At 49.6% G+C, this 115,343-nt stretch carries 106 protein-coding genes, 20 tRNA genes and 1 pseudogene (1 of these 127 running past the window's edge); 70 read left to right on the forward strand and 57 right to left on the reverse strand.

What is annotated here, in order from left to right; translation table 11 throughout:
- From AC6R0R_RS03560 to flgA, 3 genes and pseudogenes are all read right to left on the reverse strand, one after another.
- Positions 1-134: pseudogene (locus tag AC6R0R_RS03560) on the reverse strand (flagella synthesis protein FlgN); the annotation flags it as partial.
- Between the two features lie 34 nt (positions 135-168).
- Entirely contained in the window at positions 169-486 is a 318-nt protein-coding gene (gene flgM / locus AC6R0R_RS03565) for a flagellar biosynthesis anti-sigma factor FlgM (RefSeq protein WP_487903748.1), read from the reverse strand.
- 83 nt (positions 487-569) lie between these two features.
- Positions 570-1,328: a flagellar basal body P-ring formation chaperone FlgA gene (gene flgA, locus AC6R0R_RS03570; RefSeq protein ID WP_500625728.1), complete on the reverse strand. Its 759-nt coding sequence runs from the start codon at positions 1,326-1,328 to the stop codon at positions 570-572.
- A gap of 75 nt (positions 1,329-1,403) precedes the next feature.
- Here flgA and AC6R0R_RS03575 point away from each other — a divergent pair, with 75 nt between their 5' ends.
- The 15 genes from AC6R0R_RS03575 to AC6R0R_RS03645 all read left to right on the forward strand — a co-directional run bounded on the left by AC6R0R_RS03575 (position 1,404) and on the right by AC6R0R_RS03645 (position 17,441).
- Complete coding sequence (locus AC6R0R_RS03575) at positions 1,404-2,330, forward strand: chemotaxis protein CheV (protein WP_500625729.1); 927 nt, start codon at positions 1,404-1,406, stop codon at positions 2,328-2,330.
- 10 nt (positions 2,331-2,340) lie between these two features.
- Positions 2,341-3,168, forward strand: coding sequence for a protein-glutamate O-methyltransferase (locus tag AC6R0R_RS03580; protein ID WP_500625730.1), 828 nt, complete (start codon positions 2,341-2,343; stop codon positions 3,166-3,168).
- A 283-nt stretch (positions 3,169-3,451) separates the two neighbouring features.
- A complete protein-coding gene (flgB, locus tag AC6R0R_RS03585; RefSeq protein WP_334551195.1) occupies positions 3,452-3,847 on the forward strand; it encodes a flagellar basal body rod protein FlgB in 396 nt (131 codons plus the stop codon).
- 3 nt (positions 3,848-3,850) lie between these two features.
- Positions 3,851-4,267 (forward strand): flagellar basal body rod protein FlgC, encoded by a 417-nt coding sequence (flgC, locus tag AC6R0R_RS03590; RefSeq protein WP_487903744.1) that lies wholly within the window; start codon positions 3,851-3,853, stop codon positions 4,265-4,267.
- A gap of 16 nt (positions 4,268-4,283) precedes the next feature.
- On the forward strand, positions 4,284-4,994 hold the full coding sequence (gene flgD / locus AC6R0R_RS03595) for a flagellar hook assembly protein FlgD (RefSeq protein WP_334551193.1): 711 nt from the start codon (positions 4,284-4,286) through the stop codon (positions 4,992-4,994).
- A 43-nt stretch (positions 4,995-5,037) separates the two neighbouring features.
- On the forward strand, positions 5,038-6,342 hold the full coding sequence (gene flgE / locus AC6R0R_RS03600) for a flagellar hook protein FlgE (RefSeq protein WP_487903743.1): 1,305 nt from the start codon (positions 5,038-5,040) through the stop codon (positions 6,340-6,342).
- Positions 6,343-6,538: 196 nt separating this feature from the next.
- Positions 6,539-7,288 (forward strand): flagellar basal-body rod protein FlgF, encoded by a 750-nt coding sequence (flgF, locus tag AC6R0R_RS03605; protein WP_334551190.1) that lies wholly within the window; start codon positions 6,539-6,541, stop codon positions 7,286-7,288.
- A 21-nt stretch (positions 7,289-7,309) separates the two neighbouring features.
- A complete protein-coding gene (flgG, locus tag AC6R0R_RS03610; protein WP_487903742.1) occupies positions 7,310-8,098 on the forward strand; it encodes a flagellar basal-body rod protein FlgG in 789 nt (262 codons plus the stop codon).
- Between the two features lie 22 nt (positions 8,099-8,120).
- Positions 8,121-8,903: a flagellar basal body L-ring protein FlgH gene (flgH, locus tag AC6R0R_RS03615; RefSeq protein ID WP_487903741.1), complete on the forward strand. Its 783-nt coding sequence runs from the start codon at positions 8,121-8,123 to the stop codon at positions 8,901-8,903.
- A gap of 51 nt (positions 8,904-8,954) precedes the next feature.
- Positions 8,955-10,046: a flagellar basal body P-ring protein FlgI gene (locus tag AC6R0R_RS03620; RefSeq protein WP_334551187.1), complete on the forward strand. Its 1,092-nt coding sequence runs from the start codon at positions 8,955-8,957 to the stop codon at positions 10,044-10,046.
- Between the two features lie 10 nt (positions 10,047-10,056).
- On the forward strand, positions 10,057-10,968 hold the full coding sequence (gene flgJ, locus AC6R0R_RS03625) for a flagellar assembly peptidoglycan hydrolase FlgJ (protein WP_500625731.1): 912 nt from the start codon (positions 10,057-10,059) through the stop codon (positions 10,966-10,968).
- Positions 10,969-11,149: 181 nt separating this feature from the next.
- Positions 11,150-13,024, forward strand: a complete 1,875-nt coding sequence (gene flgK / locus AC6R0R_RS03630; protein ID WP_500625732.1) for a flagellar hook-associated protein FlgK — start codon at positions 11,150-11,152, stop codon at positions 13,022-13,024.
- A gap of 9 nt (positions 13,025-13,033) precedes the next feature.
- Entirely contained in the window at positions 13,034-14,227 is a 1,194-nt protein-coding gene (flgL, locus tag AC6R0R_RS03635; RefSeq protein WP_500625733.1) for a flagellar hook-associated protein FlgL, read from the forward strand.
- A 429-nt stretch (positions 14,228-14,656) separates the two neighbouring features.
- On the forward strand, positions 14,657-15,802 hold the full coding sequence (locus AC6R0R_RS03640; protein WP_334551181.1) for a flagellin: 1,146 nt from the start codon (positions 14,657-14,659) through the stop codon (positions 15,800-15,802).
- Between the two features lie 505 nt (positions 15,803-16,307).
- Positions 16,308-17,441: a flagellin gene (locus AC6R0R_RS03645; RefSeq protein WP_500625734.1), complete on the forward strand. Its 1,134-nt coding sequence runs from the start codon at positions 16,308-16,310 to the stop codon at positions 17,439-17,441.
- Positions 17,442-17,580: 139 nt separating this feature from the next.
- On the opposite strand, the gene AC6R0R_RS03650 is transcribed toward AC6R0R_RS03645, so the two are convergent.
- From AC6R0R_RS03650 to lolB, 25 genes are all read right to left on the reverse strand, one after another.
- Positions 17,581-17,655: transfer RNA gene (locus tag AC6R0R_RS03650), tRNA-Gln, on the reverse strand.
- 28 nt (positions 17,656-17,683) lie between these two features.
- A tRNA-Leu gene (locus AC6R0R_RS03655) sits at positions 17,684-17,768 on the reverse strand.
- A gap of 51 nt (positions 17,769-17,819) precedes the next feature.
- Positions 17,820-17,896: transfer RNA gene (locus AC6R0R_RS03660), tRNA-Met, on the reverse strand.
- Between the two features lie 16 nt (positions 17,897-17,912).
- Positions 17,913-17,997 (reverse strand) — tRNA-Leu (locus tag AC6R0R_RS03665).
- Positions 17,998-18,063: 66 nt separating this feature from the next.
- A tRNA-Gln gene (locus AC6R0R_RS03670) sits at positions 18,064-18,138 on the reverse strand.
- A gap of 27 nt (positions 18,139-18,165) precedes the next feature.
- A tRNA-Leu gene (locus AC6R0R_RS03675) sits at positions 18,166-18,250 on the reverse strand.
- A 75-nt stretch (positions 18,251-18,325) separates the two neighbouring features.
- Positions 18,326-18,400: transfer RNA gene (locus AC6R0R_RS03680), tRNA-Gln, on the reverse strand.
- Positions 18,401-18,427: 27 nt separating this feature from the next.
- Positions 18,428-18,512: transfer RNA gene (locus tag AC6R0R_RS03685), tRNA-Leu, on the reverse strand.
- Between the two features lie 29 nt (positions 18,513-18,541).
- Positions 18,542-18,626, reverse strand: a tRNA-Leu gene (locus AC6R0R_RS03690).
- A 56-nt stretch (positions 18,627-18,682) separates the two neighbouring features.
- Positions 18,683-18,759: transfer RNA gene (locus tag AC6R0R_RS03695), tRNA-Met, on the reverse strand.
- Between the two features lie 16 nt (positions 18,760-18,775).
- Positions 18,776-18,860 (reverse strand) — tRNA-Leu (locus tag AC6R0R_RS03700).
- A gap of 66 nt (positions 18,861-18,926) precedes the next feature.
- A tRNA-Gln gene (locus AC6R0R_RS03705) sits at positions 18,927-19,001 on the reverse strand.
- Positions 19,002-19,028: 27 nt separating this feature from the next.
- Positions 19,029-19,113, reverse strand: a tRNA-Leu gene (locus tag AC6R0R_RS03710).
- A 74-nt stretch (positions 19,114-19,187) separates the two neighbouring features.
- Positions 19,188-19,262, reverse strand: a tRNA-Gln gene (locus AC6R0R_RS03715).
- 25 nt (positions 19,263-19,287) lie between these two features.
- Positions 19,288-19,372 (reverse strand) — tRNA-Leu (locus AC6R0R_RS03720).
- A gap of 29 nt (positions 19,373-19,401) precedes the next feature.
- A tRNA-Leu gene (locus tag AC6R0R_RS03725) sits at positions 19,402-19,486 on the reverse strand.
- A gap of 56 nt (positions 19,487-19,542) precedes the next feature.
- A tRNA-Met gene (locus AC6R0R_RS03730) sits at positions 19,543-19,619 on the reverse strand.
- A 78-nt stretch (positions 19,620-19,697) separates the two neighbouring features.
- A tRNA-Gln gene (locus AC6R0R_RS03735) sits at positions 19,698-19,772 on the reverse strand.
- A gap of 27 nt (positions 19,773-19,799) precedes the next feature.
- Positions 19,800-19,884: transfer RNA gene (locus AC6R0R_RS03740), tRNA-Leu, on the reverse strand.
- Positions 19,885-19,949: 65 nt separating this feature from the next.
- Positions 19,950-20,026: transfer RNA gene (locus tag AC6R0R_RS03745), tRNA-Met, on the reverse strand.
- A 275-nt stretch (positions 20,027-20,301) separates the two neighbouring features.
- Entirely contained in the window at positions 20,302-21,393 is a 1,092-nt protein-coding gene (ychF, locus tag AC6R0R_RS03750; protein WP_334551179.1) for a redox-regulated ATPase YchF, read from the reverse strand.
- 10 nt (positions 21,394-21,403) lie between these two features.
- On the reverse strand, positions 21,404-21,994 hold the full coding sequence (gene pth / locus AC6R0R_RS03755) for an aminoacyl-tRNA hydrolase (RefSeq protein WP_334551178.1): 591 nt from the start codon (positions 21,992-21,994) through the stop codon (positions 21,404-21,406).
- A 110-nt stretch (positions 21,995-22,104) separates the two neighbouring features.
- Complete coding sequence (locus tag AC6R0R_RS03760; protein WP_038133791.1) at positions 22,105-23,049, reverse strand: ribose-phosphate pyrophosphokinase; 945 nt, start codon at positions 23,047-23,049, stop codon at positions 22,105-22,107.
- Between the two features lie 28 nt (positions 23,050-23,077).
- Entirely contained in the window at positions 23,078-23,950 is an 873-nt protein-coding gene (gene ispE / locus AC6R0R_RS03765; RefSeq protein ID WP_500625735.1) for a 4-(cytidine 5'-diphospho)-2-C-methyl-D-erythritol kinase, read from the reverse strand.
- Complete coding sequence (lolB, locus tag AC6R0R_RS03770; RefSeq protein ID WP_334551489.1) at positions 23,950-24,561, reverse strand: lipoprotein insertase outer membrane protein LolB; 612 nt, start codon at positions 24,559-24,561, stop codon at positions 23,950-23,952. The genes ispE and lolB overlap by 1 nt, the downstream gene beginning before the upstream one ends.
- Before the next feature lie 163 nt (positions 24,562-24,724).
- Here lolB and hemA point away from each other — a divergent pair, with 163 nt between their 5' ends.
- The 8 genes from hemA to ybaK all read left to right on the forward strand — a co-directional run bounded on the left by hemA (position 24,725) and on the right by ybaK (position 32,828).
- The gene (gene hemA / locus AC6R0R_RS03775) at positions 24,725-25,981 is read left to right on the forward strand and encodes a glutamyl-tRNA reductase (protein ID WP_487903619.1); all 1,257 of its coding nucleotides are present in this window, start codon (positions 24,725-24,727) and stop codon (positions 25,979-25,981) included.
- A gap of 67 nt (positions 25,982-26,048) precedes the next feature.
- A complete protein-coding gene (gene prfA / locus AC6R0R_RS03780) occupies positions 26,049-27,137 on the forward strand; it encodes a peptide chain release factor 1 (RefSeq protein WP_500625736.1) in 1,089 nt (362 codons plus the stop codon).
- 37 nt (positions 27,138-27,174) lie between these two features.
- On the forward strand, positions 27,175-28,032 hold the full coding sequence (gene prmC / locus AC6R0R_RS03785) for a peptide chain release factor N(5)-glutamine methyltransferase (protein ID WP_500625737.1): 858 nt from the start codon (positions 27,175-27,177) through the stop codon (positions 28,030-28,032).
- A 23-nt stretch (positions 28,033-28,055) separates the two neighbouring features.
- Positions 28,056-28,439, forward strand: coding sequence for a SirB2 family protein (locus AC6R0R_RS03790; RefSeq protein ID WP_500625738.1), 384 nt, complete (start codon positions 28,056-28,058; stop codon positions 28,437-28,439).
- 57 nt (positions 28,440-28,496) lie between these two features.
- Entirely contained in the window at positions 28,497-29,306 is an 810-nt protein-coding gene (locus tag AC6R0R_RS03795) for a SirB1 family protein (RefSeq protein WP_500625739.1), read from the forward strand.
- A 78-nt stretch (positions 29,307-29,384) separates the two neighbouring features.
- Positions 29,385-30,236 (forward strand): 3-deoxy-8-phosphooctulonate synthase, encoded by an 852-nt coding sequence (kdsA, locus tag AC6R0R_RS03800; RefSeq protein WP_334551169.1) that lies wholly within the window; start codon positions 29,385-29,387, stop codon positions 30,234-30,236.
- A 379-nt stretch (positions 30,237-30,615) separates the two neighbouring features.
- A complete protein-coding gene (gene ushA / locus AC6R0R_RS03805; RefSeq protein WP_334551168.1) occupies positions 30,616-32,277 on the forward strand; it encodes a bifunctional UDP-sugar hydrolase/5'-nucleotidase UshA in 1,662 nt (553 codons plus the stop codon).
- A 74-nt stretch (positions 32,278-32,351) separates the two neighbouring features.
- A complete protein-coding gene (gene ybaK / locus AC6R0R_RS03810; protein WP_334551167.1) occupies positions 32,352-32,828 on the forward strand; it encodes a Cys-tRNA(Pro) deacylase in 477 nt (158 codons plus the stop codon).
- A 7-nt stretch (positions 32,829-32,835) separates the two neighbouring features.
- Here the strand turns inward: ybaK and AC6R0R_RS03815 are convergent, their stop codons facing one another.
- Entirely contained in the window at positions 32,836-34,086 is a 1,251-nt protein-coding gene (locus AC6R0R_RS03815; RefSeq protein ID WP_500625740.1) for a uracil-xanthine permease family protein, read from the reverse strand.
- Positions 34,087-34,417: 331 nt separating this feature from the next.
- On the opposite strand from AC6R0R_RS03815, the gene AC6R0R_RS03820 reads away from it, so the two are divergent.
- The gene (locus tag AC6R0R_RS03820) at positions 34,418-35,704 is read left to right on the forward strand and encodes a DUF2066 domain-containing protein (RefSeq protein WP_500625741.1); all 1,287 of its coding nucleotides are present in this window, start codon (positions 34,418-34,420) and stop codon (positions 35,702-35,704) included.
- Positions 35,705-35,813: 109 nt separating this feature from the next.
- Here AC6R0R_RS03820 and AC6R0R_RS03825 read toward each other — a convergent pair whose 3' ends face one another.
- The 4 genes from AC6R0R_RS03825 to bepA are packed head-to-tail and all read right to left on the reverse strand — an operon-like array spanning position 35,814 to position 38,682.
- Positions 35,814-36,254, reverse strand: a complete 441-nt coding sequence (locus AC6R0R_RS03825) for a DUF2069 domain-containing protein (protein WP_500625742.1) — start codon at positions 36,252-36,254, stop codon at positions 35,814-35,816.
- 2 nt (positions 36,255-36,256) lie between these two features.
- Complete coding sequence (gene wrbA / locus AC6R0R_RS03830; protein ID WP_500625743.1) at positions 36,257-36,829, reverse strand: NAD(P)H:quinone oxidoreductase; 573 nt, start codon at positions 36,827-36,829, stop codon at positions 36,257-36,259.
- Complete coding sequence (gene arsC / locus AC6R0R_RS03835; protein WP_500625744.1) at positions 36,826-37,170, reverse strand: arsenate reductase (glutaredoxin); 345 nt, start codon at positions 37,168-37,170, stop codon at positions 36,826-36,828. Before arsC ends, wrbA begins: the two co-directional genes overlap by 4 nt.
- A gap of 36 nt (positions 37,171-37,206) precedes the next feature.
- Positions 37,207-38,682, reverse strand: coding sequence for a beta-barrel assembly-enhancing protease (gene bepA, locus AC6R0R_RS03840; RefSeq protein ID WP_487903628.1), 1,476 nt, complete (start codon positions 38,680-38,682; stop codon positions 37,207-37,209).
- A gap of 253 nt (positions 38,683-38,935) precedes the next feature.
- Between bepA and AC6R0R_RS03845 the strand changes: the two genes are divergently transcribed.
- The 3 genes from AC6R0R_RS03845 to AC6R0R_RS03855 all read left to right on the forward strand — a co-directional run bounded on the left by AC6R0R_RS03845 (position 38,936) and on the right by AC6R0R_RS03855 (position 42,530).
- Positions 38,936-39,181, forward strand: coding sequence for a sulfurtransferase TusA family protein (locus tag AC6R0R_RS03845; RefSeq protein WP_500625745.1), 246 nt, complete (start codon positions 38,936-38,938; stop codon positions 39,179-39,181).
- Complete coding sequence (locus AC6R0R_RS03850) at positions 39,182-40,249, forward strand: AI-2E family transporter (protein ID WP_500625746.1); 1,068 nt, start codon at positions 39,182-39,184, stop codon at positions 40,247-40,249.
- 409 nt (positions 40,250-40,658) lie between these two features.
- Complete coding sequence (locus tag AC6R0R_RS03855; protein WP_500625747.1) at positions 40,659-42,530, forward strand: methyl-accepting chemotaxis protein; 1,872 nt, start codon at positions 40,659-40,661, stop codon at positions 42,528-42,530.
- Positions 42,531-42,645: 115 nt separating this feature from the next.
- Here the strand turns inward: AC6R0R_RS03855 and bcp are convergent, their stop codons facing one another.
- Both bcp and AC6R0R_RS03865 read right to left on the reverse strand, forming a co-directional pair.
- A complete protein-coding gene (gene bcp / locus AC6R0R_RS03860) occupies positions 42,646-43,116 on the reverse strand; it encodes a thioredoxin-dependent thiol peroxidase (protein ID WP_500625748.1) in 471 nt (156 codons plus the stop codon).
- A gap of 14 nt (positions 43,117-43,130) precedes the next feature.
- On the reverse strand, positions 43,131-43,673 hold the full coding sequence (locus AC6R0R_RS03865) for a glycine cleavage system transcriptional repressor (protein ID WP_500625749.1): 543 nt from the start codon (positions 43,671-43,673) through the stop codon (positions 43,131-43,133).
- Positions 43,674-43,986: 313 nt separating this feature from the next.
- Here AC6R0R_RS03865 and dapA point away from each other — a divergent pair, with 313 nt between their 5' ends.
- The gene (gene dapA / locus AC6R0R_RS03870; RefSeq protein ID WP_500625750.1) at positions 43,987-44,865 is read left to right on the forward strand and encodes a 4-hydroxy-tetrahydrodipicolinate synthase; all 879 of its coding nucleotides are present in this window, start codon (positions 43,987-43,989) and stop codon (positions 44,863-44,865) included.
- A gap of 52 nt (positions 44,866-44,917) precedes the next feature.
- Positions 44,918-45,943 (forward strand): outer membrane protein assembly factor BamC, encoded by a 1,026-nt coding sequence (gene bamC / locus AC6R0R_RS03875; RefSeq protein WP_500625751.1) that lies wholly within the window; start codon positions 44,918-44,920, stop codon positions 45,941-45,943.
- A 99-nt stretch (positions 45,944-46,042) separates the two neighbouring features.
- On the opposite strand, the gene AC6R0R_RS03880 is transcribed toward bamC, so the two are convergent.
- On the reverse strand, positions 46,043-47,368 hold the full coding sequence (locus AC6R0R_RS03880; protein WP_334551150.1) for a Na+/H+ antiporter family protein: 1,326 nt from the start codon (positions 47,366-47,368) through the stop codon (positions 46,043-46,045).
- A 36-nt stretch (positions 47,369-47,404) separates the two neighbouring features.
- Positions 47,405-48,052 (reverse strand): ribonuclease T, encoded by a 648-nt coding sequence (gene rnt, locus AC6R0R_RS03885; RefSeq protein WP_334551149.1) that lies wholly within the window; start codon positions 48,050-48,052, stop codon positions 47,405-47,407.
- 195 nt (positions 48,053-48,247) lie between these two features.
- On the opposite strand from rnt, the gene motY reads away from it, so the two are divergent.
- Entirely contained in the window at positions 48,248-49,129 is an 882-nt protein-coding gene (gene motY / locus AC6R0R_RS03890; protein WP_500625752.1) for a flagellar protein MotY, read from the forward strand.
- Between the two features lie 97 nt (positions 49,130-49,226).
- On the opposite strand, the gene AC6R0R_RS03895 is transcribed toward motY, so the two are convergent.
- From AC6R0R_RS03895 to znuC, 12 genes are all read right to left on the reverse strand, one after another.
- Positions 49,227-49,664 carry a DUF2753 domain-containing protein gene (locus AC6R0R_RS03895; protein WP_334551145.1) on the reverse strand — a complete coding sequence of 146 codons (438 nt, stop codon included), beginning with the start codon at positions 49,662-49,664 and terminating at the stop codon, positions 49,227-49,229.
- A gap of 111 nt (positions 49,665-49,775) precedes the next feature.
- A complete protein-coding gene (gene gloA, locus AC6R0R_RS03900; protein WP_334551144.1) occupies positions 49,776-50,192 on the reverse strand; it encodes a lactoylglutathione lyase in 417 nt (138 codons plus the stop codon).
- Positions 50,193-50,203: 11 nt separating this feature from the next.
- The gene (gene nth, locus AC6R0R_RS03905) at positions 50,204-50,845 is read right to left on the reverse strand and encodes an endonuclease III (RefSeq protein ID WP_334551142.1); all 642 of its coding nucleotides are present in this window, start codon (positions 50,843-50,845) and stop codon (positions 50,204-50,206) included.
- Positions 50,846-50,870: 25 nt separating this feature from the next.
- A complete protein-coding gene (locus AC6R0R_RS03910; RefSeq protein WP_334551141.1) occupies positions 50,871-51,557 on the reverse strand; it encodes an electron transport complex subunit E in 687 nt (228 codons plus the stop codon).
- The gene (gene rsxG, locus AC6R0R_RS03915) at positions 51,550-52,185 is read right to left on the reverse strand and encodes an electron transport complex subunit RsxG (RefSeq protein ID WP_334551139.1); all 636 of its coding nucleotides are present in this window, start codon (positions 52,183-52,185) and stop codon (positions 51,550-51,552) included. The genes AC6R0R_RS03910 and rsxG overlap by 8 nt, the downstream gene beginning before the upstream one ends.
- Positions 52,186-52,193: 8 nt before the next feature.
- Positions 52,194-53,240: an electron transport complex subunit RsxD gene (rsxD, locus tag AC6R0R_RS03920; protein ID WP_500625753.1), complete on the reverse strand. Its 1,047-nt coding sequence runs from the start codon at positions 53,238-53,240 to the stop codon at positions 52,194-52,196.
- Positions 53,240-55,675: an electron transport complex subunit RsxC gene (gene rsxC, locus AC6R0R_RS03925; protein WP_500625754.1), complete on the reverse strand. Its 2,436-nt coding sequence runs from the start codon at positions 55,673-55,675 to the stop codon at positions 53,240-53,242. The genes rsxD and rsxC overlap by 1 nt, the downstream gene beginning before the upstream one ends.
- An 8-nt stretch (positions 55,676-55,683) precedes the next feature.
- Positions 55,684-56,268 (reverse strand): electron transport complex subunit RsxB, encoded by a 585-nt coding sequence (gene rsxB / locus AC6R0R_RS03930; protein ID WP_334551134.1) that lies wholly within the window; start codon positions 56,266-56,268, stop codon positions 55,684-55,686.
- The gene (rsxA, locus tag AC6R0R_RS03935; RefSeq protein WP_500625755.1) at positions 56,268-56,849 is read right to left on the reverse strand and encodes an electron transport complex subunit RsxA; all 582 of its coding nucleotides are present in this window, start codon (positions 56,847-56,849) and stop codon (positions 56,268-56,270) included. The genes rsxB and rsxA overlap by 1 nt, the downstream gene beginning before the upstream one ends.
- A gap of 134 nt (positions 56,850-56,983) precedes the next feature.
- Complete coding sequence (locus AC6R0R_RS03940; protein ID WP_500625756.1) at positions 56,984-58,129, reverse strand: HD domain-containing phosphohydrolase; 1,146 nt, start codon at positions 58,127-58,129, stop codon at positions 56,984-56,986.
- Between the two features lie 271 nt (positions 58,130-58,400).
- Positions 58,401-59,183 (reverse strand): zinc ABC transporter permease subunit ZnuB, encoded by a 783-nt coding sequence (gene znuB, locus AC6R0R_RS03945; protein WP_500625757.1) that lies wholly within the window; start codon positions 59,181-59,183, stop codon positions 58,401-58,403.
- A complete protein-coding gene (gene znuC, locus AC6R0R_RS03950) occupies positions 59,176-59,964 on the reverse strand; it encodes a zinc ABC transporter ATP-binding protein ZnuC (protein WP_500625758.1) in 789 nt (262 codons plus the stop codon). The genes znuB and znuC overlap by 8 nt, the downstream gene beginning before the upstream one ends.
- Positions 59,965-60,044: 80 nt before the next feature.
- Between znuC and znuA the strand changes: the two genes are divergently transcribed.
- From znuA to AC6R0R_RS03975, 5 genes are all read left to right on the forward strand, one after another.
- Positions 60,045-60,920, forward strand: a complete 876-nt coding sequence (znuA, locus tag AC6R0R_RS03955) for a zinc ABC transporter substrate-binding protein ZnuA (RefSeq protein WP_500625759.1) — start codon at positions 60,045-60,047, stop codon at positions 60,918-60,920.
- Between the two features lie 255 nt (positions 60,921-61,175).
- Positions 61,176-64,484: a helix-turn-helix domain-containing protein gene (locus tag AC6R0R_RS03960; RefSeq protein WP_500625760.1), complete on the forward strand. Its 3,309-nt coding sequence runs from the start codon at positions 61,176-61,178 to the stop codon at positions 64,482-64,484.
- 442 nt (positions 64,485-64,926) lie between these two features.
- A complete protein-coding gene (locus tag AC6R0R_RS03965) occupies positions 64,927-65,157 on the forward strand; it encodes a FeoA family protein (RefSeq protein WP_500625761.1) in 231 nt (76 codons plus the stop codon).
- On the forward strand, positions 65,154-67,430 hold the full coding sequence (feoB, locus tag AC6R0R_RS03970) for a Fe(2+) transporter permease subunit FeoB (RefSeq protein WP_500625762.1): 2,277 nt from the start codon (positions 65,154-65,156) through the stop codon (positions 67,428-67,430). Before AC6R0R_RS03965 ends, feoB begins: the two co-directional genes overlap by 4 nt.
- Positions 67,427-67,657: a FeoC-like transcriptional regulator gene (locus AC6R0R_RS03975; protein WP_500625763.1), complete on the forward strand. Its 231-nt coding sequence runs from the start codon at positions 67,427-67,429 to the stop codon at positions 67,655-67,657. The genes feoB and AC6R0R_RS03975 overlap by 4 nt, the downstream gene beginning before the upstream one ends.
- 30 nt (positions 67,658-67,687) lie before the next feature.
- Here AC6R0R_RS03975 and AC6R0R_RS03980 read toward each other — a convergent pair whose 3' ends face one another.
- The gene (locus AC6R0R_RS03980; protein ID WP_500625764.1) at positions 67,688-68,116 is read right to left on the reverse strand and encodes an HIT family protein; all 429 of its coding nucleotides are present in this window, start codon (positions 68,114-68,116) and stop codon (positions 67,688-67,690) included.
- A 91-nt stretch (positions 68,117-68,207) separates the two neighbouring features.
- Positions 68,208-69,941 (reverse strand): arginine--tRNA ligase, encoded by a 1,734-nt coding sequence (gene argS / locus AC6R0R_RS03985; protein WP_500625765.1) that lies wholly within the window; start codon positions 69,939-69,941, stop codon positions 68,208-68,210.
- Between the two features lie 245 nt (positions 69,942-70,186).
- Between argS and AC6R0R_RS03990 the strand changes: the two genes are divergently transcribed.
- Entirely contained in the window at positions 70,187-70,783 is a 597-nt protein-coding gene (locus AC6R0R_RS03990) for a VOC family protein (protein ID WP_500625766.1), read from the forward strand.
- Here the strand turns inward: AC6R0R_RS03990 and AC6R0R_RS03995 are convergent.
- Positions 70,775-73,549 carry an insulinase family protein gene (locus AC6R0R_RS03995; protein ID WP_500625767.1) on the reverse strand — a complete coding sequence of 925 codons (2,775 nt, stop codon included), beginning with the start codon at positions 73,547-73,549 and terminating at the stop codon, positions 70,775-70,777. The genes AC6R0R_RS03990 and AC6R0R_RS03995 overlap by 9 nt on opposite strands.
- Positions 73,550-73,862: 313 nt before the next feature.
- Here AC6R0R_RS03995 and sixA point away from each other — a divergent pair, with 313 nt between their 5' ends.
- The 23 genes from sixA (at position 73,863) to AC6R0R_RS04110 (ending at position 95,433) form a co-directional block, all read left to right on the forward strand.
- Positions 73,863-74,327 (forward strand): phosphohistidine phosphatase SixA, encoded by a 465-nt coding sequence (sixA, locus tag AC6R0R_RS04000; RefSeq protein WP_500625768.1) that lies wholly within the window; start codon positions 73,863-73,865, stop codon positions 74,325-74,327.
- 169 nt (positions 74,328-74,496) lie between these two features.
- Entirely contained in the window at positions 74,497-76,590 is a 2,094-nt protein-coding gene (gene flhA / locus AC6R0R_RS04005) for a flagellar biosynthesis protein FlhA (RefSeq protein WP_500625769.1), read from the forward strand.
- A gap of 29 nt (positions 76,591-76,619) precedes the next feature.
- Complete coding sequence (flhF, locus tag AC6R0R_RS04010; RefSeq protein ID WP_500625770.1) at positions 76,620-78,119, forward strand: flagellar biosynthesis GTPase FlhF; 1,500 nt, start codon at positions 76,620-76,622, stop codon at positions 78,117-78,119.
- Positions 78,120-78,132: 13 nt separating this feature from the next.
- A complete protein-coding gene (locus AC6R0R_RS04015) occupies positions 78,133-79,020 on the forward strand; it encodes a MinD/ParA family protein (protein WP_334551112.1) in 888 nt (295 codons plus the stop codon).
- On the forward strand, positions 79,013-79,747 hold the full coding sequence (locus AC6R0R_RS04020; RefSeq protein ID WP_334551111.1) for an RNA polymerase sigma factor FliA: 735 nt from the start codon (positions 79,013-79,015) through the stop codon (positions 79,745-79,747). The genes AC6R0R_RS04015 and AC6R0R_RS04020 overlap by 8 nt, the downstream gene beginning before the upstream one ends.
- A gap of 44 nt (positions 79,748-79,791) precedes the next feature.
- The gene (gene cheY, locus AC6R0R_RS04025) at positions 79,792-80,160 is read left to right on the forward strand and encodes a chemotaxis response regulator CheY (RefSeq protein WP_017635949.1); all 369 of its coding nucleotides are present in this window, start codon (positions 79,792-79,794) and stop codon (positions 80,158-80,160) included.
- A 41-nt stretch (positions 80,161-80,201) separates the two neighbouring features.
- Positions 80,202-80,921, forward strand: a complete 720-nt coding sequence (locus AC6R0R_RS04030; RefSeq protein ID WP_500625771.1) for a protein phosphatase CheZ — start codon at positions 80,202-80,204, stop codon at positions 80,919-80,921.
- Positions 80,922-80,930: 9 nt separating this feature from the next.
- Positions 80,931-83,189 (forward strand): chemotaxis protein CheA, encoded by a 2,259-nt coding sequence (locus AC6R0R_RS04035; RefSeq protein WP_500625772.1) that lies wholly within the window; start codon positions 80,931-80,933, stop codon positions 83,187-83,189.
- Between the two features lie 24 nt (positions 83,190-83,213).
- Positions 83,214-84,350: a protein-glutamate methylesterase/protein-glutamine glutaminase gene (locus AC6R0R_RS04040; protein ID WP_500625773.1), complete on the forward strand. Its 1,137-nt coding sequence runs from the start codon at positions 83,214-83,216 to the stop codon at positions 84,348-84,350.
- A gap of 10 nt (positions 84,351-84,360) precedes the next feature.
- A complete protein-coding gene (locus AC6R0R_RS04045) occupies positions 84,361-85,137 on the forward strand; it encodes a ParA family protein (protein WP_487903592.1) in 777 nt (258 codons plus the stop codon).
- Positions 85,130-86,206, forward strand: a complete 1,077-nt coding sequence (locus AC6R0R_RS04050) for a chemotaxis protein CheW (protein WP_500625774.1) — start codon at positions 85,130-85,132, stop codon at positions 86,204-86,206. The genes AC6R0R_RS04045 and AC6R0R_RS04050 overlap by 8 nt, the downstream gene beginning before the upstream one ends.
- A gap of 37 nt (positions 86,207-86,243) precedes the next feature.
- On the forward strand, positions 86,244-86,738 hold the full coding sequence (locus AC6R0R_RS04055; RefSeq protein WP_006959436.1) for a chemotaxis protein CheW: 495 nt from the start codon (positions 86,244-86,246) through the stop codon (positions 86,736-86,738).
- On the forward strand, positions 86,738-87,226 hold the full coding sequence (locus tag AC6R0R_RS04060; RefSeq protein ID WP_500625775.1) for a DUF2802 domain-containing protein: 489 nt from the start codon (positions 86,738-86,740) through the stop codon (positions 87,224-87,226). The genes AC6R0R_RS04055 and AC6R0R_RS04060 overlap by 1 nt, the downstream gene beginning before the upstream one ends.
- 252 nt (positions 87,227-87,478) lie before the next feature.
- On the forward strand, positions 87,479-88,099 hold the full coding sequence (gene ccmA, locus AC6R0R_RS04065; RefSeq protein WP_500625776.1) for a cytochrome c biogenesis heme-transporting ATPase CcmA: 621 nt from the start codon (positions 87,479-87,481) through the stop codon (positions 88,097-88,099).
- Between the two features lie 2 nt (positions 88,100-88,101).
- Positions 88,102-88,770, forward strand: a complete 669-nt coding sequence (gene ccmB / locus AC6R0R_RS04070) for a heme exporter protein CcmB (protein WP_334551096.1) — start codon at positions 88,102-88,104, stop codon at positions 88,768-88,770.
- 141 nt (positions 88,771-88,911) lie between these two features.
- A complete protein-coding gene (locus AC6R0R_RS04075; protein WP_500625777.1) occupies positions 88,912-89,694 on the forward strand; it encodes a heme ABC transporter permease in 783 nt (260 codons plus the stop codon).
- 2 nt (positions 89,695-89,696) lie between these two features.
- Positions 89,697-89,903 carry a heme exporter protein CcmD gene (ccmD, locus tag AC6R0R_RS04080; protein ID WP_334551093.1) on the forward strand — a complete coding sequence of 69 codons (207 nt, stop codon included), beginning with the start codon at positions 89,697-89,699 and terminating at the stop codon, positions 89,901-89,903.
- Complete coding sequence (gene ccmE / locus AC6R0R_RS04085) at positions 89,900-90,385, forward strand: cytochrome c maturation protein CcmE (protein WP_334551092.1); 486 nt, start codon at positions 89,900-89,902, stop codon at positions 90,383-90,385. The genes ccmD and ccmE overlap by 4 nt, the downstream gene beginning before the upstream one ends.
- Positions 90,382-92,340: a heme lyase CcmF/NrfE family subunit gene (locus AC6R0R_RS04090; protein ID WP_500625778.1), complete on the forward strand. Its 1,959-nt coding sequence runs from the start codon at positions 90,382-90,384 to the stop codon at positions 92,338-92,340. The genes ccmE and AC6R0R_RS04090 overlap by 4 nt, the downstream gene beginning before the upstream one ends.
- Complete coding sequence (locus AC6R0R_RS04095; RefSeq protein ID WP_500625779.1) at positions 92,337-92,891, forward strand: DsbE family thiol:disulfide interchange protein; 555 nt, start codon at positions 92,337-92,339, stop codon at positions 92,889-92,891. Before AC6R0R_RS04090 ends, AC6R0R_RS04095 begins: the two co-directional genes overlap by 4 nt.
- Complete coding sequence (locus tag AC6R0R_RS04100) at positions 92,888-93,394, forward strand: cytochrome c-type biogenesis protein (protein ID WP_500625780.1); 507 nt, start codon at positions 92,888-92,890, stop codon at positions 93,392-93,394. Before AC6R0R_RS04095 ends, AC6R0R_RS04100 begins: the two co-directional genes overlap by 4 nt.
- Complete coding sequence (gene ccmI / locus AC6R0R_RS04105) at positions 93,391-94,608, forward strand: c-type cytochrome biogenesis protein CcmI (RefSeq protein WP_500625781.1); 1,218 nt, start codon at positions 93,391-93,393, stop codon at positions 94,606-94,608. The genes AC6R0R_RS04100 and ccmI overlap by 4 nt, the downstream gene beginning before the upstream one ends.
- Before the next feature lie 66 nt (positions 94,609-94,674).
- The gene (locus tag AC6R0R_RS04110) at positions 94,675-95,433 is read left to right on the forward strand and encodes an MlaA family lipoprotein (protein ID WP_500625782.1); all 759 of its coding nucleotides are present in this window, start codon (positions 94,675-94,677) and stop codon (positions 95,431-95,433) included.
- A gap of 82 nt (positions 95,434-95,515) precedes the next feature.
- Here the strand turns inward: AC6R0R_RS04110 and AC6R0R_RS04115 are convergent, their stop codons facing one another.
- The 4 genes from AC6R0R_RS04115 to AC6R0R_RS04130 form a co-directional block, all read right to left on the reverse strand.
- Positions 95,516-96,781 carry an outer membrane protein transport protein gene (locus tag AC6R0R_RS04115; protein ID WP_500625783.1) on the reverse strand — a complete coding sequence of 422 codons (1,266 nt, stop codon included), beginning with the start codon at positions 96,779-96,781 and terminating at the stop codon, positions 95,516-95,518.
- A 298-nt stretch (positions 96,782-97,079) separates the two neighbouring features.
- Positions 97,080-98,378, reverse strand: a complete 1,299-nt coding sequence (locus tag AC6R0R_RS04120; protein ID WP_500625784.1) for an outer membrane protein transport protein — start codon at positions 98,376-98,378, stop codon at positions 97,080-97,082.
- Between the two features lie 264 nt (positions 98,379-98,642).
- The gene (locus AC6R0R_RS04125) at positions 98,643-99,374 is read right to left on the reverse strand and encodes a DUF3379 domain-containing protein (protein WP_500625785.1); all 732 of its coding nucleotides are present in this window, start codon (positions 99,372-99,374) and stop codon (positions 98,643-98,645) included.
- Positions 99,367-99,873: a sigma-70 family RNA polymerase sigma factor gene (locus AC6R0R_RS04130; RefSeq protein WP_334551485.1), complete on the reverse strand. Its 507-nt coding sequence runs from the start codon at positions 99,871-99,873 to the stop codon at positions 99,367-99,369. Before AC6R0R_RS04130 ends, AC6R0R_RS04125 begins: the two co-directional genes overlap by 8 nt.
- A 552-nt stretch (positions 99,874-100,425) precedes the next feature.
- Here AC6R0R_RS04130 and AC6R0R_RS04135 point away from each other — a divergent pair.
- From AC6R0R_RS04135 to AC6R0R_RS04180, 10 genes are all read left to right on the forward strand, one after another.
- Positions 100,426-101,091, forward strand: a complete 666-nt coding sequence (locus AC6R0R_RS04135; RefSeq protein WP_500625786.1) for a response regulator transcription factor — start codon at positions 100,426-100,428, stop codon at positions 101,089-101,091.
- Entirely contained in the window at positions 101,088-102,533 is a 1,446-nt protein-coding gene (locus tag AC6R0R_RS04140) for a sensor histidine kinase (RefSeq protein WP_500625787.1), read from the forward strand. Before AC6R0R_RS04135 ends, AC6R0R_RS04140 begins: the two co-directional genes overlap by 4 nt.
- Entirely contained in the window at positions 102,530-103,579 is a 1,050-nt protein-coding gene (locus tag AC6R0R_RS04145) for an ABC transporter substrate-binding protein (protein WP_500625788.1), read from the forward strand. Before AC6R0R_RS04140 ends, AC6R0R_RS04145 begins: the two co-directional genes overlap by 4 nt.
- 101 nt (positions 103,580-103,680) lie before the next feature.
- The gene (locus AC6R0R_RS04150) at positions 103,681-104,751 is read left to right on the forward strand and encodes a 4-oxalomesaconate tautomerase (RefSeq protein ID WP_500625789.1); all 1,071 of its coding nucleotides are present in this window, start codon (positions 103,681-103,683) and stop codon (positions 104,749-104,751) included.
- Between the two features lie 182 nt (positions 104,752-104,933).
- Positions 104,934-106,052 (forward strand): Bug family tripartite tricarboxylate transporter substrate binding protein, encoded by a 1,119-nt coding sequence (locus AC6R0R_RS04155; protein ID WP_500625790.1) that lies wholly within the window; start codon positions 104,934-104,936, stop codon positions 106,050-106,052.
- A 103-nt stretch (positions 106,053-106,155) separates the two neighbouring features.
- Entirely contained in the window at positions 106,156-108,138 is a 1,983-nt protein-coding gene (locus tag AC6R0R_RS04160; protein WP_500625791.1) for a tripartite tricarboxylate transporter permease, read from the forward strand.
- Positions 108,139-108,143: 5 nt separating this feature from the next.
- Positions 108,144-108,995, forward strand: coding sequence for a universal stress protein (locus tag AC6R0R_RS04165; protein WP_500625792.1), 852 nt, complete (start codon positions 108,144-108,146; stop codon positions 108,993-108,995).
- A gap of 303 nt (positions 108,996-109,298) precedes the next feature.
- Positions 109,299-110,606, forward strand: coding sequence for an acetyl-CoA C-acyltransferase FadI (gene fadI, locus AC6R0R_RS04170; RefSeq protein ID WP_334551079.1), 1,308 nt, complete (start codon positions 109,299-109,301; stop codon positions 110,604-110,606).
- Positions 110,606-112,732 carry a fatty acid oxidation complex subunit alpha FadJ gene (fadJ, locus tag AC6R0R_RS04175; protein ID WP_500625793.1) on the forward strand — a complete coding sequence of 709 codons (2,127 nt, stop codon included), beginning with the start codon at positions 110,606-110,608 and terminating at the stop codon, positions 112,730-112,732. Before fadI ends, fadJ begins: the two co-directional genes overlap by 1 nt.
- A 131-nt stretch (positions 112,733-112,863) precedes the next feature.
- Positions 112,864-113,412, forward strand: a complete 549-nt coding sequence (locus AC6R0R_RS04180; protein ID WP_487903248.1) for an NAD(P)H nitroreductase — start codon at positions 112,864-112,866, stop codon at positions 113,410-113,412.
- Between the two features lie 58 nt (positions 113,413-113,470).
- Here the strand turns inward: AC6R0R_RS04180 and AC6R0R_RS04185 are convergent, their stop codons facing one another.
- Positions 113,471-114,346, reverse strand: a complete 876-nt coding sequence (locus tag AC6R0R_RS04185; RefSeq protein ID WP_500625794.1) for a LysR family transcriptional regulator — start codon at positions 114,344-114,346, stop codon at positions 113,471-113,473.
- 241 nt (positions 114,347-114,587) lie between these two features.
- On the opposite strand from AC6R0R_RS04185, the gene AC6R0R_RS04190 reads away from it, so the two are divergent.
- On the forward strand, positions 114,588-115,343 hold the 5' portion of the coding sequence (locus tag AC6R0R_RS04190; RefSeq protein WP_500625795.1) for a response regulator. It continues 345 nt past the right edge of the window; only the first 756 of its 1,101 coding nucleotides appear in the window; the start codon lies at positions 114,588-114,590; its stop codon lies off the right edge, out of view.

Genomic DNA, 115,343 nt, shown 5'->3' on the forward strand with positions numbered 1-115,343 from the left:
ACCTTCGCTTTCGCAACCTGTTCGATATCTTTAGAGATGCGACTGGCTATCGCCACTTTTTCTTGCTCTAACAGTGCCGACAATTCGGTTGCGCTTTGCAATTGGAATTCTACAAGCCCTTTTAACGCTGCCATGGTGGTATTGCTTCTTCAGTACCGAATTCAGTGGTTAAAAACCACCAAGCTCTTTTTCGAATTTCATCATGTTGTCAGCCAGCTTTTCCGGATCCACGGAATAAGAGCCGTTTGCAATCGCTTCTTTGATTGCCGCCACTTTTGCTTTGTCAAAGCTGGGTTGACTTGCCATTTGATTATGCATCTCGCCCACCGCTTTACCTTGTGTGCTGAGGGACACCGAATCTTGCGCTACACCCGACTTGCTCGAAGAGTCACTTGTACTGGATGTTGCGTTCGTTTCACTGCGCGAGGGGCTACGAGTGGACGTGGTTAACGTCTGCCCTGCACGAATGTTATCAATACCTGCCATGTTTGAGCCTTTTAATTAGAGGATGACCTGTACTGTCACTATCGACTACAGGGCGAATAACTTTAGTGCTTTTTCAACCAAAGTTAAAAAATAACCGTGACTTCTGAAATGCCTGTTACTCTACCTTCAATTATACGGTTGGATTTACTATTTTTCACTCTTATCTGCTCACCATGAGATCCATCTGTCAAAGCCACGCCTTTGGTGGTGATGGTCATACCAGACTGTACGGCGCGAATGGTGACGGTTTCATTGCGGCACACCACGCAAATATCACGGTTTTCGACTACGTCACCGGCGTTCATGTTTTTTTTTGCTTTGGCTCCAATGACCGCATCGAGCGAGGAAAAACCTTGCCGTCTGAAGCGTTGCAAATCGACCATGCTGATTGTAATGTCGTGTGCTGCAATGATTTGCCCACGGGAAATTGGGCTCAGTAGAGTGACTTGTGGACCGGTTCTCGTCAGGCGAACAGGCACATAGACCCGCCAGTTATCCGCTTCACACTCGACTTGGACGGTAATATTACTGGCCATCGGGTTGGTGGAGCTAGAGGATGCCACGAGCGGCTCGGGGCAATCTGTGGCAAAAATACGACTATCGATGGAGGCGGCGTCTGCCTCCAAAGTACCACCTGTCGGCCATTCGACATTGGCTAAAATGTACTCTTGAGCGGCATTTTGTATGGCAAATATCTGAGCTTCGGTAGCGGAATTGACTGAAAAGCTAAAGAAAATACACAAAACACCGATAGACGTATAAACTCTTTTAAATAAAGCTCTACACTTAGTGAAAGAACAACTAGTGGAAATTGAACAAAACTGTGATTTTAGGTTCTTCATTCTGTTTCCTAGAATTTCTTAGCTTGTAGTAGACTATCATTTTTTGACACGAAAGTTTTAGATGGAGATGAGCTTATGACCGGTATTCTTGATTCTGTGAATCAGCGTACGCAACTCGTCGGTCAAAACCGATTGGAACTCCTTACCTTCCGCCTGATGGGGCGTCAGCGTTATGGAATAAACGTATTTAAAGTAAAAGAGGTGCTCCAATGTCCTAAGCTTACTTCTATGCCAAATCTGCACCGTTTGGTGAAAGGAGTCGCCCACATTCGTGGCCATACGGTTTCTGTCATTGATTTAAGTTTAGCCATCGGTGGACGTCCGACCACCGATGTAGAAAAAGCTTTCGTTGTCATTGCCGAGTTCAACCGCTCTATTCAAGCGTTTTTGGTTACCTCTGTCGAGCGCATCATCAACATGCATTGGGAAGCGATCTTGCCGCCGCCAGATGGCGCGGGTAAAGCAAACTACCTCACCGCGGTCACCAACATCGATAACGAGTTGGTAGAAATCCTCGACGTAGAGAAAATCCTTGCAGAAATCGCGCCGGTTGATGAAACCATGGATGCATCCATCGGTGAGGAAATCGCCCAAGCAGAGACAGAAAAACAGATCGTTCGCCGAATTCTCATTGCCGACGACTCCACTGTGGCACGTAAGCAGGTAGAAAGAGCGATTACGTCAATTGGCTTTGATGTTATTGCGGTTAAAGATGGGAAAGAAGCGTACGAAAAGCTGGTGGAAATGGCCGCTGAAGGCAGTATTTATGACCAGATTTCCTTGGTGATCTCAGACATCGAAATGCCAGAGATGGATGGTTACACCTTAACGGCCGAAATTCGCCGCAATGCGGATTTGAAAAATTTGTACGTTATCCTTCACTCATCACTCAGTGGTGTCTTTAACCAAGCGATGGTTGAGCGGGTAGGCGCCAACTCATTTATTGCGAAATTCAATCCTGATGAGCTAGGTAATGCAGTGAAATCTGCGCTGACTAACTAAAGAGAACTGAATGACAGCCATAACAATAAGCGATCAAGAATATCGTGATTTCAGCCGTTTCCTCGAAGCGCAATGTGGCATTGTGCTTGGGGATAGCAAGCAGTATCTCGTTCGGAGCCGCTTGAGTCCACTGGTGACCAAGTTTAAGTTGGCCTCTTTGTCTGACCTGTTGAGAGATGTCGTCACTGGGAGAAACCGTGAGTTGCGTGTTGCCGCTGTGGATGCGATGACGACCAACGAAACCTTATGGTTTCGTGATGGTTACCCATTTACAGTGTTGTCCGATAAGCTTCTGCCTGAAGTGGCCGCGAATAAGCGCCCAATCAAAATATGGTCAGCGGCTAGCTCGTCGGGTCAAGAACCCTACTCTATGGCAATGACAGTGTTGGAGACGCAGCAACGCAAACCAGGCTTGCTACCGAGTGTCGCCATTACGGCAACAGACATCTCATCTAGCATGTTGGATATGTGTCGAGCGGGTATCTATGACAACCTTGCCCTAGGGCGAGGTCTCTCACCCGAGCGTCGTCGTACTTTCTTTGAAGATGCCGGAGATGGCCGAATGAAAGTGAAAGACAACGTGAAGCGTTTGGTGAACTTTCGACCACAGAACTTAATGGAAAGCTATGCGTTACTGGGTAAATTTGACATTATATTTTGTCGTAACGTGTTGATCTATTTTTCGCCGGATATGAAATCAAAAGTGCTCAACCAGATGGCCAACAGTCTTAACCCCGGTGGTTATTTGTTGCTTGGCGCATCGGAGTCACTCACTGGGCTGACCGACCGTTTTGAGATGGTACGTTGCAACCCCGGCATTATTTACAAGCTCAAGTAGTCTTCTCACTCTCACTCTCACTCAAATCCCAGCCTTGTGGCTGGGATTTTTTTTCTGCCATACTGTGAATACCTATCCGCAGCAACAATGCCTATGTGTCGCAATGATGACATCGACAAAGACGGATTCCCAACTGACCGGAAATTGGCTCGGTAATTGCTAAACAAAACATGAGTGTCTCGTACACTCGATTAAATGGCTAAACAACGGCAAACCTAAAAGTTGGTACGCTAATTGCTAAATCATTTAATAGTATCGGTCAGTTCTTTGAGTAGAGGTCAACATGGCTATTTCTTTCGACAATGCACTAGGTATCCACCAACATACGGTGGGTGTACGTGAGCGTAATGCTGAGGTGATTTCCACCAACATCGCGCAAGCCAACACGCCTGGGTATAAATCGAAAGGGATGGACTTTCAAAAGGCATTACAGGCGGCAACGTCGGGGGCAAGCATTAGTCTTAGCCGTACGGATGGTCGGCATATTCCTGCCTCTACTCAGGTGACAGGGGAAGTCATGTATCGTCTTCCAACCCAACCTGACACGGGTGACGGCAACACGGTGGATGTGGATTTAGAGCGTAACTTGTTTATGCAAAACCAAATTAGACACCAAGCGTCACTGGACTTCCTAGGCAGTAAGTTCAAGAACTTAACCAAGGCAATCAAAGGGGATTAATAGATGAGCTTATTTAACGTTTTCAATGTCACTGGTTCTGCGATGAGCGCTGAATCTGTTCGTCTAAATACCACCTCGAGCAACTTGGCGAACGCGGACAGTATCTCAAGCTCTGCGAAAGATACCTATAAGGCTCGCCATGCAGTATTTGGTGCTGAGTTAAGTAAGGCAAAGTATGGCCGCGACCATATGGTGCCAGTGAAGGTAATGGGCATCGTTGAAAGTGATAAACCGCTCACCGCGGAGTACAACCCTGACCACCCACTTGCCAATGATGAAGGGTATATCTACAAACCTAACGTCAATGTGATGGAAGAAATGGCCAACATGATTTCTGCTTCTCGTTCATACCAAACGAATGTTCAAGTGGCAGATGCAAGCAAACAAATGCTGCTGCGTACGCTGCAGATGGGTCAATAAGGATAGGAGGTAACGTATGGCCGATGGCATAAATAATGTTGGTCAAAACGGCTTGTCCTATATCGACCAGCTTAAACAGCTTCAAGACAAGAATAAGCCTAATGAGACCACAGGTAAGCAAGATCTTAAACAAGAAGACTTCTTATCACTACTCACTAAGCAGCTTGCTCAGCAAGATCCGTTTAAGCCGGTCAGTAATGACCAGATGATTGCGCAAATGGCGTCATTTGCGACGGTAGACGGGATTGGCAAAATGAACACTCAGTTCGAAACGCTCAATACCTCTATGACGTCGAACCAAGCGCTTCAAGCCTCATCATTAGTAGGACGTGATGTATTAGTCCCTGGTGCTTCGGGTGTGAAGAAGGACACTGGCAGCATGGCTGCGATGGTCAAGCTTCCGCAATCCGTAGACAATATGATGGTGCGTATTGAAGACCAAATGGGCCAACTTGTTCGAACCTTCGATGCCGGTGCTAAGCCTGCGGGCGACAACCGAGTCGAATGGGACGGCAAGGATCAAAACGGTAATCCATTGCCGGCTGGCAAATACAAGGTGAGAGCCGCGGGTTTGCTGGATGGAGAATCGAAAGAGTTTGAGGTATCAACCTATGCAAACGTCAATAGTGTTCTCTTAGGTAAAGGCGATGGTAACGTACTACTCAATCTGGCTGGCTTCGAGTCGCCAGTTCGACTTGCTGAAGTACTAGAAGTTGGCAAAGCGTAACGTGTTAGTGATAAACGACGCTAGCTAGATAGGAGATTTTGGAATGTCATATGTTGCACTTAGCGGGTTATCCGCAGCTCAGTTAGATCTGAACACTACCAGTAACAACATTGCGAACGCAAACACGTTCGGCTTTAAAGAGTCGCGTGCAGAGTTTGGCGATGTGTACTCAAATTCACTCTTTACCCATGCGAAAACAACGCCAGGGCAAGGTGTGCAGGCAGCACAGGTTGCTCAGCAGTTCCATGAAGGTTCCAGTATTTATACCAATAACCCCATGGATTTGCGTGTATCTGGTACGGGGTTCTTTGCCGTCGCAAAAGACAGATTAACCCCAACATCCAATGAACTGACTCGTAACGGCGCGTTTCATTTGGATAAAAACAACTACATGGTGACCGCCAATGACGAGTTCTTACTCGGTTACCAAGTCAATCCAGATACCGGTGATGTTCTCTCTTATGAGCCTTCGCCACTTAACATTCCAAAAGAGTTTGGTAAGCCAAAGCAAACATCAAACATTGAAGTAGGGGTGAACTTACCTGCTGGTGGGGATTTGAAGGACCCAACCTTGTTTGATTATTCCGATCCCGAGACGTACAACCGCTCAACGTCCTCGACGATTTATGATTCGATGGGCCAGTCGTACAAACTGACGACCTACTATCTAAAAGATCAAAATCAGGCGAATACGTGGCAGACATACTACACGGTGACGGACAGTGCCGGTGAGAAGCCGCTGAACATCGTTGGTGGTGATGCAACGAGTCCGACGGGGCATGTCGGTCACACTATGCGTTTCAATAATGATGGTACGCTAGCCAGTTTAAACAATGGGCAGAATATCGTCTCCGAACCTTTGGGGGCGGGTGCTAACCCGATTGACTTGAACGGTGCAGACATCAACCAAACATTGTCGTTTGGCCTTGATAGTGCCACTCAGTTTGCGGCTCCGTTTGAATTGACCAAGTTTGACGAAGATGGTGCAACTACTGGCTTCTTGACGAAGGTTGACTTTGATGAAAACGGTAGTGTCCTTGGCACATACTCTAACGGTGAGAATATCACCTTGGGACGTGTCGCGTTGGTTCGAGTAGCCAATGAACAAGGCCTAGATAAGAAGGGGGGAACTCAATGGGATGCCACTCAAAACTCTGGCGCCAAAGTATGGGGAGAATCGAACAAAGGCTCATTTGGTACAATCAATAGTGGTGTGCTTGAACAGTCCAACATTGATATGACTCAAGAGCTGGTGGATCTGATTTCAGCCCAGCGCAACTTCCAAGCGAACTCACGTTCACTTGAAGTGCACAACCAAACTCAACAAAATATCCTTCAGATTCGTTAATCGAATCACACGCAATCTTCTGAATAGCAAACTAACGGCAATCGTTGGTTTGCTATTGTTGCCTCTAGCGGCAATTGCCGCTCCAATCTTATTCTATATTGCCATTTCTCTTTTCAACTGATTGATAATATTTGCTTATTTTTATTGGCACGCCAATTGCTTTAAATGTTCTAAATTGTGATTGTTGGAGCAAATTATGGATCGTGCACTGTTTCTCGCTATGAGTGGAGCAAAGCAAAATATGCAAGCGATGCAGCTAAGAGCGAATAACCTGGCAAACGTTAGTACCACGGGGTTCCGTGCTGATTTGGCGCAAGCCCGCTCAATGCAAGCATACGGCGACGGTTTGCCAAGCCGCGTGTTTAGCATGACAGAGCGACCTGGCCATAATTTTCAGCAAGGCAGTGTGATTACCACTGGGCGAGATCTCGATGTCACTATTGAAGGTCAAGGTTGGATTGCCGTTATGGACAAGACGGGCAAAGAAGGCCTGACTCGAAACGGTAACCTCAACATTGACGTCAATGGCTTGCTTACCAATGGTAATGGCAACTTGGTATTGGGCGAGACAGGCGCACCGATCACCCTACCGATTCCGTTGAGCAAAGTGGAAATCGGTACTGATGGGACGATTTCTGTTGTGCCACAAGGCGCCCCAGCGGATGCGATCGAAATCGTTGATCGCATCAAACTGACACGCAACGACAACCAATCACTGTACAAAGATGTCAATGGCCTCTTCCGCGCTAAAGATCCCAATGCAGCTTACGAGGCGGATGCCGGCGTAAAACTGCTCAAAGGCGCGTTAGAGGGCAGCAACGTGAATGCCATCGGTGAGATGACCAGCTTGATTGATCTTCAACGACAATTCGAAATGCAGGTCAAGATGATGAGCACAGCAGAAGACATGGACAAAGCGTCTGATTCTCTGCTTCGTATGAGCTAAGACAGTTTCTAGGAGAGAATTATGCAACCGGCATTATGGGTAAGTAAGACGGGCTTAGATGCTCAGCAAACCAATATTTCGACCATTTCCAACAACTTGGCTAACGCCTCGACGGTGGGTTTTAAGAAAAGCCGTCCTGTGTTTGAAGATTTGTTCTATCAAAATATCAACCAGCCGGGTGGTCAATCTTCGCAAAATACCGAATTGCCAAGTGGTTTAATGCTCGGCGCGGGTTCTAAGGTCGTGGCAACTCAGAAGGTGCATACCCAAGGGAATACGCAAACGACCAACAACAGCCTCGATATGATGATCGAAGGCGACGGTTTTTTCCAAATATTGATGCCGGATGGCAACATCGGTTACACGCGCAATGGTCAGTTCACCGTCAACAGTGAAGGTGTGATTGTCACGTCTGGTTCGGGGTATTCCTTAGAGCCTGAAATCACGATTCCAGACGACGCCATCAGCATTACTGTTGGTACGGATGGGGAAGTCTCTGTGCGCGTGAGAGGTCAGCAAGATAACCAAGTTCTGGGGCAAATTACTACGGTTGATTTTATCAACCCTGGTGGTCTTGAGCCTATTGGTCAAAACCTCTACTTGCCAACCGGTGCCAGTGGTGACCCTCAAGAAGGCGTACCGGGTTTTGACGGGTTTGGTGAAGTGCGTCAATCGATGCTAGAGACCTCAAACGTGAACGTGACGGAAGAGCTGGTCAACATGATTGAAGCGCAGCGCGTGTACGAAATGAACTCAAAAGTTATCTCTGCCGTCGATAAGATGATGAGCTTCGTAAACCAACAGCTATAACTGAATGAGTAAGGGGATTGTGATGATGCGAGTCATTAGTGTAACACTGATAGCACTGCTCTCAGGCTGTACCATGCTGGATATGCCAATCGAGACACCGGATGTGGTTCAAGGTACAACTACCGTTGATGCTGTAGAAGGAGATAAATCTTCCGATGATAGCTCTGGGATTGTTGATACTCTGCGAGGACGCACCGACCCTGTCGCTGGCGATCCTGCTTGGGCCCCCATTCATCCTAAGCATGAGCCGGAGCACTACGCGGCGGCAACCGGTTCGTTGTTTAATACCGGTAAAATGACCGTCAGTTTGTACGACGACTCTAAACCGAGAGGCATCGGTGACATCATCACCGTCACTTTAGATGAAAGTACCAAAGCGGCGAAAAGCTCAGACGCTGATCTGTCAAAAAATAATGATGCGTCGATGGATCCGCTGGAAGTGGGTGGTCAGCAGTTGACCATTGGTGACTACAATTTTTCATATAACTTAAGCAATGATAATTCGTTCAGTGGCAGCGCGGCGGCGAACCAAAGTAACAGCATTTCAGGCTCGATTTCGGTCGAAGTGATTGAAGTTCTGGCGAACGGAAATTTGGTGATTCGCGGTGAAAAGTGGTTGACCCTCAACACGGGGGACGAATATATCCGCTTAAGCGGCACCATCCGTCCAGATGACATCGACTACGACAATACCATCGCGTCAACGCGTATTTCAAATGCCCGAATCCAGTACTCTGGTACGGGAACGCAACAAGATATGCAAGAGCCTGGATTTTTGGCACGATTTTTTAATGTCGCTCTTTAATCCCGTTTGATGTCGATGTTTTGGCATTGCGTTAGAGAATAAGGTATCCCCATGAAAACGTTGTTTGTCTTCCTAATTAGCTCGCTGCTTGTTGTAACACAAGCTCAGGCTGCGCGTATTAAAGACGTGGCTCAAATTGCCGGTGTTCGTAGTAACCAACTTGTCGGTTACGGGTTGGTCACAGGTTTGCCGGGCACAGGAGAATCGACACCCTTTACCGATCAAAGCTTTAACGCCATGCTGCAAAACTTTGGCATTCAATTGCCGCCCGGCACTAAGCCAAAGACCAAAAACGTTGCCGCTGTGATTGTGACGGCTGAGTTGCCGCCCTTTTCTAAGCAAGGCCAGACGGTAGATGTGACGGTTTCCTCAATAGGCTCGGCGAAAAGCTTGCGTGGCGGTACACTGATGCAGACCATGCTCAAAGGTCTAGATGGGCAAGTGTATGCGGTGGCGCAAGGCAATTTGGTGGTGAGTGGCTTTAGTGCGACTGGCGCTGATGGTTCTAAAATTGTCGGCAACAACCCGACAGCAGGTATGATTTCCAGCGGAGCCATCGTTGAGAGAGAAATCCCATCGCCGTTTAGTCGTGGTGATTACATCACGTTTAACTTGCTTGAATCTGATTTCACTACTGCTCAGCGTATGGCGGATGCCGTTAACAACTTCCTGGGTCCTCAGATGGCCTCAGCGGTGGATGCCACATCGGTGAAAGTGCGTGCGCCTCGCGATGTCACTCAGCGTGTGGCCTTCTTATCAGCGATTGAAAACCTCGAATTTAACCCCGCCGATGGTGCAGCGAAGATCATTGTTAACTCACGTACAGGGACGATCGTTGTCGGCCAGCACGTGCGCTTGAAGCCGGCTGCCGTGACTCATGGTGGCATGACAGTGGCAATCAAAGAAAATCTCAACGTGAGTCAACCGAATGCGTTTGGTGGTGGTGAGACGGTTGTCGTCCCCGACAGCGATATCGAAGTCACCGAAGAACAAGGCAAGATGTTTAAGTTTGAGCCTGGATTGACTCTAGACGATCTGGTTCGTGCAGTGAATGAAGTCGGCGCGGCGCCGTCTGATCTGATGGCAATCTTGCAAGCGCTGAAACAAGCGGGCGCGATTGAAGGTCAGCTGATCATCATTTAACGGGGGCGATATGATCAATAACGGAAATGACATCGGTTTTATTCATGATATCGCCAACCTAGACTCACTGCGCCGTAAAGCGGTCAATGGTGAGGAAGGGGCAGAGCAAGAAGCGCTCAACGCCGCCGCCAAACAGTTTGAAGCGATTTTTACCTCTATGCTGTTCAAATCGATGCGTGATGCCAATTCAACCTTTGAATCCGGCTTGATGGACAGCCAGAACCAACAGTTCTATCGTCAGATGATGGATGATCAGATGGCGAGTGAATTTAGTGCCTCTGGCTCACTCGGTCTTGCCGACATGATTGTGGCGCAGCTTTCCACAGGCCAAGTGGATAATGAAACCGCGAACAACCGCAACCCTGATTTTGAAGCCATGATGGACAAAGTCTCTCGTATTCGTGAAGAGCGTGCCAATGCCCCTGCTGAAATCCGTGCTACTGGAGAGGAGCAAGCGAATACATTCGATTCTCCAGAATCGTTTGTAGCGTCGATGTCACCTTATGCGGAAAAGGCCGCTCAGGCACTCGGCGTGGACTCATCATTGCTACTTGCTCAAGCGGCGCTCGAAACCGGCTGGGGCCAAAAAGTCATCAACAATTCGCGTGGTAGCAGTAACAACCTCTTCAATATCAAAGCCGACCGCAGCTGGGCAGGCAATAAGATGTCCACTCAAACTCTTGAATATCATCAGGGGGTGCCAGTACAAGAGCGAGCAGCATTTCGTTCTTACGCTAACTTTGAAGAGAGTTTTAACGACTATGTGCGCTTCCTCAATCAAAACCCTCGCTACACCACAGCGCTCAAGCACAATGGCGATGATGAGGCGTTTATTCGCGGCATTCATGATGCCGGTTATGCCACAGACCCCGATTACGCGGATAAAGTGCTGAGTGTCAAACGACGTATTGATAGCATGTAATGGCTTGACCGATAGGGTCTCTCAGCAGACCCTATCACCACCCACCACCCACCACCCACCACCCCTAATCCGATCAATCTTATCCCATACACTCTCGAAAACTAACCCTGGCACACATATTGCTATTTAAGTCCATAGGCAATCAGTAAACACTGATAAATAAAGGTTTCTTGGGGGCAATATGGCGTCTGATCTTCTGAATCTTGGTTCGCAAAGCGTACTGACGGCTCAGAGACAATTGAACACCACAGGGCACAACATCTCGAACGTGAATACCGAGGGTTATAGCCGTCAGTCGGTGATACAAGGCACAAACATGCCGCGTCAATATGGCGGGGAAACCTACGGTATGGGCGTGCATGTGGAAAAAGTTCGCCGCTCATGGGATCAATTTGCCGTTAATGAACTCAATGTCTCGACCACCAATTACGCGCACAAAGTCGACGATGAAGCGAACTTAGAAATGCTGTCGAACATGCTCTCCTCGGTTGCCTCGAAAAAAATCCCAGAAAATCTCAATGAGTGGTTTGATGCGGTGAAGTCGCTTGCCGACAGCCCCAACGATGTCGGGGCACGTAAAGTGGTGCTCGAAAAAGCCAATTTGATCACCCAAAACCTCAATGATTTCCATGAGACCATTCGCCGTCAGTCGGATGTGACCAACAAAAAACTCGATCTCGGTGTCGAGCGAATGAATCAACTGGCACTTGAAATTCGTGATTTGCATCGTTTGATGATGAGAACGCCTGGGCCGCACAACGATTTGATGGACCAACACGAAAAGCTGGTGGCAGAACTGTCTGAGTACACCAAAGTGACCGTGACTCCGCGCAAGAATGCGGAAGGGTTCAACATCCATATCGGTAACGGGCATACCTTAGTGTCAGGAACGGAAGCGAGTCGCTTAACCATGATCGATGGTTACCCAGATGTTCATCAGCGCCGCTTAGCCATGATTGAGGGTAAAGGCATCAAAGCGATTACCACCAAAGATATTGATGGCAAAATGGGCGCTATGCTCACGATGCGTGATGATAAGATCCCCCAGCTTATGGATGAGCTTGGCAAACTCGCCACGTCGTTTTCTTATGAAGTGAATAGATTACAATCTCAAGGTCTTGATCTTAGGGGGGAAATTGGTGGTCTGATTTTTACTGATGTCAATTCAGACATCATAGCTAAATCACGTGTGGTAACAGCCTCAAATTCTAATGCGGATTTAGCCGTGTATATTGAAGATACCTCTCGGCTTGAAGGTGGCGAGTATTCGCTCCAGTATCACGACGGTGACTACGTCATTACTCGCCCATCCGGTGAGCAGTTTGCCGTACCTCAAGTAGGTAATGCACTGCAAATTGATGGCTTACGTATTGAAATCAATCAAGATTTAGCGCCGGGCGAACGCGTGTTGATTCGTCCGACCCGCAGTGGCGCTGCGCAAATGAAAATGGCCACCAATGATCCGACCGCGATCGCCGCGCAGAGTTATGAAGCTTCGACCACTTTCGCGCAAGGTAAAGCGAAATTCAATATCGAAGAAGTAGGGGATTTGCGCGAGTTTGAAGTGGTGGTATCGCCGGATGGGAAGCAATTTGCCGTCACGGACACAAAAGGCAAAATTCTCTTGCCGCCCCAAGATTACCCACCGTTTGGTCCTGTCGAGGTTCAAGGTACGATTTTTGAACTGACCGATGGGGCATTGCCGAACGATAAATTTACGGCAAACCTTGTCCCTTCAGAGGGGGACAACGGCAACTTGCTCAAAATGCAAAACATCCAAACCGAGAAAAAACTCAATGATGGTGAGTCGACCATTCTCGATATCTATCACAACCTCAACACCAACGTCGGGTTACAGATGTCTACCGCATCACGTTTAACCGATGTGTCAAGGTTAGAGAAAGAGGCGGCACAAGAGCGTGTAGCGTCTATCTCCGGAGTGAATTTGGATGAGGAAGCCGCCAACATGATGAAGTTTCAGCAAGCGTACATGGCGTCTTCACGCATCATGCAAGCGGCAAACGACACCTTTAACACGATTTTGGCATTGCGATAGGGGGCGTAAATGATCAACCGTATTTCCAGCTTCCACAATTATCAGTCGGTGCAAAACGATCTGCGTCGTCAAGAAGCAAAAGTCCATCATAACCAAGCGCAGCTCGCTTCAGGTAAGAAGTTGATGCGCGCCAGTGATGATCCCTTGGCCACGCACTACATCCAGAATATCGGCCAGCAGAAAGAGCAATTGCGCCAATACACCGATGCCATCGTGCTGACGCGTAATCGCCTTGAGCACCACGAAGTGATTATTTCCAATGCGGAAGAGTACGCCGATGAAGCAAAGCGAACCGTGATGGAAATGATCAACGGTGCGTTGTCCCCTGAAGACCGCATCGCGAAGCGTCGAGAGCTTGAGGAAATCAGCAATAACTTCCTTAACTTGGTGAATGTACAAGATGAATCAGGCAACTACATTTTTGCCGGGACTAAGCCGAAAAACCAACCCTTCTTTCGAGATAAAGATGGCGCTGTGGTGTACGCAGGCGATGACTACCAACGCAAGATGAAAATCTCCAACACGCTTGAAATGCCGATCAACGATCCAGGTAGCAAGCTGTTTATGGAAATAGATAACCCCTTTGGTGATTACGCGCCGGACTATAACCTGGGGGATACCTCTGAGTTGCTACTTGAGCGCGCGACCAACTTTAATCCTGATGATGACTCGAGCTATAAGGTCACGTTTGTTGATATGCCCGGTGGTAAATATGGCTATCAACTCGAGCGCGACGGCAGTGTGGTTCAGGCCGATACCTTTGATCCGGCGAAAGGGATCAAGTACGAGGAGTTGACGATCCAGGTCAAAGGCCAAATCGAGAAGGGCGATGAAATCACGCTTGAGCCGCGCAAAAGCTACAGCATTTTCGATACCTTTCAAGAAGCAATGGCCTTGTCACAAGGGTCTGTGTCAGATACGTCCAATACCGCACGTTTGCATCGAATGACTCAAGAATTCCATTCGGCGTTTATTCATCTCAATAAAGCGCGCACGGATGTGGGGGCAAGGTTGAGCACGCTCGATATTCAAGAAGAGCAACATGAAGATTTTAAGATGACGCTCGCCAAATCGAAAAGCAACTTTGAAGATTTGGATTACTCGGAAGCGATCATCGAATTTAACGAAAACACGCGTGCGTTGCAGGCATCGCAGCAAGCGTTCGGAAAAACAAAAGACTTAACCCTGTTTAACTATCTCTAAAGGGATCTTTATCGCCTAAGTTGATGCTTAACACCTCGGTGATTGGGTTGTCTGACACAAGTTCAGGATAACCAATGGGTTCGCTCCATGCCTTATGTGCTACGCCTTAAGCGCCGAGCAAAACCCGCTAGCCTGTGTATCGGCAAGCCTTGCCACCGAGCGGCAATGATTGAGTGCCGCTCACTAGCAAGCACAGAGTAACTAAGCGCGACTCGATGGAAGTGATATTAATAACCTATTGATAGTTATTAAAATAAATTGATTTGGCTATTTTTTGTTAAGTTGGCATACAACTTGAATTAGTAAAATCAGAGTAGAAATTTTTAAGCCGGCTACCGCCTGCTTAGCAAGTCATACACGGTCAGTGCTTCCAAATGAGATTAAGCTGGCCGCTTCGCAAGAACTTGCGACTCACTAGGAGAGCAAACTATGACCATTACAGTCAACACTAACGTGTCAGCAATGACCGCTCAGCGTTACCTGAACAAAGCGACTGGCGATTTGAATACGTCGATGGAGCGCCTATCTTCAGGTCAAAAGATCAACAGTGCGAAAGACGATGCAGCGGGTCTGCAAATCTCAAACCGTTTGACTGCTCAGTCTCGTGGTTTAGATGTCGCGATGCGTAACGCCAACGACGGTATCTCGATTGCACAAACCGCAGAAGGGGCGATGAATGAGTCGACCTCGATTCTGCAACGTATGCGTGATTTGTCGCTACAATCAGCGAACGGCACCAACTCCGCCTCAGAGCGTCAAGCGCTGAACGAAGAAGTGTCCGCGCTGCAAGATGAGCTTAACCGTATTGCAGAAACGACCTCTTTTGGTGGACGTAAGCTGCTCAACGGATCATTTGGTGAAGCGTCATTCCAGATCGGTGCCAGCTCGGGTGAAGCGATCATCATGGGATTGACCAGCATTCGTGCCGATGATTTCCGCATGGGAGGCCAGTCGTTCATCTCCGATGCCGAGAAGGGTAAAGACAAAGACTGGGGCGTACCTGCCACCGCTAGAGATCTTAAATTTGAATTCACCACCAAAGATGGCGAAGCAGTGACGCTCGACATCCTCGCGAAAGAAGGGGATGACATCGAAGAGCTAGCGACGTACATCAACGGTCAAACCGACAAACTGAAAGCGTCGGTCGATCAAGATGGCAGACTGCAAATCTTTGCCGCTGAGCCTAACTTGGAAGGCAATATGAATATCTCTGGTGGCTTAGCGACCGAGATTGGCCTCAATGGTGGCCCTGGTGTTCAGACCACAGTACAGAACATTGACGTCAATACTGTGGGTGGCGCACAAAACGCGGTCGGTATCTTGGATGCGGCACTACGTTACGTAGACTCTCAGCGTGCCGATCTGGGTGCGAAGCAGAACCGACTCAGCCACAGTATTAATAACTTGGCCAACATCCAAGAAAACGTTGAAGCGTCAAACAGCCGAATCCGCGATACGGATTTTGCCAAAGAGACGACGGCAATGACCAAAGCACAAATTCTGCAGCAGGCGGGGACATCGATTCTCGCTCAAGCAAAACAGTTGCCAAACTCTGCGATGTCACTATTGCAGTAGTTGCGAATATCTTCATTAGCGCAGACCCAGACGTGGGGCTTTTGAAGGCATTCAGGCAAACATGGGTGATTGGATAAGCAGAGTTCTCTCTCAAACCTGCTCTGCTTAACCGCTTTACCTGTGTCTTGGTTGCCAGCCCGGAATCATTTCTCTCGATCTCCAAAGGCACTGGTGACCTCTATAGCCCCGGTTCTCTCAAAGGAAAAGGGGCTTTTCTTTTATCTCCAGATTTCTCTTTCTTCAATCAATCGCAATTCTTTCGCACTGATGTCTTAAGTACACCCGATCGGTCAATAGTCACAAAACTTTAATGATATTTTCTCGAACTCTGAGCTTGCTCAAATTCTATCGATTTTTGCTATGCAACGAGGAGGATTTATCAAAATGCTCTAAAGATAATCAAGTTGGCGTCGCTATAAGGATACTTTGAGAGAACTAATTGGTTTACCGAGACGTCGGAAACCTTTGGACCTCCGCTCTACGGAAATCAATAGGAGACACCATTATGGCGGTTAATGTAAATACCAACGTTTCGGCAATGACAGCTCAGCGCTACTTGAACTCAGCAACATCAGCGCAGCAAGCATCAATGGAAAAATTGTCGTCTGGTTTCAAAATCAATAGTGCGAAAGATGATGCAGCAGGTCTGCAAATCTCGAACCGTTTGAATGTCCAAAGTCGTGGCCTAGACGTCGCGGTACGAAATGCGAACGACGGCATTTCGATGGCGCAAACAGCGGAAGGCGCGATGAATGAAACCACCAATATCCTGCAACGTATGCGTGACCTCTCGCTACAATCGGCGAACGGCTCGAACTCTAAGTCTGAACGTGTGGCGATTCAAGAAGAGATCACCGCGTTGAACGATGAATTGAATCGTATCGCTGAGACCACCTCGTTTGGTGGCAACAAGCTACTTAACGGCACGTTCGCCACCAAATCGTTCCAGATCGGTGCGGATAATGGTGAAGCGGTTATGTTGACGATGAACAACATGCGCAGCGACAACACAATGATGGGCGGTAACAGCTATGTTGCAGCCAACGGCCAAGATAAAGATTGGGCAGTGCAAGCGGGTGCCAATGACTTGACCATCAACGTCACGGATAAGTTTGGCGGCGTGCAAGACATCACCATCACCGCAAAAGAGGGGGATGATATTGAGCAGCTGGCCACTTACATCAACGGTCAAACGGACATGGTGAAAGCGTCGGTTAACGAAGATGGTCAACTTCAGTTGTTCACCGATAACAACACAGTAGAAGGCACGGCGACCTTTGGAGGCAGTCTAGCCGGTGAACTGAGCATTGGCCCAGCTAAAGCGGTCACCGTGGATACCATTGACGTTCGCACCGTCGGTGGCGCTCAAGAGTCTGTTGCCATCGTCGATGCTGCGCTTAAGTTTGTTGATAGTCACCGAGCGGAATTGGGTGCATTCCAAAACCGATTCAATCACGCGATCAATAACTTAGACAACATCAATGAGAATGTTAACGCGTCGAAGAGCCGCATCAAAGATACGGACTTCGCCAAAGAAACCACCGCATTGACTAAGTCTCAGATCTTGTCTCAAGCGTCAAGCTCTGTACTTGCTCAGGCAAAGCAAGCGCCCAACTCAGCGTTGGGGCTTTTAGGCTAAGAAAGTGATTTCTAGCATCAAAAAAGTCATGACTTAATGTTAAATCCAGCCCAAGGGCTGGATTTTTTTGTGCAGAAGAGATGCGAAAAAGGTAACTGGGCTGAAACGAGAAAACCCAGCCAAAGGCTGGGTTTTAATATGGCAGGTCTACCTGGATTCGAACCAGGGAATGGCGGCATCAAAAGCCGCTGCCTTACCACTTGGCGATAGACCTGCAGGGTGATAGCGATGCTATCAAATAATGGTGCGGAAGGAGAGACTTGAACTCTCACACCTTGCGGCGCCAGAACCTAAATCTGGTGCGTCTACCAATTCCGCCACTTCCGCTTTGTTTATATCATAACCGAACTATGGGTAAAAATCAGCTATGAATTGTAATGGTGGCTACGACGGGATTCGAACCTGTGACCCCATCATTATGAGTGATGTGCTCTAACCAGCTGAGCTACGTAGCCAAACCTGAATCAAGTATGGTGCGGAAGGAGAGACTTGAACTCTCACACCTTGCGGCGCCAGAACCTAAATCTGGTGCGTCTACCAATTTCGCCACTTCCGCATACTTAATGGTGCCTAGAAGGTCTTTCTAGACGCTTGTAATGAGAAAACTCACCACAAGAAATAATGGCAGGTCTACCTGGATTCGAACCAGGGAATGGCGGCATCAAAAGCCGCTGCCTTACCGCTTGGCGATAGACCTGCAGGTGATAGCGATGCTATCGAATGATGGTGCGGAAGGAGAGACTTGAACTCTCACACCTTGCGGCGCCAGAACCTAAATCTGGTGCGTCTACCAATTCCGCCACTTCCGCGAATCATAATGCTCAACTTATCAAACAAGGAGTAAGTTCAGCGGTTTTCAGTCTGGCGAGACTAAAAACAAAATATGGCAGGTCTACCTGGATTCGAACCAGGGAATGGCGGCATCAAAAGCCGCTGCCTTACCGCTTGGCGATAGACCTGCAGATGATAGCGATGCTATCGAATGATGGTGCGGAAAGAGAGACTTGAACTCTCACACCTTGCGGCGCCAGAACCTAAATCTGGTGCGTCTACCAATTCCGCCATTTCCGCATAATCAAATTCAGAGTTATTTATCAAGATGGTGCGGAAGGAGAGACTTGAACTCTCACACCTTGCGGCGCCAGAACCTAAATCTGGTGCGTCTACCAATTCCGCCACTTCCGCGTCTTGAACTCTGTACACAACCGATCAATTGGTAAAAATCAGTAGTGTTGATTTAATGGTGGCTACGACGGGATTCGAACCTGTGACCCCATCATTATGAGTGATGTGCTCTAACCAGCTGAGCTACGTAGCCAAACCTGAATTAAGTATGGTGCGGAAGGAGAGACTTGAACTCTCACACCTTGCGGCGCCAGAACCTAAATCTGGTGCGTCTACCAATTCCGCCACTTCCGCATACTTAATGGTGCCTAGAAGGTCTTTCTAGACGCTTGTAATGAGAAAACTCATCACAAGAAATAATGGCAGGTCTACCTGGATTCGAACCAGGGAATGGCGGCATCAAAAGCCGCTGCCTTACCGCTTGGCGATAGACCTGCAGGTGATAGCGATGCTATCGAATGATGGTGCGGAAGGAGAGACTTGAACTCTCACACCTTGCGGCGCCAGAACCTAAATCTGGTGCGTCTACCAATTCCGCCACTTCCGCGAATCATAGTGCTCAACTTATCAAACAAGGAGTAAGTTCAGCGGTTTTCAGTCTGGCGAGACTAAAAAAAAATATGGCAGGGCTACCTGGATTCGAACCAGGGAATGGCGGCATCAAAAGCCGCTGCCTTACCGCTTGGCGATAGCCCTACAAGATTCTTATGAATCTGAATACTGGTGCGGAAAGAGAGACTTGAACTCTCACACCTTGCGGCGCCAGAACCTAAATCTGGTGCGTCTACCAATTCCGCCATTTCCGCATAATCAAATTTAGAGTTGTTTATCAAGATGGTGCGGAAGGAGAGACTTGAACTCTCACACCTTGCGGCGCCAGAACCTAAATCTGGTGCGTCTACCAATTCCGCCACTTCCGCGTCTTGAACTCTGTACACAACCGATCAATTGGTAAAAATCAGTGGTGTTAATTTAATGGTGGCTACGACGGGATTCGAACCTGTGACCCCATCATTATGAGTGATGTGCTCTAACCAGCTGAGCTACGTAGCCACTCGTGAGCGAGACAATATAAACCCTCACGCTCTGATAGACAAGCCCTTTATAATAAAAGGCTCAGCTATGTAAAAATGGCAGGTCTACCTGGATTCGAACCAGGGAATGGCGGCATCAAAAGCCGCTGCCTTACCGCTTGGCGATAGACCTGCAGATGATAGCGATGCTATCGAATAATGGTGCGGAAGGAGAGACTTGAACTCTCACACCTTGCGGCGCCAGAACCTAAATCTGGTGCGTCTACCAATTCCGCCACTTCCGCATTATTCTTTCTAGAGTTAGCTCTAGAGGTTTCCAGTCATGTATCATCACTAGAAACAAAATGTATGGTGGCTACGACGGGATTCGAACCTGTGACCCCATCATTATGAGTGATGTGCTCTAACCAGCTGAGCTACGTAGCCACTCTGTGTCCCTTTCGGCTTCGTTTAAAAACGATATGCCTTATTGTCGGGAACGGCGCGCATTATGCGAAGTTGAGGCAGAGGCGTCAACAGTTTTTTTGAATAAATCCGGATAAACCAGCTGTTCGATTCCTTTTTAAACAAAGAGGCGTGTAAACAGGCAAAAACAGGTAACATTTTGGCGTCAATCTCTTTACTTAACTTAGGCTTGCTGGGGGAGAAAACAACAAAGCCAGCAGAGTTGCTGGCTTTTTAAGTCAATCACTTGCGCAATTTTATACGTTAAAGCGGAAGTGGATAACGTCACCATCTTTGACGATGTAGTCTTTACCTTCTAGACGCCACTTACCGGCCTCTTTTGCACCGCTTTCACCGTTGAACTGGATGTAGTCGTCATAGCCGACAACTTCTGCGCGGATAAAGCCTTTTTCAAAATCCGTGTGGATCTTACCTGCTGCTTGTGGAGCGGTTGCACCGACAGGGATAGTCCAAGCACGTACCTCTTTGACACCTGCGGTGAAGTAGGTGTGTAGGGTCAAAAGCTCGTAACCAGAGCGGATAACACGGTTTAGCCCCGGTTCTTCAATGCCCATATCCGCCAAGAACTCTTCACGATCTTCGTCGTCGAGCTCAGAAAGCTCAGATTCGATCGCTGCGCAGACGGCCACAACCACGTTGTTTTCTTTTTCTGCGTACTCACGTACCGCATCCAGGTACGGGTTGTCCTCAAATCCGTCTTCGTTGACGTTCGCAATATACATGGTTGGCTTGAGCGTTAGGAAGTTGAGGTAACCAATGGCATCCAACTCTTCTTTCGACAACTCAACGGTACGCGCCATACCACCTTCGGTCAGTACTGGGAGTAGCTTCTCTAGGACGGTCAATTCGAATTTCGCGTCTTTGTCGCCGCCTTTGGCTTTTTTAGCGTTACGTTGAATGGCGCGCTCACATGAGTCTAAGTCCGCCATCGCCAGTTCAAGGTTAATGACTTCGATATCTTCGATTGGAGACACTTTACCCGCAACGTGAACGATGTTTTCATTTTCAAAACAGCGAACCACATGGCCAATGGCATCGGTTTCACGGATATTGGCAAGGAATTTATTTCCTAGACCTTCACCGCGAGACGCGCCTGCAACCAAGCCTGCGATATCAACAAACTCCATCGTGGTTGGAAGTATTCTTTGTGGGTTAACGATCTTTGCCAGTGCATCAAGACGAAGATCAGGCACAGGTACCACACCTGTGTTTGGTTCAATGGTACAGAACGGGAAGTTGGCTGCTTCAATACCCGCTTTAGTCAGTGCGTTAAACAGAGTTGATTTACCTACGTTAGGGAGACCAACGATGCCACATTTAAAACCCATGATAGTAACCTTATTCAGCTTTGAACGTGTGTAGACGGTTTTGAGCTTTCGCTAAGCCATCTTTTAAAAGGATGTCTAAACAGCGGACCGATTCATCGGCGGCTGCATCGAGCAGTTCTTGCTCTTTTGCTGGTGCTTTGCCAAGGACAAAACCAGCGACTTTGTCTTTGTGCCCAGGGTGACCAATGCCAATCCTGAGGCGATAGAAATCTTTGTTATTGCCAAGCTTGCTAATGGTGTCACGCAGGCCGTTGTGTCCACCGTGCCCACCGCCTTTTTTAAACTTGGCTACACCCGGTGGCAAGTCGAGCTCATCGTGTGCCACCATGATCTCTTCCGGTTTAATTTGGTAAAACTTTGCCATAGCGGCGACCGCTTTGCCGGAGAGATTCATAAAAGTGGTGGGGATCAGCAGGCGGAGATCTTGACCATTGATCAGTATGCGCCCGGTCATACCGAAGAATTTCGGTTCGTTCTTCAAGGTGACCGTGTGGATACGTGCGAGTTCTTCTACCACCCATGCGCCTGCATTATGGCGAGTTTTGGCGTATTCAGGCCCAGGATTGGCTAGGCCGACAAGAAGTTTGATCGGTTGAGTCAAGGTTAGGATCTCTCTTGCAATCTCAAAAAGCGCAGTATGATAGCACAATTTTATCGCCGCAATAAAAAAACACCCCGTAGGGTGTTTTTACATCGGTGCTAGGGTCGATATTAGTTGAACATCGCTGAGATAGACTCTTCATTGCTGATGCGGCGAATCGCTTCAGCCAGCATGCGAGAAAGGCTTAGGCAGGTCACTTTACCGGTCGCTTCCATTTCTTTAGGTAGCGTGATCGAGTCGGTAACGATCACTTGGTCTAGCACTGAGTTACCAATGTTTTGTGCTGCGTTACCAGAGAAAACGGCGTGTGTCGCGTAAGCAAAGACACGTTTCGCGCCGCGCTCTTTTAGCGCTTCTGCTGCTTTACACAGTGTGCCGCCTGTATCGATCATGTCATCGACGATCACGCAGTCGCGACCTTCTACATCACCGATCAGGTTCATCACTTCAGAGACGTTGGCACGCGGACGACGCTTGTCAACGATAGCAATATCGATATCACCCAGTGCTTTTGCTGTCGCGCGAGCGCGAACAACACCGCCAAGGTCTGGAGAAACCACGACAGGGTTCTCTAGGCCGCGAGCCTGCATGTCTTCAAGCAGTACAGGTGTACCGAAGATATTATCAACAGGAACATCGAAGAAGCCTTGGATTTGCTCTGCATGTAGGTCGATAGTTAGAACGCGGTCAACACCGACGTTGGACAGGAAGTCAGCAACAACTTTTGCCGTAATTGGCACGCGAGCAGAACGTACGCGACGGTCTTGGCGAGCGTACCCAAAATAAGGGATAACTGCAGTAATACGGCCCGCTGAAGCGCGGCGCATTGCGTCAATCATCACTACAAGTTCCATTAGGTTGTCGTTGGTCGGTGCGCAGGTAGATTGGATGATGAAAACATCGCTACCACGAACGTTTTCGTTGATTTGTACAGCGACTTCGCCATCAGAAAAACGAGAAACAGTTGCGTCACCAAGGGAGATGTATAGACGATCAGCAATACGTTGGGCTAGTTCAGGTGTAGCGTTACCAGCAAATAGCTTCATATCAGGCACGGTGGAAACCTCAGGGTTGCGTCCAGTTTTAGATAGATTGTGTGTGGGCTAAGCGATACTTAGCCAAAGTCTCGTGTAAAGGCGAAATGTTTTTCCCTTGGGCTACAAAAGCCGAGACGGCGTCAGGTAATTTTTCGAAGACAGATTGTGCCGCATTTTTACTCGAAAATTCGGCAAAAATGCACGATCCAGTCCCGGTCAATCTTGACGGCGCATATTGTAGCAGCCATGAAAGTTGCTTATCAACCTCTGGGTAAAGCATTCGAACAATTTTTTCGCAATCGTTTCCGTAAGGATCGGCGAGAAGGGTTGTCAGCGCTCGCTTTGGCGAATTTCTGCACAAATCTGGATGGGTGAATATATCCACCGTCGCAATGCTCATAGAGGGTTTGATAACTAAGTACCACTTTTCCTCTGGCGATGCCGGCGTCAGCTGCTCACCCACACCCTCAGCAAAGGCGGCAAAACCTCGGGTGAACACCGGGACATCTGCTCCTAGAGCCAATCCAATCTCGGCGAGAGCATCATCGCTCAGTTCGGTTCGCCATAAGTGATTGAGCGCGACAAGCGTTGTTGCTGCGTTGGAGGAACCGCCGCCAATACCACCGCCCATAGGTAAAATTTTGTTGAGTTCAATATGAGCGCCGAGTGGACATTGACTCGCACTTTTCAGTGCCATTGCCGCTTTCCAGATCAAATTGTCTTCTAGCGCAACGCCCTCGATAGCAGGTGAGAGCGTAATGTTTCCACTGTGATTGGCGGTGATGGTTAACTCATCGCCATAAGCAAGGAATTGAAACAGCGTCTGCAGTTCATGGTAGCCATTGGCTCGTCGGCCTGTGATGTAGAGAAAGAGATTCAGTTTGGCCGGTGAGGGCCATGTGGTGGTTTGGGTAATCATCAGTTCAGTGTCCAGGTCGAAATAATGATGTTGATGGTCGTGTCACCTTGGCGAAGGGCAATGCGTTGTGGTAACGGTGTGGGTAGCCCAGCGACGAGCACATCTTGATACCGTTGGTATTCCAACTGCCAGGTTTGGCCGCTGACCGTTTTGGTTAAGGTAGCGAGCGTGTTGGTCGGGTTGAGTGTGTAATCGTCGGCTTGCGTAGGGCGGCCCAATAGCCAGTCATGGAGATAATCAACGGGAATCGACAGACCCGTTAAGTGTTCAATCAGAGTTTGAGCACTCGGCGCTTGAAAAGTTTGCTCATCCATGGTCTCCACTTTGGCCATGGTGGGCGTGTCTTCTAGCAGTAACACGGTTTGGCCAAGAAAGGTGGTCAGCCTCAGGCGGTTCGATTCACTCGCATGGTGCCACTGGAAATTGAGTGATTGTCTTTGGTCTGGAGCGATATAGCCCAGCTTGCCATTGGCTCGGTATTGCTCGATGGCCGCAAGCTGTTGTTGATGAGTTTGCCACTGCACGTTGGTGGTGCTTTCCATCGTCGCACAGCCATTAAGTAACACGAGCGTCATAAGCGCAAGGATAAGGGGTCGCAAATAGAGCGTCATTGCTGATAATTTGTCCGTTTCTTCTGCTGCCATGGGCATCACTATATCATTGATATCACGAACTCATGAAAACATATCCTCAATGCCCTTTCATTAACTTGGGGCATAAAGTAAAATTCCGTCCTCATTTGTTAACTGCCTGATTCAGAGAACCTTCGAATACATGTCTTTGCTTGCTATAGGTATCAATCACAACACGGCCTCAGTGGAACTGCGCGAAAAAGTTGCCTTTGGACCGGAAAAGCTGCCTGAAGCACTCAAGCAACTGAGCGACAATGCCGCCGTCAATGGCAGCGTGATTGTCTCAACCTGTAACCGAACGGAAGTCTACTGCGATGTCAAACCCTCCGGTAAAAGCAAGCTTATCGAGTGGTTATCTCAGTTTCATCAGGTCAGCCCTGAAGAGTTAAAGCCCAGCTTATACATCCATGAAGAGCAGGCCGCTATTAAGCACCTGATGCGTGTTTCGTGCGGGTTAGACTCGCTTGTTTTGGGCGAGCCGCAAATTCTAGGTCAGGTGAAACAAGCGTATGCCGATTCGCGTGAACACCGCTCGGTGGACAGCGCGATGGAGAAGCTGTTTCAAAAAACCTTTTCCGTTGCCAAGCGCGTGCGCACAGAAACGGACATCGGCGGCCAAGCGGTCTCGGTTGCCTACGCCGCTTGTACGTTGGCGAAGCACATTTTTGAATCGCTTGAAGCCTCCACCGTGCTGTTGGTGGGCGCTGGCGAGACGATTGAACTGGTCGCTAAACACCTCTCTGCCAATGGCTGCAAAAAGATGATCGTGGCTAACCGCACCCGAGAGCGGGCATTGCCACTGGCGCGCGAGTTTGGCGCTGAGATCATCAGTTTGCCGGAAATTCCAGAGCATCTTGGCCGAGCCGACATCGTGATCAGCTCGACGGCTAGTCCGCTACCGATTATCGGCAAAGGCATGGTGGAAAGTGCCATTAAGGCAAGACGTCACCGTCCTATGTTGTTTGTTGATATCGCCGTACCGCGTGATGTTGAATCTCAGGTCGGCGATTTGAGCGATGTGTACCTTTACACCGTCGATGATTTGCAGTCGATCATAGACAGCAACATCGAGCAGCGCAAAGTGGAAGCCATTCAAGCCGAAGCGATTGTTAGCGAAGAGAGCGCGGCGTTTATGTCTTCACTGCGCTCGTTGCAGGCGGTAGATAGCATCCGCGATTATCGCCGCAGCGCGAACGCCATTCGTGAAGAGTTGTTGGCGAAAAGCTTACAAGCACTGGCAACCGGTGCCGATCCTGAAAAACTGCTCCATGAACTCAGCAACAAGTTGACCAACCGATTGATTCACGCTCCGACGCGCGCCATGCAAAGTGCTGCGGAGCAGGGCGAGCCTGCAAAGCTTGCTATCATTAGACAAAGTTTAGGCCTAGACGATAACTAGCGGATTCACTTTGCCGTGCCCGTACGTTATTGATTGTGCCCACTTACCCTATCTTGAGAAATACAGTATGAAACCCTCGATTCTAACTAAGCTAGAAACACTGGTTGAACGTTACGAAGAAGTTCAACACTTACTTGGCGATCCGGATGTGATCGGTAACCAAGATAAATTCCGTGCTCTGTCTAAAGAGTACTCGCAACTTGAAGAAGTCACTCAGTGTTTCCAAGCTTACCAACAAGCTCAAGAAGACTTAGTCGCGGCGCAAGATATGGCCAATGAAGACGACGAAGAGATGCGTGAAATGGCGCAAGAAGAGATTTCAGCGGCCAAAGACGCGATTGAGCGTCTGGAAGCGGAGCTTCAGATTTTACTGCTGCCAAAAGATCCTAATGACGATCGCAACTGTTTCCTTGAGATTCGTGCGGGTGCGGGCGGTGACGAAGCGGGCATTTTTGCTGGTGATCTGTTCCGTATGTACAGCAAATTTGCTGAAAAGAAAGGTTGGCGCATCGAAGTGATGTCTGCCAGTGAAGCCGAGCATGGTGGTTACAAAGAGATGATTGCCAAAGTGAGCGGTGAAGGCGCTTACGGCATCTTGAAATTTGAGTCAGGCGGTCATCGCGTGCAGCGCGTACCGGCAACCGAGTCGCAAGGTCGTGTGCATACCTCAGCATGTACCGTCGCGGTGATGGCGGAAATTCCAGAAGCGGAAATTCCTGAAATCAAAGCGACAGATCTGAAAATTGATACCTTCCGAGCGTCAGGTGCCGGTGGTCAGCACGTTAACACCACGGACTCGGCGATTCGTATTACCCACTTACCAACAGGCACGGTAGTCGAGTGTCAGGACGAGCGTTCTCAACACAAAAACAAAGCGAAAGCGATGGCGGTGTTGGCGGCGCGCATCATTCAAGCGGAAGAGGCAAAACGTGCGGCTGAAGTGTCAGACACTCGTCGCAACCTGTTGGGTTCAGGGGATCGAAGCGATCGCATTCGTACCTACAACTATCCACAAGGCCGCGTTTCTGATCACCGTATTAACCTGACCATTTACCGTTTGAACGAAGTGATGGAAGGGGATTTGGTGAGCTTGGTTGACCCAGTGATCCAAGAGCACCAAGCGGATCAGTTAGCCGCATTAGCTGAAAACCATTAATGGCATTCCGTTACTACGGAATGGAGATGAGCTTGATATGACGATCACCACGGTGGAACAAGCGCTTGCGCGAGCGACGCAGCAACTTGAGCAAAGCGGCAGTGAGTCGCCAGCGCTTGATGCGGCGGTACTGCTTTGCCACGCGTTGGAGAAACCGCGTTCCTTTTTGTTCACTTGGCCAGAAAAAACACTCGACGACGCGCAGCTTGCCGCTTTAGATGCACTATTAGTGCGCCGCTGCGCGGGAGAGCCTGTGGCGTATATTTTGGGTGAAAGAGAGTTTTGGTCTCTGCCACTACTGGTGTCGCCATCGACCTTGATCCCACGGCCTGATACTGAGCGTTTAGTCGAAATTGCGCTCGATAAAGCGCCAGACATTGAAGGGCCGATTCTGGACTTGGGCACAGGAACGGGCGCCATTGCCTTGGCGCTAGCCAGTGAGTGCCCTCAGCGTAAGGTAATCGGGGTTGACCTCAAGGATGACGCACGCGACTTAGCCACTCGCAACGCAGAGCGTCTTGGCATCACCAATGTTGCGTTCTTAGCGGGCAGTTGGTTCGAACCTATTGAAGCTGGTACGCAGTTTGCTTTGATTGTGTCTAATCCGCCTTATATCGAAGAGAGTGACCCACATTTGACGCAAGGTGATGTGCGGTTTGAGCCTTTGAGTGCGCTAGTGGCTGAGGATGAAGGCCTCGCAGACATCAAATGGATCACGAGAGCGGCGCGCGAGTATTTGCTGCCGAATGGCTGGTTGATGTTTGAGCATGGGTTTGAACAAGGTAAGGCGGTGCGAGAGATTCTACAAGCCAATGGCTATCGCCAAATCGACACCCTCAAGGATTACGGCGGTAACGATCGAGTAACCATAGGTTGCCACGTTGCTGACTCATAGAGATAAAAAATAGAGAAGAGAACATGTACGAAGGATTAAAGCATTTTCACCTATTGACCATTGCCATCAGCGCCACGCTGCTTTCGGTACGATTTGCACTGATGATGGCCAACTCAAAGCTACTCGAGAACAAGTTTCTCAAAGTGTTTCCTCACATTAATGACACCTTCTTGCTGTTGTCAGGTATTTATCTGATTGTCATCACGGGCTTCATTCCGTTCACACCAGCGGCCCCATGGTTAACAGAAAAGTTAACCTGCGTGCTGGCGTACATTGCCCTTGGTTTTTTCGCCTTGAAACTGGGCCGAAACAAACTGCTGCGCACGTTCTCCTTTTTTGGCGCGCTCGGGTGGTTGGCGATGGCGGGCAAAGTCGCCGTCACCAAAACGCCGATGTTTTTTGGTTAATCAACCAGAACGAGAAAAACACTAAGATAGACAACAAAACAGGTGGTTAGGCGAGATATGCTGGAGTTATTTGACGAAGATTTTGATGCAATGGAGCTGGTAGAAGGCGCTTTGGCATTGAATAAAGCCATCAATTCAGACACTCAAGTGGCGTGGGCAGAGGCAGAATTACTTCGTTTGGTCAAAGAGGCTGAGCTGGCGCTAAGCCACGAGTATGATGAGAAGCAACGTTTTGATGCGTTGTTGCGACTTTTCTACCATGAGTGGGGATTTCGCGGTGATCAAGATGCCTACTTCGACTCCGCTAATGCTTTTGTCGATAAAGTGCTAAAGCGGCGCAAGGGGATTCCGGTGAGTTTAGGCTCGCTGCTGCTTTATCTTGGCCGTCAACTGGACTTTCCTCTTAAGGCCGTCACGTTTCCTACCCAGTTTTTGCTCAAACTGGAGTGGTTTGGTGAGCCGGCACGTTATATCAATCCTTTTAACGGCGAGTACGTGTGTGAGCACACGTTGGGCGCTTGGTTGATAGGGCACAGCGGTCCGCTCGCGACACTCAAATCTGAACACCTTAATGAAGCGGACAATCCAACCGTGATTGGTCGCTGGCTAGCATTGATTAAATCGGCGCTGCTGCGTGAAGAGCGCTACACTTTAGCGTTAAAATGTACCGACTTGGCGCTGACGTTTGTCCCGGATGACCCTTATGAGATCCGCGACCGTGGTTTTATCTATCAGCAGCTTGATTGTCATCAAATTGCACTCAATGATTATCAATATTTTATTGACCAATGCCCTGATGACCCTGCGTCTGAGCTGCTCAAGAGTCAAGTCAACGCGATGAGCGATACGCGCGTCACTTTACACTAGCGCTAGGCGGTGTTTGCCGCCAACGCACACAAACCACTGTGGTTGTTAAGCGCAGTGACTAAATAAAGAGAGAACAAAATGGAACAGAAAATCGTTCAGGTTGGCGATATCCCCGTTGCCAACGACAAGCCGTTTACCCTATTTGCGGGCATGAATGTGCTCGAGTCGCGCGATCTTGCGATGCAAATCTGTGAGCACTACGTGAAGGTTACTGACAAACTCGGTATTCCTTACGTATTTAAAGCCTCTTTTGATAAGGCCAATCGAAGCTCGGTACACTCTTACCGTGGTCCAGGTCTAGAAGAGGGCATGAAGATTTTCCAAGAACTCAAAGAGACATTTGGCGTAAAAATTATCACGGATGTCCACACTGAAGCGCAAGCTCAGCCTGTTGCCGATGTGGTTGATGTTATTCAGTTGCCTGCGTTTCTTGCGCGTCAAACCGATCTCGTGCAAGCGATGGCGAAAACGGGCGCTGTCATCAATGTCAAGAAACCGCAATTCATGAGTCCAGGTCAAGTGGGCAATATCGTCGAGAAATTTGCTGAGTGTGGCAATGAGCAGGTGATTTTGTGTGAGCGTGGCTCTTGCCATGGCTACGACAACTTGGTGGTGGATATGTTGGGCTTTGGCGTTATGAAAAAAGCCTCCAACGGTAGCCCGATTATTTTCGATGTGACCCATTCATTACAGATGCGTGACCCGTCTGGCGCGGCATCTGGTGGTCGTCGTGAGCAAACGGTCGAGCTTGCGAAAGCCGGCCTTGCAACCGGTATCGCCGGTTTGTTTATCGAGGCTCACCCTGATCCAGATAAGGCGCGTTGCGACGGTCCTTCTGCACTGCCGCTAGATAAACTGGAGCCTTTCTTGGCGCAAATGAAAGCCCTTGATGATTTGATTAAGGGTTTTGCGCCGATCGACATTAAATAGTCTGTCGCGAAAAACATCGATTAAGCCAGCATTTGCTGGCTTTTTTCGTTTATGGGCGGTGAACGTTGGACAATGGGTGCAAAACTGTTGGTTAAACGCTCTCTGTCGCAAAATCAAGCTTGGGAGACCATCAATAAGCTAAACGTTTGCTTGTGATCGCTTGGTGCGGTCAATGAAAACTCTGTGGTTTGTTTCATTCTTTCAAGCGAAATAAAGTGATCTATACATCATAAATATGAAAACAGACTGTTGCGCAAAAACCCTTAATTTAAACTAGTTCAAGTTTTACTGTTCTCAGAGCCGTTTTTTGACTCCGTTTAACTCGTTGAGAGCACAGTAATTTCGGCAGTGGAAACCCCCAAGTTCAAAAGGTATGACAATGAAGCAACGCCTGATCGTAAAAAGCGCTATAAGCGCAGCAATTCTGGCAACTCTGGCTGGCTGTGCCACCGCACCGCAGCACGAGTGGGAAGCAGACACAACGTACAAGCTCACCGTCCTTCACACCAATGACCACCACGGTCGTTTTTGGCAGAACAAATACGGCGAGTATGGGATGGCCGCGCGTAAAACTCTGATCGATGAGTTGCGTGCCGATATCACCGCACAAGGCGGCAGTGTGTTGCTGTTGTCTGGTGGTGACATCAACACTGGCGTGCCAGAATCTGACTTGCAAGACGCGGAACCTGATTTCAAGGGCATGAGCAAAATCGGCTATGATGCGATGGCGCTCGGTAACCACGAGTTTGATAACCCACTTGAGGTGTTGTTCAAGCAAAAAGAGTGGGCCAACTTCCCAATGCTGTCCGCTAACATCTACGACAAAGCAACGGGCGAGCGTATGTTCCAGGCATACCAGATGTTCAATAAGCAAGGTATTAAGATTGCCGTCATCGGTTTAACCACCGAAGATACGGCGAAAATCGGTAACCCAGAGTTTATTGGTGGCATCGATTTCCGCGACCCGAAAGAAGAAGCGAAGAAGCTGATCGCTGAGCTACAAGAAACAGAAAAGCCAGATCTGATTTTTGCTGTGACTCACATGGGCCACTACGAAGATGGTAAGCGTGGCGTGAACGCACCGGGTGATGTGGCTTTGGCTCGTTACCTAGATGAAGGTTCTCTGGATATGATTGTAGGTGGTCACTCCCAAGAGCCAGTCTGTATGGAAGCGCCAAATGTCGTGAAGAAAAACTTCGCGCCATCGGATGAGTGTAAACCGGACATGCAAAACGGCACTTACATCGTCCAAGCGCACGAATGGGGCAAATACGTCGGTCGCGCGGACTATGAGTTCCGTAACGGTGAACTGCAGATGGTCAGCTACGACCTGATTCCAGTCAACTTGAAGAAAAAAGTCAAAGTGGATGGCGAATCAAAACGCGTCTTTATCGAAGACGAGATTGCCGAAGACAGCGAACTGCTCGAGTTTTTGCGTCCTTACCAAGAGCAAGGTCAAGCTCAGTTGAATGTGAAGATCGCAGAGACCAATGGCAAGCTGGAAGGGGATCGTAATGTGGTTCGTTTCCAACAGACCAACTTAGGCCGTTTGATCGCGACCTCGCACATGCAACGTGCCAAAGCGGATTTTGCTGTGATGAACTCAGGTGGCGTGCGTGACTCGATTGAAGGCGGTGACGTGACCTACAAAGACGTGCTAACGGTTCAGCCGTTTGCCAACATTTTGACCTACACCGATATGTCTGGCCAAGAAGTGTTGGATTACCTCAACGTTGTGGCGACCAAGCCAGTGGATTCTGGCGCTTACGCTCAGTTTGCAGGTATTTCAATGACGGTGGAAAACGGTGAAGTGTCAAACGTGTTTATCGGTGGCAAACAGCTGCGTCTTGACGGCACTTACCGCTTCACAGTACCAAGTTACAACGCTGCAGGGGGCGATGGCTATCCTAAGCTGACGGACCACCCAGGTCACGTCAACACGGGCTTCGTTGATGCAGAAGTACTCAAAGACTACCTAGAGGCGAACAGCCCAGTAGATGTAAACCAATACGCACCAGCAGGTGAGATGGTCTACAAGTAATTGACCTAACGAGCTAAATCTTATTAACTGAATGCGCAGCCTAGAGCTGCGCTTTTTTTATTCTCGGAGTGTGTATGACCCCAGCCATCAATCTTGCTAAAAAACACAAAATTCCTCATCAAATACACCAGTATCAGCACGACGCGCGCGCCGAGAGTTACGGGCTCGAAGCCGCACAAGCATTAGGGCAAGATCCCAATAGCGTGTTTAAAACTCTACTGTTTTCACTCAATGGTGAGGCGAAAAACCTCGCTGTCGCTGTGATACCTGTTAACCAAAAACTCAATTTGAAGCAGGCGGCAAAAGCGGCAAAGGCTAAAAAAGCAGAGATGGCCGATCCGGCTATTGCGCAAACAGTGACTGGGTATATTGTGGGCGGAATCAGCCCGCTCGGGCAAAAGAAGCGATTGGCGACGTTTATCCATCAAAGTGCGTTGGAGCGTGAAACGATCTGTGTCAGTGCAGGTAAGCGAGGGTTGGAAATCGAATTGGCGGCGCAAGATTTGGCAAAGCTGACCCAGGGCCAGTTTGCCAATCTTTGTGAAGGCTGAGCGTGGATTAGCGCGCTTCTTCCTCTTCCATTTGTGCGTTGTCGACGACGTGGTTTTCACCCAGATCTTTTGGAAGAACCAGATTTAGCACAATCGCGACGATACCACACAGGCTCACGCCTTGGAGACTGAACTCACCGATGCCAAACGCCATACCACCAATACCAAAGACTAAGGTAATGGCAACGATGACAAGGTTACGAGACTTGTGCAAATCGACGTGATTTTTGATTAAGGTGTTCAATCCCACGGTCGCAATTGAGCCAAACAACAGAATCATGATACCGCCCATCACTGGCATAGGGATGGTTTGCAGTGCAGCGCCAAGCTTGCCGACCAACGCAAGGACAATAGCCGTCACCGCAGCGTAAGTCATGATCACAGGATTGAAGGCTTTGGTCAGCATGACTGCACCTGTCACCTCAGAGTAGGTGGTGTTGGGTGGCGCACCAAACAGTGATGCCGCCATCGTCGCGACCCCGTCCCCTGCAATCGTGCGATGAAGGCCGGGCTTTTTCAGGTAGTCTTTTCCGGTGACGTTTGAAATGGCCAGCATGTCCCCAACGTGCTCCACCGCTGGCGCGATGGCAACGGGAATCATAAATAGAATGGCGTTAATGTTAAATTCAGGCGCCGTGAAGTTTGGTAGCGCAAACCAGGACGCTTCTTTGACCGGCGTGAAATCGACAATGCCGTAGCCCAAGCTCAGGCAGTATCCCACCACAATGCCCCCCAAAATAGGGGTGAGCTTGAGGAAGCCTTTGGCGAAGACACTCAGTAGAATCGTGGTGAGCAGTGAAACAGAAGAGATCACTAGCGCCGCTTGTCCATCAATCAGTTGCGTGCCATCGCCCCCTTTACCCAGTGCCATATTGACGGCGACGGGCGCCAATCCAAGACCAATCACCATAATGACCGGCCCAACCACAACGGGAGGCAGCAATTTATGGATAATCTCAACCCCACGAAGTTTGATTAGACCACCCAGTGCGACATACACCAAGCCAGCGGCCATCAAACCACCCATAGTGGCTGGTACACCCCAGGTTTGTACTCCGTAAAGGATAGGGGCGATAAAAGCGAAGGAGGAGGCGAGGAAGATGGGAACAGAGCGGCGAGTCATTAATTGAAAGAGTAAGGTACCAAGGCCAGCACCGAAGAGGGCAACGCTAGGGTCGAGTCCCGTCAGCAGCGGGACGAGAACCAGGGCCCCAAACGCAACAAACAGCATTTGTGCGCCTTGAATGGCATTTTTCATGTCGTCATTCCTTTGTAAAGCGGATAGTTTCGGTCTAGTACATAGCGATAGAGCATGGGTACTAAAAATAAAATCGCGAGATTTTAACATTAAAGCAAACGATTGCAATCTGAGCTTGATCAAATATTGCTCGTTTGAATAGGCAGGTGAACTGTGTTTACTCGGTGCTTTGCTATTTTAATCCGTGCGTTGCTGTTTCACTCCGAGAGTGGCTACGAGGAGAGTGTTAGCCATATCGCGCTTGCTGCTGCCAACCGACCGGGAAAGTTGCCCCGCAGCGGATAGTTGCTTATCATCGCTGTTTGTGAATTTGATTAGATGTAGGAAATGTATGCGCCGTTTAGCTTTACTCGCGCTCGGACTGATGGGTTTGCCAGCGATGGCCTTGACCAATGTGGATCTTTACCGAGCTGAAATCGTCATCGATCAAAGCGAGAATAACGCCGATACCCGAGCTCGTGAAGCAGGGATGAAGCAAGTCATCATTCGCGCGTCTGGCGATCCGCAAGCTGCGGATAACGAAGTTGTCAAGAAGGCTCTCTCTCAGAGCGCTCAGTACGTTTCTCAACTCGGCTACGGCAAAATCGGTGAGGAGACCTCACTGCGCATGTCGTTTAGCGGCCCTCATATTCGTTCTCTACTCAGTCAAGCGCAATTGCCGCTTTGGCCAGCAACACGTGCGAACGTTTTAGTCTGGATGGTGGAAGAGACATCCTACGATCGCACCATCATCTGGGAGCACTCTCGCTCTGAGACACTGGTCAACTTGCAGCAGCAAGCGCGAGAGCGAGGCTTGCCTGTTACGGTACCGGTTGGCGATTTTGATGACGTTACCGGAGTGGCTGTCTCAGACTTGTGGGGCGGCTTTATTCAGCCAGTGGGTCAAGCGAGTCAGCGCTACCCAGTTGATGCTGTCTTAGTGGTGAAAGTGCAAGGCGAATCACTACGTTGGACGTTATACGATCAAAAGCCAGCGACCATAGGGGTGACTCGTCAAGCACCGATTAGCGGCGCCAATAATGGTGCAGATGCGGCGAATAAAATGATCAACCAAATCAGCGACTACTACGCGAAAAAGAGTGCGGTGCTGGTGGCGAGTGAGTCTTCTGAGTCCGTGAAAGCACGCTTTATTGAACTCAATGACGCGATGGGCTTTTTCCAACTTGAGAATAAACTCAAGGCACTGAGCTCAGTCGCCTCGTTAGACATCATCAAAATTCAAGGCAATCAGGTGACCTTTGATGTCCACTTGCTTGCCAGTGTTGAAGAGTTTGAGCAGCAGGTCTCTGCACTCGAAGTGACGCAACTGGAGACTCAGTTTATTCAAACTGAACCCGAGGTAGGGGAGCTCACGCCAACGTTGCCAGTGCAAGGCAGCGATGAGCTCAATCAGCCTAGCGATACGATGACGGCCGATTCAACTCTGGTGGAGACAGAGAGCTCGCTGGCGGCTTCAGCCCCGCTTATTCAGACTGAAACGGTGCTGCTTTTCCAGTGGCAAGGTAAACCGTATCAACCTGAGCCGCTACTGATCCAGCCAGACAGTGACGTCTCTGCCAACGAAGCTGTGGCAGAGACTGAAGGTGTGGAGATGGAACCTATTGAGGTAGTAGAGTAAACCACATCAAGATTTGAGATGAGAAAGGGGCTGGATGATCCGCCCCTTTTGTCGTTTTTACCCGGAATATAAGTGTGAGTTGGCTAGATGGGTGACCATCAACGTGACCTTATCCCTCGGACTTATCTTCAGCGCCGAACTTAGCACGCTCTTCTTTTTCCACTTTGGACAATCTTTTTAGTTTCATGCCCAACTCTTGTCCCCGTGCTCGTGCATAAAGAATGTTGCCAGCAAACGCGAGACTGGTGAGTAGCAGTTCAACCAGTGCTAAATAACGTTCGCCGTCGTCAATCCAAAGGATGGTCAAAGCGTGCAGGAAGTAGAGCATTAAAACAAAGTTTGCCCATGCGTGTGTATACGGTTTGCCGGCCAAAATCCCGGGCATAGGCAGCAGCAGTGGGATAGCCCAAGCAATCGCGAGTGTGGTGCTGTTGAGGTGAGGGTGAGGCGATAACGATAATTGCCACAGTCCAATCCAAGCGAGCAGCGCCAGATTGCCAAGCAGCGCCATGAAACGGTATCGTTTTGTGGTCGCTTGCATCTCTTGCATGGTTAGAGTTCCTTTAATTGACGTGCGCAGCGGGCCAGACGTTTGCCGACTTGCTGAGCTAATGCTATTTCGTCTTGCGACAAGGTGCGTGGTTGATGTGTCGTGACCGCACTGGCGCCATAAGGCGTGCCTCCAGAGCGTGTGGCATGCAGAGCTGGCTCAGAATAAGGAATCCCCAAAATCAACATCCCGTGGTGCAGTAGCGGCAACATCATAGACTGCAAGGTGGTTTCTTGGCCGCCGTGCATGGATGAGGATGCGGTGAAGACACAAGCGGGCTTATCAATCAGATCGCCCGCTAGCCATAATGGTGTCGTTTTATCCCAAAAGTGCTTTAACGCGCCAGCCATATTGCCAAACCATACAGGGCTGCCCATCGCCAGCCCCGCGCAGTTTTTCAACTCGTCCAGAGTAATAATGGGATCGAGGGGATCATCGCCGCTCTCTATTTCGTTGACGGTGCGAAGCAACGCTTCACAACCGTCAATCGACTCAATGCCTCGCGCAATCTGCTGTGCGAGAGAGCGGGTTGCACCGTGTCGACTGTAGTAGAGGACAATCAGGCGGCAGCTCATAGTAGCTCAAGCACCTGCTCTGGTGGTCGGCCATGTTTGGCATGACCTTTGTTGACAACAATTGGTCGCTCAATCAACTTCGGATGTTCCGCCATTGCGCGAAACAGGGTTTCATCGTCGGCATCGGCCAGTTGCAGCTCTTTGTAAATCTCTTCTTTGGTGCGCATCATGTCACGAACTTCAGAGAAGCCGAGTTGGCTAAAGAGCGTCTTGAGTTCATCGACATTTGGGGTTTGCTCAAGATATTTGACGATGTGTGGCTCAACACCGTTTTCTTTCAATAGCGCCAGTGTTTGACGGCTTTTTGAGCAGCGAGGGTTGTGATAAATCACGACAGACATAGTCTTTCTCCATTATTGTTATCGTTAGATCTTGTGTTATTGCAGCGCCATAAAGCGATCACGCTGAATCATGAGTTGGTCAATGCGTGCATCGTATCGCGCCTGTTTTAGGCTGCCAAGGTCAGCGAGTTGGCTGGCTTGAGTGTAATACTGAATCGCTTTGTTCCAGTTGGCTTTCAACGCCAAAATCTCCGCACGCGCGGCCAAATCTTCGTCACTGTACCCTAAGTGAATGCTGGCTTCCGAGAGCAAGTGCCATCCGTTGACATCATTTGGGTTGTCGTGGGTATAGCGCTGCAAGACTTTGGACGCGTCTTGATTCTTATCCATTTGCATCAAGACGTTGGCGTAGTTGATGGTCAGGACGGGGTTGTTTGGCGTTGCTTTCAGAGCTTGCTCTAACAGCGTTTTGGCTTTCTCGGGTGTTTTTTGCGCGATATAGAGATCGCTCATCGCATCGAGATAAAAATGATTGTTCGGCTGCTGCTTGTAGAGTTCATGCAGGGTTTTGCTCGCTTCGTCGAGTTGGTTGTTGTCCATTTGTACCAGGGCTCGACCGTATTGGAATGCGCGTTTAATCTCGGGCTCTGCTTTTGCTTCGGTGCGCTCAAACCAATCGAGTGCCGCTTTCGAACTGATACCCGCATAGCGGGCGACGATACGCGCACGCGCTAAATGATAATCGAGCGACGAATCGACCCGTCTTGCCGGATAGTTTTGTGCACGAGCTCGGCTATCGGTGATGCGATCTTCAGGTAAAGGGTGAGTGAGCAGCATTGGCGGTGGCGTACTCGCGTAACGGTACTCATCCGCTAGGCGACTGAAAAAGCGTGGCATGGCGTTGACGTCAAATCCCGCTTTCGCCAGAGTGGCGATGCCAAAGCGATCCGCTTCTTTTTCGTTCGAACGTGTGTAGTTGATTTGGCCCTGCATGCTGCCTGCCGTTGTCGCCGTAATGGCCGCAATTCCTGCCTCTGGTGCCGCAATTGCAAGTAGAAGGGCACCCGCGAGAGCTGCCATGGTGGCAGGCGAACGTCTGGCTTGATCTTCCATACTGCGCGCTAAGTGACGCTGCGTGACGTGGGCGATTTCGTGCGCCACGACGGAGGCGAGTTCACTTTCACTCTGTGCATGCAAAAATAATCCGCTGTGTAACGCGACGTAACCACCGAAGAAGGCAAAGGCGTTGATGTTGCGGTCGCGGATCATAAAAAAGGTGAAGGGGGTTTTCACATCGTCCGCATTCGCCACCAATCGATGGCCTAAAGCGTCGATATATTCGTTGAGAACTGGGTCATTGACGATCGGCTGGCCGTTTCTCAACATGCGCATGTAGGCGTCGCCGTATTGCAGTTCTTGTGCAATCGTCAAGGTGCCGCTAGCGGCGGTACCAATGTCGGGCAAGTCTATTGTGTTGGCATACACCGGTGTAACAGGGCCGAAGCTGGCGGTAGATGTCCCTAAAACAGTCGCTACACACAAGCAAACGATAGAACGCGTACGTTTAAGCATAAATTTCCTGAAATGCTCCGTGGATATTGTCTCGACAGCAAGCTGAGCTGCACTTACTGCTTGGACACCGAGTTTTGCGGTTGGTTTCGAGTGCAATGTCTCGGTGGTCTCCCTGTGTTACCCGTCATTCTCTTAGTTGGTTGAGGGAGAGTCAAATAGCGGTCAAAGTTTGCCTGGCCGCCTCTATTTACACTGTCTCTTTTAAAAAAACACTATACAATACTTCACGATATAATATGCATCGAGCGGAAGAATGGAACCCAATATTTTGGATCTGCGCCAGGAGCGGTGCCCGATGGCGCTGTTATTAGCCAAACGTTACCTCACATCGCTTCATGAGCAGAGTTCAGCATCACTTCTTACCTCTGACCCGCAATCGCTGAAGGATATTCAGCGTTTTGTTACGGCGAAAGGGTGGCTACATGACTGCCAACCCCAAGAAGGCCACTTTGCTTTGCATGTTACTCTTTGTCTAGATGTCACAAGGGAAAACAGTTAAATGCTCGAAATGATCAATCGCTGGTACAAGCGACGCTTCTCTGATCCTCATGCCGTGAGCCTAGTGGCCATACTGCTCTTTGGTTTTATTACAATCTACTTTTTCGGCAACTTGATTGCGCCTTTGTTGGTGGCGATCGTGTTGGCTTATTTACTTGAATGGCCGGTCAATCAGTTGACCCGAGTTGGGCTGCCCCGCACCTTGTCGGTGGTGGTGGTGATTCTGGGCTTTATCAGCATTATGCTGGTGGCTGTGTTTGGTCTGGTACCGACGATTTGGCAACAGGTCGGCAACCTTATCAATGATATTCCCACCATGTATGTCGGTTTACAAAAAGTCATTGCCGAGTTGCCTAAGCGCTATCCAGAACTTGAGAATTTCCAGATCGTCGAATCTCTGGTGAGCAACACGAAAAATCAAGTGTTGGGTATGGGAGAAAGCGTTGTCAAAGGGTCGTTGGCGTCTTTGGTGAGCTTGGCCACATTGGCTGTGTATTTGGTACTCGTGCCACTGTTGGTGTTTTTCCTATTGAAAGATAAGCAAGAGATGCTAGAGATGGCCAGTGGCGTACTGCCGAGAAATCGTCGTCTCGCCAACAAAGTGTGGCTTGAGATGAATGAGCAGATCTCCAACTACATTCGCGGCAAAGTGATGGAAATCCTGATTGTGGGTGGCGTGAGCTACATTACGTTTGCGATTTTGGATCTGCGTTACGCGGTGTTATTGGCGGTGTCTGTCGGGCTCTCTGTACTCATTCCTTATATTGGCGCGGCTGCCGTTACCTTGCCAGTGGCTATGGTCGGATTGTTCCAATGGGGATTCACACCACAATTCTACTGGCTGCTGTTGGCTTACGGCATAATCCAAGCGTTAGATGGCAATGTGTTGGTTCCGGTTCTGTTTTCTGAAGCGGTCAACTTACATCCGGTGGCGATCATCGTTGCTGTTTTGGTCTTTGGCGGATTGTGGGGTTTTTGGGGCGTCTTTTTTGCAATTCCTCTGGCCACCTTGGTAAAAGCAGTATGGCGTGCTCTTCCGAGTAGTGACGAAGAGAATATTATTTCTTAGTGTCTCATCAGTTGTCGGTGAAATAACGCCGCTAGAGTTAAAGCTCTAGCGGCGTTATTTTTTATGCGCTATTCATATTAGTGGCAGAATTTCATTCGATAAAATCTCGATATTGCCAAAGGAGGTGTGTCGAACAAACCCAATGTGGACGAGACGAGGTTGCATAGGGGCTAGGTGACAAAAAAGTGGACTAGTACTTTTGAATTGTCTGGTTTATGCAGCTAGATTTATACAGTTAGGTAGGAATTGCCTGATAGAGCGATGAAATATTGAAAGGTTGAGTGAAAAAATTCACTCTTTTTGTTTACAAGCTATCGTTTCTATAAGAATTTACTCAAGTCAACGTCAGCACAGTCGATAGATATAACTACAATAATACGAACGACCTATACATTTTTCGAGGGAAGTTATGAGATTTAGTCAAAAGATTGTCGCCGCATCGTCCGCGCTGCTATTTGTGACGGTCGCCCTGTTGTCCGTCCAGCAACTGTCCATTGTGAAAAACGAAGTTGAGGAGCTGGTGGATGTCAGCTTGAGCGAAATCGTTAACGGTGTAAGAAGCACGGTGGTGTCCGAGATGGAAGCGAAAAAATCGTTGGCCCGCTCGTCGACTGAAGTGTTGCAGTTAGACCCATTCAATAAAGCACGTGTGAGTGAAATCCTTGAGCAGCCCAATTTGAAATCGAGCTTTCTTGCTGTGGGATATGGTTATGAGTCCGATGGGTCTCTGGTAGAAAATGACGATGGCTGGGAAGCCGACTCGAGTTATGACCCTCGCGTTCGTCCTTGGTATCAAGATGCGAAAGCCAAAGGATCGTTGATTGTCACTGCGCCATACGTGGATGTCTCGTCGAAGAAAGTGATTATCTCGATCGGCACGCCAGTGAAAGAAAACGGCAAAATGGTCGCCGGTATGTTCTATGACATGGAGCTGGGTGGCTTGGCGGATTTGGTCAACACAGCCAATCTTCATGATGCGGGTTATCTGTTTATTATCTCAGGTGATGGCACGACCATTGCGCACCCTAACTCGGACTTTAACGGCGAGAACTTGTCGACCTACCTGCCTGAAGTGACGCTTCAAGAGGGCGAACAGCGCATCACACAAGACGGTAAAGATTTCCTTATTAAATTGGCGCATGTTCCCAGTGAAAACTGGTACATTGGCGCGATTGTCGATGAAAGCGTCGCGTTTAAAGCCATCAGCGATATGCGTAATAGCTCGATCATTTACGTGATTATCGGTGTGGTGCTGAGTATTCTTGGCCTGACCTTCCTCATCAAAGTGCTGATGCGCCCACTAGGGACACTCAATGCAGCGATTCAAGATGTGGCATCTGGGCAAGGGGATTTGACCAAGCGTCTTGATACCAACACAGATAAAGAGTTTGCCGAGCTTGCGCATGGCTTTAACCAGTTCACGGAAACGTTGCAGAAACAAATTCAACAATCGAAAGCGATCGGTGCAGAGATCCTACGCGGAACAGAGATGACGGTTCAAGGCTCGCACGAATCTGCCGAAGCAATGCGCAGTCAGTTACAAGAGCTTGAACAGTTGGCGACCGCGATGAATGAGATGGCGGTCACCGCGACGGAAGTGGCCAACAACGCACAAGGTGCTGCGGCTGCCGCGCGTGAGGCCGATGAAGCAACCCTTGATGGCACCTCGGTGGTGAGTGACACTACAGCCTCGATCGACATGCTGTCTGCTCGAATCGATCAAGCGGTTGAAGAAGTGCAAGGGCTTGAGTCGGCGACGGCCAACATTGAGACCATTTTGAAGGTCATCAATGACATTGCCGATCAAACCAACCTATTGGCACTGAACGCCGCGATTGAGGCTGCGCGTGCGGGTGAGTCGGGACGTGGGTTTGCGGTCGTAGCCGATGAAGTTCGAACTCTGGCGCAAAGAACCCAAGAGTCAACGACCGAAATCCGCAACATGATTGAGCAGCTACAAGCGGGTGCGAGCTCAGTGTCGGCCGCCATGAACGAAAGTAAAGCGACCGCGGTCGACGCTGTGGACAAAGCGCAAGCGGCCGATGGTGCACTGCAACGTATTCGTGATGCGATTCAGCGTATCTCGGATATGAATATGCAAATTGCGTCGGCGGCTGAGCAGCAGAGCTTGGTAGCAGAAGAGATCAACAGCAACACAGTGAAAATCAAAGATCTCTCGACACAGGTGACCAACGCGTCAGAGGAGGCCAGTATTGCCATGCAGGTTCAAACCGAGAACGTGCGAGAGCAAGACGCGATTCTTAACAAGTTCATTGTGTAGTTCCTACCCTTGATAGTAAAAATGCCAGCATTTCTGCTGGCATTTTTGTCTCTGTAATTTTGTCTATCCCACTTTTTCACGGTAGGTCGCGATGAGTGGGTGACAAACGTACTCGTTAGGCGTTCTCATTCAGGTAGTTCAGAACCACTTCGTGATGGTCTTTCGTTTTGAACTTGTCGAACACGTGTTCAATCACACCTTCTTCGTTGATAAGGAAGCTAATACGGTGCAAACCGTCATACACTTTGCCCATAAATTTCTTTTCGCCCCACACACCGAACTGCTCGGCGACAGCGTGGTCTTCATCGGAAAGTAAGGTGAAGTTGAGCTCGTCACGTTCGATGAATTTACCGAGTCGTTTCACTGGGTCGATACTTACCCCTAACACCACCACATTGTGCTTATCTAGCTCGGCTTTCACGTCACGCAGACCTTGTGCTTGAACTGTGCAGCCTGGCGTCATCGCTTTAGGGTAGAAGTAGAACAGCACTTTCTTGCCAGCGAAATCGGACAATGACACGGTATCGCCGTTTTGGTCGAGAAGAGAAAAAGCAGGAGCAGGAGAGCCGGCTTTGAGTGTATTCATGAAGTATTCCTTTCTTACTGACTATTTTTTAGAAAATTAAGTGAGCCTCGAACTTGTAGCTCTTTACATAAAGCGTTGAAGTCTTCTTGTAACTGCATCAGGTTACAACCCGAGTCGACAGAAGCAGAAATAGCGATATGGAACTGGTCTTGCGGCGCTTGAATCTTATCTTTATTGATCGTCTGGGCGCTAAGAGAAGAAAGGCCAATCTCTTTGCTGGCAAAGAACTGGGTGAGCTGTTCCGTTAAGCCCGGTTTATCGTCCGACTCAATGAAGACTTCGACCATATAGCTATTGTCTGACAGAGTGTGAGGAGAAGTACGTTTCATCATGGTGATGAGATCATGTTCCTGGCCAAGTAAAGGCAAGGTGGTCTCGACGCGAGTGATGGCTGCGTTGCTTCCCGACAGCAGCATGATAAGCGTGAATTCACTACCAAATAGCGCAATACGACTATCAACAATGTTGCAACCCGAGTGCGTCACAAGGTGAACGACTTGGTTACAGATGCCTGAGCGGTCTGTCCCTACCGCGGTAATCACCAGATGTTGGTTCATAATGTCACTTCAGTCATTGTTAACTTTGTTAATGAGATAGCTTAGCACAGTTAAAAGGGAGAAAGTTGCGGGATCTGTAGGTTTTCTAATCACCTACATTGAGTGTTTTCACATTGTAGAGTGAAAGCGCGCAGCCTAAGTCAAATCGGGCTGTGGAGTGGTCTAGGTTGGGATAGATTTTACCCAGAATTGCGCCAACGCTAACATATGATAAATATTCACAGATTTAGGTGATTTAAGCGTGACGAACCGCTTGTGTTTTTCAATCCCCATACAGTAACATGCGATAAGTATCGAAATTAGGGAGAGAGACATGTTTTCAGGAAGTATCGTCGCGTTAATTACACCGTTTAATCAAGAAGACGAAGTCGATTACGCGAGTCTGAAAAAACTGGTCGAATACCACATTGCTGCGGGCAGCAGCGGTATTGTTGCGGTAGGTACGACGGGTGAATCATCGACGTTATCGATAGAAGAGCATGTCAAGGTTGTACTCAAGACGCTGGAATTCGCGGATGGCCGTATTCCTGTTATAGCAGGCACAGGCGCGAACGCAACCCACGAGTCAGTCACCTTTAGCCGCCTATTGAATAATACGGGTATTGCCGGTTGTCTGAGCGTTACACCATACTACAACAAGCCAACACAAGAAGGTTTGTACCAGCACTACAAAGCGATCGCTGACGTCAGCGAAGTGCCGCTGATCCTATACAATGTACCGGGTCGTACTGCGGTAGACCTTAAACCTGAGACGGTTGCTCGCCTTTCTGAAATCGAAAACATTGTTGCATTAAAAGATGCGACCGGTGATTTGAGTCGAATTGCGATTCATCGTGAACTTTGTGGCGAAGATTTTATCTTACTAAGTGGAGATGACTCGACCGGTTTGGATTTCGTCAAAATGGGTGGTCAAGGTGTGATTTCTGTGACCAACAATATTGCGGCTGCGGATATGGCAACTATGTTCCGTTTAGCCAGCGAAGGCAAATTTGACGAAGCGGAAGTCATCAACCAGCGTTTGATGCCTTTGCACAAGAATCTATTTGTGGAGTCAAGCCCGATTCCGGTCAAATGGGCGGCGCATAAGCTGGGTCTGATTGACCACGGTAGCCTAAGATTGCCGCTGACAGAGCTGTCAGACAACGCGCAGCCGATTGTATCGCAAGCCATGACGGATGCGGGCATCTACTGATTTAGGATAACTGCCGAAGCTTAGCTTCGGCTTTGATTTCTTAGGAGTTTCAATGAAATTGTCTCACCAGCTAGTCGTTAGTTCACTAGCTGTTTTTGTTTTAAGTGCCTGCTCAGGCAGCGCCACGCAGCGTCGCCAAGCCAAAGATGACTTTGAGTATCTTAATACCCCTGATTTAACCGAGTGGACGTTACCGGCAGGCGCAGAGCCTCAGTTTTACCCCAACTACCAAATTCCTCAGGGCGAGTTCAGCGGTGGAATTGGTCGTGAAGTGGATATTCGTCCTCCCCAGCAGGTCCTAGCCTTGATTCCTGGCGCGCGAGCAGAGCGCAAAGAAGGGGAAACGACATTATGGCTGCTGCGTGAAGATGAACTGGATCGCGTTTGGCAAACTGCGCAAACCATGCTGAGTGAGCGCAACATCGGTATCGTAGAGCAAACGGCAGACCATATTGAAACCGATTGGGTGACATGGAATTCTGCTGATGAAGATGTGGAGCTCAGCTCTCGCTACGATATCTCTCGTCTTGTGGCAAACAACCGCTACGGCTTCAAAATTTCTCTTATCGATTGGCGCGAAGGCGGTAAATCTATGCCTGTTACTGCGACCAATAAATCTCGCTACAACGCGTTGATGACCAACCTTGTAACTGCTCGCTATGATTTGGATTTGCGTGAAGAAGCGACGCGTAAAGCGCAAGAGCTGGTTAAACAGATCCCTATTACAATGGGCCGAGATCGCAGTGGCTTCCCGGTTATCATCGCTCGTACTCCTTACGATGTCCTATGGCAGCGTTTGCCAGAGTTGCTACCTAAGATGGGCTTTACCATCGAAGCGCGTAACCAATCTCAAGGCACCATCAAGGCCAAGTATGCCTCACCGGATGATGCGTTTTGGGATGATATTGGTGTGAAACCGACCGAGCTTAAAGCGGGAACTTATACCTTCCTCTTTGGCGACCTTGGGAACCGTACGTCCATTAACATTACCGATTCATCGGATGCTCCTGTGAATGAAGAGTTGTTGAAAGACATGGCACCAGTGCTGGCGGCTGTGGCAGAAAAACACGCCAAATAGACGTTGCCTACACCATTCAAGCATAAAAAAAGCTGACACGAGTCAGCTTTTTTGATCTTAATTGTCTTTAGATTTTCATCTATCCACAGACCAACGCGTTTAGAGCGTCATCGCGGCAATCCAGCCAAAGACGATCAAGGGGATGTTGTAGTGGATAAAGGTCGGGACAACCGTTTCCCACATGTGTTCATGTTGCCCATCGGCATTCAGGCCAGACGTCGGGCCTAAGGTCGAATCAGAGGCCGGAGAGCCTGCATCACCAAGCGCTGCCGCCGTACCGACAAGGGCAACGGTCGCCAGTGGTGAAAAACCAAACGCAGCAGCAAGTGGAACGTAAATGGTGGCGATAATAGGAATAGTGGAGAAAGAAGAACCGATACCCATGGTTACTAATAGGCCAACAATGAGCATCAGAAGCGCAGCGAGCGGTTTGTTGTCACCAATGCTGGTAGAGAGTGCTTCAACCAAAGATTCAACACCACCGGTTTGCTTCATGACCGCGGCAAAGCCTGCGGCTGCAATCATGATGAAGCCAATCATAGCCATCATGTGCACACCCTTAGTAAAGACATCCTGAGTTTCACGCCAGGCAATCACACCACCAAAGGTAAAGACCATAAAGCCAGCTAGGGCACCGACAATCATTGAACCGGTCGAGAGCTGAACCGTCAATGCCGCGATAATACCCAATGCGGCAGTCAGAACGTTCTTCTTGTTCACTTGGGTGGTGTTCTCTTCCACATGCGTCAGCTCCGTCTCTTTGTAGATTCGAGGCTTACGGTAGCTGACAAAAATAGCCGTGATCAGACCAAACACCATACCCGCAGCAGGGAGCAGCATCGCCATCGGCACTTGGCTTGCGGTGACAGACTCAAGACCGTTGTCGTGCAAATTTTTCAGCAAGATGTTGTTGAGGAAAATGCCACCAAAACCGATCGGCAACACCATGTATGGCGTGACCAGGCCAAAAGTCAGCACACAGGCAATCATGCGGCGGTCAAGGTTCAGTTTTGCAAATACGCCTAGCAAAGGTGGAATAAGAATAGGGATGAAGGCGATATGGACAGGAATGACGTTTTGCGATGACATGGTCACTAGAATCAGGGCAACCAGCACGGCGTACTTAAGGCCAAGTGACGCATTGGCATTCTCTTTACCATGAATGCGTTTGATCACGCTGCTTGCTAGAAGGTCGGTGATGCCGGATTTTGAAATCGCAACGGCAAACGTACCTAGCATCGCGTAGCTCAGTGCAATCGTTGCGCCGCCACCTAGACCACTTTCAAACGCGGAAACCGCCTCATTTAGACTCATGCCAGAGACGAGACCGCCGATGATAGCACTGAATGTCAGCGCGACCACGACGTTCACGCGCATCAGGGCAAGCGCTAGCATAACGCAAACGGAAATAACAACAGGGTTCATAACTTACTCGATAATTGTGTTTACATGTTTTTAGTATTAATCGGCGTCGTCGCTCAGTGGCCAGCCGCCTAGGGCTTTCCATTTATTGACGATGCCACAGAAAAGCTCTGCGGTTTTCTCCGTGTCGTAGAGCGCAGAGTGGGCTTCTTTGTTGTCAAATTCCATCCCTGCGGTTTTACACGCTTTGGCCAGAACAGTTTGACCGTAGGCCAAACCACTTAATGCGGCAGTATCAAAGGTGGCGAAGGGGTGAAACGGGACGCGTTTGAGCTTGCTACGTTCGCTTGCTGCCATGACAAAACTGTGGTCAAAAGTGGCATTGTGCGCAACGATGATAGCTCGGCTACAGTCCGCCGCTTTTTGCTCGCGGCGAACGAGCTTATAAATCTCTTTTAATGCTTCGGCTTCTGTCACTGCGCCGCGAAGCGGGCTAAATGGGTCACGAATCCCATTGAATTCTAGGGCTTCTTTTTCTAAGTTCGCCCCTTCAAATGGTTCAACATGGAAGTGAATCGTTGACGCAGGGTGGAGGTCGCCATTTTCATCCATACGTAAGGTGACCGCGCAGATTTCCAAGAGGGCATCGGTTTGGGCGTTAAATCCTGCGGTCTCGACGTCGATCACCACTGGGAAATAGCCTCGAAAGCGTTTTTTAAGCGTCAATGCTTCGTTTTCTGAACTCATGTTGGTCTATTGTTATGTGACAGGGGCAGCATTATTGCAGATTCTGTCAACAAGAAAAACCGTTAATCTCTTTGATGGCGACGCTGTGGAATGAAAGTGTTGGCGAGCTTTTTGCATTATTCTCACCAAAGTCATGCAGACAGAGTGACAAGCGGCAACGCCAGTCACCCAGCAGTATTAGAGATGAAGCATACTATGAACAAATTCTACGTTGCCTGTTTAGGGCTAGTCATTGCCGGTTTTGAAGCGAACGCCTTTGCGCTTGAGAAGCGCTATGTGGCAACGCCGATGCAGTCAACCTGGCAAATGGTTGCCAATACGCCGCTAGAATGTAAGTTGGTTCATCCTATCCCAAACTACGGCGATGCGGTGTTTTCTTCCCAAGCCAGTAAAAAGATCAATCTGGACTTTGAGCTGAAGATGAAACGGCAAATGGGGCAGACAAGAGACGTTAGCTTAGTGTCGATGCCTCCAGCATGGCGACCTGGCGATGGCGCCAGCCGCATGTCGAGCATTCAGTTTTTTCAGCAATTTGATGGTTACGTTGGTGGACAAACCGCGTGGAGCATTTTGGGTGAGCTTGAAAAGGGGCGTTATCCCACGTTTAGCTATCAAGAGTGGCAAAGTCGTGACGAGCGGGTAGAGGTGGCGTTGTCGTCGGTGCTTTTTCAGCCCACCTACAACGTATTTAGTGATTGTATTGCCAACTTGTTGCCTTACAGCTTTGAAGATATCGCCTTCACCATTTTGCATTATGACCGTTCTAGCGTAGAGCTGAATAAAGCTTCGCAAAAACGCCTTGCACAAATTGCGGAGTACATTAAACACAACCAAGATATAGACTTGGTGTTGGTATCGACATACACCGACTCGTTAGACAGTAAAGCCGCCAGCCAAAGTTTATCTGAGCAGCGTGCTGAAGTGCTGCAACGTTACTTCCGTTCGCTTGGTTTACCGGAAGATAGGATTCAAGTTCAAGGTTATGGGCGTCGTCGTCCGGTGGCGGACAACGCATCACCGCTTGGCAAAGATAAAAACCGCCGCGTAGTGATTTCTCTCGGTCGTACCCAAGTCTAAAAGAACAGCGCCAAAATTTGGCGCTGTTTTTGTATCCGCTGCATAGCTTCAGTATGTAAGGTAAAACATGAAGCCAAGTTTTTAGCAAGATAGCCGATCAGTTCAGCTTAAACTGTGCGATTAAGTTGCAATTGGTCGCTGTATCGATGTCTTGTACCATGCGAGCGATGGTCGGATTGGGGTGGCGTTTCATAAACTCCACTAACGCCTTTTTACAGCAGCCGATCGAAGAGACAAAGGCGTCACAGTCTGAATTCGGGCATTGAGGGATCAGCGTCAGCACTTTCTCTGAAGCGAGCTGTAAATACTTCAGTTCATACTTTTCATCGCCCATCGAGCGCCAGAAGGTCGCTAGGTTGTGGCACGAAATCACCGAGATCATCAGTCGGTCTTCGATATCGACATCGACCTGTTCACCCAGTCGTTCGCTCAGTGTTAATGCCTGTTGATAATGCAGAATACTGCGTAAGTGGTCTTGGTCCTTAAACGCGACGTCTGCGAGCAGTGTGTGTTTTTCCCATTCTGCCAGTTGCATGCTTGTCTCTCCTCTCTATGAGAAGAATAAGATTAAGTGATAATCATTATCATGTAAAGCAAATAAAAATGGGCAGCCAATGCTACCCATAGATTGGATTGATTCGCACTGTTAGCCTTCAAGCCCAGCTGTCGCTTGCTTGTTTTGAATCAACTCAATTTTGTAACCGTCTGGATCTTCAACAAACGCGATGTGTGTCGTGCCACCTTTTACGGGGCCTGGTTCACGAGTCACATTGCCGCCTGCGGCTTTGATCGCATCACAAGTAGCGTAGATGTCATCGACACCCACCGCTACATGGCCAAATGCGTTGCCAAGATCGTAACTGTCGGTACCCCAGTTGTACGTTAGCTCAATCACCGCGCCTTGCGATTCATCGCCATAGCCAACGAAAGCCAACGTGTATTGGTATTCTGTGTTTTCGTTTTTACGTAACAGAGACATGCCCATTACGTCAGTGTAGAACTGAATAGATTTGTCGAGATCACCTACGCGTAGCATGGTGTGTAGAATGCGTCCGTTTGACATGTGCCTAGCTCCTAGTTGTCGGGGTAAACTTTCTCTTTATACTCACACAGGTCTTCAATCAAGCAACTGCCACACCTTGGCTTACGGGCCAAACAGGTGTAGCGGCCATGAAGGATCAACCAGTGATGTACGTCGAGTTTGAATTCTTTGGGGACCACCTTAAGCAGTTTCTCTTCTACTTGGTCAACGTTCTTGCCCATAGCGAATTTGGTGCGATTGGAGACGCGGAAAATGTGCGTATCGACCGCAATCGTTGGCCAACCAAAGGCCGTGTTGAGGACGACATTCGCCGTCTTGCGACCCACGCCAGGTAGTGCCTCGAGTGCCTCACGGTTTTCAGGCACCTCACCGTTATGTTGGTCGAGCAGAATACGACAGGTTTTGATGACGTTTTCTGCTTTTGAGTTAAATAAGCCAATGGTTTTGATGTACTCTTTCACGCCGTCAACGCCGAGATCAAACATCGCTTGTGGCGTGTTGGCAACAGGGTAGAGCTTGTCAGTGGCTTTGTTGACACTGACATCGGTGGCTTGAGCCGAGAGGAGAACCGCGATCAGCAGCTCGAAAGGCGTGTTCCAATTCAGCTCCGTTTGCGGGTGCGGATTGTCATCTCTTAGCCTCTGTAGAATTTGAATGCGTTTCTCTTTGTTCATTATTCGCTGACTTCCCGTGTGTTGATTAGCTGGTCACCCGCGCTCGTTCTATCGTTGGTTTGGTTTTCTCTTTGCGCGCGCTCAGTCGACTATCGATGGTGTTTTTAATCGCAATCAGCAGCCCAACGCCGATGAAGGCACCTGGCGGCAGCATTGCCAGTAGGAAATTGCTGTCAAATTGGAACACTTCAATTCGCAGCGCTGTTGCCCATTGCCCTAGCAGCAGCTCTGCACCATCAAATAAGGTACCATTGCCAAGAATCTCACGCATGGCTCCCAAAATGACAAGAATAATCAGCATCCCCATGCCCATCCAAAAACCGTCTTGAGCGGCAAGAAGTGGCACGTTTTTCGAGGCAAACGCTTCAGCGCGTCCGATGATGATGCAGTTGGTCACGATAAGTGGGATAAAGATACCCAGCGACAAATACAAACCGTAAGCGTACGCGTTCATCAGCAGCTGCACGCAGGTCACTAACGAGGCAATGATCATCACAAAGACCGGAATGCGTACCTCTTTTGGCACATAGTCGCGTACTAAAGAGACGGTCACGTTCGATCCAACCAGAACCAACAGGGTCGCAATCCCCAAGCCAAGCGCATTAGTGACGGTAGAGGAGACCGCCAGCAAAGGGCATAGGCCAAGCAGTTGGACCAGTGCGGGGTTGTTGTCCCACAAACCATTCTTAATCAGTGTTTGATGTTCAGTCACGCGCACCTCCGCAATTGAGCGGTTGAGATTGAATGTCACCACGATGGTCGTTGACATACTCTAACGTATTACGTACCGCCTTGACGACCGCTCTTGGCGTGATGGTTGCCCCGGTAAATTGATCAAATTGCCCGCCGTCTTTACGCACTTTCCAACTGGCCTGGTTATCCGTAGTCAGCACTTTGCCGGTAAAGCCGAGGATCCAATCTGTGACACGCAAATCGACTTTGTCACCGAGTCCGGGTGTCTCTTGATGGCTCAATACTCGGGTACCGGTGACCGTGCCATCTTGTTTCACGCCAATGATGAGTTTGATGGAACCGTTATAGCCATCGGGCGCGATGGCTTCAATCGCCATGGCGCTAGGCTCGCCATTTAAGGAAGCGAGGTAGACTGGCATAGGTTCAGCCGTGCCAAGCAGCGGATCCGTCACCAAGGTACAGGCTTGGTAGAGATCGTTGTCGTGCAGATCATGTGGGATGACCTGATTGAGTACCGAGAGCAACTGCGCTTGCTCCTGGCGCTGGATCTGATCGGCGGTCAAGTAGTGAGTCAGCGCAACTAAGCCTGTAGAAGCACAGGCAAAGATGGCAAGGATTGCGCCGTTGTTACGTATAGCGTTCAGCATGATACCCCTCAGTGACCGTAAGTTTTGGGTTTGGTGTAGTAATCAATCATGGGTACGCACATATTGCCCAGTAGCACCGCAAAGGCAACGCCATCTGGGAAGCCGCCCCACGTTCGAATGATAAAGACCATAGCGCCAATAAAGGCCCCAAATACCAAGCGTCCCTTGACCGTGGTCGACGCCGACACCGGATCGGTTGCGATAAAAAAGGCGCCGATCATGGCTGCGCCAGAAAGGAGGTGCAAGATGGGTGAGGCGGTCTCTCCTGGCGTGATGAGCATAAAAATGCCGCTCATGGCAGCGAGGCTAGCGAGAAAACTCACAGGGATGTGCCAACTGATGATGCGCAGTTTTATCAGCATCAAACCACCGAACAAATACGCCAAGTTGACCCATTCCCAACCGACGCCGCCTAAACCGCTAAATTGCGCTTGTCGCATCACTTCCACACTGGTATTTCCTGCAAGCAGGCCAGTTTTAAACGCATCGAGTGGCGTGGCCATAGTGATGCCATCGATACCGGTGCGAATTTGTTGTAGCGACAGCCCCTCTTGACTGTAACCGCTAAAGATTAGCGACAAGGTATCGGCAAGGGAGGTGCTGACGGGTTGCAGTGTGCTCGGAGCCATCCAACTGGTCATTTGGACAGGGAAGGAGATGAGCAACACCACGTAGGCGACCATTGCTGGGTTAAAGAGGTTTTGTCCAATACCTCCGTAGAGGTGTTTTGCGATGACGATGGCGAACACCAGTCCAATCACCATCATCCACCAAGGGGAAAGAGGCGGAATGGCCACAGCCAGCAACCAAGCGGTCACGATGGCGCTGTTATCACGCAGTGCCGACATGGGCGAGCGGCCACGAACCAGCATCACCACACTTTCGAGTAGCAGTGCCAGTGCAATGGCAAAAATCAGTTGGATCAAAGTGCCCCAACCAAAAAAGTAGATTTGAGCGGCAAGCCCGGGCAAGGCGCAGACGGCGACCCATTTCATCAAATCCGGCGTGCTTTTACGGCTGTGAGCATGGGGGGAACTTGCGATAAAGAACGCCACTAGTTGTTCTCCTCAGAAGGTTTAGATGATTGTTGGGCAGCTTTACGCGCTTTGGCGCGAGCAATCGCTGCCGCCACGGCCGCTTTTTTCGGATCTTCAGTAGGCCTACTCTTAGCTTGAGCCTCTTCACTATTGGAGTCCGCGTCGCTCTCTTGCTGCGCTTTACGCGCTTTGGCGCGCGCAACCGCTGCTGCGACGGCGGCTTTTTTCGGATCCTCAGCCGGTTCACTCTTAACTTGAGTCTTTTCGCTGCTAGAGTCAGCGTTGCTCTCTTGCTGCGCTTTACGCGCTTTGGCGCGCGCAACCGCTGCTGCGACGGCGGCTTTTTTCGGATCCTCAGCAGGCTCATTCTTAGCTTGAGCCTCTTCGCTGCTGGAGCCCGTTTCGTTCTCTTGCTGCGCTTTACGCGCTTTAGCGCGCGCAATCGCTGCCGCGACGGCGGCTTTTTTCGGATCCTCAGCAGGCTCATTCTTAGCTTGAGCCTCTTCGCTGCTGGAGCCCCTTTCGTTCTCTTGCTGCACATTACGAGCTTTAGCGCGAGCAATCGCTGCCGCGACTGCCGCTTTTTTTGGATCCTCTGCTGGCTTGTGCTCTTCAGGTGTCTCTTCGCTACTGTTACTTGCTAATGCGGCTTTGCGCACTTTCGCTCTGGCCACAGCAGCGGCGACGGCGGAAGATTTGTCTGTTTCGCTTTGCTCATCACTTTGAGTGGTTTCTTTTTGCACTTTCTGCGCTTTTTTCTCGCGGGCTTGACGTTTACGCTCTTCTCGCAACTTGGCCATTTCCGTGTTGTCCGGTTGGTCGCTGCTGCTTGTCGCTTGCTCTCTAGCCGCTTCTTGTTTCGCTTTGGCTCTGGCAATCGCGGCGGCAACCGCTGGCTTGGTTTTGCTGTCTTCGCTTGTGGTTTTTTGCGCTTTCACACGCGCGATGGCGGCGGCGATGGCGTCATCACCTCCACTGGCTTTCATCTCGCTGCGACGTTCATCCGCGGCTTTTTTGAAGCGATTCTCACGTTCGGCTTTGTCGCGTTCCATACGCGCTTTTTTCTCTTCAAAGCGGAGTTTGGCACGCTCTGCTGCTTGCGCTTCTTCTTTGCGCGTGCGTATTTCCGCTTTGGCCTGGCGATAATATTGCACCAGTGGGATCTCGCTAGGGCAGACGTACGCACAAGCGCCACATTCAATGCAGTCTTTTAGATTGAGCTCTTCACATTTTTCATACTCTTGCGATTTCGCATACCACTGCAACTGTTGAGGCAATAGTGACGCGGGGCAAACCTCAGCGCACTGAGCACAGCGAATGCACGCCATTTCCGTACCCGCAGGGGCGATCTCGCGGCGAGTTGGGGCAAGAATACAGTTGGATGTTTTTGTGATGGGCACATTGGCGTGCGGCAAGGTAAAGCCCATCATTGGCCCACCCATGATCAATCGAGGTAGGCGCTTATCTGCTTGATAGCCGAACTCGTCGAGCAGCGCTTGAACTGGGGTACCCAAAGCCGCAAGGACGTTGCGTGGTTGACGAAATGCATTGCCCGTTAACGTAACGATGCGCTCAATCAAAGGTTCACCATCCACAACGGCGCGTTTGATGGCGTACAGCGATCCGACGTTTTGTACCATCATCCCAATGTCCGCTGGGATGCCATCGGCGGGGACTTCTTTGTTAGTCAGCAGTTTGATGAGCTGCTTTTCGCCGCCCGAGGGGTACTTAGTCGGTACGACACGAATGATCAGGTTTTTGTCTTGCGCTGCCGCTTCTAAGGCTGCAATCGCCTCAGGTTTGTTGTCTTCAATGCCGATCACGGTCAGCTTTGGCTTGAGAATATGCTCGACAATCTCGATGCCCGTGATCACCTCTTGTGCAAACTCTCGCATCAAGGTGTCATCGGCGGTGATGTAGGGTTCACACTCAGCGGCATTGATGATCAAAATCTCGGTACGCGAGAGGCCTGATTGAATCTTTTTCGCGGTAGGAAAGCCAGCGCCTCCCATACCAGAAATCCCCGCTAGGCGGATCTTTTCAATCAGAGCTTCTGGAGAGTGTTGGCTGAAATCAGGCCAAGGGGCTTTGTCATACCAGGTGTCTTTGCCATCGGGTTGAATGACAATGCAGGTCTCCGCCAAACCGGAAGGGTGGGCGGTGGTACGAGGCTCAATCGCCGTAATGGTGCCTGAGGTGGGCGCGTGCACGGGCAACGTGAATGTGACGTCGTATTTGGTTAACGGCTCACCTTTTAAGACGTGCGCGCCGATATCAACCAGTAAGGTCCCTTCTTTGCCGATGTGCTGTTTGAGAGGCAGCACAATTTCAGTTGGCAACGAGGCGCGAACCAATTCACTGCCCAGCGACTGCTGTTTATTCTCTGGTGGGTGAATTCCCCCAGGAAACTGCCACAGCGTACCTGATTTAATTTGTTCGATTAATGACAACATGCCAGTCCTTAATTCACGCTTTTCTGCGCGGAGGCAGAATCGGTAATATCAACAACAGGAATGGCGTCCAGTTGCCACTTCCAGTTCGCTGTAGTGTTTTCTACAGGAATCATTTCAATGCAGTCCGTTGGGCACGGCGCGACACACAAATCGCAGCCAGTACATTCATCTTTAATCACGGTATGCAGTGCTTTGGTACCGCCAACAATGGCATCAACCGGGCATGCTTGAATACACTTGGTGCAGCCAATACACATATCCTCATGAATAAAGGCGACTTTTTTGACGGCTTCATCTAGGTCATGCGCAGACTCTGTCGCTTCGACACCCATTAAATCCGCCAGCTTCTCAATGGTGGCTTGACCGCCGGGAGGACACTTGTTGATCTCGTCTCCCGTGGCGATCGCTTCCGCATAAGGGCGACAGCCGGGGTAGCCGCACTGGCCACACTGCGTTTGCGGTAAAATCGCGTCGATTTGATCGACGATCGGATCGGCTTCTACTTTGAAGCGGATGGAGGCGAAGCCCAAGATTGCGCCAAACAGCGCAGCAAGCGCGGCAATCGCGATAACGGCAATTAGGATGGCACTCATTACAGCTTCACCAACCCAGTAAAGCCCATAAAGGCGAGAGACATCAGTCCTGCGGTGATCATCGCAATGGACGCCCCTTTAAATGGGACTGGCACATCCGCAGCGTTAACACGTTCACGCATCGAAGCGAACAAAATCAGCACCATAGAGAAACCCACAGCAGCGCCAAAGCCGTAGATAATCGATTGGATAAAGTTGTGGTTCTCATTGATGTTAAGCAGGGCAACACCCAGCACCGCACAGTTGGTGGTGATCAACGGCAGGAAGATGCCGAGTAAGCGGTAGAGTGTCGGACTGGTTTTGTGTACCACCATTTCTGTGAACTGCACGACGACGGCGATAACAAGAATGAAGCTCATGGTACGTAAGTATTGCAACCCAAGCGGCAGCAAGATGTAGTTTTCTACTAAATACGCGCACACGGAAGCGAGGGTTAACACGAACGTCGTCGCGAGCCCCATACCAATAGCGGTCTCTAATTTCTTAGACACCCCCATAAATGGACATAACCCCAGGAATTTTACCAGTACAAAGTTGTTTACCAGCACAGTGCCGACCAACAACAAAAGATATTCGGTCATAGTTATATAATTTAGATATTCCGATCCCGACATTATCCTGCTTTGGATGCCTAATAACAACCAAGGAAAGATAAGGTTTTATATTGTTGAATAAAAATTATACGGGATCGGGCGGCGTTTGGTCAGCCAAGTCACTAATTTGTCGTCGCTCGTTCACTTGGGTCGAGTTCAGGATAGCGCTCTGATATCGCTTTTAGTTCGCTTTGATGCTCGCGCAGTGCATTGACGCAATCACGATCCAATTTACCCATCTGAACCATCTTTTCCAGCTCTAGCAGTGCGTAAAGAATCGACGACGCCTGTTTATACGGGCGATGGGTGATCAAAGCGTCAAAGATATTTGCGACGCAGACAATACGAGCGGCGAGAGGGATCTCATTGCCTCTTAGATGGCGAGGATACCCCGAGCCATCGAGAAACTCATAGTGGTGTGCAATGATGTGTAAAAACAGTTCAGCACTGGGGTGACCACTTGCGCCCGCTTGCTCAATGAACTCATGAATGATGGCTTCTCCCGCTTGAACATGTTCTCTGAGTGTCGCGAGCTCTACCTCGGTCAACTTACCGGGTTTACACAGTAGCTCTGCCGGTAGCGTGACTTTGCCAATGTCGTGATACTGCGAAAATAAGCTCAGGTGTTCAATGGTTTCGTCATCGAGATCGTATTTGAGCGCAAGGCCCGTGGCGATCACATGTGTAAAACTGGCGACGCGCTGTTTGTGCGCCCGAGATTCTCGTTGATAGAGCGGAAACTGCGCAGCGTGCTTGCAAGCACAATTGATCAAGGTATCCACCAGCTGATACTCAGAAAAAATCGACAACCTCATCATTTCCAAGTAAGGCTTAAGGGTATCGAGCGCCGCCGGTGTAAACGCACTCTCTTGATAAGAGTTGAGGAAGATGAACCCAAGGAATCGATCATGGATAAAGGTTGGTATGGTCGCCGAAGATCGGTAGCCATCGCGCAGTAAAGACTCAATATGCGGCGAGCGGCGCAATGTTGTTAGATGCGTCAAAATGACCGGGCTGCGCGATTGCAGGCTTTGGCGCAACGTCGGTAATGAACTCAGTGGCGCTTCGTAATGGGTAATATTGAGCGAAAGCGAGGTGCTGTCGGCGTAACTGCGCAGCAAATGATCTCTGTCGTCATACAGGGCAAAACTTAAGTGGTCGAGAGCGGGATGGTGAACTTGCATACGCTCCAACAAGCCGGTCATTTGCTCGTTTAGGTGATGGGATTGTGCCAGTGAAGAGTGGCGACGCAGTGTTGAGTTTTCCATGATGCCCCCCCTTACAAAATCAACGCCAACGATGAATCAAGAACGAACCGATTGTTGTGCCTCACTGGGTATTGAATGTGTGCACACTCAGTTTCGGCCGCATAGCTTCGGACAAGCAGTAATCTGCAATCTGCAACTTACCTACTTAAGTGTAGACAGGGATAACTCGCTTGGCGGGGAAAGGCAGAGCTAAATGCGAAAGGCTTGATCCATCGCAAACTTGGGGAGAAAAAATGTAAAGCGCCGCTGATCGCGGCGCTTGGTCTATTGGTTAATCAATACGTTTTAACTGAGCGAGGATAAAACAGGCCGTCGCGCAGATGACGACAGATGGACCTGCCGGGGTATCGTAATGCCAAGAGAGCGACAGTCCACAGAGCACCGCGACACTGCCAATCAGCGATGCAAAGCACGCCATTTGCTCTGGGCTTTTGGCAAAACGTCTTGCCGCCGCAGCAGGAATGATCAGCAGTGAGGTCATGATCAAGGCCCCGACGTATTTCATACCAATCGCAATAACTAAACCGACCAGTAACATCAAGATCAAGCGCATCAAATCGACGTTATGGCCTTCGACAGCGGCCAACTCTTCATTGACGGTGGTAGAAATGAGCGGACGCCAGAAGACGATAAGCACCGCGCCGACGATGAGCGAGCCAAGGTAAATGTAGATCAAATCTGTGGGCGTGACGGCGAGCAAATCTCCGAACAAGTAGCTCATTAAATCAATACGCACGTGATCAAGAAAGCTGACGGCGACCAAACCGAGTGATAGGGCACTGTGAGCCAAGATCCCGAGTAAGGTATCGGTGGCGACCAACTGCTGGCGTTGCAACGTAACCAGAATCACCGCGAGCGCCAAACAGCAGACCACCAAGGCGAGATACAAGTTGATATTGAGCAAAAAGCCGAGTGCGATACCCATGAGCGACGCATGAGCCAAGGTGTCCCCAAAATAGGCCATTTTTCGCCACACGACGAATGAACCCAACGGACCGGAGATCGCCGCAATACCAAGACCGGCAAAGAGTGAGGGGAGTAGAAACTCAATCATGATGATGGTGTCCGTGAGAATGGTGAGAACAGGCCGTCGCATCGCCCGCTACGGGTTGACCGGATAAATCATGATGATGGTGGTCATGCTGGTGGTGATAGAACGCCAGTGACTCACGCTGAGCTTGGCCAAACAGCGCAATATAATTGGGGTGCTGTGCAATGTCGGCAGGTGCGCCGGAGCAGCAGATGTGATGTTGTAGACAAATCACATCATCGGTCTTGGCCATGACGAGATGTAAATCATGGGAGACCATAAACACCGCGCAGTTAAAACGGCGGCGTAGCGTATCAATCAGCTCATACAGATCGATTTGCCCTTGTACGTCGACCCCTTGCGCCGGTTCATCAAGCACCAATAAATCTGGACGCTGCAACAGAGCCCGCGCGAGTAATACGCGCTGCGTTTCACCGCCAGACAGCGAATGCATATTGGCCATGAGCATGTGTTCTGCGCCCACCAATTTGAGCGAGTCGATGATCTCTTGTTGGCTGTACCGCCCGGCCAGTTTAAGAAATCGCTCAACGGTCAAAGGGAGCGAATCATTCAGCTTGAGTTTCTGTGGGACGTAGCCGGTGCGCAGCCCTTTTGGGCGTGTAATCTGGCCAGTAAAGCGCTTCTGCAAGCCAAGCAGCACTTTGACTAAGGTGGATTTACCTGCGCCGTTTGGGCCGATCAAGGTGGTGATTTCGCCGCGTTTGATGGTCAAGGAGACCTTATCGAGCACTTTGCGCTCATCAAATTGGACCGAAATATTAGCTAGTTCGACGAGAGTCGACATGAATAGAACTCATTTGCAATTCAGTATTGTTATAATGTAACATTTATACTTTATCAACGCTATAGAGCAGTCGTACATAAATGAAACGTTTCCTTCCTCTCTTGTTGCTTATCTTGAGCAGCAAGAGTGTCGTGGCCAGCGATATTATCGCGAGTATAAAACCGATCCAATTAATTTCGTATGAATTAACACTAGGCATCAACGAGCCGGATGTTTTATTGGCGGCCAACACCTCGCCGCACGATTATGCGCTGCGTCCGTCTGACGTGCGCCGAATCAACCAAGCGGATTTGATTATTTGGTTTGGCCCAGAACTCGAGCCTTTCCTTGACAAAATCCTGGAGGGGCGTGACAACGTGCTAACACTGAGCAGAATTGACGGTCTCCCTTTGCGTGAATATCAGGGCGATCATCATGATCATGATGGTCACGATCATGGCAGTCACGATCCCCACTTTTGGATGGGCGTGGACACGGCTTCTCAGGTGGCCAAAGCGATCAGTGCCAAGTTGATTGAGATAGACCCAAGTCAGCAAGCAGCATATCAAGCCAACCTTGCTCAGTTTGAAGCGCGCCTGCGCCAGCAGCACAATGAGATTGCAGCTCAACTCAGCAAGGTGAAAGATCAGGGCTACTACGTGTTCCACGACGCGTATGGTTACTTTGAAGAGGATTATGGCCTCAATCAATTGGGCTTTTTCACTGTCAGCCCAGAGCGCAAGCCAGGCGCGAAGACCTTGATTGCGATAAGGCAAGCACTGTCGAAGAAAGAGGCGAAATGCGTCTTTTCTGAGCCACAATATACGCCTGCGGTGGTCGAGTCCGTGACGCGAAACACCGACGTCAACCAAGGCGTGCTTGACCCCATCGGCGCAGACATCGTGGTTGAAGCTGGCGGTTATTTCAACTTTATGCAGCAGATGGCGGACAGTTTTGAGCAGTGTTTATCGAACTAAGACGTTCAGATATAAAAATGTTCAGATATAGAGCGCAGCGGACGTTTGGCGTAGCGCACTAAGCGCAGAGAGCGAGGGAAAAGGGAGACGACGTGTCTCCCTTTTTGCTTTTGGTCACAACGAGTTGTCACAAAGAATGTGATAAGTGAGACGCAAACACCTTGTAATGACCCAGCGTTGTTAGATAATTATCGACTCAAAATAACTGCGTTGCGACTTTTGTCGCTGCGCGTCACTGATAGCAACAGGTGTATTTTGCGCGTCGTCCCTTTATCAAAACTGCTGACTCAGCTCATCGTTTTCTGGCTGTGTTTGAGCGCACACGTTGTATTGGCCTCTTCAGAGGTCTTTTATTCTCTACCTAGTCAAAGTCAGGGTAAGGTCTTTGCCGCCAAACAGCTGTTTCTTGCTGAGGGGGGCGGTTTGTGGCTGCAAGATGTTCGCGCACAAATCCTCTTTTTTGACGGTCAAAACGTGGCGCCAAACGTCGGCTCGGCGCTGACGCATGATGTCGATAAAGTGGCGTACGCTGACCATGCATTTTGGTCTTTCTTTCGCAATGAAATCTATCGAACGCTGCCAAATCAGGAGCGCGAACTGGTGTTGAGCCTCACTCCTGGCACTGACATTCATTCCATCGGCGCGTCGGGAGATTACATTTGGTTGGCCGATGAACGCTATTTTTACACCTACCATATCCCCAGTGGCGAACTCGACACGCTCTCTTTGATGGAGTTGTATCAGTTTACCCAATCCTCAACCATCATCATCAATGATGCGCAACTTGTCGTCTCCAAATGGGTGCTCGCCACCAATGCGGGCGCCTACGTCTCCGACCGACGTCATTTCGAACACGTGCCACTTTCGCAGCAGCATTACATTGAAAAGCTCCATTACTCCGCGAAGCGAGGCGAAATTGTGGTTGGGACCCTGTCGGGAGCGCTGGTGTTTAATATCCATCGTCCTACTCAAATGGTCGCCGACATTCCGGGTTCGCACGTGCTGAGCTTGGCAGAAACAGACGACGCGTATTGGATTGGCACTGAACACGGCTTGATTATTTACTCCCATAACGATGGTGCTGAACGCCGTCTTGGCTCCCAGCGTTTGGCTGGGCACCCGCTTTATGGAGAGCGTATCTACTCCATCGTCAACGATGAAGCGGGCGGTATTTGGTTAGCAACCGATAAGGGCGTGCGCTATTACTCCTTGTTCTCTCCCAATTTCCAGCGTTTTGATCCGCAATTGGTCAGCGAAGGAACGGAGCGAGAGCAACCCCTAATGTTGGAGCCAATGGCGCAGCGTCAAGGGTATTGGCTCTTAACGACACTCGGGCTCTATCAACTGGATCTCACTGATGGAGGGCAGAGGACATTAGTGTATCAAGGCGCTGTTAGTGATGTGATGGAGCATCAAGAGACCTTGTGGCTCGCGACCCTCAATGGCGTGATCACCTTGCCACTCAGTCGCCTTGCTGAGCCACAACTGGTATCGAATGCACCGGTTGCCAAGTATCTTGAAGTCGACAGTCAGGGCCACTTCTGGGGGGCCAGTGACCAGCAGTTATGGCGCTATGATCCCGAGCGCGAAGTGTTCCGTGATTTTGTCTCGGATTGGATGTTAACGCAGTACCTCCCTGCGCAACTGACGTATCTCAAATCGGCCGGTGAGCGTTTGCTGATCGGTACCGATCATGGACTGTATTTGCTCGAGCGTGGTGTGATCAAGTTTGTTGATGACAGCAGCCAATACGGCGGCGTGAGCCACATTATTGAGGTGGCAGATGATGAGCTTTGGGTGGCCGGTCAATACGGGCTCTATCGTGTTGATACGGCGACTGGGCTCACCGAATCGCTAGCGTTGATTGATGGTCATATCTCGCCAAAATGTTTGATGAGTAATGAACAAGGTATCTGGCTAACGACGTCCGCAGGGTTGTCGCAATACACATTGGCGGGGGAGCTCAAGGAGCACTATGGCGAGCCTTTAGGGCTGAGGAATAATGAGTTTGTCACTGGGCTTTGCGGCGCTAAATCTGGCCGCGAGCACACCTTGCTGATGGGCTCAAGCCATCATTTAATGGCGGTGGATACTGAGCGTTTAGCGCATCAAGCGCTCCCATCTGGTCGTGTCGTAGTCAGTCAAGTGAACGTTGGTCAGGAACGGGTCGCTTTGGGCCATTCACCGGATAGAAGATTAACCACAGAGTTTGGCGAGTCACTCTCCTTCCAATTTGGTGTGATGCCTCAGTTGAGCGGCGCGCAGATTGAGTATCGTTTAGATAACGAGCCTGAATGGCAAGTGTTGGAGGGAGTGACGCTGACCATCGAACACGTGCTGCCCGGCTTGCATCAATTGAGCGTGAGAGTGGCACACAACGGCCGACGCACCGGTCAGGAAGACCGCTTTCAATTTCTCGTTAATAAGCCTTGGTACTTAGAGCACAGCTCGCTAGGGGCGGCCGTGGTGTTGCTCTGTGTGTGTATCGTCGCGATAGTCTATTGGCGATCGCGGTTAATGGCCAAAGCAAACCGAGCGCTTAAAGCGCAAGTGGAACTGAAAACCCACCAGCTTGAACACCAAAGTCGAGTGCTATTGGCGAATAATGTCCAGTTAAGGAAACAACTTAACATTCGGCGTCTTATTTACGCCCAATCTGTGGCGAGTTTGCAGAGAAAGTTGACGATGCCGCCATACAACAGTGCGGAGTTTAAACCAGTCGTCGATAGGCTCAGTCAAGAGCTTGCGTTGTCGATTTTTGCCCGTGAAGCGAATAAAGAGGCGGATCCGGTTTACCACTTCAATCTCATTTTTCATGCAGCGATCGATGGTTGGCAAGAAGAGATTCGTAAATCAGGGCAAAGCTTGGATATAGAGTGGCCTCAAGATCAAGCGGTTTATCTCTCTCTAAATGCGTTCAACCTCGACGAAATACTTAACGTGCTGATTGATAATGTCATTAAGCGCGGCTATCGCAACCAGACGGTGATGATGCGTATTGACCACAATGTTGAGCACCTTGCTTTGACGGTGTTGGATCAAGGGGAGTCGATTGACCATGCGGATCTCGGCCAAGATTACTTGATGAAAATGAGCCAGCTGGTTGAGGCGAGCGGTGGTAGTGTGACGATTCACTGCTCAAAAGAGCGCAATATGCAGGAGTTCACGTGGCCAGTGAGCGATCACTTCACTGAGCGCTCAGCCGTCAAGCAACTGCCGCACTCTGTGCAAGAAGAGAGTGACCCTTGGTTCGCCAAGCTAAAAACCATTGTTGAAGCGCACTATGCGGAGGCGGATTTTGGCTTATCAAGGGCGGCGCAATTGCTCTATGTCTCAGAGCGTAGCCTTCAGCGCCGCTTAAAAAGCCATCAGCACACCACTTTTACCGAATATCTCAATGAAGTACGCCTCGATCATGCATGTCGACGTTTGCTGGCGGGGGAAAAAGTGTCGGATGTGGCGTTTGAATGTGGCTTTAACGATCCCTCGTATTTCAGTCAACGGTTTAAATATCGCTTTGGAATGTCGCCGACTCAATTTGTCGAAGGGCAGGGGGAAGAGTAAAAAAAATAACGTGGTATAGCCGGGGGGACTATACCACGGGTGTCAATGACACCTTCGCTTGCTGCCGGAGTGGCGCGCTGCGCCACCTCTGGAATTCAATGTCACTTCAGGCTGTGCCCTAGCGACCTGCTCACTATAAATACCCGCACTTATTTTACTTATAAAATTAACGCCATTTTACTATAAGAATTACGCCAATCGTTTTAAGTTCATGAATTTTAGTTACTTTATGTGGACTTTTGATAGTTTTATGTCATGTGGAATGTGGGAGAAGTCTGAACAAGCGTCCCATTTTGACGGTATTGACGAGGCGAAAATTAACAAAAGTGACGAGGACAAAAATGCAAAGATTGATTTCAGACAATATCTGACCGGGTAGAGAGAGATATCATCTCAATAACTAATAGTAATATTTCTCATTTACACTATCGATTGGTCTGTTATGCAATTATCTCAGCTTTCTCCGGGTCAAACCGCGACCATCATTGGCTTTGGTCAGATATCAAAAGAAGTACGCAAGAAACTCATGGTCATGGGGCTTCTGCCTAACACGGCGGTAACCTTGATTCGTGTCGCACCAATGGGAGACCCACTGCAAGTTGAAGTACGCGGTGTCTCACTGGCCGTTCGTCAATCTATGGCCAACTCGATTGATGTGGAGGTGCGCGCATGAATTACCAAATTCTCACTGTCGGCAATCCAAACAGTGGTAAGACGACCTTGTTTAACGGCTTAACGGGCGCGCGTCAGCAAGTGGGTAACTGGGCGGGCGTGACGGTAGAGAAAAAGACCGGCCGCTTTCGCCATGCCGGTGACGACTTCTCTTTAACCGATCTGCCAGGTATCTACGCGCTTGATAGCGGGAACGATGGCAACAGTATTGATGAGTCTATTGCATCTCGGGCAGTGCTCACTCATCCCGCGGATCTTATCATCAATGTCGTTGATGCGACCTGTCTTGAACGTAGCCTTTATATGACTTTACAGCTACGAGAGCTCGGCCGACCGATGATCGTGGTGCTCAATAAGATGGACGCCCTAAAACGAGTCAGACAAACCATTGACGTCAACGCGCTAGAACGCGCTTTAGGTTGCCCCGTTTGGGCGCTCTCTGCCAACCGAAAGGGTGATGTTGAACAGTTTAAGGCGCATATCCATAAACGTTTAGTGCAAGGCATCGCGCCGAAAGCATTTTGCTTGAATTACGGTGATGCGTTTGAAGCGGCGATTGATTCGCTTGCATCGACCTTATCGAGTCAGGCTGAAGTGAATCCGCGTGCGTTGGCGATCCGTGCGCTGGAAAGTGACCGTTTGGTGCTCAACGGACTCACTCAAGCGTCAAGAGAAAAGGTACATGTGGCTCAAAGTCAATTGACGATGGATATTGATCTGCTGGTGGCAGATACCAAATACACCTATCTTCACCAATTGTGCCAACAGGTGCGTCGAGCCCAGGGAGTGTTAAGCCATTCATTCACACAAAATGTTGATAACGTCATTCTCAACAAGTGGGTTGGCGTGCCGTTTTTCTTTGTCGTGATGTATTTGATGTTTATGTTCTCCATCAATATCGGCAGCGCATTTATTGACTTTTTTGATATTGGTGTCGGCGCTTTGCTGGTCGATGGCGGCCACTATTTGCTCGATGATCATTTGCCCGTGTGGTTGGTGACCTTACTTGCCGATGGCATTGGTGGCGGTATACAAACCGTCGCCACCTTTATTCCTGTGATCGCGTGTTTGTATCTGTTTCTCGCCATTTTGGAAAGTTCAGGCTACATGTCTCGCGCTGCGTTTGTGCTGGATAAGGTGATGCAAAAACTCGGTTTACCGGGTAAAGCATTTGTGCCTTTGGTGCTCGGGTTTGGCTGTAACGTACCCTCCATTATGGCGACGCGCACGCTCGATCAAGAACGAGAGCGCAAGCTGGCTGCTTCAATGGCACCGTTTATGTCTTGCGGGGCTCGTCTACCGGTTTATGCGCTGTTTGCTGCCGCTTTCTTCCCGCAAAGTGGGCAGAACATTGTCTTCGCCCTCTACTTACTTGGTATTGTCGCCGCAGTGTTGACGGGTTGGGTACTTAAGCACACGCTCTACCCAGGTTCGAGTGAGAGTTTAGTGATGGAAATGCCGGACTATGAACTACCGACAGTACAAAATGTGCTGATCAAAACTTGGCAAAAGCTCAAACGCTTTGCGCTTGGCGCGGGGAAAACCATTGTCATGGTTGTCGCGATCTTGAGTTTTATGAACTCGCTCGGCACTGATGGCAGTTTTGGTAATGAAGACAGCGAGCACTCGGTACTGTCGCAAGCGGCGGTGTGGGTCACACCGGTATTTGAGCCCATCGGTATTGAAGCGGACAATTGGCCGGCAACCGTCGGCATCATCACCGGAATTTTTGCTAAAGAAGCGGTGGTCGGAACCTTGAATAACCTCTACGCGCCCGCGCAAGGTGAAGAGAGTGAGTATGATTTATTAGCCAGTATGGAAGAGGCGTTTGCCTCGATCGGCGATAACTTGATTGGCCTGAGCTTTAGCGACCCGTTGGGCATTTCCGTGGGAGATTTATCCGACACCGAAGCGGTGGCAGAAGAGCAAGCGGTGGACGCATCGATTTTCGGTAACTTAAAGCAGCATTTTGCTTCTTCTCACGCAGCGTTCGCCTATCTGGTATTCATATTGCTCTACACACCGTGTGTGGCGGCGATGGGAGCGTATGTGCGTGAATTTGGCGCTCGATACGCGCGCTTTATTGCCGTATGGACGATGGGGCTGGCTTACGGTAGCGCGGCCTTGTATTACCAAGTGGCGCATTTTGCCGATCATCCTCTAAGTAGCAGCGTGTGGATTGCGGGGATTGTCGTTGTCAGTGGAGGCGTTTGGCGTGCTCTTAAAGTGGCGGGAAGACGAGAGCAAGCGTCGCTAGAGGTGCAAACCGCATGATCGTCTCAGAGCTAAAAGCTTACATTGATCAATATGGTACGGTGACCCAAGCCGAGCTTGCCAAGCGTTTTTCGTTGTCGCTCGATGGGGTCGATGCCATGTTGGCGATATGGTTACGCAAAGGGAAACTGTCTAGGATAGATGATGTCAATGAGCACAACATTACGGTTCGGACACGATATGTGTCCGTCCGAAATGACCAGATTGCTATCATCACTAGCATGTAGACGTCCGCTGCTGTGGTGCTCGACAGAAGTTCAAACTCGTGTAAACAAGTGACTAAGCGACAGAACATTGCTCAAGCGAGTTGCTATCTCAATTTGTGCCTCGTCGCTACGATGTTCACCCGGCGTATTGCCCCAAACAGGGCCAGGCCAAGCCACATCATCCTTAAAGCGAGCGATATGGTGAATGTGCAGTTGCGGCACCATGTTGCCCAGCGCCCCAAGGTTCAGTTTATCAGGTCGAAAGGTGGCTTCCAGAGCTTGGCTCACCGCTTGTGATTCCAGCAAAAACTGTTGCTGTTCTTGCATCGGCAAATGGTGCAGTTCTTTGAGTTGCGCTCGTTTGGGCACCAAGATAACCCAAGGCACGGCACTGTCTTTGTGTAGCAGCGCAACACAGAGTGGGAAGTGGCCAAGTAAGGTCGTGTCTTTAACCAGCTGGGGATGAAGTTCAAAACTCATGGTGAGGGTCCTTAGTCCATGGATAACAAAAAGGTTGATGCTTTCACACCAACCTTCGTTTCGTCGCCTGAATGGTCAAGGCTAGGCGCGATTACATGCGCTCAAGGGTATCGATACCCAACAGAGAAAGACCTTGTTTGATGGTCTTTGCGGTCAATGCCGCCAGTTTTAAGCGGCTTTGCTTGATGGACTCATCTTCGCTGCTCAAAATTGGGCATGCTTCGTAGAAGCTAGAGAATTGACCCGCTAACTCAAACAGGTAGCTACACATGATGTGAGGCTGACCTTCGCGAGCCACTGACTGTACTGCTTCTTCAAATTGCAGAAGCTTAGCGATCAGCGCTTTCTCTTTCTCTTCCGTCACTTTAATCTCACCAGACAACGCGTCCATTTCGATTCCCGCTTTGGCGAAGATCGACGCAACACGCGTGTAGGCATACTGCATGTAAGGCGCAGTATTGCCTTCAAAGGCGAGCATGTTGTCCCAGTCAAACACATAATCCGTGGTACGGTGCTTAGAGAGATCCGCGTATTTCACCGCTGCCATCGCTACGGTCGTCGCGATGTTGGTTTTCTCTTGCGCATCAAGATCCGGGTTTTTCGATTCGATCAGTTTGATGGCACGCTCTTGCGCTTCATCCAACAGATCAGCAAGGCGCACAGTGCCGCCCGCGCGAGTTTTGAATGGGCGACCATCTTTGCCAAGCATCATACCGAATGCGTGGTGCTCAAGGGTAACCTCTTCTGGTACGTAACCAGCCTTACGAACGATGGTCCACGCTTGCATTAGGTGCTGATGCTGACGTGAGTCGATAAAGTACAACACGCGATCAGCGCCTAGCGTTTCATAGCGGTATTTGGCACACGCAATGTCTGTTGTGGTGTAGAGGAAGCCGCCATCGCGTTTTTGGATGATGACGCCCATAGGCTCACCGTCTTTGTTCTTGTACTCGTCAAGGAAGACGACCTGCGCGCCATCGTCTTCTTGCGCCAAGCCTTTCTCTTTGAGATCGGCAACGATGCCTGGCAGCATGTCGTTGTACATGCTTTCGCCCATAACGTCGTTACGCGTCAAAGAAACGTTGAGGCGATCATAGTTGCGCTGGTTCTGGATCATGGTGACATCCACCAGTTTTTTCCACATTTCTGCGCAGTATTCGTCACCACCTTGCAGTTTGACCACGTAGTTACGGGCTTTCTCTGCAAATGCTTCATCTTCGTCGTAGAGCTTTTTCGATTCGCGGTAGAAGGCTTCAAGATCCGACAGTTCCATCGACACTTCGCCAGACTCTTTCTGTACGCGCTCTAGGTTGGCAATCAACATACCAAACTGCGTGCCCCAGTCACCGATGTGGTTAGCGCGAATCACTTTGTGGCCTAAAAACTCCAGTGTGCGCACCACCGCGTCACCAATGATGGTTGAGCGCAAGTGACCAACGTGCATCTCTTTGGCGACGTTTGGCGCTGAGTAGTCTGCGACGATGGTTTGCTGCGCTTCAGCCGCCACGCCAAGGCGCGCATCGGCAAGCGCTGCATCGGCTTGTTGTGCAAGGAAGGCTTCATCAAGGAAGATGTTGATGAAACCTGGGCCAGCGATTTCCGTTTTGCTGGCGATGCCATCGAGGTCTAGTACGTCCAATACTTTTTGTGCAAATTCTCGTGGGTTGGTGCCGAGTTTTTTCGCGACGCCCATAACGCCGTTCGCTTGGTAGTCACCAAACTGTGGTTTTGCAGATTGACGTACCGCTGCAGGGCTGCCTGCAGGTGCGCCAGCGGCTTCTAGAGCCTGAGAAACTTTGTCATTAATAAGTGCTTGGATATTCACTCGCGCTTCCTTCAATTCTCGGGAATTGGTTGGGTATGCATTCAATTTCGGCGAGCAGATGGGCATCTTGCTGCGCATAATATCCGTGGGGATAGGGTGAATGCATATCTCGATCTAGTTCATAAATTGGCGCACATAATAACAACTTTATCGCGGCGCTTATAGGGACTTAATTGGGAAATTTTCTACTTTTCAGCGCGAACTTGTTACTATTGCCGCAATCTCAACGTACTGGATGCAAAACCATGGCTCAATCCCTGTCAGACGCAGCGCTGTTGCCAGCGCAAATGAAAGCTAATTTGGATAACTTCATGCATAAAATTCGCGATTTAAGCGAGTTGCTGCATTTGGATTTGAGTCCTTACCAGGCGGATCACATCGCAATGCGTATCAATGACAATACGTTGGCTGAACTTGCCCATCAGGCCTGGCGTGAAGAGGGTACGGAAATCTCGACAGCGCGTATTAATGGCCGTCCCATCGCCGTGCTTGAGTTTCATCAACCTCTCGAAAGCTTGGGCTGGTCGATTGAGTGCTTAGAGCTGCCTTATCCGGCGCCCGGAAAAGTGTATCCAGAGCAGAGTTGGGAACATGTTGAATTTGTGGTTCCCTCACAGGCACAAGATGCCGAGGCTTACCTGGAAGAGATCAAACATCGTTTTCCGCTATTGAAAGCGCATTGGGAGAAGCTTGGTGAGATGGGAGTGAAAGTGAAATTGTCGAGTCCGAAAGGAGAGGGCGAGCGGCTCAGCAACCCGACGGTCGCCTTTAAATATCAAGGGGTGTGCATCAAGCTCCACCCCCATTCGTTAAAGGCCATTGTGGCGTCTGAGTTAGCCTAATTCGACATCTTTAGGTCGGAGTTGGAACTGTTCGATAGATCCAATCTCTAGACCTAACTTGAGCGGCGGGGCATCACTGTGTGCGTTGCCTTGAGTGTGCATGATCAAACGATCGGCGGTGCGTGGTTTGAGTTTATTCACCACGAAGCGAATCATGTCCGTTCTGGTCAGGCTCTTAAGTTCACGCAGTACCACTTCTTTCTGATTAAACTCTTTGTCTTTATTACCAATCGCGACCCAAAGACGCTGCGCGCGGCCGCGCAATGTGGTGTCTGGGGTGGCGATTTGGTTCCAAAGCCCTTTCTTACTGCTGTGCCATTGGTACTCGTTCAGTTCAAGCAATACCATGTAAAAAGCATTAAGGAACTCGTCAATCGACGCAATTAAATCAATCGGAGCGGCATTGGGCGACTGTACGTACAACACAATACCGGGGTGTTTGTTGAGGGGCAGATTGCCGGTGCCCACCATATACCCCAGTTGCTGTTTGGTGCGAATTTCATGGAAAAATGTCGCCGACATCAAATGGTTTGCTAACGAGTAGAGGGCGATGTTTCTTGGCGAGGAATCCTCGCATTGGTAATAAAGCACCACCGCTGAGTCTTCTTGGTTGCAGTGCACTTCTCGTTGGAAGGTGCCGTTTTCGCCAAGCATGACCAATGGACGCAGTGCTTCTTCATACTGCTGATTTTTGACGCGCAACGCGTGTTTCAATGTCTCACCGAGGGCGAGCGCATCGTGTTTGGTCCAGTCACCATAGACGAACATCTCAACGTGCAACTCGGCTAAAATAGCATCGACAAAACGTGCTAGCTCGTCGACGTTAATGGTATCTAGCGCGTCAAGTAACGTCGCATACGGTGGGTTGTTGGGTTGGAGTATGCCTGTTAGTGCATTGAACAACTGCGATATAGGGCGATCTTGCGCCGAGTTTTGCCAATTTCGTTTCAACTGCGCTTTGATGGTCTCAAAACGTTGAGCACTGAACTCTCGCGCTGCAAATCGTTTCAGGATCATCGCCATCAACTCGGGTTGTTTCTGGCTAAAACCGGAGAGGGTGAGCGTCACGCCCCCTTGATGTGCGTACATGTTGTAGCCAAGACCGGCGATTTCAGCTTGGTAGGTCTCTTTGGCCAGCGAGTCTAAAAACATCTCCACACACAGACGCGTCATGACAATATTGCGCGGATTGGCGACCGCATGTGGGCTATCAATCGCCACATAGACAACGCCTTTTGGCACGCGAAACTCGCTGTCTTGCATGTGCCAGAGAGTAAATCCAGGCAAATTCTCAAGGATTTCAGGGACAAGCTGATGCTCAGCAATAGGCTGAGGATCGAGATCGTAGGCGATAAACGGGTTTTTCTCTGGCAGAGCAAACGTCAGCGTTGATGGCGCGTGATAGAACGCCATCTGTTCATCACTGAGTGGCTTAACCGAGTAGGGCGTGAAGTACCATTTGGCTTGCTGGTCACACGGCAAGTTTTTGGCAATCACGGTGATGCGCAGGTTCTGCGGCGTGAAATAGCCCATCAATTCGCGTAATAAAGCCTCATCGTAGCCCGCCATCATAAAGTCGCCGTAGACGATGTCTTGCGCTTGGTAATGCTGCATGTTGACGACCAAATGGCTGACTAAATCGAGTGGACGAGTCGGCTCTTGAAAACGAAATGCTGACTCCAACACGGCGCGTTTTTCCATGTAGCGCCATTCGTCAAAACCGTGCGCTTTGATTAAAGTCAGGTAGCTAAACACCGCCTGAACCAGTTCATCAATGTGCTCAAGCCCTTCAGGAGTCAGTGCGCAGCTGACGGTAAATTCGCGGTAGTTGCTGCCACTGGTGCCGCCCCCTGCGGACAACGAAGTGATCCACCCAGCGTCTTTGAGTGCCAACATCAAGCTCCCTTCGCCTTCATAGCCAAGCAAATGAGCGAAATAAGAGAGAGGCTTGGTTTGATAATGAGCATCCATGCTTGGCATGGGGAAAGTGAGGATGATTTTACGCAGATCCTTAACCGGTTCGACATTGACACGGATAGCGGTGGAACCCGGATGAGTGTAGGGCGCCTCGATCTGCTTGCCCGCCAAGCGCTGATTGCGCACTGTAGTGAATTTCTCTCGCACCCATCCCTCGAGTTGAGACAACGACTGCGGGCCGACCACTGTGAGTGTCATGATATCCGCTGAGTAGTGATCGCGGTGAAAGGCGACGATTTCGTCGCGGATCGATTGGCCTTCTCGATCGCCTAAGGTGTCAATATTACCCACTGAAAACTTGCTAAACGGGTGAGCAGGATTCACCAACTCTTTGTGGACTTGGTACAGTCGGCGCGAGTCATCCTTGAGTTTCAGTTTGTATTCAGAGTCGACCGCTTGGCGTTCTTTATCGAGTGCTTCGGAGTTAAACAGTGGTGCGGTGAAGAACTGACTGAAACGATCTAGGCCCGATTCAAATGCCGTGGGAGAGACATCGAAAAAGAAGCAGGTATGTTCAGTGCCCGTCCAAGCGTTATTTGATCCGCCGTGTTGACTAATAAAACTTTGGAACTCCCCCACTTTAGGGTATTTCTCTGTGCCGAGAAAAAGCATGTGCTCAAGGTAATGGGCTAACCCCTGACGATCTTCCGGGTCGTCGAAGTGACCGACATTCACCGCCAATGCCGCAGCGGATTTCTGTGCGTTTTTATCGTGAATCAACAATACCCTCAAGCCATTGTCCAACTCGAGATAATGGTATTGATTGGTATCATTTGGGCTAATGTGCACGATGTTCTCCAAAAAGTGGGCGAGTGATGTGAATGGCGATTAGGGTAATGCAAATAGTCGTCGTTCTTTTTAACAATTATGAACGCGATGTGCCTGTCTGCAAACCATATCGTCAAGAAAAGTCATTGATTTTATAAAACGCTCGTCGGTACCTGCCTGAGATTGCGATCGTTTCGTCAACAATTCATTAATAAAATCGGTGTCTTTAGCCACGCTCTTGATATACTTGAGAGTAAAAATGGCCAGCAGGACTGGCACGATAATAAATTCGCCACGTCGAATGGGCGCTGGCAGGGTAGTGTAGGATTTAGCCATGAAAATTTTTATTATGCGCCATGGGGAAGCAGAGCATTTTGCCGACAGTGATGCCCAGCGTGAGTTAACCGCGAATGGTCGACAAGCGTCTCTAGCGGTCGCAAAAGCGTGTGTCGAGCAGGGCTATCGCTCTTTTGATAAGGTTCTTGTCAGCCCTTATATCCGTGCTCAGCAGACATGGCAGGAGATCGCTCACTGCTTTGACGCCAATAAAGTAGAGACACTGGATGACATCACGCCCTATGGGGACTCTGAGCAAGTCGCGCAGTATATTGACGCCTTGATTGATGTTGAGCAGCTAGAGTCTGTGTTGCTCGTCTCTCACTTACCTCTGGTCGGATATTTGACCGCGGAGTTTGTGGTGGATATGGCGCCGCCACTGTTCCCTACCTCAGGGTTGGCTTGTGTCGATTACCAACCTCAGACCAAACAAGGCGAGTTGCTGTTTAACCTCAGACCCTAACGCCGTCAGCAATATCCAGGCGTGAACGTCAGTCGTGCTACAGGTGTCACTTCGAAAGATGGGTCGCCTAGTTCTTGTCTCTAGCCAGTTTTTTGACAACATCACTGGACTAAAAATTGCATAAAGAGCTGACGTTGACTCTTTTTCCATAGATTCTCATTACTTACCTATGAAGTTTTCTTTGCCGTTTGCAGATAAGCTGCCACCGATACCTCAGCGAGCCTTACCCGCCATAGGCGCGCCTGTTATGGTGCTGTCGACATTGGCGATGATCGTATTGCCGATCCCGCCTTTTTTGCTCGATTTGTCGTTTACCTTCAACATCGCTTTGGCGATGGTGGTGCTGCTCGTCACGGTTTACACACGCCGCCCGCTTGATTTTGCGGCTTTCCCCACGGTACTGCTGATTGCGACCTTGCTGCGTTTGGCGCTCAACGTTGCTTCAACGCGTGTGGTACTGCTGTACGGTCATGAAGGACCCGAAGCGGCAGGTTCTGTGATTGAAGCCTTCGGTAACGTGGTGATTGGTGGTAACTACGCTGTCGGTCTGGTGGTCTTTCTCATCTTGATGATCATCAACTTTATGGTCGTGACCAAAGGTGCAGGGCGTATCTCTGAGGTGAGTGCTCGCTTTACCTTGGATGCTTTACCCGGTAAGCAAATGGCGATTGACGCAGACTTGAATGCGGGACTTATCGACCAAGATCAAGCGCGCACTCGACGTCAAGAAGTGACCAAAGAAGCCGATTTCTATGGTTCGATGGACGGTGCGTCAAAATTTGTTAAGGGTGACGCCATTGCCGGTATCTTGATTCTGTTTATCAACATTATCGGCGGCTTATCGATCGGTATGGCGCAATACGGCCTCGGCTTTGGTGAAGCGATTCAAATCTATACCTTGCTGACTATTGGTGATGGTCTGGTCGCCCAGATCCCATCATTGCTGTTGTCGATTGGCGCCGCGATCATGGTGACGCGTCAAAATACAGACGAGGATATGGGACAGCAGGTTGTCTTTCAGATGTTTGACAACCCCAAGGCGCTGATGATCACCGCCGCGATTTTGTTTGTCATGGGCATCGTTCCGGGGATGCCTCATTTTGCGTTTTTGCTCCTCGCACTGTTAGCGGGCGGCGGTGCGTACCTCATTCAACGTAAGCAGAAAAAACAGGCCGAGAGCAAGAACCTGCCCGCCACGCAAGAGACCGAAGCTCCCACGCCGAAAGAGCTCTCTTGGGATGATGTTCAGCCGGTCGATACCATTGGTCTTGAGGTGGGATACCGCCTGATCCCATTGGTGGATAAAGACCAAGGGGGCGAACTGCTTGAGCGAGTGAAAGGGGTGCGTAAAAAGCTCTCTCAAGATTTTGGCTTCCTCATTCCAGCTGTGCACATTCGCGATAACCTTGAATTGACGCCAAACAGTTACCGCATCACCTTGATGGGCGTTGCGGTAGGCGAGGCGGAAATTCGCCCAGATATGGAGCTGGCAATCAACCCAGGCCAAGTGTACGGGATGATTGAGGGTGAACCGACCATTGACCCCGCGTTTGGGCTTGAAGCGGTGTGGATTCGCGAAGAGCAGCGCGAGCATGCTCAGGCGTTAGGCTACACCGTCGTTGACTCGTCCACGGTGTTGGCGACGCACTTAAGCCAGCTGTTGACCAACAACGCCTCTCAATTGCTCGGTCATGAAGAAGTACAAAATCTCCTTGAAATGTTGGGTCGCAGCGCGCCGAAGTTAGTGGAAAACTTTGTACCCGATCAGCTGCAACTTGGCGTCGTGGTGAAAGTTCTGCAAAACTTACTCAACGAAGCCGTGCCCATTCGAGACATTCGTACCATCGTTCAGACCTTGTCGGAATACTCATCAAAGAGTCAAGAACCCGACATCCTAACGGCCGCTGCACGAATCTCATTGAAGCGCTTAATCGTTCAGGAAATCAACGGTATAGAGCCAGAGTTGCCGGTTATTACCTTGATTCCTGAACTGGAACAAATATTGCATCAGACAATGCAAGCTTCGGGAGGAGAGTCCGCAGGGATAGAACCTGGTTTGGCAGAGCGATTGCAATCATCACTGAGCCATGCCACACAAGAACAAGAGCTCAAAGGTGAGCCTGCTGTGCTCCTGACATCAGGGGTGTTGCGTTCAACCTTAGCCAAGTTCGTGAAGAATACGATTCCATCACTGCGTGTGCTGTCATACCAAGAAATACCTGACGAAAAACAAATCCGCATTGTTCAAGCTGTCGGTAACTAGAACAGAGTCGGTAAAACACGGTATCTAATTTGAAAATTAAACGATTTTTTGCAAAAGACATGCGTGGCGCTCTGCTTCAAGTGAAAGCAGAGTTAGGCGATGACGCAGTAATCATGTCGAACAAAAAAGTCGCTGGTGGCGTAGAAATCGTGGCGGCTGTTGACGGAGATTCCGCAGCGAAGCGAGCGGCGCCAAGTCACAGCTACAACTCCAACCCACGACATGTCCCCGCCTCTCAGTCCGCTAACCAGCATAGCCAAGCCAGTGCGAGCTTAGCCTCATCGAATCAGCGTCGCCTTGATGATGATAAGGTGAGCCTACAATCACAAGGGGATTCAGGGCGCTCGATGACCAAACGTTTTGCCAATATGCTGGCCCAATATCGTGGCGGGACTTCGCCTCGTGATGAGGAAGAAGAAGACTCGCTGGCGGCGTTGTTGAAGCGTCAAAACACCTCTTATAAACCCGGTCAGGATAACGATGTTCGCGTACGTGAAGATTCGCCTTTGGCCAAGCTGATTGCAGAAGACCGCCGTATTGAAAAACCGGCTGCGCGCTTGGATCCTTCTCGTTATGAGCGTGGTCGCGCGCAAGAATCAGCGATGTCCAACGAAGATTTTGAAGAGATGAAAGAGGAAATGTCCTCGATTCGTCGTCTGCTTGAGCATCAAGTATCGGGGTTAATGTGGCAAGAAGTGGAGCGAAGAGAGCCCCTTAGAGCCATGTTAATTAAGCGCCTTGAGCGGATGGGCGTCTCTTCGGATTTGGCCGATCAATTAGCGTGTTACATACCTGAAGACACGCCGCCTACCAAAGCGTGGAAAGCGTTGCTGGGTTTAGTCTCAGACCAGATCCCTATCTCCAAACAAGACATCCTTAAACGCGGTGGTGTGGTCGCATTACTTGGCCCAACCGGTGTGGGGAAAACCACGACGGTGGCCAAATTGGCCGCGCGCGCTGCCATGGAGTTTGGCGCGGACAACGTGGCGCTTGTGACCACAGACACTTATCGAATTGGTGCTCATGAACAGTTGGCTATTTATGGTCGAATTATGGGGTGCCCAGTAAAAGTTGCTAAAGATTCCAATGAATTAGCCGATGTTATTTATCAGTTGAGAAATCGTCGCCTAATTTTGGTCGATACTGCCGGCATGGGACAGCGTGATGTCCGATTGTCCGAGCAGCTTGACACCCTAATGCACGAAATTGGTGAAGTGATTCATAGCTATTTGGTACTGCCTGCCACCGCGCAGCGCAAAGTATTACAAGAGACCATTGATCACTTTAAACGTATTCCACTTTCTGGATGTATTTTGACCAAGCTCGATGAGTCACTGAGTTTGGGAGAGTTTGTCAGTGTTGTGGTGCAAAACGCACTGCCCGTCGCCTATATCGCGAATGGACAGCGTGTACCAGAAGACATTGTGATTGCTCAGCCAAAATACATGGTAGCGAAAGCAAATGAGTTGCTAGAGAAGTCGACAGATAACGAACCGCACTATTGGAATAGTGACGCAGACAGGTTCTAGGCGGCGGACGATTATGACGAAGAATATGATTCAAGACCAAGCTAGCGGGCTACGCCGCTTAACCCAACCCTCGTTGACTAAAGTTATTTCGGTAACCGGAGGCAAAGGCGGAGTTGGTAAGTCAAACGTAACCTTAGGCATGGCAATTTGTATGGCGCGCCAAGGCAAAAAAGTCATGGTGCTCGATGCAGACTTAGGTCTGGCCAACGTGGACGTGATGCTCGGCATTCGACCTAAACGCAATTTAGGCCATGTATTGGCCGGAGAGTGTGACCTGCAAGACGCCATCGTTGAAGGGCCACACGGTATTCGCATCATTCCTGCAACATCAGGGACACAGTCGATGACCGAACTTTCCCACGCGCAACATGTGGGCTTGATTCGCGCTTTTGGCAGTCTCGAAGACGAAATGGATGTGCTGTTGATTGATACAGCGGCAGGCATTTCTGATATGGTAGTGAGTTTTTCGCGCGCGGCCCAAGATGTGGTTGTCGTCGTGTGTGATGAACCTACGTCAATTACCGATGCGTATGCTTTAATTAAACTATTGAACAAGGACCACCAAGTGCAGCGATTCAAAATTGTTGCAAATATGGTCAGAAGCTATCGAGAAGGCCGAGAATTGTTCGCAAAGTTGACCTTGGTCACAGAGCGATTCTTGAATGTGAGTCTTGAGCTCGTAGCATGTATTCCTTTAGATGATAAAGTTCGACAAGCTGTTAAAAAGCAAAAGATTGTTGTGGACGCCTTCCCGCGCTCCCCTGCGGCTCTCGCCATCGGTTCATTGGCCAGTAAAGCGCTCACTTGGCCAATTCCGAAAGTGCCGAGTGGACATCTTGAGTTTTTTGTAGAACGCTTAGTAAATAAGAATGAGATGCTAGAGGAACCGTTTGGTGAATAAGGCCCTGACCTACGACCAATATGCCAATCACGATAGCCAGCGAGCGTTTTTAGAAAAATACTCGGTGTTGGTGAAGCGTATTGCTCACCATTTGCTTGGACGTTTGCCTCCGAGTGTGCAGGTAGAAGATCTTATTCAGGCGGGCATGATTGGTCTGCTAGAGGCACAAAAAAACTACGATGGTAGTAAAGGCGCCAGTTTTGAAACGTATGCAGGCATACGGATTCGAGGCGCGATGTTGGATGACATCCGACGTGGAGACTGGGTTCCTCGCTCTGTGCATAAGAACAACCGAGAAATCAGTCAAGCTATCGCATCGTTGGAAGGGCAACTTAATCGAGACCCAACCGATGCGGAAGTGGCGCAGTTTATGGGCATCAGCCTGGATCAGTACCACACCATACTAACGGACATTAACTGTTCACGTTTGGTTGGGATAGAGGACTTAGGGGTCTCGGAAGATTCGATTTCGCCTGAGGACCAAGAGGAAGACAATGTCCCTTTTAAAGGGGTGGCAGATGAGTATTTTCGCACCGCACTTGTCGACTCGATCAAATCTCTACCAGAACGAGAGGCACTAGTACTTTCGCTTTATTACGATGAAGAGTTAAACTTGAAAGAAATCGGTGAGGTAATTGGGGTTAGCGAGTCACGCGTTAGCCAGATACTAAGCCAATCAATGCAACGTCTACGCACAAAGTTGAGTGCTTGGACAAATAATGACTAACATCACTGATATCAAACTCAGTGGAGGCAATTTTGAATAAAAACATGAAAATCCTAATTGTTGATGACTTTTCAACAATGCGCCGAATCGTTAAGAACTTACTTCGTGACTTGGGTTTTAATAACACTCAAGAAGCCGACGATGGTTTGACTGCGTTACCTATGCTGAAAAAAGGTGATTTCGACTTTGTCGTGACCGACTGGAACATGCCAGGCATGCAAGGCATTGACCTGCTCAAGCACATTCGCGCCGATGCTGAGCTTAAGCACCTTCCTGTTTTGATGATTACTGCGGAAGCAAAGCGTGAACAGATCATTGAGGCGGCACAAGCGGGTGTGAACGGCTACATCGTTAAGCCATTTACCGCGGCAACACTAAAAGAAAAACTAGACAAAATTTTTGAGCGTTTATAAGTCAAGGAATTGACGACGTGGCGCAATAGGCCAAATTCAGAATGATTTCATTAGAACAGGCAAAACAACTTGTCGAACTATTAGAAAACGGTCAACAGCAGGAAGCAGACCTTCTTGTTAAAGACATTCATGAATCAAATGCCAATCCGATGCTTCAAGAGATTGGCGAGTTAACCCGTGATCTGCACGAGTCTATCAAGCAGTTTACGCTGAGCGAACGAGTTAACGAAATCGCGAATGACGAAATTCCTGATGCAAGGGATCGCCTCCAATACGTCATTGACAAGACAGAAGTCGCCGCGAACAAAACCATGGATGCCGTCGACCGTTGTATGCCGATTGCAGACAATCTGCACGAAGGGCTACTGAAGGTACGTCCTCAGTGGAACGAATTGATGCACGGGCGCATTGACCTTGCAGAGTTCAAAGCCTTGTGCCATCGCATTGATGACCTGCTCGGTCAAGTCGAAGGCGACAGTTCAGAGTTACGCGGTCAGTTGACGGAAATACTGATGGCTCAAGATTTCCAAGATTTGACCGGACAAATTATTAGACGCGTGATTACTTTGGTTAGTGAAGTTGAAGCACGATTAGTTGAGATACTCACTGCGTTTGGCGCAAGCCAGTTGGAAGGCAGCACAGATAACAAGAATAAAGCATCTACGGATCCGGAAGGGCCAATCCTTAACCCTCATGAAAGGGATGATGCCGTTTCATCACAAGACGAAGTGGACGACTTGCTCTCTAGTCTTGGGTTTTAGAGGTAACATATGAGCTTTGATTTAGACGAAGATATTCTTCAGGACTTTTTGGTAGAAGCGGGTGAGATTCTAGAACTACTGTCTGAGCAGTTGGTAGAATTGGAAAACAACCCAGATGACAGAGATTTGCTCAACGCCATTTTCCGTGGTTTCCACACGGTGAAAGGGGGCGCAGGGTTTCTCTCTTTGACTGAGCTTGTTGACACATGTCACGGCGCAGAGAATGTGTTTGATACCCTGCGTAATGGCCAGCGTCAGGTCGATTCTGGCTTGATGGATACCATGCTGCAAGCACTCGACACCGTCAATGAACAGTTTCAGGCTGTCCAAGACAGAGACCCGTTAACGCCTGCTGACCCTGCGCTTCTTGATGAACTTCATCGTCTAAGCAAACCGGCTTCAGAAGATGAGGTGCCCCAAGCCGAAGCGCCCGTTGAGCCTGAGCCTGTCGTCGAAGAGCCGGTTGTTGTCGAAGAACCTGTAGTCGAAGAACCTATCGGGGAAGCGCCAACTGCAGATGCAGCCCCGTCAGGCTCTGGCGGTTCTATCGACGAAATCACCCAAGACGAATTTGAAAAGCTACTTGATGAGCTTCACGGCAAGGGTAGTGCACCCGGTAAAGAAGCCGAAGCGCAGTCATCAGCTGCTCCAGCGCCAAGTGCAGACATGAGCGGTGATATCACCGATGATGAATTTGAAAAGCTGCTTGATGAACTTCATGGGGTCGGCAAAGGACCAGGTGAAAATGAAGCGGCAGCGGCGTCTGCTCCGCCGCCACCTCCAACACCGAGCCCAGCGGCTGGTGATGGCGATTTAATGACTGATGAAGAGTTCGAGAAGCTGTTGGACAACCTGCATGGTGCAGGTAAAGGTCCATCAGTGGAAGAACTCGAAGCGGCCACGAAGCCAGTGCCACCTAAACCTGCTGCGACGCCACCTTCTGCACCCCAGTCTTCTGCACCAAGTCAACCGGCTCCAGCGGCGGCTCCGAAAGCGCAGCCTGCTGCAAAACCAGCCCCTGCCGCGAAGGCAGAGGCAGCGCCACCTCCAGCGAAGAGAGAGGCGTCTGCTCCGGCCAAGAAACCTCAAGCGGAAGCCACGGTCCGTGTGGATACTTCGACCCTCGATGTCATCATGAACATGGTGGGCGAGCTAGTGTTGGTGCGTAACCGCTTACTCAGTTTGGGGCTTAATAGCAACGATGAAGAGATGTCCAAAGCGGTCGCGAACTTAGACGTTGTCACTGCGGACTTGCAAGGCGCGGTAATGAAAACGCGCATGCAGCCGATCAAGAAAGTGTTTGGTCGTTTCCCGCGAGTGGTTCGAGACTTGGCGCGTAGCCTGAATAAAGACATCACGCTGGAAATGCGCGGTGAAGAGACAGATTTAGATAAAAACCTAGTTGAGGCGCTTGCCGATCCATTGATCCACTTGGTTCGAAACTCGGTGGATCACGGTGTAGAAATGCCCGACGATCGCGTTGCCGCTGGCAAGCCGCGCACGGGTAAAGTGATTCTGTCTGCCTCGCAAGAAGGTGATCATATTGAGCTGGCTATTGTCGACGACGGTGGCGGTATGGACCCAGATAAGCTCCGTGCGATTGCCGTTAAACGTGGCATGATGGATGAAGACGCAGCGTCTCGCCTTACCGACAAAGAGTGTTTCAACCTGATCTTCATGCCAGGTTTCTCAAGTAAAGAGAAGATTTCTGACATCTCTGGTCGCGGTGTGGGTATGGACGTGGTGAAAACGGCCATCAATACCTTAAACGGCTCGATCGATATTGACTCAGAGCTCGGTAAAGGCACCAAGATTACGATCAAAGTACCTCTGACACTGGCGATTTTGCCAACCTTGATGGTTGGGGTGGCCGGGCATCCATTTGCGTTGCCTTTGGCAAGTGTCAACGAGATCTTCCATTTGGATTTAAGCCGCACCAACGTCGTCGATGGCCAGTTGACGATCATTGTTCGAGACAAATCTATTCCGCTGTTCTATCTGCAAAACTGGCTAGCGCCGAGTGCGGGGAAAGTCGAGCTACGTAAAGGGCATGGTCATGTGGTTATCGTTCAACTAGGAAGCCAGCGTGTTGGCTTTGTTGTGGATACCTTGATTGGACAAGAAGAAGTCGTCATCAAGCCGCTTGATAAGTTGTTGCAAGGGACGCCGGGTATGGCGGGGGCAACGATTACCAGTGATGGTCACATTGCTTTGATTCTTGATGTGCCTGATCTGCTGAAACAGTACGCAGCGGCATCACGCATCTAACGGTGCGTAAATAGAAGGATTTATATGGCAATCAAAGTATTAGTTGTTGACGATTCGAGCTTCTTTCGCCGTCGTGTTAGCGAGATCATTAACTCTGAGCCTAAGCTTGAAGTGATGGATGTCGCAACCAACGGCAAAGAGGCGGTGCAAAAAGCACTGTCGCTTAAGCCTGACGTCATCACTATGGACATCGAAATGCCTATTATGGACGGCATCACTGCCGTCCGCGAAATTATGGCGCAAAGTCCTGTTCCGATTTTGATGTTTTCATCATTGACGCACGATGGTGCGAAAGCGACCCTCGATGCGCTGGAAGCCGGAGCGTTGGACTTTTTGCCGAAAAAGTTTGAAGACATCGCGCGCAATCGAGATGAAGCGGTGACGTTACTGCAACAAAGAGTGTTGCAAATCGCTTCGCGTCGAACCTTTATGCGCCGTCCGGTGGCAAAACCGGCGACGCCCGCGCCAAGAAGTACGCCGACCTCATCTGCGCTTCGATCGACCTCAGCAGCAAGAACGGCACCAAGCGCCGCCACACCGTCGCGTCCGGCGGTGAATGCGACGCGCTTTAAAGCCAGTGGTAAAAAATATCAGTTAACGGCTATCGGAACTTCCACCGGTGGCCCGGTCGCCTTGCAAAAAATTCTCACCAAACTGCCTGCAAACTATCCGCATCCGATTGTGCTTATTCAGCACATGCCTGCGACGTTTACCGCGGCGTTTGCTAGTCGCTTAAACTCGCTGTGTAAAATCACCGTTAAAGAAGCAGAAGATGGCGATATGCTAAGACCAGGCGTGGCGTATCTCGCGCCAGGTGGTATGCAGATGATGATTGATGGCCGCCCAGGTAGCGCTAAACTGCGTGTGATCGATGGCGGTGAGCGGATGAACTACAAACCTTGTGTCGATGTCACCTTTGGCAGTGCAGCCAAAGTGTATGGTGATCAAGTGTTGTCGATGGTCCTGACGGGTATGGGGGCGGATGGTCGCGAAGGCGCACGAATGCTGAAAAATGCCGGCGCAACGATTTGGGCGCAGGATGAAGAGAGCTGTGTGGTGTATGGCATGCCTCAAGCTGTGGCTAGAGCCGGACTCTCCAGTGAAGATCTACCTCTAGACCGCATTCCAGAGCGAATGTTGGTTGAGCTTGGACTCGCGTAGAGGTGGCGACATGATAGTTTGGAGTATTGCAAACCAAAAAGGCGGCGTAGGCAAAACCACCACCACCATTACGCTGGCGGGCTTATTAAGCCAGCAAGGTAAACGGGTGTTATTGGTCGATACCGATCCGCATGCCTCTTTGACGACCTATCTTGGTTATGATTCCGACAGCGTACCTGCCAGTTTGTTTGATCTTTTTCAGCTCAAGGATTATACCCCAAGCACCGTCAACCCTTTGATCATGAACTCGGACATTGAAGGCATTGATCTGATTCCGGCGCACATGTCTTTAGCGACCCTGGATCGCGTGATGGGTAACCGCAGCGGTATGGGGTTAATTCTAAAGCGCGCTTTGCTCGCGATTCGAGATCAATACGATTATGTGTTGATTGATTGCCCACCTATCTTAGGGGTGATGATGGTCAATGCTTTGGCGGCGAGCGATCGAATTTTGATTCCGGTTCAGACCGAGTTTTTGGCCATGAAAGGCTTAGAGCGCATGGTTCGCACGTTGGCGATCATGCAGAAGTCTCGTAATCGTGCATTCAAAGTGACGATAGTCCCCACCATGTACGACAAGCGGACTCGCGCGTCGCTGCAAACCCTGCAGCAGCTTAAGAAAGATTACCCGAATCAGGTGTGGTCTTCGGCCATTCCGATTGATACCAAATTTCGTGATGCGAGCTTAAAGCATTTACCTGTCTCACACTTTGCGGCAGGCAGTCGCGGTGTGTTTGCCTACAAGCAGCTGTTGATTCATTTAGAGAGGTTAGCGCTCAATGAGTAACAACGCGTTGCTGTCAGGTGAACAGGCACTGGATGATTATTTTGCCGCTTTGCTCGACGAAGAGGTGGAGCTAGAAGAGACTCAGGTCGCCGCGCCACAAGATGAATCGTCGGACACAGTCGAGCCAATGCATGCGGTTGAAGCGTCATGGGAGCCAGAGCCACAAGTGCAGCCCGTGGCTGAAAACAGCTACATCTTACAGTCGACGGTCGATTTGGAAGTGCCCAATCTTGAAGACGTAGAAAGGCTGCTCAAACAGCTCGAGTCGACGAATCCTGTTGCTGACTTACAATTAGAAGAGGTCATGGAGCAGAATACGGCTGCGATTGCTCAGGTTGAACCTGACATTGTGAAGCCAGAAGTCGAAGAGATTCAAGATTGGGTGATCGATGAACCTGTAGCCCCGACACAAGAGGTGGAGGCGTTCGTCGAAGAGGACGTTGCGAATTTCGAACCGCCACTAACTGAGGTGGTCGATGAGGCGTCCATCGCTGAGGTTCCTGTCGCAGAGGTGCCGATTGCTGAAGTGGATCAGCATATTGAATCCACGGTCGAGGTGCAGAGCGAACTCGAGACATCCAGTGGCAATGCACTAGATAACTGGCAAAGCACCGAGCGTCACGTATCGTTTCAGGTACTCTACTTTGAGGTGAATGGCGTGACCTTTGCGGTGCCACTCGATGAGCTTGGCGGCATTCACCGTATTGGCGATCTGAATCATTTAATTGGTCGACCAACTTGGTATTTGGGTTTACAAACCAATCGGGATTCTCAGCTTGATGTGGTGGATACCGCGAAATGGGTGATGGCCGAAAAGCTGAAAGATGATAGCCATAAAGACGAATATCAATACATTGTCATGCTTGGTGAGAGCCTTTGGGGACTAGCAAGCACGCAATTGCTGGGTACTGAGTCGCTCAGCCCTGAAAAGGTCCGCTGGCGTGTGACGGCCGGGAAACGTCCGTGGCTTGCGGGTATGGTAAAAGAAAAAATGTGTGCTTTGGTTCACGTTGAGGCATTGATAGCTATGCTTAATGCAGGACTTGATGTTAAAGCACTAGATAAATAAGTTCATTTAAGGCCAATTTGGGCAGAGAGGAATAGGTATGTCTCAAACGAATGAAGTCGAAGTAAGAAAAGACCAGTCCAATGACGAAGTACTTCAGTGGGTGACGTTCCAACTAGAAGAAGAAACTTACGGTATTAACGTAATGCAAGTGCGTGAAGTGCTGCGTTACACCGAAATCGCGCCAGTACCGGGTGCGCCAGATTATGTACTGGGTATTATCAATCTTCGTGGTAACGTCGTCACTGTTATCGATACGCGTTCACGTTTTGGTCTCATGGAAGGTGAGATCACCGACAACACTCGCATCATTGTGATTGAGTCTGAGCACCAAGTGATCGGTATTCTGGTTGATAGTGTGGCTGAAGTGGTTTACCTCCGTTCTTCTGAAATCGATACAACTCCAAGTGTCGGCACTGACGAAAGCGCCAAGTTCATTCAGGGTGTGAGCAACCGTGATGGTAAGCTGCTTATCCTTGTGGACTTGAACAAGCTGTTGACTGACGAAGAATGGGATGAGATGGCTCACCTATAATGGATATCTTCGCTGTAGCTCCCGCACCTGTGTTAGCAGGGGCGGTGGCGTTCGTCTTTTTGTTTCTTTTGCTTGCGCTGTTTCGCCTCAAGCGAGGTCAAGTGAGAACGGCCGATCATTTTCGCCAGCAGCAACGGCATTTTGATAGAGAGCTGCAAAAGGCCAATAAGCAGCTTTTAGAAGTGCGCTCGGTTGTTGTTGGGCTTGGACAAAGGATCAGCGAGCAGCAGGACATCATTCAGCACCTCAATGAACGCGTGACAGAACTTGAGCAAGAGGACAGTGATGGGCGTCTCTATTCAAGAGCGACCAAAATGGTTCAACTCGGGGCTGATTTGGATGAGTTGATTGAGCAGTGTGAGCTTCCCAAGGCGGAAGCGGAGCTGATGATGTCATTACAGAAGAAATTAGCGGGAGAGGAGAAGATTCCTCCACTCCAGAGCACACCAAGACGTCAAGAGGCGCGCAAACGCCCGGTACGAAAGTGACATTATCAAATTAACAGTGTCACAAATATTGAGGATGCCCATTCAGGCATCCTTTTTTCTTTCACCTTACCCATAAGGGGTAGAGTGTGAAATTCACATCGCTGTAAATCACAATTTTCACACCGAAAGCATAAACATAATCAATTATTAACAGAATCTTACGTAGTTTCGTGAGCCTAGGTCAGTGTTGGTAGTTTTGTCGTGAAAAGGCTGTGGTAAACTAGCGGCTCGAAAATGGTTGATTGGTCATACATGTTACAAGTCTCGCAACTGACGGCGATCCGAGATGAAAGAGTGTTGTTTGAATCGCTCTCTTTCGATATAGAGCCAGGTGAATTAGTACAAATTGAAGGGCGCAACGGCACCGGAAAAACGACGTTGCTGCGCATTATTACTGGTCTTGGTGACAAAGAGTGCGGAGACATTACTTGGCGTGGTGAATCTGTGCTCTCCAATCGTGAAGCTTTCCATCAAGACTTGCTGTTTCTCGGCCACCAGACCGGCATCAAGCGCGAACTCACCGCGTACGAAAATTTGCGTTTTTATCTCGGCCTGCACAGCCAGCAAGCGCTCACGAAAACCGATATCTATAACGCTTTGGTCAAAGTTGGACTGGCAGGGCGAGAGGATGTCCCAGTGGGGCAGCTGTCTGCGGGGCAGCAGCGGCGAGTAGCATTGGCAAGGTTGTGGCTCAGTGAACATAAATTGTGGATTTTAGATGAGCCTCTCACGGCCATCGATAAGCAAGGCGTCAAGGTGTTGGAAGCGCTCTTTTTGCAACATGCAGAGCAAGGGGGCATAGTGATTTTGACAACCCACCAAGACATGTTTGCCGACAATCCCATCCTTAGAAAAATTAAGTTAGGTGACTAGCCATGCTCGCAGCTATGAACACGATAATTCGCCGTGAGTTGCTGATCGCGTTTCGCCGTCAAGCGGATATTTTTAACCCATTGTGGTTCTTTATTATTGTCATCACGCTCTTTCCGCTCAGCATCGGGCCAGAGCCCAATTTGTTGGCTCGCATTGCTGCAGGCATCGTTTGGGTCGCGGCACTGTTGTCGGCGCTGCTCTCCTTGGAGCGCCTGTTTAGGGATGACTTCCAAGACGGTTCACTTGAGCAGATGATGCTGATGCCCATTCCATTGCCGCTGGTGGTGATGTCAAAGGTGTTGGCGCACTGGCTGTTAACGGGATTGCCGCTCATTCTGATTAGCCCGCTGCTCGCCATATTACTATCGCTGGATTTTAATACTTGGCTTGGTGTCGTGCTCACACTCTTGATTGGTACGCCCACGCTGAGCTTTATTGGAGCGATAGGCGTTGCGCTGACTGTTGGTCTGCAGAAAGGTGGCGTGCTGCTGAGTTTATTGGTGCTGCCGCTCTATATACCTATTTTGATTTTTGCGACCTCCGCGATTGATGCGGCATCGCTTGGCATGGCGTATAACGGACAGTTGGCGATACTTGGTGCCATGCTGATGGGATCGATGACGTTAACGCCATTTGCGATCAGTGCAGCACTTAGGGTAAGTGTGACTTGATTGTTTTGAATCAAGCACGAAAAATTCCCTTTCTATACATGACATAATGGTCATAAATCAAACATAACGACAATAAATAAACCGACCGACCCGTTGATGAATTTTGCGGGACGGTGCCCAGAAGTAAGAGTGAGTAAAACGATGTGGAAATGGCTCCATCCTTATGCCAAGCCAGAAGCCGCTTACCGATTGTGCGGTAAGTGCTTACCTTGGTTTTCCGTTTTAGCCTTGGTGTGTCTCATCGCCGGAACCGTGTGGGGGCTGGCCTTTGCGCCTTCTGACTACCAACAAGGCGACAGTTTTAGAATCATCTATATCCATGTACCCTCTGCGATCTGGTCGATGGGCGTCTACATGTCGATGGCGATTGCCGCGTTTATCGGATTGGTGTGGCAAGTCCGCTTATCGGATATGGCAGCCTCTGCGATGGCGCCAATTGGCGCGGTGTACACCTTCATCGCCTTACTAACGGGGGCCGTGTGGGGCAAACCGATGTGGGGTACATGGTGGGTATGGGACGCTCGCCTAACATCTGAGCTGATTCTGTTGTTTCTCTACCTTGGCGTGATTGCTCTGTATCACGCGTTTGATGATCAAAAAACCGCCGCCAAAGCAGCCGGTATTTTAGCGATTGTTGGTGTGGTTAATTTGCCTATCATTCACTTCTCAGTGGAATGGTGGAACACCTTGCATCAGGGCGCCACCATTACCAAGTTCGAAAAGCCTTCTATCTCGGCGAACATGCTGTGGCCTTTACTCTTGAACATCTTTGGTTTTGCGTTTTTCTTTGCCAGCTTGACCATGGTTCGCTTGAGAAATGAAATTTTGGCTAAAGAGAGCCACCGCCCGTGGGTGGTTCAACTCGCCACAGAACGGTTCGCTACAGAACCATCCGCCAAAAAAGAATCCAAGCAGGAGGCCTAACCATGCATTTTGATAGCTTAAGTGATTTTTGGGCAATGGGCGGTTATGCCGGCTATGTGTGGAGTGCGTTTGGAATCACGTTTTTGTCGATGTGGATACTCTGGGTGGTCAGTGTGAAGCGTGGCAAAGGCATCTTGCGCGATGTGAAAGCAAAAGTAGACCGCCAAGCACGAATCGAAGCGGCGAAAAATTTGGAGAACACCTTATGAACCCAAGACGTAAAAAGAGACTCAGTATTGTCCTCGCTATTTTTGTCGGCATCTCTGCGACCGTGGGTTTGATGCTCTATGCCCTAAACCAAAACATGGATCTTTTCTATACACCAACCGAGTTGGTTAACGGTAAGCCAGATGGCACCAAACCAGAAGTGGGTCAACGCCTTCGCATTGGTGGCATGGTGGTAGAAGGGTCAGTTAAGCGCGATCCGCAATCTCTGCGTGTATCGTTTGACTTACATGATATCGGCCCGAAAGTGACCATTTACTACGATGGCATTTTGCCTGACCTATTTCGCGAGGGGCAAGGGATCGTGGCGCAAGGCGTACTAAAAAACGCGACTACCATCGAGGCGTTTGAAGTGTTAGCGAAGCACGACGAAGAGTACATGCCGCCTGAAGTGGCCGAAGCGATGAAGAAGACCCACGAACCGCTTCAGTACACTCAAGAGCAAAAACAAGGAAGTGACCAATGATTGCTGAGATTGGCCATTTTGCGCTGATTATTTCTCTCGCCATGGCAGTGCTGTTGAGCATTTTGCCACTGGTCGGTGCATCGCGTAACAATACGCTTTTGATGAACACTGCAAGGCCGCTCTCTTGGGGGATGTTCTTGCTGCTGTTGGTGTCGTTTGCCATCTTGTTGTGGGCGTTTTATACCAACGATTTCACCTTGAACTATGTGGCAAGCAACTCCAACACGCAATTGCCTTGGTACTATCGATTGACCGCGGTTTGGGGCGCCCATGAAGGCTCATTGCTGCTGTGGGTTCTTATCCAAGCGGGTTGGACGGTTGCGGTGGCGAGCTTTAGTCGAGGCATGCCACAAGAGTCGGTCGCACGTGTACTGGCGGTGATGGGGCTTATCACGGTAGGCTTCTTGCTGTTTATCATCGTCACCTCGAACCCATTTTTGCGTACATTGCCGTATTTCCCGGTCGATGGCCGCGATTTAAACCCGTTACTGCAAGACCCTGGCTTGATCATCCACCCACCCATGCTCTACATGGGGTACGTAGGCTTTTCGGTTGCTTTCTCATTTGCGATCGCCTCGCTGATGACCGGCCGACTTGATACAGCATGGGCGCGTTGGTCTCGTCCTTGGACAACCGCCGCTTGGCTTTTCCTCACACTGGGTATTGCGTTAGGCTCATGGTGGGCTTACTACGAGTTAGGTTGGGGAGGCTGGTGGTTCTGGGATCCAGTTGAAAACGCCTCTTTCATGCCTTGGCTTGCAGGGACTGCGCTGATGCACTCACTCGCTGTGACCGAAAAACGCGGCACGTTCAAAGCGTGGACAGTGCTACTGGCTATATCGGCATTCTCGCTCAGCTTATTGGGCACCTTCTTAGTGCGCTCCGGCATTCTTGTCTCGGTGCACGCTTTCGCCTCCGATCCATCACGCGGGATGTTTATCCTTGGCTTCTTGGTGTTTGTTATCGGCGGCTCACTGCTTTTGTTTGCGCTCAAAGGCGCGTCGGTTCGTGTGCGTGGCAACTTCGAGTTGGTATCACGTGAAAATGCGCTGTTGGTTAACAACGTGTTGCTGATTGCGGCCTTAGTGGTGGTGTTGGTTGGGACCTTATTGCCGCTCGTTCATAAGCAAATCGGGTTAGGCTCTGTCTCCATTGGTGCGCCATTCTTTGACATGCTGTTTGCCTGGTTGATGGTGCCGTTTGCCTTCTTCCTCGGTATTGGACCGCTGATCCGCTGGAAGCGAGACAACCTCAAAACCGTCAAAATGCCGATGCTTATTTCTGGCGTGGCTTCTTTGTTGCTCGCTGCCTTGTTCACTGTGTGGTTGGCCGATCAGTTCTTAGTAATGGCGTATATCGGTTGGGTGATGGCACTGTGGATCATCTTGCTGCATGGCTTTGAGCTCTACCAAAGGGCGACGCACCGTCACCCTTTCTGGAGCGGTGTGAAAAAACTTCAGCGCAGTCACTGGGCGATGATGTTGGGCCACATCGGTCTTGCGGTTTCGATTATTGGTATCGCGATGGTGCAAAACTACAGTATCGAGCGTGATGTCCGTTTGGCACCTGGCGAGCATTTCCAAATTCAAGGTTATGACTTCTATTTTGAAGGCTTACGAGACAAAGATGGCCCCAACTATGATGGCTATATTGCCGATTTTGAAATAACCCTCAACGGCAAATACATCAATACCTTACATGCGGAGAAACGCTTCTACCGCACGGCGCGCTCTATGATGACTGAAGCGGCGATCGATCGAGGGATAACGCGCGATCTCTACATCGCGATGGGCGAGCAACTCGACGACAACAAATCTTGGGCCGTGCGTATTTACTACAAACCGTTTGTGCGTTGGATTTGGGCGGGGGCTCTGTTCATGTCGCTCGGCGGTGCGATTGCCATCAGCGATAAGCGTTACCGATTTAGAAAGAATACCCAGCAGGAGGCATCATGAGTAAGAAGCTACTGTTTATTCCCTTGGTAGCCTTTTTGGGGCTGGTGAGCGTTTTTGCCACCCAGCTCATCAAAAACCAACATGGTGATGACCCCACAAAATTGGAGTCGGTCTTGGTCGGTAAAACGGTGCCAGAGTTTCGCTTAGAAGATTTGGCGGAACCCGGCAAACTGTACGATCAACAGATTTTTGTTGGCGAGCCTTTGCTACTCAATGTCTGGGCGACGTGGTGCCCTACGTGCTATGCCGAGCATCAGTATCTTAATGAGTTGGCTAGTCAAGGCGTTAAAATCATCGGACTGAACTACAAGGACGATCGCACCAAGGCGGTCGGTTGGCTCAATGATCTCGGTAACCCGTATCTCATCAGCCTGTTTGATAGCAATGGCATGCTGGGCCTCGATCTTGGTGTTTATGGCGCGCCAGAGACGTTCCTCATTGATGCAAATGGCGTGATTCAGTACCGCCATGTGGGTGATGTGAACGCACGCAACTGGGCAGAGAAGCTAGGGCCAATGTACCAACGTATGGTTGAGGAAGCAGTACAATGATTCGAAAGAGCGTTTCCCCCTTTTGGCTTTTAACTTTGATGCTCATGACGGCATTGACGCTCTCGATGGCAGCGAAGGCGGCCATCGAGGTGTATGAATTTGAGACTCTCGAGCAAGAGCAGCAGTTTAAGGAGCTCGGGCACACCTTGCGCTGTCCGAAATGTCAAAACAACACCATTGCGGACTCTAACGCGGAACTCGCGGTCGATTTGCGGCAAAAAGTGTACGAAATGACTAAAGACGGCAAATCGAAGCAAGAGATTGTTGATTACATGATCGCGCGCTACGGCAATTTTGTGACTTACAAACCGCCGTTCACGCTGGCCACCTCGATTCTGTGGCTTGGCCCGCTGTGTGTGGTGGTCTTGGGCTTTGCGCTGATTGTTCTTCGCAGCAGAAAAAGCAAAGTAAAGAGTGTATCCGATGAGCAATGGAGCGCCGATAAGGAAGCGCGACTGAAAGCACTTCTTGATGAACAAAATGATGGAGATAAACACAAATGACACTATTTTGGGTAGCCTCAGTCATTTTAATCGTCATGAGCTGCTTGCTGGTTGCTTTGCCTTTCATTCGACGCACAGAGAACCAAGATGTCCGTCTGCGTGACGAGCTCAATAAAGCGTTTTACAAAGACCGTCTCTCGGAACTTGCTGAAGAAACCGATGAAGGCTTGGTGGAGAACCAACAAGAGCTGATCGACGACCTTAAGCAATCCCTGCTCGATGACATCCCTGCCAAAGAGGTGGGCGCTGATAGCGCGACTATCAAGCCGGTCTGGGTGCTAGTGCCATCATTTGCGCTGGTCATTGCGCTCTCTTATGCGATGTATTTCCAGTTTGGTGGTGCTAATCAAGTCAACGAATGGCAGCAAGTGAGTGCAAACTTGCCTGCGCTATCGAAAAAGCTCATGTCGCCGGAAGGCGCCAGCTTGAGCGACGATGAGATGAAAGACTTAACCTTGGCGTTGAGAACCCGCCTTCATTATCAACCGGATGATTCAACGGGTTGGTTGCTACTCGGTCGCATTGGCCTCGCTAATCGCGATGTGGATACGGCGATCGGTGCGATGAAAAAAGCCTATCGTCTAGAACCCGAGAACACCGATGTTCAACTGGGTTATGCTCAAGCCTTGATGCTCTCTCAAGATGAGTTTGATCAAAACCGCGCTCGTACCTTGCTTGCCGAGTTGGTTCAGCAAGAGTATGTCGACTTGCGTGTGTTCTCTTTGCTCGCGTTTGATGCTTACGAGCGTCAGGACTTCCCAGCGGCGATTCGTTATTGGGGCGTGATGCAGCAGATGATCGGCCCTGAGGATAGTCGCTATGAGATGCTCTCGCGCAGTATTGACAACGCACGCCAGCAGATGGGGCAAGCGATAGGTAACGGTCAATCTGTGGCGGTGACGATTGCGCTTGACCCTAGCGTACAAGCGGATCCGAATGCTTCGCTGATTGTGTCTGTGCACAGCGCCGATGGCGCGCCTATGCCAGTCGCAGCAGCGCGTTACCCCGTTGGGAGCTTCCCGCGCACTGTCGTGTTGGATGACAGCAACAGCATGTTAGAGGCGCGTAAACTCTCATCGCTCGATGCGTTGATGGTGCGTGTGCGCATTGACAGCGATGGCAATGTTGCCACTAAAGCAGGGGACTGGTTTGGCGAGAGCGAAGCGGTTAAGATAGGGGAACCAGTTGAAGTGCTAATAGATAAGCAATACTAATTCCCAATGCTTATGGATTAACAAAAAGCCGGTCACGACCGGCTTTTTTCATGGAAAGAGATAATAATGATAGATAAAACGTCTCGAACCGGACTGTTACTTTGCTCAGCGTTAGTGATGTCAGGGTGTGCTAGCCAGCCTGATGCTTCCTCGGCTTATGACGACTCTGGTCCGTACGATCCCATCGAAGGGTTTAACCGAACCATGTGGACCCTTAATTACGATTACTTAGATCCTTACTTGGTTCGACCCGTATCGCTCGCCTACGTTGGTTATGTTCCGACGCCGATTCGTTCTGGTATCGGGAACTTCTTAGGCAACTTAGATGAGCCATCTAGCGTGATCAACAACCTGGTTATGGGCAATGGTGAAAAAGCGCTCGATCACTTTAATCGATTCCTGATCAACAGTACGCTGGGTTTGCTGGGTTTGATTGACGTGGCGTCTGCGGCGGGTATCACCGACCACAACGAAAAAACGTTCAGTGATGCGGTGGGTCACTACGGGGTCGGAAATGGACCCTATGTCATGGTGCCGGGCTATGGCCCTTGGACAGTGCGAGAGACCGCCGATTTTGTCGACAGTGCTTACGTACCACTTTCGTTGCTGAATTTTTGGGGCGCGTTAGGTAAATGGGCCCTGGAAGGGATGGAAACCCGTGCAGCGCTGGTGAATCAAGAAGTGATGTTGGAAAACTCTCCGGACCCTTACGCACTGACGCGTGATGCGTATCTTCAACGCCAAGACTTTAACGCCGAGATAGAAAAAGAAGCGTTCAATGAGGAAGAAGAAGCCTATCTTGATGAATATCTACAAGATTTCTGACTACTTGACGTTGAGAAAGTAAAAGGGCTTGGTCACTGACCAAGCCCTTTTCGTATAAAGGAGAAGTATTTAAGGGAATGCGTTAGAAGGTGTAGTTCGCTTGTACACCGACGATGATGACATTGCCAGTAACTTCACCCTCAAATACACCGCCATAAGTAGCAGCGGGTTGCTCATCCTCATACATTTTTGCGTCTTTAGCAAAAATGTATGTAAAACCGGCATCAAAATTAAGTTGCTCGCTCCACTGGTACCCAGCGCCAATGCTTAACCATAGTCGATCTGTTTCTGGGATTGTCGCGGTACGATTGTCTTCGCTGACAGCAGACGTATCGTAGGCGATACCTGAGCGAAGTGTTAGTTTATTTGAGTATTGGTATGTCGTACCAAGCGCGTAGCGGAAGTTATCTTCCCAATTCTCTTGCTTGATTTCTACACTAGATTCACCAGGGAAGTCTGCAACCAGTTTTTCAAAGCTGCTCCAGTCCGTCCAATTTATGCTTGCATGTACGGCCAACTTATCGTTGAGCTGATGGTAGCTCGCTAACTCAGCGGTCGCAGGAAGAGCAAGGTCCATAGAACCTGGTTTATTTGTGCCAGTAGGCAGGCCAAACCCTGCACCCGTCGCATAGCCTTCTAACGTCAAATCGACTTCAGATTTGTAGGCAAAACCAACGCGGTTGTTTGAATCTACTTGCCATACTGTCCCTACTTGCCAAGCCCAAGCAGTATCATCGCCTTCCATGTACTTTAGCGTTGTACCAGCCGCTGCGCCTAATTGTTTAGGAATGATGGCACCGAAACTGCCTTCAGCGTCAATGTACCTTAGACCACCACCGACGCTGACCGCATCATTGATTTGATAAGCGAGATTCAAATTCGCTTCCATCGTGATAACGCTGGCTTCATTGCCAAAGTTCACGGCAGCAAAGTCGGAACCCAGATCGGTTTCCATTCCATAGTTTGTGCCTAGTGCAAAACCGACTGCCAATCTGTCTGAATATTGATGTGACAGGTACAGGTTAGGAATGACCGCATCATGAGCGAAATCATCGCTGTTAGCTGGTATCTCTGTACCTGAAATGGTACTTGTCCCACTAATATCCACATTCGGATCAACATACACAGCGCCCACAGAGAGCTGCGTCCCTTTTAGATAAGTCAGCATGGCAGGGTTGCGCCATTGCGCACTGGCGTTGTCTGCCATCGCGGCTTCACCAGCGTACGCTCGACCTAGGCCAGTTGCGGAGTACTCGGCGAGCTGAAAGCCAGCCGCAGACACGTGTGTGGCGCTGGTCATCAGAGTGCCAGCCACTGCAAGAGAAAGAAGTGTTTTATTGGTTTTCATTTTTATGTTCGCTGATTGTCGTTGACTTTGGTCGTGTGATGATAAAGTTAGAGCAAACACTTTAAAAATAAAAAACGAGCCATTGATGGTTTTTGGAATAAAAAACTAATCATTATAAAAATATATAGTTTAAATGTTGTTTGTTAATGGTGTGTTTCTAAAATTGAGCGTACATCTGTAGGGTCAATCGGAGGGTTCAGGTTACACGTGTAGCCTGAATGGGAAGTGAAGTGATTGAATGCAAAAATTAAAAAAGGCCGCGAGAGCGGCCTTTGAAGGTATAGCGTGTTCGCTGTGCTTAGAAGCTACGGCTGTATTGTAGGCCGACCAGAATCGCGTCTGCGTGTGTTGTGCCGCTTACTGCTGAAACCGTCGTTCCATTGATGACAGTTGTTTCTTCGACTTTTACGTCATCACCTAACAAGTACGTAAATCCGAAGTCAACATTTGACTTGTTGTCGATATGGTAAGTAAAACCAGCGGATAACCAGTTTCTGTCCGAGTCTGGCACTGAGATTGAAGTAATCTCATCTTGAGCACTGGTATCATGCATATAGCCTGCACGGAGTGTCCAATCTTTGTTCATATAATAAGTACCACCAATGGAGTAGTGCATACCATTCTGCCACTCGTAAGTGTTCAGTACACCAGCGTTATCAGCTTCGAGTTTATCGAATGCACTCCAACCGATCCATTGAACGGAGTAGTGGACTGCGAATTTGTCATCTAAGCGGTGGTAACCAGAGAACTCTATAATGTCTGGTAGGGGCATATTTAGAGTATCATTTTTGTAGGTTACGTTGACCAAATCTCCCGTCAGAGGATTTACACCTAAACCAGTGATGTCACCCTCAGCTTCTAGTTTTGGACTATAACGGTAAGCAAGACCAAAGCGGTTCTTATCATCAAGCTCGAAAACAGTACCTAAGTTAAACCCTACCGCCCAGCCGTCAGCTTTTGTGTCTAGGGCTGTGTATGTACCAACACCCGTTGGAGAAACTACATTGTTAGGTAGTGTTATTGAGCGTTTAAGTTCTCCTTTACCGTAGATAAGATCCAACCCAGCACCGAAACTCCATTGTTTGTTCGCTCGGTATGAACCAGCTAGGCCTAGGTTAAAACTTTTCACGTCCGTCAAACCACCGTATTCTGATGCGGCATAATCATCTGAGAATTCCGTTTTAGTACCGAAGTTAGTGTAGGCGTTGATACCCCAAGCAAACTGTTCGTTAACAGGTACAATTAGATGGATATTTGGGGCAATTGACGTGTCACCTGCATCATCATAATTTGCAGAAGTTCCAGTTGGTGCAGTAGTTCCTTGGTATGTAGCATCCTTTACTTCGATCATTGAGGTGATTGATACAAAACCTAGAGATAAAGATGTTTCATCAAACAGCGCCATCGCTGCTGGGTTACGTGCCATTACTGAGGCATTATCAGCAATAACCGCATCACCTGCGAATGCACGGCCAAGGCCGGTCGCTGATTGTGCGTTAAGTTGGAAACCGGCGGCCATCGCTTGCTGTGAAGCCATTGCCGTTGATGCGATCGTCACTGCTAACAGTGATTTTTTAAACAGACGCGTCTTGTTCATTTGTGCTTTTTCCTTTTTGTTCGTCTCTTTCGGACGTTATATTTGAGCAAAAGCTCAGTGGTGGCTGATCCTAGAGGCAATTATAGGAGATACATATCCGACCATTGTGTAGTTGGCAGATAAAATTAGTGAAATGACGGTTATCTGGCAGGAAAATCCTACAAAATGGCCGTTTTTAGAGTGTAAGCTCTAATTTTATGCTAAAAAAATGGCCCGAGAGGGAATCTCAGGCCATGATCTTGCTCACAAAATGTTATCAGCTTGTTAACTCATCGGCTTGATGATATCCATCAAGGTTTGCGCGATGTGAGCCACATCTTCGCCTTTGTCTCCAACCAGAATCAGGCTGTTGTTGCCAATCGGTTCAACAATGCCCGCCATACCCTGTTTCTCAAAGGCAAAGGCTTTGTCACTGGCGATACCGGTTAAGAACAGCGTCACTTTGCCTTGCGTCCCTTTAAAGACCATATGCACCGCATTGGAGTCGCCAAAGCCACAGTGGTTAAGATAGTAGACATGGTAAGGGAACTGCTCAATCAAGTGTTTTTTAAACGGCACCATTTTGGCGTTGATTTGCGACGATTGCACTTGTTCATCCAACACAAACACGAAGCCTTTTTCATCAAACACATGTTGAATAGCGGTATCCGCTAAATTGGCGTTCGCGGGGGATACCACTAAATTGCCCCAGTTGACTTGGCCAACCAGTAGACCAGCGACAAACGCGACCGAGGCCGCCATTGCCATAGCTCGTTTGACGAAGGTTGGGCGAACGACATTGTCTTCTTTGATTGCCGCGGATTGATTAAACAAAATGCGGTCAGCAAGCCCATCGGGTACATCGACCTTCATGGCATTGGCAATTAGGGTATCGAGTTCAAGAATATCATCGGCAAACTTGGCATTCTTGCTCTCGGCTTTGATCGCTTCGTTGATTTGTGAGTCACGCTGTTTTGGGTCGGACATAATACGACGACGGAATTCTAACTCATCCATTTTTTTGCCCCCTTGCGCTGTCATCAGAATCTAACATCTCTTTAAGTTGGTTACGCGCTCGAAAAAGCCGTGTCATGACGGTGTTTTTGTTCAAAGACAAAATCTCGCCAATCTCTTCACCACTGAACCCTCCTACCACTTGAAGGAAGAGAGGTTCACGGTATTCTTCTTCTAGCTTCATGATTTGCGCTTGGATCCACTGGGTTTGATGATGTGGGTCATCGCTCACTTTGGCTTCGCCGCTGTAATCATCGATATCCACGAGATCAAACTGCTTACGCTCAAAACGACGCGCGTTCTCACGGCGCAAGATGGTGATCAGCCAAGACTTGGCGGCCTTTTCATCTTGCAAACTGTCCAGTGACTTCCAAGCCCTTAGGCAGGTTTCCTGCACCAAATCTTCCGCTATGGTTGGGTCTTTGCAGAGCCAATACGCATAGCGATAGAGATCTCGGTGATAGGCACGAACCAGCGCTTCATATTTTCTTTGTCTGTCCATATCCGAGTTGACCGGAGTGTCGGACTTTTTCTTTCCAAAAAACGAAATTATTGACACACGAGCCTCCTAGTATGCTCCGTGGTGCTCATTATGGCTGATAAAACCCTCTTTATATATTGAAGCAAAGTGGCGCACAGTGCGATAAAAAGAGAGAAATCCCATTAAAATTGATCTACTTCAAAAAGAGGCAATCGGCAACAGGTATAGTAACTCCTGTCATCTAGTCGGCATCTGCTGACAAGTTGAGCAAGATGACACTTCCTTTTGAAGGCTGACTTTACTTTCTCCTAATCAGGAAACTGATTATTTTCAATTGGCGTAAGTTAATTGCTTTATACATTCCGACCACACAGTTCTGTGTGGTTTTTTTTTTGCCTCGAGAAAGTGCCCGGCGCAGCAACGCTGTTCTCCCGTTTGGGCGGCTGTGTCTGATGATCACAGTGTTTGGCAAAAGCCGACAACCTGGATTGTCACCCTACCTTGTCTGATGTTATAAACTGAGGATAAAAGTGATGCATTTGTTGCATTGCCTACAAGGAAAGTTGAGGACCGATGAGAATCTTGATAGTGGAAGATGATCGTTTGATCAGCCAATCATTGGAGCAGCGCTTCACTGATTTAGGTCATGGAGTTGATTGTGCCTACGATGGAAAAGTGGCGTATGCCTTGGTCGCTCACACTCAATACGACTTAATCATCTTGGATTTGAATCTTCCGCATCGTTCTGGAGAAGAGATTACAAAAAAAATTCGCCAACGTTACGATACGCCTATTTTGATACTGACGGCGAGAAACGAGGTGCTCGATAGAATCCAACTGCTTGACTTAGGTGCGGATGATTACCTTTGTAAGCCTTTTGACTTGGGTGAACTAGAGGCGCGATGCCGTTCTATTGTGCGCAGGAGTCAAGGGCAAGATCACAACCTTATCGAATTTGGTGACATCTGTTTTGACGCAGCGAGTGCCACGGTGCAGGTGAAGGGTAAGACGGTGGAGCTCAAACAGCGAGAGTATCGCTTGTTGGAAGTGTTTCTCGGTCACCCGAATCGCGTTCTCAGTAAAGAAGAGATCATCGACCATCTGTATGGCTATGACAATCCGCCGAATCTGAACGCAATTGAGACATACGTAGGGCGTCTCAGAAAAGCGTTGTCCGAGAGTGAGGTGGAGATCAAAACACTGCGTGGCCTTGGGTATGTGATGGCCAAAGCAGGATGATCGCCTCATTGCCCGTTTTTCAGGGATTTTCTACTCGTTCTTTACGTTTTCAGCTTGTTGTTTATGCGACGATGTTGCTGCTGTTTATTGGCTTGCTCTCTATGCTCGCTGTCAAGCGCTATGCGTATCAGACAGCGCAAATTGCGTTCGATCGCCCGCTCGCCAACTCAGCGTTACAAATTTTAGAGCAGGTAAGGTTTGAGCACCTGCAAGTCAGCGTTGACCTGCCTTTCTCTGCGTTTGCCGGTTTATCAGATTCTCCCAGAGACAAAGTATTTTACGCTGTTGTCATCAATCACGATGAATTTATCACGGGCTATGCTTCTTTGCTCAGCGATACAACAATTCAATCACACATTCAGCAATATCCCGTACAGTTAGAGATCAACCCCCATTTTTTCTACCACACCATGTTTGATGAGTATGTACGCTTTGCCTTGGTCAGCCGCTCGGTGAACACCAGTGAGGGGGCGCAAGTGGTCTCGGTATTGGTGGGTCAGACGGTTCAAGCCAGGACCCATTGGGAAAAAGAGCTATCAGATGTGGCATTCAAGCTATTGGTCGGTGTGGTCAGTTGTGCCCTTGTAGTGATTCTCGTACTGATTGCTATGGTACTTAAACCTTTAAACGTGATTAACCAGAAAATCGCCAGTCGCTCCAATGTGGATCTCACACCCATCGATATGGATGCACCTGAGGAAGTGTCCCACTTGATTGAGACCGTTAACACCTTTATGTCTCAGTTGGATGACACGCTGACAAACCTGAAAAACTTTACTGGAGAAGCGGCGCATCAGTTGAAAACCCCGCTTGCCGGCATGCGCGCGCAAGTCGGTTTGATTCTGAGTCGAGATCACAATGAAGCGACCGCACGATCGTTAGCGAATGTGCTCAAGGCGTGCGATGTGCTCGAACGGACCATTGATCAATTGCTTAATCACGCAACCATTAAGCACCGATATCGAAGTGTTGAGCCTCAGTGGGTGAACATGAATCAGTTAACGGCAGCTGTGTGTCGTTCGTTGGCGATGAATGCGTTGGCAAAGGAGATAGAGCTAAGTTATGACGCGGACACGGCCTTTTCTGTACGCGGGGATGCCTTTGCACTTGAGCAAATGCTGACGAACCTCGTTGAAAATGCCATTAAATACTCGCCAGCATCCAGTCGAGTGGAAGTGGAAGTCAGCCATATGGGTAGCAAAGCCGTCGTGGTGATACGTGATTTCGGCCCCGGTATTAGCGATGCTGATAAGCCTTTGGTGTTTGATCGTTTTTATCGTATCGCGGGGACCGACGAAGCCGGTACCGGTCTGGGGATGAGTATTGCGGCTGACGTAGCGAAGAAGATGCAAGCCGTATTGTTGCTAAAAGACAGTGTCCCTACGGGGCTGACGGTAGAAATACAGTTTCCTTATACAGCGTGGCAAGAGGTAAGCGAATGAAGCGTATCGGGTGGTTAGCGGTTGCGCTCTTATGGTCTGGTTTCAGTGCGGCTGATGAGGCTTCGTTGCCACTGCGGATCTATGGCGCGGCATATCAGTCAGAAATGAAGCCGATGCTGGATGATTTTAAAATGCGTCACCCAGAGGTTAAGATCGATTACCGCTGGATGAGCAGTAATGATTTAGACCGGTATGTTCGCGATAACATTCAGCCACAGCCAGATATCACCATCAGTTCCGTGATGGATTTGCAACTACGGCTAGTGAATGATGGCTACGCATTGCCTCATCAGGTCGCGATGTCGAGCTACGGTACTTCGCAGAGTGTATTGCCGGAGTGGAGTCAATGGCGTAATGAGTTGTTTGGTTTTAGCTTTGAGCCTGCAGTTTTAGTGTTTAATAAAGCCTTCATTGACGGTAAGGTGCCCCCAATGAACCGCGTTGAATTATTGAGCTTTATCCGTCAATACAGCAGTGAGTTAGTCGGGAAAATCGGCCTGTTTGATATCCGCCGAGTGGGGATCGGTTATTTACTTTGGTCTTTTGAAAGGCAGCAGGCAAGAAATTACGGTCAGTTTCTTGAGCTGTTTAATTCCGCCCAGGCACGCACTTTTGATAGCACCCGTTCGATGCTTAAAGCGGCCAGTGAGGGTGAGCTTCTTATGGCTTACAACGTGCTCGGATCATACGCTAGAAGCTGGCAAGAGTTGGATGACAACATCGTGATCGTGTCGCTGACAGACTACACACCCGTAATCATTCGCAGCGCCTTTATCAATAAAACCACTCAACAGCCCGATACCGCAAAAGCCTTCATTGATTACATCTTGTCTTTGTCTGGCCAATGGGTCATGGCTGAACAAACCAATATGCCGCCGATTCGCACAGATATTACTAGTGAAAAATCCGCCGCATATTTACGTCAACACTATGCAGATCAACTGAACCCAATTCCTCTGGACGTGCGACTCATGGTGTTCTCAGATCAGAGTAAACGGGAGGTGGTAACGACAGAGTGGGAGAGCGCTCTCAAAAATTACGATTGAGTTGTCCACGCATGCGTGTGTCAGTTCGGTGACAGGTTCGTTTCGTAGCCTTACGCAGCCATTTCAAGCAGGAAGTGGTGTGATTGCTAAGGAGCGAAGGAATGACACACTCTCATCTAATTCCCTGCATGCTTATTCGGGGTGGCACCTCGAAGGGCGCGTATTTTCTTTCACAAGATCTCCCCAGTGACCCAGATGAACGTGATTCGTTGCTGATACGCATCATGGGATCAGGTGATGTCCAGCAAATCAATGGTATTGGTGGGGGCACCACGTTGACCAGTAAGGTGGCGATCGTCTCGTTGTCTGACTCGCTAGGAGTCGATCTTGACTATCTGTTTGCTCAAGTTGGCGTGGAGGAGAAGATCGTGGATACCAAACCCTCCTGCGGCAACATCTTGTCTGGAATCATTGCGTTTGCAACCGAAAAGAATCTTATCTCACTTCAAGACGGTACGACGACGGTCCGAGTCAAGAACGTCAATACCAACACCATCATAGAAGTCACAGCCGAAACGCCGAATCGACGCTTAAAGTTCGACGGGGATGTGACGGTTGATGGCGTCCCTGGCACGGGCTCACCAGTCTTGTTGAACTTCCTTGACGTGGGCGGAGCAAAAACCGGGGCGCTGTTCCCAACGGGGCTGCGTCAACAACGCATTCTTGATGTTGATGTCACCTGCATTGATGCCGCTGTTCCTATGGTGCATATACCCGCGTCAGCGTTGGGCATTATGGGTACAGAGAGCAAAGCCGAAATTGATGCGAATCATGATCTACTGGCACGCATCGAAGCGATTCGCATTGAGGCGGGTGAGCTGATGGGGCTAGGTGATGTTCGCTCGAGCGTGATCCCTAAAGTGTCCATTGTGTCCGCACCTCAATCCGGTGGAACCATTACCTCTCGCTATTTAGTCCCCCACAATTGCCATGCCAGTCATGCGGTGACCGGCGCTATTTGTGTTGCGTCTGCCTGTTTGATTCCCGGTACGGTCACTCACTCGCTGGCAGCGCCGAGCAAAGATGAGCGTGTAGTGGTTGAGCACCCAAGCGGAAAAATTGATGTGCAAATGAGTATTTTAGAAGGTGAAGGAGAGCCGATCATCGCTCAAGCGGCGTTAGTCAGAACGTCTCGGCCTTTGTTCAAGGGCGAGGTGTTTGTTAGCCACTAATGTGTTTGCTAGCAAACGGCTTCGCACGCTCGTCGTAAAGTCGATCTATGTAACATTTTTGTTAATGAGGTTGTCCTTGTCAGTTTGATGACAGGTTGAGTGATTAGTGTTAACGCATCGCAATATTGGGCGATAGATAACAAGATTAACGAGAAGCAATCAAAGGATTTGAGGAGGCATTCATGCCAATGAGCAAACCCACTTACCCCCAGTTTATTCGCCGTACTACGGCATTGTTTTCCGCAATGGTTGCCCTAGGGGTCGCCTCTCTGAGCCCGTCGGTACTGGCAGAGGATGTCTCCTTTGATGGCGAGCGTGCTCAAATTACCGTCCCATATAAAGAGGGAGGTGGTACGGATACCTGGGCACGATTTTTTGCTCCTTACTTTAGCCAAACGCTGCCTGGCGAGCCTGTTGTCGTGGTCAAAAATGTGCCTGGTGGCGGTTCAACTAAAGGAGCTAACCAATTTGCCCGTAGAGCCAAAGACAACGGTTTGGATGTCCTCGCGAGCTCCGCATCGACTCAGTTTACTTATCTGCTCGGTGACCGCCGTGTCAAATACGATTACAACGATTGGGATGTCGTGATGGCGTCGCCTACCGGCGGTGTGATTTACGTGTCTCCGAGTACTGGTATCAACAATGCGGATGATTTTGTTGCCAACTTAGGCTCAGTAGAGTTTCAGTATGCCAGTCAAGGTGCGACAACGATTGATTTGGTGCCTTTGTTAGCGCTTGATCTATTGGGTGCTGATGTCAAAGCTGTCTTTGGTATGAAAGGTCGTGGTGCTGGTCGCCTCGCTTTTGAACGTGGCGAAGTCAATTTAGATTCTCAGACCAGTTCTGCCTATTTGAAGAAGGTAACCCCGCTGGTAGAGGAAGGCAAAGCGATCCCCATCTTTAGTTTGGGTGTGTTGGATGACAACGGTCAACTTCAGCGCGATCCTAACTTCCCCGATATTCCACACTTCGCTGAGGTCTATCAGAAAGCCAATGGGGACATGAATGCCCAAGGTTTCAAAGTTTGGCGTTCTTTCTTTGTCGCAGGTTTCGTGGCTCAGAAGATGTTTTTCCTTCCTGATTCAACGCCAGAAGCGGTCAAACAAGCCTGGCGTGATGCAGCAAGAACCTTCGTTGCAGATGAAGAGTTCCAAGCTCGAGCTAAAGACGTACTGGGTAACTATCAACAGCTAACGGGCGCGGAGGCAGACAAAGCGGTAGAAGCGATTCTGTCACTCGATGAGAGCAGCAGAGAGTGGGTCGCTCAATGGCTTGCTGACAAGTACAACACCAAACTGTAACTCTCAATGAGCAGCGTTCTGAGCGCTGCTCTTCTCTCTCAGTCCTCAATTTAGTTGTCCCTCTATTCTCCGTCTGACGACGTTGGCGTTCAAAGGTTCTACGATGTTTAGTGAATTGTTTTTGGCCCTAGAGACCATACTTACCGTCCAGCACATTACCTACATGTTAGGGGGCGTGATGCTGGGCTTAGCGATCGGTATATTCCCAGGTTTAGGGGGGATTGCGGGTCTTTCATTGTTGCTGCCGTTTCTGTATGGCATGGATCCGGTTTCAGCACTCGCGATGTTGATAGGTTTGGTTGCCGTTATCCCTACCTCTGATACCTTCACCTCTGTATTGATGGGAATTCCCGGTTCGAGTGGCTCACAAGCGACCGTACTGGATGGTTTTCCTATGGCAAAGAAAGGGCAAGCTGCGCGAGCGTTATCTGCGGCGTTCACCTCATCTTTGTTTGGTGGTTTGTTCGGTGCTGTGGTTCTGACTGGCTTTGTGCTGGTGGCTCGTCCGGTGATTTTAGCATTTGGCTCTGGTGAGCTGTTTATGCTGACGTTACTTGGTCTGACCATGGTGGGCTCTCTAGCAGGAAGAAGTTTAGTCAAAGGCTTATCGGCCTGTGGTTTGGGTGTGATGCTGGGTAGTGTCGGCAGTGCGCCAGCCACCGGCGAATATAGAATGGTGTTTGATAATTTCTATTTGATGGACGGCATTCCACTTGTTGTCGTGGGCTTGGGAATTTTCGCTTTGCCAGAGATCATCGATCTCCTTCGCCAAAACAAGCCAATAGCCAGTGCCAGCAAACTCGGTTCCGGATGGCTATCTGGGGTAAAAGATTTCTTCGAAAACAAGTGGCTTGCTCTACGATGTAGTGTCATTGGCTGCATCATCGGTGCTTTGCCAGGTTTGGGGGGAAGTGTGGTCGATTGGATAGCCTACGGACACGCAGTGCAAACCACGAAGGACAAGCCTGATTTTGGCCAGGGGGATGTGCGTGGCATCATTGCACCTGAGTCATCAAACAACGCGAAAGAGGGCGGTGGTTTAGTGCCGACTCTGCTGTTTGGTATTCCTGGATCTGGTGGCATGGCGGTGTTTTTAGGTGGCATGGTATTGGTCGGTTTGGAGCCTGGACCAGCGATGGTCAGCACTGATTTAGACATTACTTACACGATTGTTTGGTCATTAGCGCTTGCCAACGTGTTTGGTGCAGGTGCTTGTATGCTGATTTCGCCATGGGTTGCTAAGTTGACCACCATTCGCTATGCCTTACTCGCTCCTTTTATGGTTATGGTGATCTGTTTTGCAGCGTTTCAAGCTACCCGCGATTTAGGGGACTTGGTGACACTGTTAGCAGTCGGTGTATTGGGCGTGCTTATGAAACGATTTGATTGGCCTCGCCCTGCGTTTCTTATCGGCTTTGTTCTTTCTGCCGGAATGGAAACCTATTTATATCAAGCGGTTCAATTTGATGGTGCAGCGTTCTTACTTCGTCCCGGCGTAATGATCATTGGTGCGCTCACATTACTTTCACTCGTTTTTATGATCCGACAAAATATGAAGAAGCGCGAGCAATCGACCAACGAAGCGTCCTCTACTCCCGCTCCACGTACCCCTCAATTAGCATTTGCGGTCGTGGTGAACTTGGCTTTCGCTTACGGTATCTATGATGGATATCAGCAGAGTTTCCTAGGGGGCATTTTCCCGATTGTCGTGGCGAGTGGTATGTGGTTGCTTTCCGCTGTAGTGATTGTGCAGTTACTGACGCACACCTCATCATCACCGATTTACTTTGATAACGAATATGAGCAAGGCTACGCGTTTGATGACAACACGTCATCGATGATGCACTACCTGTACTGGTTGGCGGGTTTGGTGCTCGGGTGCTTTTTAGTCGGCTATGTCATCTCAATTAGTGTGTTCTTCTGTTTATTCTTGATGAATAAAGCGGGTCTGAGCTTATGGCGATCTTTCGCAACGACGACATTGGCATGCGGATTTCTACTTGGTTTGACCCATCTTATGTTGTTGGATTTGCCCATTGGCCTATTGCAGGACGCCGTGGATCTACCTTGGCCATTCGGAGGATAACCTAGATGTCTATTAAATCGATCATCATGCCTTTTGCCTCGCAAGAGGATGGAGATACCCGCCTCGAGGGAGGCTTACATGTGGCCAAGTTTTTTCTGGCACACTTGGATGTATTGCACGCACAAGTGGGGTCTGAGCAACTGATGCCCCACGAGCAGCGGCTCGTGTCACGCAAATTCTATGACCAGATAGGTAAAATTGTTCGCGACTACGTCAGTAATGATATGTCGCAAGCTAAGTCGCGATTTTCTGAGCTATGTCAATCACTTAACGTGGTGGAGGGCGAGTCGAGTCTCAACCAAACCAGTGCCACTTGGCATGATATTTTTGGCTATCGTGGTGAGGTGGTGGCGGAGCGCGGTAAAGTATCGGACATCATCATTATTCCTAAATCGCTAACAGGGCGCACAAGCGTCAGCTTTGAAGCGGCGATAGAGCATGGCGGCAAACCGGTTCTAGTGATGCCGAGGACGCAGACGCATTTTGCACCTAAGACGGTAATGATTGCGTGGAATGGCGATGAAGCAGCAGCAAACGCAGTAAGTTCTGCATTACCGCTGCTCAAACTTGTCGATAATGTCGTGGTTGCGACTAGTGAGCGCTCATTAGCGAAAAAGCCGACGCAAATCGATCTCGCTACCTACCTTGCACGACACGGAGTGGATGCGGAATGTTTGACGTTTACCCGAGCGAGAAGAAACACGGCCTCGCAGTTGCTTGAGGTGGCCAGTGAAATCAAAGCGGATGTCGTGGTTGCCGGCGCGTTTGCACACCAGAAACTTCATCAGAAGGTGTTTGGGGGCGTAACTAACCAATTACTCTCAAGTGCCACGATCCCTTTGTGGATGATGAGTTAACTACGCGATTCACCGCATTGTTCAATGACAGCTGCGTGACAGCTTGAACGTGTACTCTAACTAAAAGACTGGTTAACACCTAATCCATCCGCCCAAGAAAAATGCAGGGTTTACTCCTCCTTGTGTTGTGTTAACCAGTCTTTTCCTTTTCCTTTTCCTTTTCCTGACTTTACTCCCATTTACCGCCTCTAAACCCTCTGCTACTTTTCCATCATAAATCACGTTTATTTAAACGGCCGTTTGATTGCTTTAACAATCTCGTTACAATGGCGTGGTCAGACCTCTCATGATTAAGGAGAAACAATGGGCAAGCAGGAATTAAAGACCCGCTCGGGCGAACGCATCGCCATCGTTGCCGGTTTACGCACGCCGTTTGCACGTCAAAGTACGGAATTTAGCCAGGTCCCTGCGGTGGATCTGGGCAAAATGGTGGTCAGCGATATGTTGGCCAAAACGGACATCGATCCTGCGTTGATCGATCAGGTGGTGTTTGGCCAAGTGGTTCAAATGCCAGAGGCCCCCAACATTGCCCGAGAAATTGTACTGGGCACCGGGATGAACATTCATACCGACGCCTACAGTGTGACTCGCGCCTGTGCGACCAGTTTCCAATCTGCAGTGAATGTGGCGGAAAGCATTATGTCCGGCACGATTGATATCGGTATTGCCGGTGGCGCGGATTCATCGTCTGTGTTGCCTATTGGTGTTTCGAAAAAGCTCGCCGCGAACTTGCTGGCGCTAAGCAAAACGAAGACGCTAGGTCAAAAGCTTAACATTCTTAAAACTTTGTCATTGAAAGATCTCATGCCGGTGCCACCAGCGGTCGCAGAATATTCCACCGGTCTTTCTATGGGGCAAACGGCGGAGCAAATGGCGAAGTCACACGGCATTTCTCGCCAAGAGCAAGACGCGTTAGCGCACCGTTCGCATACGCTAGCGGCAAAAGCGTGGGAAGAGGGGAAAATTCGCGACGAAGTGATGACCGCTTTCCCAGAGCCCTACAAAAAATGGATCGCCGAAGACAATAACATTCGCCGCGATTCGACTTTAGAAGGCTACGCCAAGCTTCGCCCTGCGTTTGATCGTAAGTTTGGTAGCGTGACAGCGGCAAACAGTACGCCACTGACGGACGGCGCCGCCGCGATTATGTTGATGCGAGAAGGGCGCGCTAAGGAGCTTGGGCTTGAGATCATGGGTTACATCCGTTCTTACGCCTTCTCGGCGATTGGCGTTGAAACCGACATGTTGATGGGGCCATCGTACGCCACACCGGTTGCACTCGACCGAGCGGGTATTACGCTGTCTGATTTGACCTTGATCGATATGCACGAAGCGTTCGCCGCTCAGGCGCTATCGAACGTGAAGATGTTTGCGAGCGATAAGTTTGCCCAAGAGAAATTGGGTCGCTCAAAAGCCATCGGTGAGATTGATATGGATAAGTTTAACGTTCTAGGTGGTTCGATTGCCTATGGGCACCCATTCGCGGCGACGGGCGCTCGCATGATTACGCAAACGCTGCGTGAGTTGCAACGCCGTGGCGGTGGATTGGCATTGAATACTGCCTGTGCAGCAGGTGGATTGGGCGCAGCAATGGTTCTGGAGGTCGAATAATGAGTGAGCAAAAAGCATTTAACTTAACCATTGATGAGCAAAACATCGCTTGGCTGGCGATTGATGTGCCCGGCGAGAAAATGAACACGCTGCAAGCGGCGTTTGCCGATGAAATGGCCGCTATCTTTGATGAGCTCGGTGACAAGCAGTCTACCCTCAAAGGCATGGTGATCCACTCACTCAAGCCGGACAACTTTATTGCTGGCGCCGATGTACGTATGTTAGACGCCTGTCAAAGTGCTGCAGAAGCGCAAGCGTTAGCGCAACAAGGTCAGCAGATGTTCGCGAAATTATCGGACCTGCCTTTTCCTGTTGTCGCAGCGATTCATGGCCCGTGTTTGGGCGGCGGCTTAGAGCTTGCTTTGGCGTGTGATTATCGTGTTTGTAGTGATGATGATGCGACTAGACTGGGTCTACCTGAAGTTCAACTTGGGCTTTTGCCAGGCTCGGGCGGCACGCAAAGACTGCCTCGTTTGATTGGTTTGCTGCCATCACTGGATTTGATTTTGACCGGTAAACAGTTGCGAGCGAAAAAAGCGGGCAAATTGGGCGTGGTGGATGCGGTGGTGCCGCAGACCATCTTGCTCGATGTGGCGAAAGGCTTGATTGAAAAGTCATCGCCGAAGCGAAAAAGTGGTAAAAAAGCGTCGACCAAAGAAAAACTGATGGCGCACACCGGGTTGGGCCGCAAGGTGACCTTTGAACAAGCTGGCAAGAAAACCCACGCAAAAACGCGCGGCAATTACCCAGCGGCAGAGGCGATTTTAGACGTCATTCGTTACGGACTTGAGCACGGCTTCGATAAAGGGTTACAGAAAGAAGCGCAGCGCTTTGGTGAGTTGGTGATGACTTCAGAATCGAAGGCATTGCGCTCGATTTTCTTTGCGACCACTGAAATGAAAAAAGACAACGGCAGTGATGCTACGCCGCGCAAGATTCAGCGTGCCGCCGTGCTAGGTGGTGGCTTGATGGGGGCGGGCATTAGTCACGTTAGTGTGGCGAAAGCGAAAGTTCCTGTCCGGATAAAAGATGTGTCAAACGATGGCGTTCTTAACGCTTTGCAATACAACTACAAGTTGTTCGACAAGCAGCGTCAACGTCGCATTCTTTCCAAAGCGCAACTGCAATCGAAAATGGTGCAGCTGTCGGGTGGCACCGATTTTACCGGCTTTAAAAACACAGACATCGTGATTGAAGCGGTATTTGAAGATTTGACGCTCAAGCAGCAAATGGTGGCGGATGTGGAAGCCAATGGCCATGCAGAAACTATTTTTGCGACCAATACGTCATCATTGCCGATCCACCAAATTGCCGCCGAGGCTAAGCACCCTGAGAAAGTCGTCGGGTTGCACTACTTCAGCCCGGTGGAAAAAATGCCGCTGGTTGAGGTGATCCCACACGAAGGCACATCGGATGAAACCGTCGCCACCGCGGTCGCTTTTGCTCGCAAACAAGGCAAAACACCGATTGTGGTCAAAGATTGTGCAGGCTTTTACGTTAACCGTATTTTGGCGCCTTACATGAATGAAGCGGCGCAAGTGCTGATGGCGGGTGAACCGATTGAACAGTTAGATAAAGCGCTGCTAAACTTCGGCTTCCCAGTCGGCCCTATTACGTTGTTGGATGAAGTTGGCGTCGATATCGGCGCGAAAATTATGCCTATCTTGGTCAAAGAACTCGGCGCGCGTTTCCAAGGCCCAGATGTGTTTGACATCTTACTCAATGATGGCCGTAAAGGGCGCAAGAGTGGCAAAGGCTTCTACACCTACAAAGGGAAGAAGAAAGAGGTCGATAAGTCCGTGTACAAACTGCTGAAGTTGACCCCGGAATCTAACCTTGCTGAGAAAGACATCGCCATGCGCTGTGTGCTGCCGATGCTCAACGAAGCGGTCCGCTGTCTGGATGAGGGCATTATTCGCAGCCCTAGAGATGGTGACATCGGGGCGATTTTTGGTATTGGTTTCCCTCCATTCTTAGGCGGCCCTTTCCGCTACATGGACCAAATTGGCGTGAAGAAGCTGGTGGATATCATGAACGACCACGCACAGAAATACGGTGACCGATTCGCGCCATGCGATGGGCTGTTAACACGTGCGGGTTTGGATAAGCCCTTCTACAGCAACTAGTTTTTTCTCAAAATAAAAAGCGAGCCTGGGTAATAGGCTCGCTTTTTTTGTTTGACGCGTTACTATTTATAACGATAAGCAGCCAACCATAGGCTGGCGAGTGTCTCGAATATAATCATTAAGGATATCAAATGGATGCGCTTGATTTACTGCTCAACCGTCGCTCAGTCGGCAAACTGTCTGCCCCGGCTCCTGAGGGAGTCGCATTAGAAAACATCATTCGCGCTGGCCTGCGTGCGCCGGATCATGCGGGGTTGACGCCGTGGCGTTTCGTGATTGCTCAAGGGGAAGGGCTCAATAAGCTGTCTGCGATTTTGCACCGCGCTGCGGTGGCAGACAACAGTGATGACGCTGTGCTTGAAAAAGTGAAAAATGCGCCTTTTCGCGCGCCTATGGTGATCACGGTGATCGCCAAAGTGACGGAGCACGATAAAGTGCCAGCACTTGAGCAGCACCTATCTGCAGGTTGTGCCGTGCAAGCGATGCAGATGGCGGCGGTTGCACAGGGCTTCCAAGGGTTCTGGCGCTCTGGCCCTTGGATGTTCCACCCGAATGTGCATCAAGCTTTTGGCTTGCAGGGAGAAGATCAAATCGTCGGATTCCTCTATCTTGGTACGCCCGATAGTGAGCCAATGAAAGTGCCCCATCGCGAGTTGAGTAAATTCGTCGAGTATTTGTAATATTTGACGGACAAATAGGGAAAGAAAAGCGCCTGATTGAAAACAATCAGGCGCTTTTTTAATGCAGGTTGAACGCGATCACGAAGTCGATGAATAAACGGACTTTCTCCGGTAAGTGATCTTTGTGGTTATACAACATATAAATATCGCGAGGGTTGGCGATCCAGTCATCGAGCACTTGGACAAGGCTGCCATCCTCAATGTACTCGCGAATCATCACATCCGGCATGAGCGTAATGCCAAGCCCTTCAGAACACGCGCTGCGAACGACATTGAGCGTATTGGCTTGGAAGCGGCCTTTATCATTATTGACCACCACTTCGCCATTGTGATTTTTGAGTTGCCATTTGAGCAGCGGCGAACCTTTGAGCAGTGCATGCTGGCTCAACTCTTCGGCGTGTTTCGGTGCAGGATGTAGGCGCAAATACGTTGGGCTGGCGACCAAAATGTCTTTGACCGAGCTAATTTTACGTGCAATCAGGCTTGAATCTCGCTGCGGCCCCACTCGGAAAATAACATCCCACTCGGTGGGGTCAAGGTGGTCGGATTGCGTGCTGGTATCAAGCTCTATATGGATATCAGGGTATTGAAGCATAAACGCATTGAACATCGGCATCATCATGCGTTTGGTCAGATTAGACGGCGAGGTAATACGAATTTTACCCGCAGCGCCACGACACTCATCAGAGATCTCCTCTGCTGTCATCGTCAGACGGTTGAGCAGGGGAGAGCACTCATTGAAAAAGCGCTCACCCGCCTCAGTCAGTGACAGCTTTCTTGCATGTCGATTGAGCAAGCGAAGGTTAAGTGAGTCTTCCAGCGCTTGAATTCGTCGAGTGATCGTGGCGACCGGAATCATGGTTTTACGGGAAGTTGCGGTATAGCTTCCATTTTCTACCACCAGTCTAAATAGGTTGAGATCATCTAATTTCATTCTGTCGAACACACTTTGGTTACGAATTTAGGTAATTTATCTTTATATATCATGTCAAAGCTTGAGGCACATCAACAACTTCACCGATCTTACCGGATTCATACATATAGTAGCTATCCCTCATTTACGGTGGAATATTTGTATAAATGGACGGTGGCGACTACTTTTTAAGAAGTGTTTCAAACAAGCAGTTAATAATAACAATAATGTTGATAATCCAAATTTGGGTGAGGCAAGGTTTATGCACAAATCAGTTCAGGTGGCCTCGGTGGTGAATCCGCGACTGGCTGCAAGTCAAAAGCTCATTATGGTCGTTGATGACGATCCTATCTTTCGTCGCATTACGACGGGATTCCTAACCGCACAAGGTTATGAAGTCGTCGAGGCTTCAGATGGCTTAGAAGGTTTAAAACAGTTGAGGGAACATTCCCCCGACCTAATTTTATGTGATCTGTCGATGCCGGTGCTTGATGGTATCGAATTTGTCGAGGAGGTGAGCCTAGAGTACCCGTCTATGCCGCTTATTGTTGTATCGGCGACCGATGAGATGTCTGATGTGGCGAAGGCGCTGCGTTACGGCATCAAAGATTTCCTTCCTAAACCGATTTCCAATTATGAACACCTCGCCAACGCCATTGAAGTGACGTTGGAGGATTCTGACAACCACCTCAGTGATCTCAGGGATTTTTCCAGTCAGTGGTTTCGTGTCGATAGCGGGGATATGCCTGAGGAGCAAGAGCTTCATTGGCACTTGGAGTTTCTAGAGGATAACCCAAGTGCGGCCAAAGATTTACTTCATGCGCTGCTTCCAGACAAAGACACCGCACAAGGGGATTGGAAGTGCAGTTACCGCTTACTGCAATCGACGGATGTGATGCCTTTGGTGTTTGATTATGCCTGGCTTATGAACGGTCAATTTGCTTTCTATTTGGTGGATTCGGCCAGTAGCCATCATCATGGCCCAGCGGCGACGCTGCTGGTTCGCGCTTTGTTCCAT

It is taken from the genome of Vibrio sp. R12-SW3-ISO1 (assembly GCF_059834005.1).

Coding starts and splice junctions, on each gene's coding strand:
- cheY (WP_017635949.1), top strand. CDS start 79,792: ATGAAAATCCTAATTGTTGATGACTTTTCAACAATGCGCCGAATCGTT.
- AC6R0R_RS04055 (WP_006959436.1), top strand. CDS start 86,244: ATGTCTCAAACGAATGAAGTCGAAGTAAGAAAAGACCAGTCCAATGAC.
- AC6R0R_RS04125 (WP_500625785.1), bottom strand. CDS start 99,374: ATGGATGAGTTAGAATTCCGTCGTCGTATTATGTCCGACCCAAAACAG.
- AC6R0R_RS03990 (WP_500625766.1), top strand. CDS start 70,187: ATGGCTCAATCCCTGTCAGACGCAGCGCTGTTGCCAGCGCAAATGAAA.
- ychF (WP_334551179.1), bottom strand. CDS start 21,393: ATGGGTTTTAAATGTGGCATCGTTGGTCTCCCTAACGTAGGTAAATCA.
- AC6R0R_RS04050 (WP_500625774.1), top strand. CDS start 85,130: ATGAGTAACAACGCGTTGCTGTCAGGTGAACAGGCACTGGATGATTAT.
- AC6R0R_RS04115 (WP_500625783.1), bottom strand. CDS start 96,781: ATGAAAACCAATAAAACACTTCTTTCTCTTGCAGTGGCTGGCACTCTG.
- flgA (WP_500625728.1), bottom strand. CDS start 1,328: ATGAAGAACCTAAAATCACAGTTTTGTTCAATTTCCACTAGTTGTTCT.
- znuA (WP_500625759.1), top strand. CDS start 60,045: ATGAAACGTTTCCTTCCTCTCTTGTTGCTTATCTTGAGCAGCAAGAGT.
- prmC (WP_500625737.1), top strand. CDS start 27,175: ATGACGATCACCACGGTGGAACAAGCGCTTGCGCGAGCGACGCAGCAA.
- flgD (WP_334551193.1), top strand. CDS start 4,284: ATGGCCGATGGCATAAATAATGTTGGTCAAAACGGCTTGTCCTATATC.
- kdsA (WP_334551169.1), top strand. CDS start 29,385: ATGGAACAGAAAATCGTTCAGGTTGGCGATATCCCCGTTGCCAACGAC.
- flgL (WP_500625733.1), top strand. CDS start 13,034: ATGATCAACCGTATTTCCAGCTTCCACAATTATCAGTCGGTGCAAAAC.
- znuC (WP_500625758.1), bottom strand. CDS start 59,964: ATGTCGACTCTCGTCGAACTAGCTAATATTTCGGTCCAATTTGATGAG.
- sixA (WP_500625768.1), top strand. CDS start 73,863: ATGAAAATTTTTATTATGCGCCATGGGGAAGCAGAGCATTTTGCCGAC.
- AC6R0R_RS04060 (WP_500625775.1), top strand. CDS start 86,738: ATGGATATCTTCGCTGTAGCTCCCGCACCTGTGTTAGCAGGGGCGGTG.
- AC6R0R_RS04090 (WP_500625778.1), top strand. CDS start 90,382: ATGATTGCTGAGATTGGCCATTTTGCGCTGATTATTTCTCTCGCCATG.
- rsxC (WP_500625754.1), bottom strand. CDS start 55,675: ATGTTGTCATTAATCGAACAAATTAAATCAGGTACGCTGTGGCAGTTT.
- AC6R0R_RS04155 (WP_500625790.1), top strand. CDS start 104,934: ATGCCAATGAGCAAACCCACTTACCCCCAGTTTATTCGCCGTACTACG.
- AC6R0R_RS03980 (WP_500625764.1), bottom strand. CDS start 68,116: ATGAGTTTTGAACTTCATCCCCAGCTGGTTAAAGACACGACCTTACTT.
- AC6R0R_RS03895 (WP_334551145.1), bottom strand. CDS start 49,664: ATGCAACTGGCAGAATGGGAAAAACACACACTGCTCGCAGACGTCGCG.
- AC6R0R_RS03880 (WP_334551150.1), bottom strand. CDS start 47,368: ATGAACCCTGTTGTTATTTCCGTTTGCGTTATGCTAGCGCTTGCCCTG.
- AC6R0R_RS03940 (WP_500625756.1), bottom strand. CDS start 58,129: ATGGAAAACTCAACACTGCGTCGCCACTCTTCACTGGCACAATCCCAT.
- rsxG (WP_334551139.1), bottom strand. CDS start 52,185: ATGCTGAACGCTATACGTAACAACGGCGCAATCCTTGCCATCTTTGCC.
- AC6R0R_RS03825 (WP_500625742.1), bottom strand. CDS start 36,254: ATGCAAGAGATGCAAGCGACCACAAAACGATACCGTTTCATGGCGCTG.
- bamC (WP_500625751.1), top strand. CDS start 44,918: ATGAAATTGTCTCACCAGCTAGTCGTTAGTTCACTAGCTGTTTTTGTT.
- prfA (WP_500625736.1), top strand. CDS start 26,049: ATGAAACCCTCGATTCTAACTAAGCTAGAAACACTGGTTGAACGTTAC.
- AC6R0R_RS04135 (WP_500625786.1), top strand. CDS start 100,426: ATGAGAATCTTGATAGTGGAAGATGATCGTTTGATCAGCCAATCATTG.
- flgC (WP_487903744.1), top strand. CDS start 3,851: ATGAGCTTATTTAACGTTTTCAATGTCACTGGTTCTGCGATGAGCGCT.
- rsxA (WP_500625755.1), bottom strand. CDS start 56,849: ATGACCGAATATCTTTTGTTGTTGGTCGGCACTGTGCTGGTAAACAAC.
- AC6R0R_RS03965 (WP_500625761.1), top strand. CDS start 64,927: ATGCAATTATCTCAGCTTTCTCCGGGTCAAACCGCGACCATCATTGGC.
- ybaK (WP_334551167.1), top strand. CDS start 32,352: ATGACCCCAGCCATCAATCTTGCTAAAAAACACAAAATTCCTCATCAA.
- AC6R0R_RS03790 (WP_500625738.1), top strand. CDS start 28,056: ATGTACGAAGGATTAAAGCATTTTCACCTATTGACCATTGCCATCAGC.
- arsC (WP_500625744.1), bottom strand. CDS start 37,170: ATGTCTGTCGTGATTTATCACAACCCTCGCTGCTCAAAAAGCCGTCAA.
- wrbA (WP_500625743.1), bottom strand. CDS start 36,829: ATGAGCTGCCGCCTGATTGTCCTCTACTACAGTCGACACGGTGCAACC.
- ushA (WP_334551168.1), top strand. CDS start 30,616: ATGAAGCAACGCCTGATCGTAAAAAGCGCTATAAGCGCAGCAATTCTG.
- dapA (WP_500625750.1), top strand. CDS start 43,987: ATGTTTTCAGGAAGTATCGTCGCGTTAATTACACCGTTTAATCAAGAA.
- AC6R0R_RS04165 (WP_500625792.1), top strand. CDS start 108,144: ATGTCTATTAAATCGATCATCATGCCTTTTGCCTCGCAAGAGGATGGA.
- AC6R0R_RS03795 (WP_500625739.1), top strand. CDS start 28,497: ATGCTGGAGTTATTTGACGAAGATTTTGATGCAATGGAGCTGGTAGAA.
- rsxB (WP_334551134.1), bottom strand. CDS start 56,268: ATGAGTGCCATCCTAATTGCCGTTATCGCGATTGCCGCGCTTGCTGCG.
- ccmA (WP_500625776.1), top strand. CDS start 87,479: ATGTTACAAGTCTCGCAACTGACGGCGATCCGAGATGAAAGAGTGTTG.
- bcp (WP_500625748.1), bottom strand. CDS start 43,116: ATGAATACACTCAAAGCCGGCTCTCCTGCTCCTGCTTTTTCTCTTCTC.
- AC6R0R_RS03975 (WP_500625763.1), top strand. CDS start 67,427: ATGATCGTCTCAGAGCTAAAAGCTTACATTGATCAATATGGTACGGTG.
- AC6R0R_RS04075 (WP_500625777.1), top strand. CDS start 88,912: ATGTGGAAATGGCTCCATCCTTATGCCAAGCCAGAAGCCGCTTACCGA.
- rnt (WP_334551149.1), bottom strand. CDS start 48,052: ATGAGTTCAGAAAACGAAGCATTGACGCTTAAAAAACGCTTTCGAGGC.
- ccmI (WP_500625781.1), top strand. CDS start 93,391: ATGACACTATTTTGGGTAGCCTCAGTCATTTTAATCGTCATGAGCTGC.
- ispE (WP_500625735.1), bottom strand. CDS start 23,950: ATGATTACCCAAACCACCACATGGCCCTCACCGGCCAAACTGAATCTC.
- flgE (WP_487903743.1), top strand. CDS start 5,038: ATGTCATATGTTGCACTTAGCGGGTTATCCGCAGCTCAGTTAGATCTG.
- AC6R0R_RS04095 (WP_500625779.1), top strand. CDS start 92,337: ATGAGTAAGAAGCTACTGTTTATTCCCTTGGTAGCCTTTTTGGGGCTG.
- flgG (WP_487903742.1), top strand. CDS start 7,310: ATGCAACCGGCATTATGGGTAAGTAAGACGGGCTTAGATGCTCAGCAA.
- AC6R0R_RS04035 (WP_500625772.1), top strand. CDS start 80,931: ATGAGCTTTGATTTAGACGAAGATATTCTTCAGGACTTTTTGGTAGAA.
- znuB (WP_500625757.1), bottom strand. CDS start 59,183: ATGATTGAGTTTCTACTCCCCTCACTCTTTGCCGGTCTTGGTATTGCG.
- feoB (WP_500625762.1), top strand. CDS start 65,154: ATGAATTACCAAATTCTCACTGTCGGCAATCCAAACAGTGGTAAGACG.
- flhA (WP_500625769.1), top strand. CDS start 74,497: ATGAAGTTTTCTTTGCCGTTTGCAGATAAGCTGCCACCGATACCTCAG.
- ccmB (WP_334551096.1), top strand. CDS start 88,102: ATGCTCGCAGCTATGAACACGATAATTCGCCGTGAGTTGCTGATCGCG.
- flgB (WP_334551195.1), top strand. CDS start 3,452: ATGGCTATTTCTTTCGACAATGCACTAGGTATCCACCAACATACGGTG.
- AC6R0R_RS04045 (WP_487903592.1), top strand. CDS start 84,361: ATGATAGTTTGGAGTATTGCAAACCAAAAAGGCGGCGTAGGCAAAACC.
- AC6R0R_RS03815 (WP_500625740.1), bottom strand. CDS start 34,086: ATGAAAAATGCCATTCAAGGCGCACAAATGCTGTTTGTTGCGTTTGGG.
- motY (WP_500625752.1), top strand. CDS start 48,248: ATGAACAAATTCTACGTTGCCTGTTTAGGGCTAGTCATTGCCGGTTTT.
- AC6R0R_RS04120 (WP_500625784.1), bottom strand. CDS start 98,378: ATGAACAAGACGCGTCTGTTTAAAAAATCACTGTTAGCAGTGACGATC.
- AC6R0R_RS03575 (WP_500625729.1), top strand. CDS start 1,404: ATGACCGGTATTCTTGATTCTGTGAATCAGCGTACGCAACTCGTCGGT.
- AC6R0R_RS04185 (WP_500625794.1), bottom strand. CDS start 114,346: ATGAAATTAGATGATCTCAACCTATTTAGACTGGTGGTAGAAAATGGA.
- AC6R0R_RS04145 (WP_500625788.1), top strand. CDS start 102,530: ATGAAGCGTATCGGGTGGTTAGCGGTTGCGCTCTTATGGTCTGGTTTC.
- flgJ (WP_500625731.1), top strand. CDS start 10,057: ATGATCAATAACGGAAATGACATCGGTTTTATTCATGATATCGCCAAC.
- ccmE (WP_334551092.1), top strand. CDS start 89,900: ATGAACCCAAGACGTAAAAAGAGACTCAGTATTGTCCTCGCTATTTTT.
- flgH (WP_487903741.1), top strand. CDS start 8,121: ATGATGCGAGTCATTAGTGTAACACTGATAGCACTGCTCTCAGGCTGT.
- gloA (WP_334551144.1), bottom strand. CDS start 50,192: ATGTCAAACGGACGCATTCTACACACCATGCTACGCGTAGGTGATCTC.
- AC6R0R_RS04100 (WP_500625780.1), top strand. CDS start 92,888: ATGATTCGAAAGAGCGTTTCCCCCTTTTGGCTTTTAACTTTGATGCTC.
- AC6R0R_RS04160 (WP_500625791.1), top strand. CDS start 106,156: ATGTTTAGTGAATTGTTTTTGGCCCTAGAGACCATACTTACCGTCCAG.
- AC6R0R_RS03845 (WP_500625745.1), top strand. CDS start 38,936: ATGGAACCCAATATTTTGGATCTGCGCCAGGAGCGGTGCCCGATGGCG.
- hemA (WP_487903619.1), top strand. CDS start 24,725: ATGTCTTTGCTTGCTATAGGTATCAATCACAACACGGCCTCAGTGGAA.
- AC6R0R_RS03645 (WP_500625734.1), top strand. CDS start 16,308: ATGGCGGTTAATGTAAATACCAACGTTTCGGCAATGACAGCTCAGCGC.
- AC6R0R_RS03580 (WP_500625730.1), top strand. CDS start 2,341: ATGACAGCCATAACAATAAGCGATCAAGAATATCGTGATTTCAGCCGT.
- AC6R0R_RS03855 (WP_500625747.1), top strand. CDS start 40,659: ATGAGATTTAGTCAAAAGATTGTCGCCGCATCGTCCGCGCTGCTATTT.
- bepA (WP_487903628.1), bottom strand. CDS start 38,682: ATGCTTAAACGTACGCGTTCTATCGTTTGCTTGTGTGTAGCGACTGTT.
- lolB (WP_334551489.1), bottom strand. CDS start 24,561: ATGACGCTCTATTTGCGACCCCTTATCCTTGCGCTTATGACGCTCGTG.
- AC6R0R_RS03850 (WP_500625746.1), top strand. CDS start 39,182: ATGCTCGAAATGATCAATCGCTGGTACAAGCGACGCTTCTCTGATCCT.
- fadJ (WP_500625793.1), top strand. CDS start 110,606: ATGAGTGAGCAAAAAGCATTTAACTTAACCATTGATGAGCAAAACATC.
- nth (WP_334551142.1), bottom strand. CDS start 50,845: ATGAACAAAGAGAAACGCATTCAAATTCTACAGAGGCTAAGAGATGAC.
- AC6R0R_RS03620 (WP_334551187.1), top strand. CDS start 8,955: ATGAAAACGTTGTTTGTCTTCCTAATTAGCTCGCTGCTTGTTGTAACA.
- flgF (WP_334551190.1), top strand. CDS start 6,539: ATGGATCGTGCACTGTTTCTCGCTATGAGTGGAGCAAAGCAAAATATG.
- AC6R0R_RS04140 (WP_500625787.1), top strand. CDS start 101,088: ATGATCGCCTCATTGCCCGTTTTTCAGGGATTTTCTACTCGTTCTTTA.
- AC6R0R_RS04110 (WP_500625782.1), top strand. CDS start 94,675: ATGATAGATAAAACGTCTCGAACCGGACTGTTACTTTGCTCAGCGTTA.
- AC6R0R_RS03640 (WP_334551181.1), top strand. CDS start 14,657: ATGACCATTACAGTCAACACTAACGTGTCAGCAATGACCGCTCAGCGT.
- AC6R0R_RS04130 (WP_334551485.1), bottom strand. CDS start 99,873: ATGGACAGACAAAGAAAATATGAAGCGCTGGTTCGTGCCTATCACCGA.
- AC6R0R_RS04150 (WP_500625789.1), top strand. CDS start 103,681: ATGACACACTCTCATCTAATTCCCTGCATGCTTATTCGGGGTGGCACC.
- flgK (WP_500625732.1), top strand. CDS start 11,150: ATGGCGTCTGATCTTCTGAATCTTGGTTCGCAAAGCGTACTGACGGCT.
- AC6R0R_RS04040 (WP_500625773.1), top strand. CDS start 83,214: ATGGCAATCAAAGTATTAGTTGTTGACGATTCGAGCTTCTTTCGCCGT.
- AC6R0R_RS03820 (WP_500625741.1), top strand. CDS start 34,418: ATGCGCCGTTTAGCTTTACTCGCGCTCGGACTGATGGGTTTGCCAGCG.
- flgM (WP_487903748.1), bottom strand. CDS start 486: ATGGCAGGTATTGATAACATTCGTGCAGGGCAGACGTTAACCACGTCC.
- AC6R0R_RS04180 (WP_487903248.1), top strand. CDS start 112,864: ATGGATGCGCTTGATTTACTGCTCAACCGTCGCTCAGTCGGCAAACTG.
- fadI (WP_334551079.1), top strand. CDS start 109,299: ATGGGCAAGCAGGAATTAAAGACCCGCTCGGGCGAACGCATCGCCATC.
- AC6R0R_RS04030 (WP_500625771.1), top strand. CDS start 80,202: ATGATTTCATTAGAACAGGCAAAACAACTTGTCGAACTATTAGAAAAC.
- AC6R0R_RS03865 (WP_500625749.1), bottom strand. CDS start 43,673: ATGAACCAACATCTGGTGATTACCGCGGTAGGGACAGACCGCTCAGGC.
- ccmD (WP_334551093.1), top strand. CDS start 89,697: ATGCATTTTGATAGCTTAAGTGATTTTTGGGCAATGGGCGGTTATGCC.
- AC6R0R_RS04015 (WP_334551112.1), top strand. CDS start 78,133: ATGACGAAGAATATGATTCAAGACCAAGCTAGCGGGCTACGCCGCTTA.